The organism is Subtercola lobariae (assembly GCF_014640255.1).
In the GTDB taxonomy this organism is placed as follows: domain Bacteria; phylum Actinomycetota; class Actinomycetes; order Actinomycetales; family Microbacteriaceae; genus Subtercola; species Subtercola lobariae.
The window spans coordinates 1-115343 of record NZ_BMGP01000005.1 but is presented as its reverse complement, the minus strand read 5'-3'; the positions used below and the strand labels follow the sequence as shown (position 1 = coordinate 115343).

Annotated in this window: 102 protein-coding genes, 2 tRNA genes and 1 pseudogene (1 of these 105 running past the window's edge); 36 read left to right on the top strand and 69 right to left on the bottom strand. The window is 64.2% G+C overall.

What is annotated here, in order from left to right; all coding sequences use genetic code 11:
* Positions 1-88, bottom strand: the 5' end (the start) of a protein-coding gene (locus IEX24_RS13695; RefSeq protein WP_188679171.1) for a type II toxin-antitoxin system VapC family toxin. 329 nt of this gene lie to the left of the window's left edge; only the first 88 of its 417 coding nucleotides appear in the window; its start codon is at positions 86-88; its stop codon lies beyond the left edge, outside the window.
* On the bottom strand, positions 85-333 hold the full coding sequence (locus IEX24_RS13690) for a FitA-like ribbon-helix-helix domain-containing protein (RefSeq protein ID WP_188679170.1): 249 nt from the start codon (positions 331-333) through the stop codon (positions 85-87). Before IEX24_RS13690 ends, IEX24_RS13695 begins: the two co-directional genes overlap by 4 nt.
* Before the next feature lie 102 nt (positions 334-435).
* Here IEX24_RS13690 and IEX24_RS13685 point away from each other — a divergent pair, with 102 nt between their 5' ends.
* The 4 genes from IEX24_RS13685 to IEX24_RS13670 all read left to right on the top strand — a co-directional run bounded on the left by IEX24_RS13685 (position 436) and on the right by IEX24_RS13670 (position 4269).
* Complete coding sequence (locus IEX24_RS13685; RefSeq protein ID WP_188679169.1) at positions 436-1620, top strand: ATP-binding protein; 1185 nt, start codon at positions 436-438, stop codon at positions 1618-1620.
* 28 nt (positions 1621-1648) lie between these two features.
* Positions 1649-3088, top strand: a complete 1440-nt coding sequence (locus tag IEX24_RS13680; RefSeq protein WP_188679168.1) for a purine-cytosine permease family protein — start codon at positions 1649-1651, stop codon at positions 3086-3088.
* Positions 3085-3585 (top strand): nucleoside deaminase, encoded by a 501-nt coding sequence (locus tag IEX24_RS13675; protein WP_188679167.1) that lies wholly within the window; start codon positions 3085-3087, stop codon positions 3583-3585. Before IEX24_RS13680 ends, IEX24_RS13675 begins: the two co-directional genes overlap by 4 nt.
* Positions 3586-3690: 105 nt before the next feature.
* Positions 3691-4269, top strand: coding sequence for an HdeD family acid-resistance protein (locus IEX24_RS13670; RefSeq protein WP_188679166.1), 579 nt, complete (start codon positions 3691-3693; stop codon positions 4267-4269).
* Positions 4270-4305: 36 nt separating this feature from the next.
* On the opposite strand, the gene IEX24_RS13665 is transcribed toward IEX24_RS13670, so the two are convergent.
* Entirely contained in the window at positions 4306-4794 is a 489-nt protein-coding gene (locus tag IEX24_RS13665; protein ID WP_188679165.1) for an NUDIX hydrolase, read from the bottom strand.
* Complete coding sequence (locus IEX24_RS13660; RefSeq protein ID WP_188679164.1) at positions 4787-5551, bottom strand: SDR family oxidoreductase; 765 nt, start codon at positions 5549-5551, stop codon at positions 4787-4789. Before IEX24_RS13660 ends, IEX24_RS13665 begins: the two co-directional genes overlap by 8 nt.
* Before the next feature lie 207 nt (positions 5552-5758).
* Here IEX24_RS13660 and IEX24_RS13655 point away from each other — a divergent pair, with 207 nt between their 5' ends.
* The 4 genes and pseudogenes from IEX24_RS13655 (at position 5759) to IEX24_RS13640 (ending at position 8644) form a co-directional block, all read left to right on the top strand.
* Complete coding sequence (locus IEX24_RS13655) at positions 5759-6235, top strand: NfeD family protein (RefSeq protein ID WP_188679163.1); 477 nt, start codon at positions 5759-5761, stop codon at positions 6233-6235.
* Positions 6232-7316 (top strand): annotated as a pseudogene (locus IEX24_RS13650) (SPFH domain-containing protein). Before IEX24_RS13655 ends, IEX24_RS13650 begins: the two are co-directional and overlap by 4 nt.
* 109 nt (positions 7317-7425) lie before the next feature.
* Positions 7426-8148, top strand: coding sequence for a glycerophosphodiester phosphodiesterase family protein (locus IEX24_RS13645; protein ID WP_229715379.1), 723 nt, complete (start codon positions 7426-7428; stop codon positions 8146-8148).
* A 130-nt stretch (positions 8149-8278) separates the two neighbouring features.
* Positions 8279-8644, top strand: a complete 366-nt coding sequence (locus IEX24_RS13640; protein WP_188679162.1) for an RNA polymerase-binding protein RbpA — start codon at positions 8279-8281, stop codon at positions 8642-8644.
* A 60-nt stretch (positions 8645-8704) separates the two neighbouring features.
* On the opposite strand, the gene lnt is transcribed toward IEX24_RS13640, so the two are convergent.
* The 10 genes from lnt to IEX24_RS13590 form a co-directional block, all read right to left on the bottom strand.
* Positions 8705-10345, bottom strand: a complete 1641-nt coding sequence (lnt, locus tag IEX24_RS13635; protein WP_188679161.1) for an apolipoprotein N-acyltransferase — start codon at positions 10343-10345, stop codon at positions 8705-8707.
* A 31-nt stretch (positions 10346-10376) separates the two neighbouring features.
* Entirely contained in the window at positions 10377-12815 is a 2439-nt protein-coding gene (locus IEX24_RS13630) for a DEAD/DEAH box helicase (protein ID WP_188679160.1), read from the bottom strand.
* Positions 12815-13570 carry a twin-arginine translocase subunit TatC gene (gene tatC, locus IEX24_RS13625; RefSeq protein WP_188679159.1) on the bottom strand — a complete coding sequence of 252 codons (756 nt, stop codon included), beginning with the start codon at positions 13568-13570 and terminating at the stop codon, positions 12815-12817. Before tatC ends, IEX24_RS13630 begins: the two co-directional genes overlap by 1 nt.
* Before the next feature lie 74 nt (positions 13571-13644).
* Complete coding sequence (tatA, locus tag IEX24_RS13620; protein WP_188679158.1) at positions 13645-13968, bottom strand: Sec-independent protein translocase subunit TatA; 324 nt, start codon at positions 13966-13968, stop codon at positions 13645-13647.
* Positions 13958-14308 carry a hypothetical protein gene (locus IEX24_RS13615; RefSeq protein ID WP_188679157.1) on the bottom strand — a complete coding sequence of 117 codons (351 nt, stop codon included), beginning with the start codon at positions 14306-14308 and terminating at the stop codon, positions 13958-13960. Before IEX24_RS13615 ends, tatA begins: the two co-directional genes overlap by 11 nt.
* Before the next feature lie 9 nt (positions 14309-14317).
* Positions 14318-15358 (bottom strand): helix-turn-helix transcriptional regulator, encoded by a 1041-nt coding sequence (locus IEX24_RS13610; RefSeq protein ID WP_188679156.1) that lies wholly within the window; start codon positions 15356-15358, stop codon positions 14318-14320.
* Positions 15339-16415 carry a helix-turn-helix transcriptional regulator gene (locus tag IEX24_RS13605; RefSeq protein WP_188679155.1) on the bottom strand — a complete coding sequence of 359 codons (1077 nt, stop codon included), beginning with the start codon at positions 16413-16415 and terminating at the stop codon, positions 15339-15341. Before IEX24_RS13605 ends, IEX24_RS13610 begins: the two co-directional genes overlap by 20 nt.
* Before the next feature lie 129 nt (positions 16416-16544).
* The gene (locus IEX24_RS13600; protein WP_188679154.1) at positions 16545-17504 is read right to left on the bottom strand and encodes an FKBP-type peptidyl-prolyl cis-trans isomerase; all 960 of its coding nucleotides are present in this window, start codon (positions 17502-17504) and stop codon (positions 16545-16547) included.
* A gap of 60 nt (positions 17505-17564) precedes the next feature.
* Positions 17565-18575, bottom strand: a complete 1011-nt coding sequence (locus tag IEX24_RS13595) for a tRNA (adenine-N1)-methyltransferase (RefSeq protein WP_188679153.1) — start codon at positions 18573-18575, stop codon at positions 17565-17567.
* The gene (locus IEX24_RS13590) at positions 18572-19396 is read right to left on the bottom strand and encodes an HAD family hydrolase (RefSeq protein WP_188679152.1); all 825 of its coding nucleotides are present in this window, start codon (positions 19394-19396) and stop codon (positions 18572-18574) included. The genes IEX24_RS13595 and IEX24_RS13590 overlap by 4 nt, the downstream gene beginning before the upstream one ends.
* A gap of 180 nt (positions 19397-19576) precedes the next feature.
* On the opposite strand from IEX24_RS13590, the gene IEX24_RS13585 reads away from it, so the two are divergent.
* Positions 19577-20536: a PAC2 family protein gene (locus tag IEX24_RS13585; protein WP_188679640.1), complete on the top strand. Its 960-nt coding sequence runs from the start codon at positions 19577-19579 to the stop codon at positions 20534-20536.
* Between the two features lie 86 nt (positions 20537-20622).
* Here IEX24_RS13585 and IEX24_RS13580 read toward each other — a convergent pair whose 3' ends face one another.
* From IEX24_RS13580 to IEX24_RS13570, 3 genes are all read right to left on the bottom strand, one after another.
* On the bottom strand, positions 20623-22017 hold the full coding sequence (locus tag IEX24_RS13580; protein WP_188679151.1) for a class I tRNA ligase family protein: 1395 nt from the start codon (positions 22015-22017) through the stop codon (positions 20623-20625).
* 31 nt (positions 22018-22048) lie between these two features.
* Complete coding sequence (locus IEX24_RS13575) at positions 22049-22912, bottom strand: undecaprenyl-diphosphate phosphatase (protein WP_188679150.1); 864 nt, start codon at positions 22910-22912, stop codon at positions 22049-22051.
* 162 nt (positions 22913-23074) lie between these two features.
* A complete protein-coding gene (locus IEX24_RS13570; protein WP_188679149.1) occupies positions 23075-24385 on the bottom strand; it encodes a M20/M25/M40 family metallo-hydrolase in 1311 nt (436 codons plus the stop codon).
* Between the two features lie 109 nt (positions 24386-24494).
* On the opposite strand from IEX24_RS13570, the gene IEX24_RS13565 reads away from it, so the two are divergent.
* The 3 genes from IEX24_RS13565 (at position 24495) to IEX24_RS13555 (ending at position 25744) form a co-directional block, all read left to right on the top strand.
* Positions 24495-24582, top strand: a tRNA-Leu gene (locus IEX24_RS13565).
* A gap of 203 nt (positions 24583-24785) precedes the next feature.
* On the top strand, positions 24786-24989 hold the full coding sequence (locus tag IEX24_RS13560; protein ID WP_104243768.1) for a cold-shock protein: 204 nt from the start codon (positions 24786-24788) through the stop codon (positions 24987-24989).
* Positions 24990-25279: 290 nt separating this feature from the next.
* Entirely contained in the window at positions 25280-25744 is a 465-nt protein-coding gene (locus IEX24_RS13555) for a nitroreductase family deazaflavin-dependent oxidoreductase (RefSeq protein WP_188679148.1), read from the top strand.
* Between the two features lie 83 nt (positions 25745-25827).
* Here IEX24_RS13555 and IEX24_RS13550 read toward each other — a convergent pair whose 3' ends face one another.
* Together IEX24_RS13550 and IEX24_RS13545 are read right to left on the bottom strand one after the other, a co-directional pair.
* A complete protein-coding gene (locus IEX24_RS13550; RefSeq protein ID WP_188679147.1) occupies positions 25828-26805 on the bottom strand; it encodes an aldo/keto reductase in 978 nt (325 codons plus the stop codon).
* 16 nt (positions 26806-26821) lie between these two features.
* Complete coding sequence (locus IEX24_RS13545; protein ID WP_188679146.1) at positions 26822-28639, bottom strand: DEAD/DEAH box helicase; 1818 nt, start codon at positions 28637-28639, stop codon at positions 26822-26824.
* 225 nt (positions 28640-28864) lie between these two features.
* Here IEX24_RS13545 and IEX24_RS13540 point away from each other — a divergent pair, with 225 nt between their 5' ends.
* Complete coding sequence (locus IEX24_RS13540; RefSeq protein WP_229715315.1) at positions 28865-30514, top strand: DNA-3-methyladenine glycosylase 2 family protein; 1650 nt, start codon at positions 28865-28867, stop codon at positions 30512-30514.
* Positions 30515-30665: 151 nt separating this feature from the next.
* Positions 30666-31469 (top strand): SGNH/GDSL hydrolase family protein, encoded by an 804-nt coding sequence (locus tag IEX24_RS13535; protein WP_188679144.1) that lies wholly within the window; start codon positions 30666-30668, stop codon positions 31467-31469.
* Positions 31470-31511: 42 nt separating this feature from the next.
* Here IEX24_RS13535 and IEX24_RS13530 read toward each other — a convergent pair whose 3' ends face one another.
* Positions 31512-32336 carry a TrmH family RNA methyltransferase gene (locus IEX24_RS13530; protein WP_229715312.1) on the bottom strand — a complete coding sequence of 275 codons (825 nt, stop codon included), beginning with the start codon at positions 32334-32336 and terminating at the stop codon, positions 31512-31514.
* 58 nt (positions 32337-32394) lie between these two features.
* On the opposite strand from IEX24_RS13530, the gene IEX24_RS13525 reads away from it, so the two are divergent.
* Both IEX24_RS13525 and IEX24_RS13520 read left to right on the top strand, forming a co-directional pair.
* On the top strand, positions 32395-33375 hold the full coding sequence (locus tag IEX24_RS13525; RefSeq protein WP_229715310.1) for a Sir2 family NAD-dependent protein deacetylase: 981 nt from the start codon (positions 32395-32397) through the stop codon (positions 33373-33375).
* 125 nt (positions 33376-33500) lie between these two features.
* Entirely contained in the window at positions 33501-34124 is a 624-nt protein-coding gene (locus IEX24_RS13520) for a histidine phosphatase family protein (protein WP_188679143.1), read from the top strand.
* Here IEX24_RS13520 and IEX24_RS13515 read toward each other — a convergent pair.
* The gene (locus IEX24_RS13515; protein WP_229715307.1) at positions 34051-35331 is read right to left on the bottom strand and encodes a glycosyltransferase family 4 protein; all 1281 of its coding nucleotides are present in this window, start codon (positions 35329-35331) and stop codon (positions 34051-34053) included. The two genes, IEX24_RS13520 and IEX24_RS13515, sit on opposite strands and share 74 nt — an antisense overlap.
* Positions 35328-36251, bottom strand: coding sequence for an alpha/beta fold hydrolase (locus tag IEX24_RS13510; protein ID WP_188679634.1), 924 nt, complete (start codon positions 36249-36251; stop codon positions 35328-35330). Before IEX24_RS13510 ends, IEX24_RS13515 begins: the two co-directional genes overlap by 4 nt.
* A gap of 185 nt (positions 36252-36436) precedes the next feature.
* On the opposite strand from IEX24_RS13510, the gene treS reads away from it, so the two are divergent.
* Both treS and IEX24_RS13500 read left to right on the top strand, forming a co-directional pair.
* Positions 36437-38161: a maltose alpha-D-glucosyltransferase gene (gene treS, locus IEX24_RS13505; protein ID WP_188679142.1), complete on the top strand. Its 1725-nt coding sequence runs from the start codon at positions 36437-36439 to the stop codon at positions 38159-38161.
* Between the two features lie 82 nt (positions 38162-38243).
* Positions 38244-39155, top strand: coding sequence for an exonuclease domain-containing protein (locus tag IEX24_RS13500; protein WP_307821438.1), 912 nt, complete (start codon positions 38244-38246; stop codon positions 39153-39155).
* A gap of 210 nt (positions 39156-39365) precedes the next feature.
* Here IEX24_RS13500 and IEX24_RS13495 read toward each other — a convergent pair whose 3' ends face one another.
* From IEX24_RS13495 to glgA, 3 genes are all read right to left on the bottom strand, one after another.
* The gene (locus tag IEX24_RS13495; protein ID WP_188679140.1) at positions 39366-39617 is read right to left on the bottom strand and encodes a type B 50S ribosomal protein L31; all 252 of its coding nucleotides are present in this window, start codon (positions 39615-39617) and stop codon (positions 39366-39368) included.
* Between the two features lie 126 nt (positions 39618-39743).
* Entirely contained in the window at positions 39744-40529 is a 786-nt protein-coding gene (locus IEX24_RS13490; RefSeq protein ID WP_188679139.1) for an ABC transporter ATP-binding protein, read from the bottom strand.
* Between the two features lie 107 nt (positions 40530-40636).
* Positions 40637-41818 carry a glycogen synthase gene (gene glgA / locus IEX24_RS13485; RefSeq protein WP_188679632.1) on the bottom strand — a complete coding sequence of 394 codons (1182 nt, stop codon included), beginning with the start codon at positions 41816-41818 and terminating at the stop codon, positions 40637-40639.
* Between the two features lie 75 nt (positions 41819-41893).
* Here glgA and IEX24_RS13480 point away from each other — a divergent pair, with 75 nt between their 5' ends.
* Together IEX24_RS13480 and serB are read left to right on the top strand one after the other, a co-directional pair.
* Complete coding sequence (locus IEX24_RS13480) at positions 41894-43138, top strand: glucose-1-phosphate adenylyltransferase (RefSeq protein WP_188679138.1); 1245 nt, start codon at positions 41894-41896, stop codon at positions 43136-43138.
* Positions 43135-43779: a phosphoserine phosphatase SerB gene (gene serB / locus IEX24_RS13475; protein ID WP_188679137.1), complete on the top strand. Its 645-nt coding sequence runs from the start codon at positions 43135-43137 to the stop codon at positions 43777-43779. Before IEX24_RS13480 ends, serB begins: the two co-directional genes overlap by 4 nt.
* A 98-nt stretch (positions 43780-43877) precedes the next feature.
* Here the strand turns inward: serB and fabG are convergent, their stop codons facing one another.
* Positions 43878-44597, bottom strand: a complete 720-nt coding sequence (gene fabG / locus IEX24_RS13470) for a 3-oxoacyl-ACP reductase FabG (protein WP_188679136.1) — start codon at positions 44595-44597, stop codon at positions 43878-43880.
* A gap of 116 nt (positions 44598-44713) precedes the next feature.
* On the opposite strand from fabG, the gene IEX24_RS13465 reads away from it, so the two are divergent.
* From IEX24_RS13465 to IEX24_RS13450, 4 genes are all read left to right on the top strand, one after another.
* The gene (locus IEX24_RS13465; protein WP_188679135.1) at positions 44714-45025 is read left to right on the top strand and encodes a DUF3099 domain-containing protein; all 312 of its coding nucleotides are present in this window, start codon (positions 44714-44716) and stop codon (positions 45023-45025) included.
* Positions 45022-45363, top strand: a complete 342-nt coding sequence (locus tag IEX24_RS20060) for a hypothetical protein (protein ID WP_372435721.1) — start codon at positions 45022-45024, stop codon at positions 45361-45363. The genes IEX24_RS13465 and IEX24_RS20060 overlap by 4 nt, the downstream gene beginning before the upstream one ends.
* Positions 45364-45460: 97 nt before the next feature.
* Entirely contained in the window at positions 45461-46000 is a 540-nt protein-coding gene (locus IEX24_RS13455; protein ID WP_188679134.1) for an RNA polymerase sigma factor, read from the top strand.
* Between the two features lie 11 nt (positions 46001-46011).
* Entirely contained in the window at positions 46012-47433 is a 1422-nt protein-coding gene (locus tag IEX24_RS13450) for a hypothetical protein (RefSeq protein WP_188679133.1), read from the top strand.
* A gap of 6 nt (positions 47434-47439) precedes the next feature.
* Here the strand turns inward: IEX24_RS13450 and IEX24_RS13445 are convergent, their stop codons facing one another.
* From IEX24_RS13445 to IEX24_RS13405, 9 genes are all read right to left on the bottom strand, one after another.
* Positions 47440-49038, bottom strand: coding sequence for an ABC-F family ATP-binding cassette domain-containing protein (locus IEX24_RS13445; protein WP_188679132.1), 1599 nt, complete (start codon positions 49036-49038; stop codon positions 47440-47442).
* A gap of 205 nt (positions 49039-49243) precedes the next feature.
* Positions 49244-49573 (bottom strand): metal-sulfur cluster assembly factor, encoded by a 330-nt coding sequence (locus IEX24_RS13440; RefSeq protein ID WP_188679131.1) that lies wholly within the window; start codon positions 49571-49573, stop codon positions 49244-49246.
* Between the two features lie 19 nt (positions 49574-49592).
* Positions 49593-50441 (bottom strand): Fe-S cluster assembly ATPase SufC, encoded by an 849-nt coding sequence (sufC, locus tag IEX24_RS13435; protein ID WP_188679130.1) that lies wholly within the window; start codon positions 50439-50441, stop codon positions 49593-49595.
* Positions 50442-50444: 3 nt separating this feature from the next.
* Positions 50445-50774, bottom strand: coding sequence for a non-heme iron oxygenase ferredoxin subunit (locus IEX24_RS13430; RefSeq protein ID WP_188679129.1), 330 nt, complete (start codon positions 50772-50774; stop codon positions 50445-50447).
* Entirely contained in the window at positions 50774-52105 is a 1332-nt protein-coding gene (gene sufD / locus IEX24_RS13425) for a Fe-S cluster assembly protein SufD (RefSeq protein ID WP_188679128.1), read from the bottom strand. The genes IEX24_RS13430 and sufD overlap by 1 nt, the downstream gene beginning before the upstream one ends.
* Positions 52105-53523, bottom strand: a complete 1419-nt coding sequence (gene sufB / locus IEX24_RS13420; RefSeq protein ID WP_188679127.1) for a Fe-S cluster assembly protein SufB — start codon at positions 53521-53523, stop codon at positions 52105-52107. The genes sufD and sufB overlap by 1 nt, the downstream gene beginning before the upstream one ends.
* A 48-nt stretch (positions 53524-53571) precedes the next feature.
* Positions 53572-54552, bottom strand: a complete 981-nt coding sequence (locus IEX24_RS13415; protein ID WP_188679126.1) for a COX15/CtaA family protein — start codon at positions 54550-54552, stop codon at positions 53572-53574.
* 70 nt (positions 54553-54622) lie between these two features.
* Positions 54623-55228 carry a hypothetical protein gene (locus IEX24_RS13410; RefSeq protein WP_188679125.1) on the bottom strand — a complete coding sequence of 202 codons (606 nt, stop codon included), beginning with the start codon at positions 55226-55228 and terminating at the stop codon, positions 54623-54625.
* 140 nt (positions 55229-55368) lie between these two features.
* Positions 55369-56289, bottom strand: a complete 921-nt coding sequence (locus tag IEX24_RS13405) for a heme o synthase (protein ID WP_188679124.1) — start codon at positions 56287-56289, stop codon at positions 55369-55371.
* 188 nt (positions 56290-56477) lie between these two features.
* On the opposite strand from IEX24_RS13405, the gene tkt reads away from it, so the two are divergent.
* The 6 genes from tkt to pgl all read left to right on the top strand — a co-directional run bounded on the left by tkt (position 56478) and on the right by pgl (position 64826).
* A complete protein-coding gene (tkt, locus tag IEX24_RS13400) occupies positions 56478-58580 on the top strand; it encodes a transketolase (protein WP_188679123.1) in 2103 nt (700 codons plus the stop codon).
* Between the two features lie 75 nt (positions 58581-58655).
* Entirely contained in the window at positions 58656-59774 is a 1119-nt protein-coding gene (tal, locus tag IEX24_RS13395; protein ID WP_188679628.1) for a transaldolase, read from the top strand.
* Positions 59771-61381 (top strand): glucose-6-phosphate isomerase, encoded by a 1611-nt coding sequence (locus IEX24_RS13390; RefSeq protein WP_188679122.1) that lies wholly within the window; start codon positions 59771-59773, stop codon positions 61379-61381. Before tal ends, IEX24_RS13390 begins: the two co-directional genes overlap by 4 nt.
* Before the next feature lie 48 nt (positions 61382-61429).
* Positions 61430-62971, top strand: a complete 1542-nt coding sequence (gene zwf, locus IEX24_RS13385; protein WP_188679121.1) for a glucose-6-phosphate dehydrogenase — start codon at positions 61430-61432, stop codon at positions 62969-62971.
* Positions 62968-63960 carry a glucose-6-phosphate dehydrogenase assembly protein OpcA gene (locus IEX24_RS13380; RefSeq protein ID WP_188679120.1) on the top strand — a complete coding sequence of 331 codons (993 nt, stop codon included), beginning with the start codon at positions 62968-62970 and terminating at the stop codon, positions 63958-63960. The genes zwf and IEX24_RS13380 overlap by 4 nt, the downstream gene beginning before the upstream one ends.
* 95 nt (positions 63961-64055) lie before the next feature.
* Positions 64056-64826, top strand: coding sequence for a 6-phosphogluconolactonase (gene pgl, locus IEX24_RS13375; protein WP_188679119.1), 771 nt, complete (start codon positions 64056-64058; stop codon positions 64824-64826).
* 159 nt (positions 64827-64985) lie between these two features.
* On the opposite strand, the gene IEX24_RS13370 is transcribed toward pgl, so the two are convergent.
* The 12 genes from IEX24_RS13370 to uvrB all read right to left on the bottom strand — a co-directional run bounded on the left by IEX24_RS13370 (position 64986) and on the right by uvrB (position 79160).
* Entirely contained in the window at positions 64986-65357 is a 372-nt protein-coding gene (locus IEX24_RS13370; RefSeq protein WP_188679118.1) for an RNA polymerase-binding protein RbpA, read from the bottom strand.
* Between the two features lie 9 nt (positions 65358-65366).
* On the bottom strand, positions 65367-65618 hold the full coding sequence (secG, locus tag IEX24_RS13365; protein ID WP_188679117.1) for a preprotein translocase subunit SecG: 252 nt from the start codon (positions 65616-65618) through the stop codon (positions 65367-65369).
* Between the two features lie 62 nt (positions 65619-65680).
* On the bottom strand, positions 65681-66472 hold the full coding sequence (gene tpiA / locus IEX24_RS13360) for a triose-phosphate isomerase (protein WP_188679116.1): 792 nt from the start codon (positions 66470-66472) through the stop codon (positions 65681-65683).
* The gene (locus IEX24_RS13355) at positions 66466-67698 is read right to left on the bottom strand and encodes a phosphoglycerate kinase (RefSeq protein ID WP_188679115.1); all 1233 of its coding nucleotides are present in this window, start codon (positions 67696-67698) and stop codon (positions 66466-66468) included. The genes tpiA and IEX24_RS13355 overlap by 7 nt, the downstream gene beginning before the upstream one ends.
* Before the next feature lie 71 nt (positions 67699-67769).
* Complete coding sequence (gene gap / locus IEX24_RS13350; protein ID WP_188679114.1) at positions 67770-68777, bottom strand: type I glyceraldehyde-3-phosphate dehydrogenase; 1008 nt, start codon at positions 68775-68777, stop codon at positions 67770-67772.
* Positions 68778-68908: 131 nt separating this feature from the next.
* Entirely contained in the window at positions 68909-69532 is a 624-nt protein-coding gene (locus IEX24_RS13345) for a superoxide dismutase (protein WP_188679113.1), read from the bottom strand.
* A 116-nt stretch (positions 69533-69648) separates the two neighbouring features.
* On the bottom strand, positions 69649-70626 hold the full coding sequence (whiA, locus tag IEX24_RS13340; protein WP_188679112.1) for a DNA-binding protein WhiA: 978 nt from the start codon (positions 70624-70626) through the stop codon (positions 69649-69651).
* Positions 70627-70698: 72 nt separating this feature from the next.
* Positions 70699-71577, bottom strand: a complete 879-nt coding sequence (gene rapZ / locus IEX24_RS13335) for an RNase adapter RapZ (protein WP_188679111.1) — start codon at positions 71575-71577, stop codon at positions 70699-70701.
* A gap of 74 nt (positions 71578-71651) precedes the next feature.
* A complete protein-coding gene (gene uvrC, locus IEX24_RS13330) occupies positions 71652-73505 on the bottom strand; it encodes an excinuclease ABC subunit UvrC (protein WP_188679626.1) in 1854 nt (617 codons plus the stop codon).
* 61 nt (positions 73506-73566) lie between these two features.
* The gene (gene uvrA / locus IEX24_RS13325) at positions 73567-76458 is read right to left on the bottom strand and encodes an excinuclease ABC subunit UvrA (protein WP_188679110.1); all 2892 of its coding nucleotides are present in this window, start codon (positions 76456-76458) and stop codon (positions 73567-73569) included.
* Positions 76459-76695: 237 nt separating this feature from the next.
* Positions 76696-76998 carry a helix-turn-helix domain-containing protein gene (locus IEX24_RS13320; protein WP_188679109.1) on the bottom strand — a complete coding sequence of 101 codons (303 nt, stop codon included), beginning with the start codon at positions 76996-76998 and terminating at the stop codon, positions 76696-76698.
* 98 nt (positions 76999-77096) lie between these two features.
* A complete protein-coding gene (uvrB, locus tag IEX24_RS13315) occupies positions 77097-79160 on the bottom strand; it encodes an excinuclease ABC subunit UvrB (RefSeq protein ID WP_188679108.1) in 2064 nt (687 codons plus the stop codon).
* A gap of 62 nt (positions 79161-79222) precedes the next feature.
* Here uvrB and IEX24_RS13310 point away from each other — a divergent pair, with 62 nt between their 5' ends.
* Positions 79223-80248 carry an ATP-dependent 6-phosphofructokinase gene (locus tag IEX24_RS13310; protein ID WP_188679107.1) on the top strand — a complete coding sequence of 342 codons (1026 nt, stop codon included), beginning with the start codon at positions 79223-79225 and terminating at the stop codon, positions 80246-80248.
* Between the two features lie 66 nt (positions 80249-80314).
* Here IEX24_RS13310 and coaE read toward each other — a convergent pair whose 3' ends face one another.
* The 5 genes from coaE to IEX24_RS13285 all read right to left on the bottom strand — a co-directional run bounded on the left by coaE (position 80315) and on the right by IEX24_RS13285 (position 86259).
* Positions 80315-80932 carry a dephospho-CoA kinase gene (gene coaE, locus IEX24_RS13305; protein ID WP_188679624.1) on the bottom strand — a complete coding sequence of 206 codons (618 nt, stop codon included), beginning with the start codon at positions 80930-80932 and terminating at the stop codon, positions 80315-80317.
* Positions 80933-81080: 148 nt separating this feature from the next.
* Positions 81081-82535, bottom strand: coding sequence for a 30S ribosomal protein S1 (rpsA, locus tag IEX24_RS13300; RefSeq protein ID WP_188679106.1), 1455 nt, complete (start codon positions 82533-82535; stop codon positions 81081-81083).
* 132 nt (positions 82536-82667) lie between these two features.
* A complete protein-coding gene (locus IEX24_RS13295) occupies positions 82668-83345 on the bottom strand; it encodes a thymidylate synthase (RefSeq protein ID WP_188679105.1) in 678 nt (225 codons plus the stop codon).
* Positions 83346-83353: 8 nt separating this feature from the next.
* Positions 83354-85141: a DUF885 domain-containing protein gene (locus IEX24_RS13290; protein ID WP_188679104.1), complete on the bottom strand. Its 1788-nt coding sequence runs from the start codon at positions 85139-85141 to the stop codon at positions 83354-83356.
* Between the two features lie 788 nt (positions 85142-85929).
* The gene (locus tag IEX24_RS13285; RefSeq protein WP_188679103.1) at positions 85930-86259 is read right to left on the bottom strand and encodes a hypothetical protein; all 330 of its coding nucleotides are present in this window, start codon (positions 86257-86259) and stop codon (positions 85930-85932) included.
* 208 nt (positions 86260-86467) lie between these two features.
* On the opposite strand from IEX24_RS13285, the gene imuA' reads away from it, so the two are divergent.
* From imuA' to IEX24_RS13270, 3 genes are all read left to right on the top strand, one after another.
* Entirely contained in the window at positions 86468-87271 is an 804-nt protein-coding gene (gene imuA', locus IEX24_RS13280) for a DnaE2-dependent mutagenesis accessory factor ImuA' (protein ID WP_188679102.1), read from the top strand.
* Positions 87272-87302: 31 nt separating this feature from the next.
* Entirely contained in the window at positions 87303-88904 is a 1602-nt protein-coding gene (locus tag IEX24_RS13275; RefSeq protein WP_188679101.1) for a DNA polymerase Y family protein, read from the top strand.
* Between the two features lie 116 nt (positions 88905-89020).
* On the top strand, positions 89021-92572 hold the full coding sequence (locus tag IEX24_RS13270; RefSeq protein WP_188679100.1) for an error-prone DNA polymerase: 3552 nt from the start codon (positions 89021-89023) through the stop codon (positions 92570-92572).
* A 292-nt stretch (positions 92573-92864) separates the two neighbouring features.
* Here IEX24_RS13270 and polA read toward each other — a convergent pair whose 3' ends face one another.
* Positions 92865-95591, bottom strand: coding sequence for a DNA polymerase I (gene polA / locus IEX24_RS13265; RefSeq protein WP_188679099.1), 2727 nt, complete (start codon positions 95589-95591; stop codon positions 92865-92867).
* Between the two features lie 119 nt (positions 95592-95710).
* Here polA and IEX24_RS13260 point away from each other — a divergent pair, with 119 nt between their 5' ends.
* Positions 95711-96151 (top strand): hotdog fold thioesterase, encoded by a 441-nt coding sequence (locus tag IEX24_RS13260; protein WP_188679098.1) that lies wholly within the window; start codon positions 95711-95713, stop codon positions 96149-96151.
* A 40-nt stretch (positions 96152-96191) separates the two neighbouring features.
* On the opposite strand, the gene IEX24_RS13255 is transcribed toward IEX24_RS13260, so the two are convergent.
* Positions 96192-96800, bottom strand: a complete 609-nt coding sequence (locus tag IEX24_RS13255; protein WP_188679097.1) for an ANTAR domain-containing response regulator — start codon at positions 96798-96800, stop codon at positions 96192-96194.
* Between the two features lie 38 nt (positions 96801-96838).
* Here IEX24_RS13255 and IEX24_RS13250 point away from each other — a divergent pair.
* Positions 96839-96919: transfer RNA gene (locus IEX24_RS13250), tRNA-Leu, on the top strand.
* Between the two features lie 148 nt (positions 96920-97067).
* Here the strand turns inward: IEX24_RS13250 and pyk are convergent.
* From pyk to rpe, 15 genes are all read right to left on the bottom strand, one after another.
* Positions 97068-98519 carry a pyruvate kinase gene (pyk, locus tag IEX24_RS13245; RefSeq protein ID WP_188679096.1) on the bottom strand — a complete coding sequence of 484 codons (1452 nt, stop codon included), beginning with the start codon at positions 98517-98519 and terminating at the stop codon, positions 97068-97070.
* 187 nt (positions 98520-98706) lie between these two features.
* The gene (locus IEX24_RS13240) at positions 98707-100164 is read right to left on the bottom strand and encodes a glutamate synthase subunit beta (protein ID WP_188679095.1); all 1458 of its coding nucleotides are present in this window, start codon (positions 100162-100164) and stop codon (positions 98707-98709) included.
* Positions 100157-104734, bottom strand: coding sequence for a glutamate synthase large subunit (gltB, locus tag IEX24_RS13235; RefSeq protein WP_229715301.1), 4578 nt, complete (start codon positions 104732-104734; stop codon positions 100157-100159). The genes IEX24_RS13240 and gltB overlap by 8 nt, the downstream gene beginning before the upstream one ends.
* A gap of 147 nt (positions 104735-104881) precedes the next feature.
* On the bottom strand, positions 104882-105979 hold the full coding sequence (lgt, locus tag IEX24_RS13230; RefSeq protein ID WP_372435719.1) for a prolipoprotein diacylglyceryl transferase: 1098 nt from the start codon (positions 105977-105979) through the stop codon (positions 104882-104884).
* Positions 105980-106061: 82 nt separating this feature from the next.
* Positions 106062-106931, bottom strand: coding sequence for a tryptophan synthase subunit alpha (gene trpA / locus IEX24_RS13225; RefSeq protein ID WP_188679094.1), 870 nt, complete (start codon positions 106929-106931; stop codon positions 106062-106064).
* Entirely contained in the window at positions 106928-108205 is a 1278-nt protein-coding gene (gene trpB, locus IEX24_RS13220; RefSeq protein WP_188679618.1) for a tryptophan synthase subunit beta, read from the bottom strand. Before trpB ends, trpA begins: the two co-directional genes overlap by 4 nt.
* A gap of 56 nt (positions 108206-108261) precedes the next feature.
* Positions 108262-109035 carry an indole-3-glycerol phosphate synthase TrpC gene (gene trpC, locus IEX24_RS13215; protein WP_188679093.1) on the bottom strand — a complete coding sequence of 258 codons (774 nt, stop codon included), beginning with the start codon at positions 109033-109035 and terminating at the stop codon, positions 108262-108264.
* Between the two features lie 5 nt (positions 109036-109040).
* Complete coding sequence (locus IEX24_RS13210) at positions 109041-109271, bottom strand: DUF6704 family protein (protein WP_188679092.1); 231 nt, start codon at positions 109269-109271, stop codon at positions 109041-109043.
* A 55-nt stretch (positions 109272-109326) separates the two neighbouring features.
* Complete coding sequence (locus IEX24_RS13205; protein ID WP_229715299.1) at positions 109327-110259, bottom strand: Trp biosynthesis-associated membrane protein; 933 nt, start codon at positions 110257-110259, stop codon at positions 109327-109329.
* Positions 110260-110264: 5 nt separating this feature from the next.
* On the bottom strand, positions 110265-111803 hold the full coding sequence (locus tag IEX24_RS13200) for an anthranilate synthase component I (RefSeq protein WP_188679090.1): 1539 nt from the start codon (positions 111801-111803) through the stop codon (positions 110265-110267).
* A complete protein-coding gene (hisI, locus tag IEX24_RS13195; protein WP_188679089.1) occupies positions 111790-112293 on the bottom strand; it encodes a phosphoribosyl-AMP cyclohydrolase in 504 nt (167 codons plus the stop codon). Before hisI ends, IEX24_RS13200 begins: the two co-directional genes overlap by 14 nt.
* A complete protein-coding gene (hisF, locus tag IEX24_RS13190) occupies positions 112290-113051 on the bottom strand; it encodes an imidazole glycerol phosphate synthase subunit HisF (RefSeq protein ID WP_188679088.1) in 762 nt (253 codons plus the stop codon). Before hisF ends, hisI begins: the two co-directional genes overlap by 4 nt.
* Positions 113052-113065: 14 nt before the next feature.
* Entirely contained in the window at positions 113066-113905 is an 840-nt protein-coding gene (gene hisG / locus IEX24_RS13185) for an ATP phosphoribosyltransferase (protein ID WP_188679087.1), read from the bottom strand.
* A gap of 58 nt (positions 113906-113963) precedes the next feature.
* On the bottom strand, positions 113964-114227 hold the full coding sequence (locus IEX24_RS13180) for a phosphoribosyl-ATP diphosphatase (protein WP_188679086.1): 264 nt from the start codon (positions 114225-114227) through the stop codon (positions 113964-113966).
* Between the two features lie 44 nt (positions 114228-114271).
* Positions 114272-114934: a ribulose-phosphate 3-epimerase gene (gene rpe, locus IEX24_RS13175; protein WP_188679085.1), complete on the bottom strand. Its 663-nt coding sequence runs from the start codon at positions 114932-114934 to the stop codon at positions 114272-114274.
* Between the last annotated feature and the right edge of the window lie 409 nt (positions 114935-115343).

The window sequence follows — 115343 nt, the reverse complement described above, 5'->3', positions numbered from 1 at the left end:
CGTTCTGGTCGTTGACCCAAGCGAGCACACCCGAGTGAGGTTCGTCTTTGATGAGCTCTGACACCACGTTGGTGTCGATAATGATCATTGCTCAAATATATCTCGCGCGAGTTCAGGGTTGCGCTCGAACGCCAAATCGGTGGTGTCGATGTTCTTGAAGCGTGCATGTATTTCGTCGCCGAGCCTGCGTTTCGTCTGACTTGAGGCTCGACGTGTTGTTTCCGTGAGGATGGCGCGAATTTCGGCCTCCATCGATCGGCCGTGGTCGGCCGCAATAGCCTTCAAGGTTTCGATAGTGGCTGGCTCCAAGCTGCGTATGGTGACTGTCGCCATGATGACCTCCGCCACCATGCTAGCAAAGTGCATGCAGATAGCAATGAATGATTATTCAATCGAATATAGAATTAGTTTAGTCGGGTGTATAAAGTTGTAGTCATGGAGTACCTGCTCAACCCGTTCAAGCCCGGTGCCGGCCGCATACCGCCTGAGTTGGCGGGGCGCGCTCAGCTCGTCGCCGAGTTTCGGCAGATGCTCTTTCAGGCCCGCGAGACCGGCGAGGGCGATCGTCCGTGGATTCTGACCGGCCTCCGCGGCGTGGGCAAGACCGTGCTGCTCAACCAGCTCGGCCGCGAAGCCACCGAACTCAAGCTCATGTTCGTCAAGGTCGAAGCCTCGGCATCCGCTCCCCTAGCCAACTCCCTCGCGAAAGAACTGCACCTTGCCCTGCGACGCGTGCTGTCGACCTCTGACAAGGCCAAAAAGATCTGGCACGCCTCGGCGCGTGCCCTGCGCTCCTTTCAATTGCGGGTAGACCCGACCGGTGCCTATTCGTTCGGCGTCACGGTAGAACCTCAGCTCGGCGTCGCCGACAGCGGCGATCTCGCCACCGACCTTCAAGAACTGCTCGAGCGAATCGGCCTCGCCGCCCGCGAAGAGAACACCGTTCTTTTACTGGCGGTGGATGAACTGCAAGAAGCCACCGCGCCAGACCTCGCCTCTCTCAACATGGCCCTGCACAACCTCGGCCAAAGCATCTCCCCCGTGCCCGTGCTCTTCGTGGGCGCCGGCCTGCCCTCGCTTCCGGCCGTCTTGGCCGATGCCACCAGTTACGCCGAACGCCTCTACGACTACCGCCGCATCGGTCTGCTCGACGAGACCGCAACCACAACGGCCCTGGTTGTACCCGTGCAATCGAACGGTGCCGAGTGGAGCGAAGGCGCCCTGAACGAAGCCGTCGATGCGACCGGCGGTTATCCCTACTTCATTCAGGCCTACGGCAGCTACATCTGGGCGGCCAGGGCGACGAACCTGATCTCGCTCGACGATGTCGAAATCGGCGTCGAATCGGCCCGTGCCGAGGTCGATCGTGGGCTCTACCAATCACGATGGGAGCGCTCCTCCCCCACCCAGCAAGCCTTCATGGCCGCCATGGCCCTTGACGCCGGCGATCCCTCCGCCATGAGCGAGCTCGTAGTGCGCCTGGGTAAGAAGTCGACCACCGACATCTCGGTAAACCGCCGCGACCTTATTCGCAGTGGCCTCATCTATATGCCGCAGCGCGGTTCGGTGGCCTTCACCGTGCCCGGAATGCACGACTTCATCACCCGCCAAGAGGCGTGAGAAAGCAGTTCGGCGTAAAGTTCCCATCATGAGTGACGCAACCCTGCTTGAACCCCAGACGTCAGCGCCAACCCGCATCGAGCCCGGTGGTATCGAAGCGATTCCGGATGCCCGGCGGCACGGCTCGCCGTGGCAGCTGTTCTCCACCTGGACGTCACCGAACCTCGAATTCGCCACCATCTTCGTGGGCGTCATCGCCGTGGTGGTGTTCGGTCTCGGCTTCTGGCAGGCGATTGCCGCCATTGTGCTGGGCAGTGCCGCCGGGGCTCTCACCCAGGGCATTCTCTCGACCTGGGGCCCGCGCGAGGGTCTCGCCCAAATGGTGCTCGGCCGCACCGCCTTCGGCTACCGTGGCAACATCGTGCCGGCCGCGCTGAACACGGTGATGGCCGGTCTCGGCTGGTTCGCCGTGAACTCGGTCAGCGGTGCCTTCGCCTTGGCCACGCTCACCGGAATGCCCACTGTGCTGGCGCTTCTGATCATCGTGGTCATCGAGGTCGGTGTGGCGTTCATCGGGCACGACCTCGTGCAGGTGTTCGAACGCTACGCCAGCTACGTTCTCGGCGCCATCTTCATCATTGCCACCATCACCATTTTCTTACACGCCGATCTCAGCGTCGGCGCCGGTCCGGCGGGGTTCAGCTTCGGCGGCTTCACGCTCGCCGCCGGGGCCGCGTTCGGTTATGCGGCCGGCTGGAACCCCTACGCCTCCGACTACAGCCGGTACCTGCCGCGTGCCACGAAGACGGTGACCATCGCCTGGGCGGCCGGCCTCGGTAACTTCGTTTCGTGCGTGGTGCTGATGGCTGCTGGCGCGGCGGCCGCCACCATCGCCGGTTTCGACATGTCGAACCCCACCGACTCGTTCACATCGAGCATGCCGCAGGTCATTCGTGACCTCACCCTCGTGGCCATCGCCGTGGGCGCCATCGCCGCGAACGCGCTCAACATCTATTCGGGTGCCATGTCGTTTCTGGCGGCCGGCATCAAGATTCCGTTCGCATTGCGGCGCGCGCTCGTTGCGCTGGGCTTCGGCATCATCGGCTTCTTCATCGCCTGGAGCGCACTGGCCGATGCCGGCGAGAAGTACGAGAACTTCTTGCTCGTCATCGCCTACTGGATCTCGCCGTGGCTCGGCGTGGTGCTCACCGACCGCGTGCTGCGCCGCGGCACTCAAATCGGTGCGATGGTCACCGACAAACCGCCCTATCGCAATGCGGCCGGCGTCATCGCCTTCGTGATCAGCCTCGTCGTGTCGGTGTGGCTGTTCTCGAACCAGACCTTCTTCGTCGGAGTGATTCCCGCCGCCAACCCCGCGGTGGGTGACCTCACCGCCGTGGTCGGGTTCGTACTCGCCGCTGTGTTGTACTTCGTGCTCTTTCGCGCCATCAAGCCCGCCCTCGGCGCACCGCACGGCCAGAACGACCCCGCGATCATCGCTGTCGACGCGGCAGACGACGTCGCATGAGCGCCGTAAGCAGCACGCCCGGCGATACGCCCGACTCCCCCGCCGAATTCTACGAAACGGATGCCCAGAAGCTTGCCGTCGCGACCGCCGAAGCCCTTCTCGGCGCGGCAGAGGGCGGCATTCCCATCGGCGCGGCGTTGTTCTCGGCTGACGGCCGCCTTCTGGGCAGCGGACACAACCGTCGCGTGCAAGACCACGACGCATCGATGCACGCCGAGACGAACGCGTTTCGCAACGCCGGCCGCCAGCAGAGTTACCGCGGCACCGTCATGGTGACCACGCTTTCGCCCTGCTGGTACTGCTCTGGCCTGGTGCGTCAGTTCGGCATCAGCCGCGTCATCGTGGGCGACGACCTCACCTTTCGGGGTGGCCAAGAGTGGCTGGCAGAGAACGGCGTCGACATCACCGTCGTCAACAACGAAGCCCTCATCGCCATGATGGGCGAATTCGTCGAGCTCAACCCGCGGCTCTGGAACGAAGACATCGGCACAGACTGAGCTTCTGACACACCTCGACTCACCCTGTGTTCGGGCTTCATCGAAGCATTCGCTGGCGCTATGTTTGTCTTGCATACCAAACTGTCAGAACGCTGAGGGGAACCCGTGTCAAGCAACACCACACCGACGTATTCATATGAGGCCGAAGACGTCACTGCATCGACCATTCGCTGGTTCAGAATCGCCCTGTGGATCGGCGCTGCGCTGTCGATCATCATCGGCATCGTCATTCTCGCCTGGCCCCAGTCGACCCTCGCGGTGGTCGCCTTCTTCTTCGGCCTCTACTTCTTCATCGTGGGCCTGGTTCGCGTCGTCGTCGGCATCGTCGATCGCGATCTCAGCACCGGCTGGCGGGTCACGAGCATCGTGCTCGGCGTACTTCTACTGATCGCAGGCGTCTTCGCGCTCAAAGACCCGGGCGCCACGCTCGTTTTGCTCGCGCTGCTCATCGGCATCTCGTGGATCGTCGAAGGCATCGTCACGCTCACCCAGGTCTCCGGCGCGAAAACCAAGTGGTTTCCCATCGTGTTCGGCATTCTCGCCATCATCGCGGGCATCATCTGCATCTTCGTACCGCTGTGGTCACTCGCCGTTCTAACGGTGTTCGCTGCCTGGACTCTGATAGTGCTCGGCATCGTTCAGGCCGTCTCGGCAGCATCGCTGCGCACCCCGAAAAAGGCCTGACCTCAAGCACATTCGACCAGGGCCGAGCTATGGCGCTCAGCTCTGGTCGAGCTGGTTCCGGATGACCGAAATCAGCTCTGCGGGCTCGAACAGTTCATCGGTCTGCTCGAGTTCGCCCACGGTCCACCACTTGCTCGCCTCCATATCGACGAGCTCCGACTCCGTCCATCCCGCGCTTGAGGGCGTGAACCGGGTCGTGCGATAGACGAACCACTCTTCGTAGTTCGTCTTGAAGACGCCGGGCTCGCGTTCGTCGCTGAATTCTCGTGACCATACCGGGGAACCGAGCGCATCCGGAGCAACCTCGAGCCCAGTCTCTTCGAACAGCTCACGCGCGGCGCCCTGGAGGTGCGTCTCACCTCGCTCGACGTGACCGCCCGGCGTCACCCAGCGCGTTGGATTGGTGTCGACTTGTGCCTTGGTGAAGAAGAGCAGCACGGCGTCGGTCTTATCGAACAGCAGCACTCGCGACTTGATGAAGTCGAAGCCGCTGCCCTCTGGCGCGGAGGGCTGCGAATCAGGCATGGGCGAAGTCGCTGATGTCGCCCACATAGCGGGTGTGATCGGCGGGAATCGGGTCGACCGCGGCGAGGGCGACCTCCGCAGCGAACTCTGCCACGTTGTACAGCCGGCCGGCCGATTCTTTGCGAGCACTGATGGCGCCCGGGTTGGCTCGCTCGAGCAGAGTCGCGGTGATGGTGCCCTCGATCATATCGCCCGAAACGACCACGAACGAGATGCCCGCTTCGTCGAGCTTCGGAATCAGTTCGCGCAGGGCGTCTTCGCCGGCCCGTTTGCTGAGGGCGACGGGCTCGTACTCGGGCATCGTCTCGGTGGTGCGAATGAAGTGCGCCTGGTGGCTGGTGACGAACACCACGCGTGAGCCGGGCTGCAAGAGCGGCAGGGCTTCGGTGAGCAGGTCGACCTGCGCGTCACGGTTCAAGGTGAGCGCGTAGTCGGCGGCCATGCCGCTCTCCATACCGCCCGAGGCGTTGAGCACGAGAATGTCGAGCCCGCCGAGCTCACGGCGAATGGTCTCGAACAGCACCGCGACAGACCCGGCGTCGGTCAGGTCGGCGCCTGCAGTGATGGCCGTCGCGCCCTCGGCCCGCAGCTTGTCGGCGAGCTTCACGGCCCGTGCCTCTTTGTTGCGAAAGTTGATGACGACGCTCGCGCCCGCTTCGGCGAAATACGAAACCGTGTCTGCGCCGACGCCTCGCGACGAGCCGGTGACCAGCACACGCTTGCCCGTGAGTGAACCGGGGGTGAGTGGGTTAGACACGTCGTGCTCCTTCAAGAATCTGGTGAGTGCGTTGGGCCGCACAGGTACGGCACTGACCCTATCAAGGGTGCGAGCACCCCGGCGCGCTCTCGCTCGTTCTTAACTGATATATACTCATTAGATTGCTACCGAGACGCTGTGACTTTGGCAGAGCGTCGGTCGTTGCTGATAGTTTCATTAGAGGTAATACCAGCGAAGGAGCACCTGATGGCCGACTTTCTGGCATCGTACGCGTGGGTGATCTGGCTTGCGCTGATCCTCGTTTTTCTGGTGGTCGAAACGCTCACTCTCGACCTGATTTTTCTGATGCTCGCCATCGGCAGTGTGGGCGGTCTCGTCGCTCATTTCGCCGGTGCGCCGTTCTTGCTGCAGATTCCTATCGCCGGCGTCATCGCGTTGCTGCTGATCTTCACCCTGCGGCCGCCATTACTTCGGCGGCTCCGGCGCGGGGGCGATCCGGCGAAGAGCAACGTCGAAGCGCTGCTCGGGCTCGAGGGCCGCGTGCTAGATCCGGTCACCACCATTTCGGGCACGGTGCGGCTGAGCAATGGTGACACTTGGACGGCCCGGGTCTTTCCCTCATCCACCCTGCAGAGCCTGATGCCGGGCGAAACCGTCGTCGTCAAAGCAATCGACGGCGCGACCGCGCTCGTCGAGACTCCCACTGAAAGGCGTGAACTGTGACCGCAACCGTTGTGGGGCAAATCGTGGCACTCGTCGTAGTGCTCATCATCGTCATTTTCGTCATCGTGACGTTGGCGAAGGCGATTCGAATCATTCCGCAAGCAAACGCGGGCGTCGTCGAGCGGCTCGGCAAGTACCACAAGACGCTCATGCCCGGGCTGAACCTGCTGGTTCCGTTCATCGACCGGCTTCGGCCGCTGATCGACCTGCGCGAGCAAGTGGTGTCGTTNTGCGCGAGCAAGTGGTGTCGTTTCCCCCACAGCCGGTCATCACCGAAGACAACCTGGTGGTCTCCATCGACACCGTGGTGTTCTTTCAGGTGACGGATGCCCGGGCTGCAACGTACGAGATCGCGAACTATCTCGGGGCCGTCGAACAGCTCGCCACCACGACCCTTCGTAATGTCGTCGGCGGAATGAACCTCGAGCAGGCGCTGACTTCGCGTGACGCGATCAACACTCAGCTGCGCGCAGTACTCGACGAGGCGACCGGAAAGTGGGGCATCCGCGTCGGCCGTGTCGAGCTGAAGGCCATCGACCCGCCCATCTCGATTCAAGACTCGATGGAGAAGCAGATGCGTGCCGAGCGAGAGCGTCGTGCCGTGATTCTGACCGCCGAGGGTACGAAGCAGTCGGCCATTCTGCAGGCCGAGGGCCGCCGGCAGGCCGAGATTCTGTCGGCCGAGGGTGACGCGAAGGCCGCCGTCTTGCGCGCACAGGGTGAGGCCGAGGCCATCGCCACCGTGTTCGACGCGATTCACCGCGGCGACCCCGACCCCAAGTTGCTGGCGTACCAGTACCTGCAGACGCTGCCGAAGCTCGCAGAGGGCACGGCGAACAAGCTGTGGTTCATTCCGAGCGAGTTCACGAACGCGCTGCAGGGCATCGCGAAGGGCTTCGGCGCCAAGTCGCCCGACCTGCCGGGTTACGGCTCGTTCAACCCCGAAGCCGCGTCTCAGAGTGATGCACCTGAGGAAGCTAAAAAATCAACACCCCCTGCAACAGACTCAGAACCGCGACCGTCGATACTCGATACTCCGCTTTCTGAGATTCCGTTGATCGGTACGACTCCTGAAGAGTGAGCGCCGGGCCTCCCCACCGACTACTCCACCCGCCGCCAGCGGCGCGCGGAGCCTCGAGTCGGCGTGGGCCCAGAGGGGCGGAGCATTTTTCGCGCCGCCCCTCCCCCGACTGCTCGCGCATCGTGGGCTGGCAACGAGTCAGCCCGAGAACACCATTGCTGCCTTTCGGGCGGCCGTGGCGTGCGGAGCCACGTACGTAGAGCTCGACGTGCACGCGTCAAGCGACGGCGAGGCGATCGTCGCCCACGACCCGAACCTGACGCGACTGCTGGGCCGCGAAGACACCATCGCGGGCCTCACCACGAGCGAGCTCGCTGAGCTCGACCTCGGCGACGGATCGGGGTTCGCTACTCTCGCCGAGGTTCTCGCCGCGCTGCCCGAGACGCGACTGAACATCGACATCAAGGCCTCCGCTGCGGCAGCGCCGGCTGCCGCAGCCATTCTCGCCGCGCACGCGCTCGACCGAGTGCTCATCACCTCGTTCTCGAACAAGCGCCGACGCGCCGCCGTGGCGCTGCTGCCGGGGGTCGCGACGTCTGCTTCGGCGCGGCCGTTTCTCATCGCCCTCGTGGCCGCCACGCTCGGGTTGCGCCCCGTGGTGAGGCGGGTGCTACGCGAGGTGGATGCGCTGCAAGTGCCCGAGACCGCGCTGGGGTTGCGGGTAACGTCGCCGAGAGTGCTGCGGAGCATCCACTCGGCCGGCGTAGAAGTGCACATCTGGACCATCAACGACCCGGCCACAATGACGAAGCTGCTCGACCTCGGGGTCGACGGTATTGTCACCGATCGCATCGACCTCGCGCTAGGCCTTGTAGAGAATCGCCCGCAGTAGCAGGCTCAAGCTGTCTGAACTCGATATTGAGGCACACTCTGGGAGTGTTCTGAGAATAGCCGGCGATGCGAATGATCCTCTCAGCTGAGGGGTTTATACAGAGGTAAGCGAAGCGGGAGGAGACCACACAATGGCAGATCGCAGCTTGCGCGGAATGAGACTCGGGGGCCAAAGCCTCCAGAGTGAAGAGGGAGTCGTTTTCTCTCCGCGCATGACACACACATACCTTTGCAGCACGTGCGGCAAAGAAACTGAAATGGTTTTTTCGGCAGAAGCCGAAGCGCCAGAAACCTGGGAATGCAAGTTCTGCAGCAACGAAGCGATCTTGATGATCGGCTCAGAGCCGATGATTCTCGATCGGGCCGAGGCCAAAGTGCCTCGAAGCCACTGGGACATGCTGCTTGAACGCCGCACTCGCGCAGAACTCGAAGAACTCCTCCAAGAGCGACTCGACTACCTGCGCGCCCGTCGCGGCCAGCAGAAGATCGGCGCGTAGAACGCACCAACACCGACCTCCGCGCCCCTCAGCCCTCCGGCTGGGGCGGCGCGTTTGTCGTTAAGCTTTCTTTTCGCTGATGCGGCGGAGTCGGGCGGCCGCTACGAGGGCGAAGACCAGGCCGGCCAGGCCGAGGCCCGAGACGAGTAACTCGATGCCCTTGCTAATGAGTGTTGCAGGGGTCGTGGTGGTCGAAAGCGGCACGTTGTCGACCATGGCACCCGGCTGGTACGGCGCGATGGCGTCGATAGTCGTGCCGTCAGGGCCGATGATGGCGCTGTGACCGACGGTCGAGATGTTCACAACGCTGCGACCCGTTTCGATGGCCCGCAGCCTGGCGATAGCGAGCTGCTGCAGGTTCTCGTCGGTCTGGCCGAAGTCGGCGTTGTTCGTCTGCGCCAGAATCACCTGGGCGCCGTCGTTCACCATCGACGAAACGGCCTGGTCGTCGGTGATGTCGAAGCAGATCGAGATGCCGGCGGTGACCCCGTTGACGTTCATCACCGTGTCTGTGGTGCCGATCTGGTAATCACGAGTCACCATGTCGACCAGCGCCGGCGCCAGAGCGTGAAAGAACGATCGCGCAGGCATGTACTCGGCGAAGGGCACCGGATGCCGCTTGTCGTAGTAATCGGCGACCTGGCCGTTCTCCCACAGCAGTGACGTGTTGTAATACTTGCCGTCGCGCTCGGCGATGGTGCCCACCACGAGCGGCGCCTTCATGATCTGACTGACGAAGTCGAGGTCTTGCGCCGCAATGGCGTTCGTCTCAGGATCGATGTCTGAGGCGTTCTCGGGCCACACCACCATGTCGACGTTCTGACCCTCGAGGCCGAGCGTCTCGGTGATGTGCGCGTTGAGATTGTCGCCCGCCTCGACGCGGTCGAGCAGGCCCGACTTCGTGTTGCCCTGAACCGCTGCGATGCGCGTCGTGCCCTGAGTCGGCGCCGGCCACGCCGGGATGACCAGCAGCACGGCGGCCGCAGCGACGGCCAGTGTGATGCGGCCGACGACACTCGCCTGACCCTCGCGAACGAGCTGTACGACGAAGGCGATGAGCCAGACCAGCGCGAAGCTCAGGCCCGAGATGCCGAGGTACGCAACGAGCGAGGCGAACGGGCTGGTCGACTGCGAGAACGCGACCCGGCCCCAGGAGAATCCACCTTCGGGGGCCACGGCCGTGATGGCTTCACGGGCCGTCCAGAGCCCGGAGATCACCACCGGCAGAACACCGAGCCGGCCCAAGCGGGTTGTCCACACCGCATTCGCATACCGGTACACGAGAGCGATCGCCACTGCGCCCACCGCGAAGAAGATGGCCTCGAGAATCGCGAGGCCGAGCCACGGCACCGGGCCGAGGTACAGGGTGAGCCAGTTGATCAGCGACCCCCAGAAGGCGAACCCCCCGATGAGCCCCACAAGAACGGCTCCGCGCCACGAGCGGCCGATGAGCGAGAGCAGAGTTAGTGCCACGCCGAGCAGGGTCAGCGGCCAGATGTCGGTACCCGGAAAGCCGTTGGTGAGCGCGATGCCGCCGCCGATAGCGGTGAGGCAGGCGAGCCAGAGGGGCAGAATCGGCCGGGTCACCGCTGGGCGGGCATCCACGAGCCGGCTACTGAGGCTCAGCCGTGACAGGCGTCGCCCCACCGAACCAGGCGCGGCCTCTTCGGTGGGCGTCACGACGCGTTCGGTGGTGGTCATAGTGAGTTTCTAGTTGGTTTGGCTGGGAGTCTCACGATACCGAGGAGTACGCGACGATTCCGCGTTTGACCAGGTCGAGAGCGAGGCGGGCGGTGGTCGCGACCTTCACGTCGGGCAGGTTCTGCAATTGGTCGAGCAGGTCGATGGTCTGCTTGGTCCAGCGCACGAAGTCGCCGGCCGCGAGGTCAGCGTCGAAGAGCACCGTGTCGAGGCTCGCGCCGCGAGCCCACTCGTTCATGGGCTTGGCCAAACCCACCGAGATGGGCGACGAACCAGGCAGCCGATGCCGGGTCTCGAGTTCTTGCAGGTCATGCCAGAGTTCGTTCGTCTTCTCGAGGGCACCGCGAAAGGCGCCGCGCGGCAAGAACCGCTCGGGAATCTCGCTCTCGTCACGCCGAGGTTCGTAGACCAGCGAACACGCCATGGCGGCAAGGCCAGCCGGGTCGAGGTTCGCCCAGACTCCCCGGCGGATGCACTCCGCCACCAGAAGGTCACGCTCGCCGTAGATGCGTTTGAGGTTCTTGCCCGTGTCGGTGAGAGTCAGCTCGCCTTCGGCGTCTTCGCGAAGGTACTCGAGTTGCAGCAGCACCTCGGTGATGCGGTCGAACACCTTCGCGATGGCTCCCGTGCGGGTGTTGATCTGCGCGAGCAGGTGATCGGTCTCGCGTTTGAGGCGGTACCAGCGCTCGGCCCAGCGGGCGTGGTGCTCGCGATCGGGGCAGTTCGACACGGGGTGAGCCTTCATGCGGCGGCGCAACTCGGTGATCTTCTTCTGCCGGCTGTCTCGCTCGGCGCGCGTTTGGGTGTCGGCCCGGCCGGCTCCCGAACGCTCGACGTCGCTGAGTTCGCGGCGCAGCGCGGCGTACTCACTGAAATCGCCGAGATGGCAGGTCATGGCCTTTTCGTAACCCGCGAGCGTCTCTTCTTGCTGGCGCACCTTGCGGGCCAGGTCGACCACCGCCCGGTCGGCCTGAAACTGGGCGAACGACAACTCGAGAGAGTCGCGGGTACGTGCGCGGCCGAACTGGTCGATGAGGTTCACGGCCATGTTGTAGGTGGGCCTGAAGCTCGAGTTCAGCGGGTAGGTGCGTCGAGAGGCGAGAGAGGCGACCGATTGCGGGTCGACCCCGTCGCGCCACTGAATGACTGAGTGGCCCTCAACGTCGATTCCGCGTCGACCCGCGCGGCCGGTGAGCTGGGTGTATTCCCCCGGCGTGATGGGCACCCGGCCCTCACCGTTGTACTTCTCGAGGCTCTCGAGAACCACCGTGCGCGCGGGCATGTTGATGCCGAGGGCAAGAGTCTCGGTCGCGAACACCACGCGAACCAGTCTCTTCTGAAAAAGTTCTTCGACGACCTCTTTGAAGGCGGGCAAAAGCCCGGCGTGGTGGGCCGCAACACCGCGTTCAAGCCCTTCAAGCCACTCCCAATAGCCGAGAACCGCGAGGTCTTCGTCGAGCAGGGTGCGGCACCGATCATCCACGATCGCCCGAATCTCGTCACGCTCTTCGGCCGTCGTGAGTCGCACGCCAGCCCGAAGCACCTGCTTCACGGCTTGGTCGCAACCCTTGCGGCTGAAGATGAAGAAGATGGCCGGCAGCAAGTTGTGCTCGTCGAGCAGGTCGGTTATCTCGGCGCGATCCATTCGCGCGCTTTCGCTGTACTGCGGGCGATACCGGGCCTTGCCGCTGCGCCCACGCTGATCGTTGCGATTGCGTGAGGTGGGCGCACCCGACGAACGTGCGACGCGCATCAGCTCGGGGTTGACCCGGCTCGAGAGTGCCTGCCCGGTGCCGTCGAAGAGATCGAGCAGCTTGTGCCGAACGAGCATGTGCTGGTCGAGCGGAACGGGCCGGTCTTCAGACACGATTACTTCGGTGTCGCCGCGAACGGCTTGCAGCCAGTCACCGAACTCTTCTGCGTTCGACACGGTGGCGCTCAGTGAGACCATGCGAACCGATGCGGGCAGGTGGATGATCACCTCTTCCCACACCGCGCCCCTAAACCGGTCTGCGAGGTAGTGCACCTCGTCCATCACGACGAACGCGAGATTCGTGAGCAGATCTGACCCGGCATAGAGCATGTTGCGCAGAACTTCAGTGGTCATGACCACAATGCGCGCGGTGGGATTGATGTTGGTGTCGCCGGTGAGCAGACCCACCTCGTCGGGACCGTATTCAGCCACGAACTCTTGAAACTTCTGGTTGCTGAGAGCTTTGATGGGCGCGGTGTAGAACACTTTGGCCGAGCGTTGCTGCATGGCCATGAAGACTGCGAACTCGGCCACGATGGTCTTGCCTGCACCGGTGGGCGCGGCCACAAGCACGCTGTTACCCGCCTCGAGCAGTCGGCAGGCCTCGATCTGAAACGGGTCGAGGTCGAACTTCAGGCCTTGCCGAAAGTCGTCGACGATGGGGTTGTTCGCTCGCTTCTTACTGAGCGCATAACGCTCAGCCGGAGAAAGGGTCATTACGGAACGACCAGTTCGGCGTCGAACTTTTCCTGTCTCTTCGCTTTGCGACGGTCGTGAACGGTCGCGATGAGGGCTGCCGAGTAGAAGAGCACGATCATCGGAATGGCCAGCAAGAACATCGAGAACACGTCTGCCGCCGGCGTTGCGATGGCGGTGAACAAGATGATCACCAGCACCGCGATGCGCCACGACTTCAGAATGGCCTTCGCGCTCAGAATGCCGGCGAAATTCAGCAGCACCAGTAACACCGGCATCACGAACGCTATGCCGATGGCTATGACGAGTTTCAGCACGAACGAGTAATACGTTTGGGCGCTGATGATGGCGGTGGTGCCCGAGGGCGCGAAGCCCGTCAGCAGTGACACCATGTGCGGCAAGACATACCATCCGGCGGCGCAGCCGGCGAGAAACAGCGGGATGCTCGTCAGAACGAACCCGACCCCGTACTGCTTCTCTTTTCGGGTCAGCCCGGGCACCAAGAACGCCCAGATCTGGTAGAGCCAAATCGGCGACGAGATGACGACACCCACCGTGATCGCGATCTGCAAACGCAGATCGAACGCCTCAGAGATGTCGGTGAAGTTGAGCGACGCCACCCGACCTTGCGAGTCGGTGATGGCGCTCACTGGCGCGCTCAGCGCCACCAGAACCTGATCGGAGATCAGCCAGCCGATGACCGACCCGATGGCGATGCCCAGGATAGCTCGGAATATACGTTTGCGAAACTCGACCAGGTGCTCGCCGAGCGACATTCTGCCGTCACGGTTTGCACTCTTCTTTGGCCGGGTTTTAGGCGCTATAGCCACCGGCTGAAGACCCTGCGGCCTTACGCTTTAGGCTGCGTGTCGACCGGAACGCCGTTGAGGGTTGCCGTTGCGGGGGCGGCCTGAACCGGCTGAGCCTGAGCGGTCGGTGCCGGCGAAGCGACGACGGTGGCCGGAGTAGCCAGCGGAGCCGGGTCGGCAATGGTCGACGCGTTCTCGGCCGTTGCGGCCGGGTCGTCGCTCTTCATGGTCTTGACTTCGCTCTTGAAGATGCGCATCGACTGGCCGACGCTGCGGGCGAGGCCGGGGAGTTTCGGAGCACCGAAGAGAAGCAACACGATCGCGAGAATGACAATCAGGTGCCATCCCTGAAGGTTACCGAGCATGAGGCCACGTCCTTTGTCTGTAATCGGTTCGTATGAGCAGTTTACCCCGAAGGAGTAGTTTCTCTCTGCGAACTTGCTTGCGATCTTCCCTGCGCTGCCGGTAGGCATCGCGTGCGCGGGAGACCGCGGGGTACCCCTCCAGAATAGCGTCGGGTAGCGCGAGGTCGGCGTCTAGCGCTGTTACGTTGTCGTTAATTTTGGCGACCTGGTCGCCCAACGTGGCGAGGTCGGCCAGCGTGGCCATGGCCTTGTGAAAGAGGCGGTAGCCGAAAAAGGCGAGCATACCGAAGAGGCAGAGCACCAACCCCACCCAAATAATCACCCACACCCACCACTGCATACGGCGAGTCTACGCGGGGTCTGGCCGGCCCGCCGCGGCGGAGCCAGCTGGGTCTTCGCCGTTGGCGGCGTACGCGTCGAGGGCCGCGGCCGCCCAGTCGTGCACGGCCAGCCGCGCCTCAGGCGGGTCGACCACGCGAACGACCCCGGGCAGGCTGGCGACGAGGCGCTTCAGCCCGTGAATATGCGCCACGCGAACGGTGACCTGGGTCAGCGCACCGAGCGAGATCTGCGGTTCGCCCTCGGCGAGGTACTCCCCCAGCAGCCCCACCGCGGCGGGCAGAACCTCGAGCACCACGCCCTGCGTCTCACCCGAGCCGTCGAACAGGGTGTCGGGCAGTGACAGGTCGCCCGGGCTGTACGTGTTGGGAGCATCCGTCTGCGTGAGGTCTGCCATGCGATCGAGTCTGAACGTGCGAATACCCTGCCTGGTGTGGCACCAGCCGCGCAGATACCAGTCTTCGTTGTTCGAGTCGATACGCAGCGGGTCGACCACGCGGTGCTCGCGGTCGCCGCGAGAGCTCACGTAGTCGAACTCGATCTGGGTGCCTCGCTCAACGGCAGATCGAATGGTGAGAAGACTCTCACTCGGCGCCGCTCGAGCCACCGCCACTTGACTGGGGGCTTCGGATGCCCCGCGAGCCAACTTCGCCATCAACCCCGAGAGCACTGAGCTATCGAGCGACTCCGGCAGTGCTTGAAGGTACTGCAGGCCGGCGATCAGCGCGGCCGCTTCGCGCGCCGAGAACCGCGGCGAATCATCGAGTGCGACCCGATGGGTGATCTGAATCTCGTCGCTTTCTTCGAAGTCGTCCCACGCGATGTCGAAGAGGTCGCCATGCTGGTATTGGGCCGTTTCACCGGGCACACCCGAGACCGCGATGAGGCGCACGGCTTCACGCACTTGCTCTTCGCTCACCTGAAAGTGACTGGCAACCTCGCCGACCGAGACGCGATCGCGGTCGAGCAGGTACGGAACGAGCGAGAGCAGAAACGCGAGTTTGTCTTGCGCGTGAACGAACGAGGTGGTGTTAGGCGGGTTCTTCGGCATTCGACTGCTCCTTTCGCTCGTGAGGTTCATCGCGCCCGGTCTGCCGACCCGGCGTTGGTGTCAGGTGGGTCGCCACCGTCAGTTCGAGACGCTTGCGCACGGCGTCACGAAGCTCGGGCGGCGAAACCACGAAAACTTCGGGCCCGAAACCGGCGAGTTCGTCAGCCAAGAGGTGCAGGTCGGTGAAGTGCAGGGTGAGCCGGGCATCCGCGGCTCGTATGCTGCCACGGCGTTTCAGAAGTCGGGTTTCGGCGTCGGAGTTCGCACGCACGTCGACCTCCGCTCGGTTGCGCTGCCAGATCTCGTCGAGTTGAGCGAGTGCCGTCTCGGCCGACTGGTCGTCGGTGCTCTCGAACGAGATTCGGGTTCGAGTCACGGGCCCGATAATGCGTGACAGAAGAAAGGTGCGTGGCTCGTTGACGTTCTGGTCGATGCCCCGAACGTGCCACCGGCCTTCGTGTTGCACCACCGAGAGCGGCGCGACCGTACGTTCACGCGGCGAGAGGTCACCCGGTTTGAGGTAGGCGAACCGCACTAGAACCCGTCGTGCCAACGCGTCGGTCAGCGGGTCGAAAGCGGCCTCACGGGTGCGAATGCGCGGGGCATAGCCGAGCACGGGTTCGATGGAATCGACGCCGAGCGACTGCAGCTTCAGCAGCGCGTGCCGCGACTCGCGAGAGAGCGAACCCTCACGCCAGGCGAGAGCGGCGAGATTCAGCAGCGCGATCTCGTCTGACGAGAACGAGATGTCGGCCGGCAGGTCATATGCGCCTTTAGGAATGCGATAGCGCAGGTGGTGATTGCTGCCCGCTTCGTCGAGCGGCTCGATGGTCTCGAGTGGCACGCCGAGCTCACGAATGTCGTCTTTGTCGCGTTCGAACTGACGCTCGAGGCTCGCGTTGTCGCCGCCGAAGACGTACTTCTGACGGTACCCCTGAACGGTCGACAGAATCTCATTCTTCGTCAACCCCGCTTCGCTGGCGAGCAGCGCCAGCACGAGGCTGAACAGCCGCTCTTCAACGGCAACCGGCGCCGCCCCCGAGCTCTCAGTAGTCACCACAGAATTCTATGGCGCTGGGCGCTCAGAACGGCGCGATTGCGCTCTGGGCAGAGTGGATGCCCGCGCGGCGCCAACCCGTTGGTGCCGGTTTGCGCCGCTCAGCCCCGCGCCGTAGCTCTGCGACCGTTACTGAGACGGAGTCGCCTGCACTGTGCCGAGAACGTCGACCACATAGATGAGAGTCGAATTGGCCGGAACAGCAGGGTCTGTCGACGCCGTGGAGCCGTACCCGGCGCTCGGCGGAACGACCGTGATGTACTGCGACCCGACGGTTTGGCCGACGAGCGCCGGAACGACGGTGGTCGACAGCGGCTGTGTAGCTGAAGCGGTTGCCACGACGGGCACCCCGTCATCCCACGTGGTCTTCGCGACCGACTTGTCTGCCCACACCACGGCGGTGTACTTGACGACAACGTGGTCGCCTTCGGCGACAACCGCGCCGTTACCCTTTTTCAGTACGGCCGTCTTGAGATCGGTGGGAACCGCGCCAGAAGGAATGGTGATGCCGGGTCGGCCGTCGGGGCCGAGAGCGACGCTCGGGAAGCCGGCCTGAGCAGGCTGGGTCGCGCCGTCGGCGCGAGCCGGGAACGAGCCGATGACGTCGAACACGGCGACCACAGAGTCGGCGCTGCCTGCGCTGCTGTCGCTGGCGGCGACCGGGGGCATCGTGATGGCGAGCCGCGACCCGACCGTAGCGCACCGCACCCCAGCGTCGAGGGCAGGCAGCGCGTCGAGCTTGCCGACGACGAAGCCGGCGGAGTCTGAGCCGTTGTACGAGGACTTCTGCTGCACCTGGCCAGTGGCGCCGTCGACGAAGGTGTACTCGCCGAGAATGTAGTCGCCCTCGCCTACGGTGGCGCCCGTGCCCTTGATCAGCGTCGTGACCTGGGGCCCAGTGACATCGAGCGGAGTGTAAAACGAGACGGTCGGTGCGGTACCGAAGTCGCCGGTGGCGGTCACGAGGTTCGAGGCCGGCCCCGCGGTGGCTTGAGGCGTGCATCCGGCGGCTGAGTCTGACGACGAACTGCAGCCGGCCAAGGCGACGAGCAGGCCTGCGGCCACGGTGAGCGCGACAAACTTACGCACGGATCCTCATTTCACAAAAGTTTTCAGGGCTCGATGAAGCGTTCGACGAATCGAGCGCGCTTATTCTAATTGATCAGTTTCTGAAAGCTCGGCCGCTTCACGCTGTCGAGCCACAGATGCACTGGCGCCGGCCTGCCGCACGCGCTTGCGCAAGCTCTTCGGGCTGATGCCGCGTTCGCCGAGGGCTCCGGGAGTCCAAGCCTCGACGTCGTCGTCGGAGTACTCCGACTTCGAGGCGCGACGCTTCAACTCGGGCAGCACGGCACCGGGGGCGAGCCTGCGCGAGGTCACCAAGAAGCCGGTGTGCCCGATCATCCGGTGGTCGGGGCGAACCGCGAGGCCCTCGACGTGCCAGGTGCGCACCATGGTCTCGCTCGGGTCGGGGTTAGTGAAGAGGCCTGTGCTGCGAATGGTCTCGGTGACCCGCGAGAGCTGAGTGACGGTGGCGACGTAGCAGAGCACCACGCCGCCAGGCTTGAGTGCCGCCGCCGTCGCCTCGATGCACTCCCACGGCGCGAGCATGTCGAGAATCACGCGGTCGACGGTGTGGTCAGGGTGGATGCTCGGCAGCGCCTCAGCAAGGTCGCCGACCGTCACGCTCCAGTTCGACGGGTCGTAGCCCAGAAACGAGGCCACGTTCTCGCGGGCGATGTCGGCGAACTCATCACGGCGTTCGAACGACGAGAGGCGGCCCTCGGCGCCGAGTGCGCGCAGCAGCCAGAGCGAGAGCGCGCCCGAACCGACGCCGGCCTCGACCACGGTTGCGCCGGGAAAGACGTCGGCCTGCGCGAGAATCTGCGCGGCGTCTTTGGGGTAGATGATGGCGGCGCCGCGGGGCATGGCCATGACGAAATCGGTGAGCAGCGGGCGCAGGGCGAGGTATTCGACGCCCACCGAGTTCGCCACGACGGTGCCGTCGGGCTGCCCGATGAGCGAATCGTGCTCGATCCAGCCGTGGTGGGTGTGAAAGACGGCGCCAGCCTCGAGGCTGATGCTGTTGAGCTTGCCTTTGGGCCCGGTAAGTTGCACGCGGTCTCCCGCGCGGAACGGGCCGCTGAACTGGGCAGTCATGAGGTGGCACTTTCTGTGGTTGCGGGTGTGGCTGCTGCCGCGGTGGACACTGCCGTCGCGATCGCGGTGGCGCCGACTGCTGCTGCCATCGGGTCGGCACTCGCGGCGGCGCTCGACAGGGCATCCTCGACCGAGAGCCGTGCGCGAGTGGCGTGCTGCGCGGCGAACTCGCCGAAGGTCGCCACCAGATCGGCCACACCGCGGCCGTCGAGCGTCGGCCAGAGCGCATCGGCGGGGCTGTCGGCGAGCGAGAGCATGTGCGGCACACCGATGGTCACGACGCCCGCCGCTGCGGCCGAGGCCACGCCCGTGGTCGAGTCTTCGATGGCGACGCACTGCCTGGGGTCGACACCGAGCGTTGCGGCGGCCAGCAGGTACGCCTCGGGGTTCGGCTTCGCGTTGGTGACCGAATCGCCCGAAACGACAACGTCGAACGCGTCGAAGTCGATGAACGACCGCACATGTTCGGCCATCCGCCCGATCGACATGGTCACGAGGGCGGTGGGGATGCCCGCCTCACGAATCGCGCGCAGAAGCTCCCTGGCCCCCGGCCGCCATGGCACCTTTACGCTGATCTGCTGCATCACCTGGTCGCTGAGCAGCGAGACGATGGCGTCTTCGCTCATCGCGACGCCATGACGCTGCATCGTCTGTGCGGTGCGCCAGAGGCCTGAACCGACGAGATCGAGCGCTTCTTCGTGGCTCCAGGTGCCGCCATATGACTCGATGAGGGCGGTCTGCGCGCTCATCCAATACGGCTCAGTGTCGACGAGCGTGCCGTCTAAGTCCCAAAGTACGGCGGCAGGATACAGTTCGGTCACGGGATGCCAGCCTACCGGCACTGCCAGTACCCCCGAAGGCTCGACGGCCTATCCTTGAACAATCCCCATTCGCGAAGGTTCGAAACGGCAAGGGCTAGGTCAAATAAAACGGTGGTAGACGGCAACGAAGCGCAAGGCAACAGCGCGCGAGGCAGCGCACAGTTCTTGAACGGCAAACTGATGGTTGTGGCGTTCGAGGGCTGGAACGACGCGGGGGAAGCGGCGACCGGCGCGGTGCGCATGGTGAAAGACCAACTCGATCTGGTGAGCATCGCCGAGATCGACTCTGAAGACTATTTCGACTATCAATTCAATCGCCCCACGAGCGAGTTCGATGACGACGGTCAGCGCATTCTGATCTGGCCGACGGCCGAGATATTCGGGCCCGCGAACGAGCAGCTGGGCGGCGCCCTGGCGGGTAGCGACTCGGGCAGCGACCCTGCGGGCTCTAGTAGTTCGGTTGACTCCGGCGAGGCCGGCACCGCGGGCGAGGCCGGCACCCCCGGCGTCCCCGCCTCCCCGAGCAACATCTTCTTGCTGCTCGGCACTGAGCCCTCTCGCGGCTGGAAGACGTTCACCAGCGAGGTTCTGAACGTGGCCGTCGATGCCGGGATCTCGGGGATCGTGTTTCTCGGGGCGATGCTCGCCGACGTTCCGCACACCCGGCCCATCAGCGTCTCTTCTTCGAGCGAGAACCAAGCGGTTCGCTCTGAACTCGAGATCGAACGCAGCACGTACGAAGGGCCGGTGGGCATCCTGAGTGTGCTCGCCGATGCGGCCGAGCAGGCGGGCATCCCCACCGTCACACTGTGGGCCGCGGTGCCGCACTACGTGCACAATGCGCCATCGCCCAAGGCGACCTTGGCACTCATCGAGAAGCTCGAGGGCCTCATCTCGGTCGACGTGCCGCGCGGCGATCTGGTCGAAGAGGCCGAGGCGTGGGAGACGGGCATCAACACCCTGGCCGGCGAAGACGACGAGATGGCGTCGTACATTCAGCAGCTCGAACAGGCGCGCGACACCGTCGACTCGCCCGAGGCGAGCGGCGAGGCCATCGCCCAAGAGTTCGAGCGCTACCTGCGCAAACGCGATGGCGGCACTCCCCCCGCCACGGGCGGCTCCGAGCCCTGGCGCCCCTGACCCTCGCCCCTGGCGCCCCCCTCTCCGCGATCACAAAAACCTACCCAAATCCGCGATTTTGGGTCAGTTTTTGTGATCGCGGGCGCTTAGGAGAGGCGGATTCCGAGCAAGGCGTCGAGGGCGCCTTCGACGAGGGGGGTGAGCGGGCGCGCGGCGAACCACGCGTCGAGCTCGTCGAGCGCGGCCGGGGTGTCGAGGTCGTCGGCGAGACGCTCGCGCAGGCGGCCCAGCAGGGTGACGGCTTCGGCGTCATCGAGTTCGGTGCGTGACGCTTTCGTGTAGGCCGTGAGGCGAGTGGATGCCCGCTCGAGGTCGGCCTCGGAGTACTCCCAATCACTGCGGTAGTGGTGCGCCAGCAGCGCGAGTCGAATCACCCGAGCATCCACCCCCGCGGCGGTCAAACGCGAGACCAGCACGAGGTTGCCGAGCGACTTGCTCATCTTCTCGCCCTGATAGGCCACCATTCCGGTGTGCGCGTGGATGCCCGCAAAAGGCTCACCGGTCAACGCCGTCGCGTGCGCGGCACTGAACTCGTGGTGCGGAAAGATGAGGTCGCTGCCACCGCCCTGAACGGCGAAGTCGGTGCCGAGGTGTTGCAGCGCGATGACCGAGCATTCGATGTGCCAGCCGGGGCGCCCGGCGCCGATGCCCGCGGGCCAGCCCAGCGTGCCGGTCGCGGCCGTGACGCCGACGTCAGCTGAACTGCTCACGGGCCGGTTCGACGAGTTGGCTGAGGCCGCCGCCGCCGCCGCCGCCGCTGTCGCCTCGTCGTCGAGGTCGGCTGCGCCGTCAGTGGGCCAACTCGGCTCGCCGGCCCTCGCCACCCGCCAGAGCAGCGGATCGAGGGCGTCGTGCTTGCCGGGCCGCTCGGGGTCTCCCCCGCGCTGGGCGAACACCTCGAGCATGGTGTCGCGGTCGTAGCGGCTCTCGAAACCGAGGTGCCAGCTCGTGTCGGCGGCGGCGCGCGCGGCATCGAAGTAGACGTCGCTGTCGCCGGGGTTCGAGGCGTCGGGCGTGGGCACGGTGTACGCGAAGCCGAGGTGCAGCAGCTCGGCAACGGCTGCGGCGATCTCGTCGATGACCTCAGTCACCGCCACGTAGTTCTGCGGAGCGAGGATGCGCAGCGCCTGCATGTCACCGCGAAAGAGCTCGATCTGCGACGCAGCGAGCTCACGCCAGTCGACCCCGGTGGCCGCCGCGCGCTCGAGCAGCGGGTCGTCGATGTCGGTGATGTTCTGCGCGTAGTTCAGAGTGAACCCCGCGTCGAGCCAGAGCCGGTTGAGGGTGTCGAATGCGAGATACGTCGAGGCGTGACCGAGATGCGTGGCGTCGTAGGGGGTGATGCCGCAGACATAGAGGCCGGCACGGGCATCCGCCCCGACCGCCGTCTGCTCGATCTGCCCCGTGGCCTGATTGAACAGACGAGGTTCGCTGCCAACGCCTGGAAGAGTGGGAACGTCGGGTGAACGCCAGGAATGCACTAGTGAACTCTAATCGCGAAAACCCTGAGGGCTAGGCCGCGATGGTGTTCGTCAGCAGCAAGACCGCCAGCACCACGCCGAGCGCTAGGCGGTAGATGACGAAGGGGGTGAAGCTGTGCCGCGAGATGTAGTTCATGAAGAACGCGATGACCACCAGGCCCACGGCGAAGGAGACGACGGTGGCCACGGCGGTGTCGGCCGCGTTGAAGATCTCGGGCGTGCATCCGGTCGACGACGCAAGCGCGGCCGTACAGGGGTCTTTGATCGACTTGTAGACCTGAAAGAGCCCGCTGCCGAAGACGGCGGGCATGGCGAGCAAGAAGGAGTACCGCGCTGCGGCCTTACGTTCGTAACCCATGAAGAGCCCGGCGGTGATCGTTCCACCCGAACGTGAGACACCCGGGATGAGCGCGAGGGCCTGCGCGAAGCCGTAGATGATGCCGTGCGGGTAGGTCAGGTCTTTCAGGCGGCGTTTCTGCGCGCCGACGTGGTCGGCGATGAAGAGCAGAATGCCGAAGACGATGAGCGTGCCCACGACGATCCAGAGCGAACGGAGCACGGTCTCGATCTGGTCTTGAAAGAGCAGCCCCAGCACGATGATGGGAATGCTGCCGATGATGATGAGCCAGCCCATGCGCGCATCGGGGTCGTCGCGCGGCACCCGGCCCACGAGTGAACGAGCCCACTTCGACACGATTCGCACGACGTCGCGCCAGAAGAACACCAGCACGGCGGCTTCTGTGCCGAGTTGGATGATCGCGGTGAACGCGGCGCCCGGGTCGCCGCCGGTGCCGATGAGCTCGCCCACGATCTTGATGTGAGCGCTCGACGAGATGGGCAGAAACTCGGTGAGGCCCTGAACGAGGCCCAAGATGATGGCTTGAAAGAACTCCATGAACTCACTTTCGGTCGGGCCCGACGGGGCACGGCTGGTCTTCGGCAGCAAGCCATGGGGCTGCAGCCTGCAAGAAGATGGCGGCCATCATGGGCACCGGTGGGCTGATCTGCTCAGCCGCTGTTTCGGCCTCTGTCAGGGGCTTCGGCGCGGCCCGCGGCTTCAGTAGCGAAGCAGCAGATCGGTCAGAACATCTGTGCCAAAGACTAGTGCGTCGAGCGGCACTCGTTCGTCAACGCCATGGAAGAGCGCCGGAAAATCGAGGTCTGCGGGCAGCTGAAGCGGGGCGAATCCGTAGCCCTTGATGCCGAGCAGGCTGAGTGCTTTGTTGTCGGTGCCGGCCGACAAGAGGTAGGGCAGAACCTCGGCTCCGGGGTCGAAGCGGTTGAGGCTCGAAATCATCTGGTCGACCAGCGGGCCCTGAAAATCGGTCTCGAGACCCACATCTTCGTGCATGATTTCGAGCTCGATGTCGGGGCCGGCGAGCTCACGAATTCGCGCCAGAACCTCGACTTCGTCGCCGGGCAGCACTCGCACGTCGATCATCGCCTCGGCCCGGTCGGGTATGACGTTCACCTTGTATCCGCCCGAAAGCAGGGTGGGGTTGGTGGTGGTGCGCAGGGTCGCGGAGATGAACCTCGACGCCGTGCCTGTGGCGATGGCCAGCTCTTCGGCCGAAACGCGCTGCGGGTCTCGGCCCAGAATTGCGGCCACGGCATCCAGCAGCTGGCGGGTGGTTTTGGTGAGCTTGACGGGCCATTCTTGGCTGCCGATTCGGGCGACTGCGCCGGCCAGACGCGTGATGGCGTTCTCTGCGTTGATCTGCGACCCGTGGCCCGCGCGGCCGTGCGCAATGAGTTTGACCCAGATGAGAGCTTTCTCACCGGTTTGTACGAGATAGGCGCGTTTTCCTTCGAGATCGATCGAATAACCGCCCACTTCGCTGATGGCTTCGGCGGCGCCGTCGAAGAGCTCCGGATGTTCGCGCACGAGGTAGTGCGAACCGAACACTCCCCCGGCCTCTTCGTCGGCGAAGAACGCCACCACGAGATCTCGTGCGGGCTGGCGACCGCTGCCGAGTATCTCGCCGAGGGCGGTGAGAATCATCGCATCCATGTTCTTCATGTCGACAGCGCCGCGGCCCCAGACCATGCCGTCGCGAATCTCACCGCCGAAGGGGTCGACCGACCAGTCGTCGGCGATGGCGGGAACCACGTCGAGGTGGCCGTGCACCACGAGCGCGGGGGCGTCGGGGTTCGTGCCCTCGATACGAGTCACGACGCTGGTGCGGGTTGGTGCCGAATCGAACAGCTGCGGCTTCAAGCCCAGCGCCTTCAGCTCGGCTTCGACATACTCGGCGGCGATCGTCTCGCCGTTCGACTTACCCTCGCCGTAGTTGCTCGTGTCGAACCGAATCAGGTCGCGAGTGATACGCGCGGTTCGGTCAAGGGAAGAATCGCTAGTCGACGTCATGACTTCACGCTACCGGCAGGCCGCCTGGGCGGAGTGCGTTTAGCGACCGGATGTTCCGTGCTATCGTCTTACCTTGTTGTTGCAGCGTGAGCCGCAATCAAAAACACCTGTCCGGGTGGCGGAAATGGTAGACGCGCTAGCTTGAGGTGCTAGTGCCTGTTATGGGCGTAGGGGTTCAAGTCCCCTTTCGGACACCAAGTAAAAAAATGGGATTAGAGCTTTGGCTCTGATCCCATTCTCTTTTGGGGTAGTCTTGTACGTGAAGTTGCTGTGCCTCGCAGTTCTGAATGCTCGCGGCCAAGCCCCGTTGCCCATTGCGCTTGAAAGATGGATGACAGGCACCGCGCTATCAGGGCCCCACAGTGGGGTCTAAATAGAACGCTCCTGGAGGAGTTTTAACATGGCAATTGGTACCGTCAAATGGTTTAACGCTGAAAAAGGCTTCGGCTTCATCGCCCCCGAAGATGGCAGCCCCGACGTTTTCGCTCACTACTCGGCAATCGCATCGAACGGCTACAAGTCGCTCGACGAGAACCAGCGTGTTGAGTTCGACGTAACTCAGGGCCCGAAGGGCCCGCAGGCTGAGAACATCCGCAGCCTGTAATACTGGCTCGTTTGAATCGCTTTGCGATTCAAACCGGATGATGAAGCTCGTTTGAAGAACCCCTCGGCCTTGTGGCCGGGGGGTTCTTCGGTTTAAGCGAATGGGGTGCGCGGATGCTGTGGTGGGTGGGTGCGGATGCAGGGGTGCGGATGCTGTGGTGGGTGGGAGGAGTTAAGCTCGCGCGGATGAGTTTGCTCGGGGTGAGGCTGTTAGTGCGTATTGAGGCCGGTAGAGGGGGCTCAGATGGGCGCAACGGGCTCACTGGGGGATGAATACGCGATGATGAAGGTATGAGCGATGCGATTGTTGGGGAAGCTGGGTCTAGTGCGGAGAATCCGCTCGACAATGAGTCGGAGTGGGTGAAGAAGCAGATCGCGGAGTATGTCGCGACCGATGGGGTGAAACCGGTGTTTCGGCACGGTTCTCCGCTGTTGCTGCTGACGACGAAGGGGCGCAAGACGGGAGTATGGCGGCGCACAGCGCTCATCCACGGTGAAGACGAGGGGCGCCAGATCATCGTCGCTTCGCTGGGGGGCGCGCCGAAGCATCCTGTTTGGTATCTGAACCTCGAGGCGAACCCTGATGTCTATCTGCAGGTGGGCGCGCACTCGTTTTACGGCGTCGCACGCACGGCCACGCCTGAGGAGAAGCCCGCCCTCTGGCAGAAAATGGTCGACATCAACCCCGACTACGCCGACTACCAGCGCAAAACCGACCGCGAAATACCCATCGTCATCATCGACCCGAAGCCGTAATCGCTAGCAGCGCCGGCCGCTAAAAGCGCGGGCCACTAGAAGCGCCGGCCGCTAGAAGCCCTGGCCGCTCGAGGCCCCGGCCGCTAGAAGCCGGTGGGGGTGTGGGGAGTGTAGGGGGCCTCGAGGGTGGTGAGTTCGTCGGGGGTGAGGGTGAGGGCGAGCGAGGCTACGGCATCGTCGAGGTGCTGCTGCTTCGTAGCCCCCACGATGGGCGACGTCACCGCGGGCTGCTGCCGCACCCAGGCGAGAGCTACTTGGGCGCGGGAAACGCCGTGGGCCGTCGCGACCTGGCCGACGGCATCCACTACCCCGTGGTCAGAGTCTTCGGTGCCGGCATAGACGCGGGCCGAAACGTTGTCGGTGTCGTCGCGAAAAGTGCTTTCGCCCCACGGGCGAGTGAGGCGGCCGCGCGCTAGCGGGCTCCACGGCAGCACTCCGACCCCCTGGTCGACGCAGAACGGGTGCATTTCGCGCTCTTCTTCACGCTGAATGAGGTTGTAGTGGTCTTGCATCGAGACGAAACGCGTGAAGCCGTTGAGATCGGCCGTGTACTGGGCCTTCGCGAACTGCCAGGCGAACATGGATGATGCACCGATGTAACGCGCTTTACCTGCCTTCACGACGTCATGCAAGGCTGCCATAGTCTCTTCGATGTCAACCGTGTCATCCCACCGGTGAATTTGGTAAAGGTCGACGTAGTCGGTGCCGAGCCGGCTGAGGCTCGCATCGATCTGGTTCATGATGTGCACCCGAGAGAGCCCGCCGCCGTTGGGGCCTGGGCGCATGCGGCCGTGCACCTTCGTAGCGATGACGATCTCTTCGCGCGAGGCGAAGTCGGCCAGCGCTCGGCCGACGATCTCTTCGCTTGTGCCGTCTGAATACACGTTGGCCGTGTCGAACGTAGTGATTCCGAGTTCGAGGGCCTTACGGATGAACGGGCGTGACGTTTCTTCGTCGAGAGTCCACTCGTGATTGCCGCGGTCTGCAACACCGTAGCTCATGCAGCCGAGCGTGATGGCCGACACCTCGAGGCCGCTTGCGCCGAGTTTCAGATAGTCCATGGTGATGCTCCCTCGCTCAATGACTGCCCATCCATTTACGTACCACTGCAATTCTGGCCTGAAGTTGCGTCACGCTGGCCTGTGCTACCGCAGGGCCGCCGCAGACGCGGCGCAATTCGGCGTGGATCAGCCCGTGCGGCTCGCCCGAGGTCTTGGCCCAGATGCCCACCACGCTGTTCAGCAGCGAGCGCTGCTCTTTGAGGGTGCGGTACAGCGGTGCTGCGGGCGCAGCATCCGGAGTCTCGACGACCGGCGCGATGTACCCGGGCTCGGTTTTGCGCTTGGCCTGCCGCTGCTGCCGGTGCTGCAGCAGCTCGCGCACCTGGTCGGGTTCGAGCAGGCCGGGAATGCCGATGAAGTCGAGCTCTTCGTCGCTGCCGACGATGGCTTCGGCGCCGAACTCGGTGTTCTCGTAGACCACCCGGTCGAAGGTGGCGTGCGACGAAATCGCCTCGAAGCTGAACTCTTGCTGCAACGCGTCTGATGCCTTGGCTTCGCGATTCGCGGCATCCATCATGTCTTCTTCGGGGGTGAACCCGTCGATGGCAGGGTCGCCCGTTTCGCGACGGTCGAGGGCGTGGTCGCGTTCGAGCTCCATTGCGCCGGCGAGCGCCATCAGCGACGGCACGTTCGGCAAGAAGATGGAGGCGGTCTCGCCGCGGCGGCGGGCGCGCACGAAACGCCCGATGGCCTGCGCGAAATAGAGCGGGGTGGCGGCCGAGGTGGCGTAGACGCCCACCGAAAGGCGCGGAATGTCGACGCCCTCAGACACCATGCGCACGGCGACCATCCAGCGGCGAGACGAGTTCGAGAACTCTTCGATGCGGTCGCTCGCCTCCTTCTCGTCAGAGAGCACCACGGTGACAGGCTGACCCGAAATGTTCTCGAGCAATTCGGCGTACGCGCGGGCGGCGTAGTGGTCGGTCGCAATGACGAGGCCACCAGCATCCGGAATCGAATGCCGCACCTCGCTCAGACGGCGGTCTGCGGCCTTCAAGACCGACGGAATCCAGTCGCCCTTCGGGTCGAGCGCGGTGCGCCAGGCCTGCGAGGTGATGTCTTTGGTGTTGCCCTCGCCGAGGCGCGCCTCCATCTCTTCGCCCACGCTGTCGCGCCAGCGCATGTGGCCGGCGTAGACCATGAACATGACGGGTCGAACAACGCCGTCGGCCAGCGCGCGGCCGTAACCGTAGTTGTAGTCGGTCTGCGAGAGCCTGATGCCGTGTTCGTCGGGCAGGTAGGCCACAAAGGGAATTGGTGCGGTATCTGAACGAAATGGGGTGCCGGTGAGCGACAACCGTCTGGTGGCGGGCTCGAACGCCTCACGTATGGCGTCGCCCCAGCTGAGGGCGTCGCCGCCGTGGTGCACTTCGTCGAGAATCACCAGGGTGCGGCCGCTCAGCGTGATGTCGCGGTGCAGTTCGGCTCGCACTGCGACCTGCGCGTAGGTGACGGCAGCGCCGTGGTAGTGGCGGGCGTGGCGGCCGTGGCTGTTCTTGAACATGGGGTCGAGACGGATGCCCGCCCGGTCTGCCGCGTCAGCCCACTGTTTTTTCAGGTGCTCGGTGGGGGCGACTACGGTGATGCGGTCGATCGTTCCCCTGGCCAGCAACTCGGCCGCGAGGCGCAGGGCGAAGGTCGTTTTACCTGCGCCTGGTGTAGCCGCGGCGAGAAAATCGCGTGGTTCGTGTTCGAAATAGGCGGTAAGGGCTTCTGATTGCCAGGCGCGGAGCTTTCCGGCGGTTCCCCAGGCTGCACGCTCGGGAAATGACGGCGAGAGATGCTCGGCCGCACTGGTTCCGATCGGGGGTTTGGATGAGGGCAGAATAGTCACTTCGAAAGACCTTACCCGCTGATCGGGCGGCTCGCCCAAGCGGGCCGCGCGGTGGGTGGTGCCGTGAGTCGCGCGGTGAGTTGTGCTGTGTAGTACCCTGGTTTGTGCCGTGTTGTGCTGCGGTTCGTGCCGTGGTTTGTGCTGTATTTTGTGCTCGGCTGTGCATGCTGCAGCCGTGTCTGATTTTCGCTAGGGCACCGGATGCCCGTGCCGCAGAATAGAGGCGTGACCAGTTCTTTCGACCCCGTGTTCGACCAGCGCTACCGTGCCATGAAGGCGAAAGACGCCCGTTTCGACGGCCAGTTCATCACGGGCGTTCACACCACGGGAATCTACTGCCGGCCGAGCTGCCCGGCGCGCACTCCGCACCCGCAGAACGTGAGTTTCTATCTCACGGCGGCCGCGGCGCATGAGGCCGGGCTGCGGGCGTGCAAGCGGTGTTTTCCCGACGCGGTGCCGGGCTCGCCGGAGTGGAATCTGCGCGACGACCTCTCGGCTCGGGCGATGCGGCTGATCGAAGACGGAGTGGTTGATCGGGAGGGCGTGGAGGGTCTGGCGCTTCGGCTCGGATACACGCCGCGGCATCTCACCCGGGTACTGACCGCCGAGCTCGGAGCAGGCCCGCAGGCGCTCGCCCGGGCTCACCGCGCGCAAAGCGCCCGGGTTCTGCTGCAGAGCACCGAGCTGCCGGTGACGCAGGTGGTTTTCGCGAGCGGATTCTCGAGCGTGCGCGCCTTCAACGACACGATCGCGGCGGTGTACGAGACCTCGCCCACCGCACTTCGGGAGGCGGCGCGGCGGGCACACCGCCTCGCGCCGCAGTTCGTATCTGAATCCGTTGCAGAGACGGCCGAGGGCGCGGGAACGCCCGGCGGTCTCGTGACGGTGACGCTGCCGGCGCGGCTGCCGTTCGACGGGGCGGGGGTCATGGCGTTCCTGGCCGATCGCGCCATTGCGGGGGTCGAAGACGTCAGCGAGGGTGTGTACCGCCGCGGGTTACGGCTCCCCCACGGTGCGGCCACCATCGCGGTTGACGTGCGTGACGACGGCGTGGTGTGCACGGCGCGGCTGCAGAACCTCGCCGATCTCTCGACGCTCGCTGCTCGGGTGCGGCGACTCTTCGATCTTGATGCCGATGCGCAGAGCATCGATGAAGCGCTGAGCGACTGCGCCGAGCTGCGTGAGAGCGTCGAACGGGTGCCGGGCATCCGGTTGCCGGGGGCAATGGATGCTCACGAAATAGTTTTTCGCGCCCTGATCGGCCAGCAGATCTCGACAAAGGCCGCGCGAACCGTTCTGGGCAGGCTGGCGGCCGCGCTGGGTGACCCGCTCGAGCTGATGGCCGCTGACGCTGCAGCCGCGGGTGGGGGCTCAAGCCCTGGTATATCGAGCGCCCAATCTGCTCCGGACAACATGGCTGGGGTGGGCGCGAGCCCCAGGCAACGCGGACCTGGCACTACAACCGGGGCAGACGGCGTGGGCGTGACGACGCTGTTTCCGACGGCGGCGCAGATCGCGGTGGGTGGTCGCGAGGTGCTGCGTGGGCCGAAACGGCGCATCGATACGATCATGCGCGTCGCCGAGGCCTTGGCGTCGGGCGAGCTCGTTGTCGACGTAGGAGTGTCGCACGCGCAACTCACCGCAGATCTGACGGCGCTGCCCGGAATCGGCGACTGGACCGCCGGCTACGTGGCGATGCGAGTGCTCGGCGCTCCCGACGTTCTGCTCGACGGCGACCTCGCCATCAGGGCCGGTGCCGCAGCGCTGGGGCTGCCCTCCGACCGCCGCGAGCTCGCCCGGTTCGCCGAGCAGCTCTCGCCCTGGCGCAGTTACCTCGGCATGCACCTCTGGCGCGCAAACCACCGCCCCGAGTGACCACCGGCACGAGTGACCACCGCCTCGAGTGACTACCGCCGAGAGGGCCGCGGGTGGGTTCGGGGCCCGAGGTGCGGGTTTCGCGCGTGGGCGGCACGAGCATCCGGCAGCAGTCGTAGGCTGGAGCGAGAACGCGAAGGAGGCCGCGACTGTGACCGAACCACACCCGTGGCGCAGGTATGTGGCGCTCGGCGACTCGTTCACCGAGGGCATCGGAGACCCCGAACCGCAGAGCCCGGGTGGGCACCGCGGCTGGGCCGATCGAGTGGCCGAAGTATTGAGCGCTCAGGCCGACGGAGACTTCTCGTATGCCAACCTAGCGATTCGCGGGCGTCTCATTCGGCAGATTCTCGATGAGCAGATCGAGCCTGCGCTTGAGCTCAAGCCCGACCTCATCACCATTGCCGCCGGTGGCAACGACGTCATTCGGCCGGGCACCGACCCCGACCTCATCGCCGCGCAGTTCGACGCCGGAATCGCCGATCTCAAACGAAGCGGCGCCACCATCGTGATCTTCACCGGAACCGACGTGGGTTTCTCGCCGGTGTTTCGCGGCATTCGCGGCAAAGTGGCGATTTACAACGAGAACATCCGCTCGGTCGCGGCCCGTCACGACCTCATCGTGGCCGACCAGTGGGGTCTGGCGTCGATTCAAGACTCCGCATTCTGGGCGCCTGACCGCCTGCATCTGAACTCGTACGGACACCACGAAGTCGCACGAATGGTGCTCGCGGCGCTCAATGTGCCGAACGATCTGCAACCGAACTCACCCGAACCCCTGCCGGCCGCCAGCTGGCGTCAGGCCCGAGCGGGCGACCTGGTGTGGGCACGCGAATACTTCGTGCCGTGGGTGCTGCGCCGCGTTCGCCGCCAATCGTCGGGTGATGGCCTCTCACCGAAGCGACCGGATGCTCTGCCCGTCGCCTACGCCCTGACTCCCCCGCTCGCCGAGTAGTCACCCGCGCACCAGCGCCGGGCCGCCCCGTGCGCGGTCGACCTACTCGCGCACGCGCAACGCCCAGAGCGCCACCGCGCTCGCCGACGCCACATTCAGCGAGTCGACCCCGTGCAGCATCGGAATGGTCACCACCCGGTCGGCGACCGAGAGCGCCGCACGGCTGAGGCCGTCGCCCTCGGTGCCGAACACGATCGCCACCCGCTCGGGCGGCGCCACTGCATACTCGTCGAGCGTCACCGCCGATGAACTCAGCGCCAGCGCGGCGATCTCGAACCCGGCCTCGTGCAGCAGTGGCGCGGCTTCGTTCCATTCGGGCAACCTCGTCCACGGCACCTGCAGCACGGTGCCCATCGAGACGCGAACGCTGCGCCGGTAGAGCGGGTCTGCGCAGCGCGGCGTGATGAGCACCGCGTCGGCACCGAGCCCGGCCACCGAACGAAAGATCGCTCCCACGTTCGTGTGATCGACGATGTCTTCTAAAATGACCACCCGCCGGGCATCCTGAAGCAGCGACGAAACAGACGGCAGCTCGGGACGGTGCATCGACGCCAGCGCTCCCCGGTGCAGGTTGAACCCCGTGAGGCTCTCGAGCAACTCAGACGAACCCACGTAAATCGGCACGTCGTCTGAAACGAGGCCCCGGATGCCCGGCAGCCACTTCTCTTCGCACAACACCGACCGGGGGCGGTGGCCTGCCGCTATCGCGCGCTCGATGACCTTGCTCGACTCCGCGATGTACAGCCCGCCCTCTGGCTCGCTCACCCGGCGCAGCGCCACGTCGGTCAGCCCGCGGTAGTCGGCCAGAAAGTCGCCGTCGGTGGTGAGACCAGGCGCGGGAAGATCGGTAATGTGAATAACGGGCACAACAGCTACTCTGCCAGCCGCCGGAAACAAATCCGAAAACTGCGTTGTTTAGACTGAAGTGAGTATTACAGGTCAGGAGGGCGGTCAGATGGCACTGATCGACTCCGAGCGCGAAACGGCCGAGCGCGAAACAGCCGAGCACAACACTGCACAGCGCGACACTGCAGAGCACGCCGCGGCAGCGCGCAACACTGCAGAGCACGGCGCGCCCGAAAGCCTCAAGGCCGCAGCCCAGCTCGACGAAATCGCTGCTCTGCTCGCCGGCAAACGCGTTGTCATTCTCACCGGCGCCGGAATGAGCACCGACTCCGGCATTCCCGACTACCGCGGCGAAGGCGCCCCGAAGCGCAACCCGATGACGTTCGACCAGTTCTTGTCGAGCCCGCAGTACCGGCAACGGTATTGGGCCGGTAGCCACCTCGGCTGGAAGCTGTTCGACTCGGCTAGACCTAACGGCGGCCACACGATTCTGGCCGAAATGGAAGCCAAAGACGTTCTCACCGGCGTCATCACCCAGAACGTCGACGGCCTGCATGTTCGGGCGGGCTCCAACCGCGTGGTCGATTTGCACGGCTCGATGGACAGAGTTCGCTGCCTCAATTGCGGCCAGATGTACGCCCGAGTGAGCGTCGCCGATCAGATCGACGAGGCGAACCCGTGGATGGCCGAGCCCGACGCCGTCTCGGTGAACCCCGATGGTGACGCAGAGGTGACCAATTGGCACGATTTTGTTGTTCCGGCGTGCACGGTGTGCGGCGGCACCTTGAAGCCCGATGTGGTGTTCTTCGGCGAGTTCATTCCCAAAGAGCGGTTCGGTGAAGCGAGTGACTTGGTGCGGGCATCCGACGCCCTCATTATTGCCGGGTCGTCGCTCGTAGTGAACTCGGGCATTCGGTTGCTCGAGCAGGCTCGTAGGCGCAGGTTGCCCGTGGTCATCATCAATCGCGGAATAACCAAGGGCGATTCGCGCGCGACTGTTAAGCTCGACGCAGGAACAACCCAGACGCTGACCGCCCTGGCCGCACGATTGCTGCCCTGAGCGTTCGCCGCCTCGGTTGGCCCGCCTGAGCGGTGGTGGCCACCTCGCGACCACTGCGAGGGTCGACAGCGCCACAAGCGCCGACTAGCGCCCACAAGCGCCGACAGCTCGGAGGAACGCCAGTTATGACCCACCTCGCACTCGTGCGGCACGGCCAGACCGACTGGAACCTGGCCAAACGCATTCAGGGCAGCACCGATATTCCGCTGAATGCAACCGGCCGCGCCGAGGCGAAAGCTACGGCAGAGACCCTGGCCGAGTCGCAGTGGGATGGAATTCTGACCAGCCCCCTCGGCCGCGCGGTGGAGACGGCCGAGATCATTGCGAACGTGCTCGACCTGGGCGAACCCGAGGCGGTCGAAGCGTTGGTCGAGCGACACTACGGCGAGGCCGAGGGGCTCGATTTCGACGAGCTGCACCGGCGGTTTCCGGCGCAGAGCACCGTTCCCGGCCGTGAGACTCACGCGCAGGTGCGCCAACGCGTGCATGAGGCGCTGATGGAGATCGCCGAACGGCGCCCCGGCCAAGCACTGATTGTCGTCGCGCATGGCGGCGTCATCAGCTCACTCGTGCGCTACGCCACCGACGGCGCACGCCCGCGGCCCGACGAGCGCATACCCAATGGCTCGGTGCACTACTTCAGCTACGCGGACGGCCATCTGCGGCTCGATGAGTTCAACGGCGCGCCGGCTTCTGAGCCAGCTCTCGAAGCACTGCCAGAAGCGCCCGCGCTGACGCCGCCCAGCTGAATGTGGCCGCCTGGTTGAGGCCGGCGGCGGAGAGCCGCTGCCATTCGGGTTCGTTTTCTAGCGTTCTGACGGCTGAGGCGAACGCGGCGGGGTCTTCGGAACCGAAATACAACGCCGCCTCTCCCCCGATCTCGCGAAAGACGGCAATATCGCTGACGACCACCGGCGTACCCCGGCCCATCGCTTCGACCAGCGGAATGCCGAAACCTTCGTTCAACGACGCCGTCACCAGCGCGGTGGCGCGATCGAGTTCGGCGAGGTATTCGTCGTCGCTGGCACCGCCGTGAAACACGAGGTTCGCGCCCGGAGCCAGCGCGGTGAGGCGTCGGCGGTCGTCGTCTCGCACCGTGCTCATGAGGTGCAGCTCGTACTCGGGCAGCAGCGCCATGCCGCGCACCAGGGTCTCCACGTTCTTGTAGGGCATGAACGAGCCCATATAAACGAGCGATTTCGCTCGTTTTGTGGGCTCAGTAACGAGTGATTTCGTTCGTGTCGTTGGCTCAGTAACGAGCGATTTCGCTCGCTGTCGGGCAGCGGATGCACCCCCCTCCGCCACCTCGCCAGCCACCGCTTCGGCGTCGAGAGTATCGGCCGCGTTGCTCACCACCACGATGGGCCGCTTCGTGAGGTGATGCTCGTTCACGAGCGCCTCGGTGGTGTGCGAAACGGTGACCACGGTGTCGGCCCGGTTCAAGAGCATCCGTTGCGGCCACCAGGCCTTGTGGTACAGCCGCCAGAGCAGTCGCAGCGGCCAGGCGAATTCGCGGGGCGGTGTGGGGTTGGAGTAGTAGATCAGGTCGTGCACCGTGAGCGCGAGCGGATACTTTCGGCCGAGCGTGCCCATGGTCTGCATGGGGGTGAACACCACGTCGGGTTCGAGCTTGTTGACCTGCAGCGCCACGAAAAGCTCGCGCGGGCTCGTCGGCGAGCTGGCGAGGCGCCACGGCAGGTCGGGAAGGTTCGCGAGCTGTCGTTTGTCGCTGATGAGCATGGTGATGGTGTCTGAACCGCGCTCGGCCGCTGCCTGCTCAACCTCGGCCTGTTCGGTCGCTGTCTGCTCAGCCGTTGCCTGTTGAGCCGCTGTCTGCTCAGCCGCTGCCTGTTCGGCCGTCAGCTCGGCCAACGCCGTCACCAGCCCCGCCGAGTACCGGCTGATGCCGTCGTGACGCCCGATGCGCACGTACCGGCAGTCGAAGACGATGTTCACGCGAGTCGCTTCTCGCCGAGAAACGTCTCGATGGCGGCAGCCGCTTCGACCGGGCGTTCGTAGTGAATGAGGTGGCCTACGCCCGCGAGAACGACGAGCCGAGCATCCGGAATCAGCGCCGCCAGCCGCTCTTCGGCCGCCACCGGAGTGATGTCGTCTTTGTCGCCCGCGACCAGCAGGGTCGGCGGCGAGATCTGCGCCGCGAACTCCGACACGTCGTTGCTCACCGAGGCCTCGAACGCCTCAACGACCACGGCGCGGTTCGAGAAGGCGCCGAAGTACTGGTGGTGCTGGCTGTGAATCCATCGGCGAAGGCCGGAGTCTTTCGTCTTCGCCATGGTGATGCTGATGAACCGGGTGACGATGCTGAGCCGCAACCAGGCGAAGCCGAGCTTCTGCGGCAGCCAGGCGCCCACCTTGTAGTAGAACACCGCGAGCCGGGTCAGAATGCCGCGCGGGCCCGAGAGCGCGGGCGCGGCGATGGGGTTCACCAGCACCACTTCGGTGGCCGCGAGCCCGTCGGCGAGGGCGGCTGCGACGATGATCGAGCCGAACGAGTGGCCGAGCACCACGAAATCGCTGCCGATGTCGCCCGACGAGCGCAGCTGATCGACGAGCTCACGCAGCCAGGCCGAATACGCTGTGATGTCGTGTTTCGCGCCGAGCGGGGTTGAGATTCCGAACCCGGGAAGGTCGGCCACGATGACCCGGTAGCCCTGAAGCTGTGCGGCCACCGGCTCGAGGCCGTGGTGATCGCCGCGGAAGCCGTGCACCAGCAGAATCGTGGTGACCGCCGCGTCAGGGTGGATGCCCGCGGGGCCGTAGATCCAGAGCTCGGTGGTGCCGCCGCGAACGGCGAGACTCTGGCGCGTGAGAGGTTTTGCGGCGAGCTGCGCTTCGAAGGGAGAGGGCGGAATCATCGCGGTCAACTCTAGTTCGAACATCCACTGCCCACCGGCTGCGACGGCAGCATGTGGCGAACCTTCAGGCACGAACGACGCCGAGCGCAAGGGCAACCGCCAAAAAACATCGCGGCAGTGCAACCTGGTCTATCGTGAAGGAGGGCGCTGCCGGCCCCTTTTTCGTGTATCAGGGAAGGTTTGCTGTGAGCTTCACTGCCCCCATTCAATTGCCCGGATTGACCCTCGACCCGCAGTGGTTTCGCCGCTCGGTGTTCTACGAGGTCATGATCAGGTCATTCGTGGATAGCAACGGCGATGGGGCGGGTGACCTCGCCGGGCTGGTCTCGAAGCTCGACTACCTGCAGTGGCTCGGCATCGACGGGCTATGGCTGCCGCCGTTCTTCGACTCGCCCCTGCGCGACGGCGGCTACGACATCTCTGACTACCGCGCGATTCTGCCCGAGTTCGGCTCGATCGACGAGTTTCGCGACCTGGTGACGAAGGCGCACGAGCGCAACATGCGAATCGTGATCGACCTGCCGCTGAACCACACCTCAGACGCGCACGAGTGGTTTCAGCAGTCCCGGTCAGACCCCGACGGACCATACGGTGACTTCTATGTGTGGAGCGACACCGACAAGAAGTACGAAGACATCCGTGTCATCTTCGTCGATACCGAGGAGTCGAACTGGACGTTCGATCCGGTGCGCCGGCAGTTCTTCTGGCACCGCTTCTTCTCGCACCAGCCCGACCTGAACTTCGAGAACCCCGCGGTGCACGAGGCGATGTTCGAGATCGTGCGGTTCTGGCTCGATCTCGGCGTCGATGGGTTCAGGCTCGACGCCATTCCCTACCTCTACGAATCTGAGGAGGGCAACGGCGAGGGCGAGCCCAAGACACACGAGTTCGTCGCCAAGCTGCGCAAGATGGTCGACCGCGAGTACCCGGGCCGCATCATGATCGCCGAAGCGAACCAGTGGCCACGCGAGGTGGCGGCGTTCTTCGGCACCGAAGACGAGCCCGAATGCCACATGGCCTTCGACTTTCCGGTGATGCCGCGCATCTTCTACTCGTTGCGATCGCAGACCGCGGGCGAGCTCATCCGGGTGCTCTCTGAGGTCACCGACATACCCGAAGGCGCCGGCTGGGGGGTGTTTTTGCGCAACCACGACGAGCTCACGCTCGAAATGGTGTCAGAAGAATACCGGCAGGCCATGTACGGCTGGTACGCCTATGACCCGCGGATGCGCGCGAACATCGGCATCAGGCGACGGCTGGCTCCTCTGCTCGACAACTCGCGTGCCGAGCTCGAGCTCGCTCACGCGTTGTTGTTCTCACTCTCGGGGTCGCCGTTCTTGTATTACGGCGACGAGATCGGCATGGGCGACAACATCTGGTTGCCCGACCGAGACTCGTCGCGCACGCCGATGCAGTGGACCCCAGACCGCAATGCCGGCTTCTCCACCGCCGACCCGGGCAAGCTGTTCTTGCCCGTGGTGCAGTCTCTCGTCTACAACTACTCGCTCGTGAACGTCGAATCGCAGCTGGCGCAATCACGCTCCATGCTGCACTGGGTGCGCAACGTGATTCACGTGCGCAAAGCTCACCCGGCGTTCGGGCTCGGCGACCTCAAGGTGATGTCGACCAACCACGAGTCGGTGCTGGCTTTCGTGCGGTCGTATGCCGGGTCATCCACGCAGTGGGGCGATGCGCCCGAGCGAATTCTGTGCGTGTTCAGTTTCGCCCACAACCCGGTTTCGGTGACCATCGATCTCAGCGAATTCGCCGGTCGGCGGCTGAGCGACCTGTTCGGTGGAGGGGAATTCCCCACCGTCGGCGACGACGGCTCGGTGACGCTCACACTCGCCACCCAGAGCTTCTACTGGCTGAAAATCGGCCAGCCGGCGGCCGAAGAAGAGGTCTACTGAGCAGCTCGTGTTTTTCGACTGGATGCGTACTCGCCGGGCGGGCCGCCACGCAATGTCGGTACCTCGCTCTAGTGTGAATTTCGTGGAACCAACAGAGCAGCTCGTGCAACCAACCCTGTTCGACATCGAGCCGGGAGAGGTCTTGCCGCTGGTTCAGCCGCACGGGCGACACGTGGTGGCTGAGCCTGCTGCCGCGCCGTATGTTCCGCTGGCTCGGCCTGCGCGATCGGGCGGCCCGACGACGGTCAACGCCCGCTCAGAAGCATCGCCCGCGCGCTCATCGGTGGCCGTGCTCGAAGCGCCTGCCGGCCCCGCGTGGGCGCATCGGCTCGTGGTGTTCGACCTCGAGACCACCGGAATCGATGTGGAGACGAGCCGCATCGTCACCGCGAATGTGAGCGTCATCGACCACCTGGGCGACACCCTGTCGCGGCTCGACTGGATGGCCAACCCGGGCATCCCGATACCGGAGCAGGCTTCTGCGGTGCACGGGGTCAGCACCGAACGTGCCGTCGCTGAAGGTCGAGTGGCTGCAGACGTCATCGCCGAGATAGTGGATGCTCTGACCGCAGCCCTCGACGACGGCCTGTCGCTCGTGATCTACAACGCCCCCTATGACCTCACGCTACTCGACCGCGAGGCCCGCCGTTACGGCATCATTCCCCTGCGCGAGCCGTTGCCGGTTGTCGATCCCCTCGTCATCGACAAGGCGCTCGACCGTTACCGCAAAGGAAAGCGCACCCTCGAGGCCGCCGCGCTGCACTACGAAGTCGAACTGCTCGACGCGCACGACGCCGGCGCCGACGCCATCGCGGCCGGCCGGGTCGCTCAGTCGCTCGCCCGGCGCTACGAGGCCGAACTCGACATCACGCAGCACCAGCTGCACCACGCACAGGTAGCCTGGGCCCGCGAGCAGGCCGCCTCGTTCGAAGACTACATGCGCCGCACCAAAGACCCCACCTTCACCGCCCGCGCCGGCTGGCCCATCTGCTGACGCACCGCCCCAGCGGCAGACACCGCCTCGTCGCGTGCTGCGTGCTTCGCGCCGGCCCCACACCGCATTCGTGAGCCCGCTACGACGGGTTGAGCCCGTTACAGCGGTCTCAAGTTGGCCTAGCGGGCTCACATGCGCCACATTGCGACTCACTCGAGCACGCAAGAAAGGCGGGTCGACCGAAGTCGCCCGCCTATCGCGAAGCTGGTGCTACTTGCCGAAACCCTTGTAGCGGCTGTTGAACTTCTCGACGCGACCGGCGGAGTCGAGGATGCGCTGCTTGCCCGTGTAGAACGGGTGCGACTCGCTCGAGATCTCGACGTCGATGACGGGGTACGTGTTGCCGTCTTCCCACTCGATCGTCTTCTGGCTCGTCACAGTGGAGCGAGTGAGGAAGGTTGCGCCCGAAGCCAGGTCGCGGAAAACGACGGGCAGGTAATCGGGGTGAGTGTCGGTCTTCATGAAGGGAATCCTTGATGCTACTTGGGGGTTTTGGGTGAAAGTTTTGGCGCGTGGGCCAGCTGAAGAGTCTATCAGACGTTGCAGCCGATCACGAAGGCGCGCGGAACGAGCGCACGCAGACGAAAGTTACGACGCGGCGCGAGCCGCGTATCGGCCATCGGCCTCGGTGAGCACGATCGGCAGCCCGAAGGTCTTCTCGAGATTTTCGGCGGTCAGGGCATCCTGAAGCGGCCCCGCAGCCACGATGGCGGCGTTCGCAATCAGCAGCACGTGGGTGAACCCGCGCGGAATCTCTTCGACGTGGTGCGTCACCATGACGATGGCGGGCGCCGCCGGAGCAGACGCATACCCGCCGAGCAACTGCAGCAGCTCTTCGCGGGCGCCGAGGTCGAGTGAGGCGGCCGGCTCGTCGAGCAGCAGCAGTTCGGGGTCTGTCATCACCGAACGGGCGATCTGCACGCGCTTCTGCTCGCCATCGCTGAGCGAGCCGAACAGGCGCTTCTCGAGGTGATCGAGACGCCATTCGGCTAGCACCCGCTGCGCGCGGCGCAGGTCGATCTCGTCGTACTGCTCGTTCCAGCGGCCGGTGACCGAATACGCCGCGGTCAGCACGACGTTCAGCACAGTCTCGTCGGCGGGAAACCGCTTCGCCATGGCCGACGACGCAAACCCGACCCGCGGGCGCAACTCGAACACGTCGACGCGGCCCATGCGCGAGTCGAGAATCTGCGCGGTGCCGCTGGTGGGGTGCACCATGGCCGAAGCGAGGTTCAGCAGCGTGGTCTTACCGGCGCCATTGGGGCCGAGAATGACCCACCGCTGGTCGGCTTCGACCGTCCAGTTGAGCTGATCAAGGATGCGGTTACCATTACGGACGACCGACACGTCTTCAAGGTCAAGAACTGTGGGCATACCCTCAAGCCTAGCTGGCGACAGAGGCCGTTCCGGTCACTCGAGGCGAGTGGATGCACGCCGAACGACACGCCGCCGAACACCGAACGACGCCCCCTGCGCCCGACTCAGATCAGGCTGCGGTAGATGCGTTCCGTCTCTTCGGCAATCTGCTTCCAGCTGAACGTCGACTCGGCCCGCAGTCGGCCCGCAGCGCCCATCTGCCGCGCGGAATCAGGGTCGGCCACCACATCGCGCAGCGCGCCCGCAAGATCGTGCACGAAGCGCTCAGGGTCGATCGGCGTACCCGTGCCGTCGGTCACCTGATCGATCGGCACCAGCCGCCCGGTGACGCCGTCGTCAACGACCTCAGGGATGCCGCCGGTTGCGGTTCCGACGACCGGCAGCCCGCACGCCATCGCCTCGAGGTTCACGATACCGAGCGGCTCGTATACCGATGGGCAGACGAACACCGTTCCACTCGAGAGCACCGCAGAGAGCTCGTGCTGGCTGAGCAGCTCGGGAATCCAGATCACCCCGGTTCGCTGCTCTTGCAGAGCGCGCACCCCCGCAGTGACCTCGTCGAGAATCTCGGGAGTATCGGGGGCCCCTGCGCACAAGATCAGCTGAACATCCGGTGGCAATTGAGCAGCCGCACGCAAGAGGTAGGGCAGGCCCTTCTGGCGGGTGATGCGCCCCACGAAGACAACGGATGGCCGGGCCTTGTCGATGCCGAATCGGGCGAGCACCTCGTCGTCGACGACCGGCTTCCACTTCTCGAGGTCGATGCCGTTGTAGACCACGCTGACGCGGTCTTCGGAGATGGAAGGATATGACCGCAGAATGTCGTTGCGCATGCCGCCGCTCACGGCGATGACGGAGTCGGCCGACTCGAACGCGTTCTTCTCGATCCACGACGAGAGGCGGTACCCGCCGCCGAGCTGCTCGGCCTTCCACGGGCGCAGGGGCTCGAGCGAGTGCGCGGTCACCACATGCGGAATGCCGTGCAGCATCGACCCGAGCTGACCCGCCGCGTTCGCGTACCAGGTGTGCGAGTGCACCACGTCGGCTCCCCCGACGTCGTTCGCGATCTGCAGGTCGACGCCCAGCGTCGTGAGCGTCGGGTTCGCGCCGGCCAGCTCGGTCGGCGGCAGATAGGAGAACACCCCCGGCTCGTCTCGCGGCTGGCCGAAGGCGCGCACAATGACGTCGATATTGACCCGCAGGGCCTTCACGAGTTCGGCGACATGCACCCCCGCTCCGCCATAGACCTCGGGTGGGTATTCTCTAGAAATCACATCGACGCGCACAACCATGAACGTAGTACCTCTGAACCTGAACGTCGAGGCCCATCGGGGGTCAGGCGCAGCGCCTATTGTTGAGACATGGCTGCATCAAAGAAGATTTTCGGCATCGTTCTCGCTGGTGGCGAAGGTAAGAGGCTCATGCCTCTCACCGCAGACCGAGCGAAGCCCGGTGTTCCGTTCGGGGGCGGTTACCGCCTCATCGACTTCGCGCTCTCGAATCTCATCAATTCGGGGCTGACGAAGATCGTCGTGCTGACGCAGTACAAGTCGCACAGCCTCGACCGGCACATCTCGCAGACCTGGCGGCTGAGCGGCCTGCTCGACTCGTATGTGGCATCTGTGCCGGCCCAGCAGCGACTCGGCAAGCGCTGGTTCAGCGGCTCGGCCGATGCCATTCTGCAGAGCCTCAACCTCATTCGCGACGAGAAGCCCGACATCGTGGTGGTGGTCGGTGCCGACCACGTCTACCGCATGGATTTCGCCCAAATGGTGCAGGCGCACATCGACTCCGGTCTGCCCGCGACGGTCGCGGCCATCCGCCAGCCGATGGAGCTCTCAGACCAGTTCGGCATCATTCAGACCGACCCCGAGAACCCCGCGCTCATCGCTGAATTTCTCGAGAAGCCGAAAACCGCCGTGGGAATCGCCGATTCACCGCACGAGGTGCTGGCTTCGATGGGCAACTACGTCTTCGACGCAGACTCCCTGATCGAGGCCGTCATTCGTGACGGCGAGAAGCCCGACTCGAATCACGACATGGGCGGTGACATCATTCCCGACTTCGTGTCGCGCGGCCAGGCCGGCGTGTACGACCTCTCGAACAACGAGGTGCCCGGGGCCACCGATCGCGACCGGTACTACTGGCGCGATGTGGGTACCATCGAGTCGTTCTACGACGCCCACCAAGACCTCATTTCGGCGCTGCCGGTGTTCAACCTCTACAACAGCGCCTGGCCCATCTACACGCAGCAGCTCAACTCGCCGCCGGCGAAGTTCGTTCGCGACGCGAAAGGCAACAGCGGAACCACCATCGAGTCGATCGTCTCGCTCGGCTGCCTGATCTCGGGTGCGCGCATCGAGCGCAGTGTGCTCGGCCCCTGGGTGACCATCGAGTCGAGCGCCCTGGTTCAAGACTCTGTGCTGTTCGACCGCGTTCACATCTACCCAGACGCCGTCGTGCGCCGCGCTATTCTGGATAAGAACGTGGTCGTCTCTGCCGGCGCCATGATCGGAATCGACCACGCGCGCGACCGTGAACGTGGTTTCACTGTGACCGACACGGGCATCACCGTGGTCGGCAAGGGAGTAACCGTAGAACCATGATTCACCCTCGTTTTCTGGTCGTGCTCGATGTCGATTCGACACTGATCGAAAACGAAGTCATAGAGATGCTTGCCGAATGCGCAGGCAGCCTTTCGCACGTGGCTGAGATCACCGAGCGAGCCATGTCGGGCGAGCTCGATTTCGAGCAGAGCCTGCGCGCTCGCGTTGCCACGCTGGCCGGCCTCCCGACCTCGTGCTTCGCTGAAGTCGCGGCGGGCATCCGCGTCACCCAGGGCGTGCCCGAACTCGTGGCCGGCTTGCATGCCACCGGTAGCCGCATCGGCGTCGTCTCGGGGGGTTTTCACGAGTTGCTGGATGCCCTTGCCGAAGATCTCGAACTCGATCACTGGCACGCCAACCGTCTCGACGTGACCGACGGAAAACTCACCGGCAGAGTGCGTGGGCCGATCGTGGATGCTCAGGCGAAAGCCGACGCGCTCGTGGAGTGGGCCAGGGTCGCCGCCGTGCCGCTGGCCCAGACGGTCGCGGTCGGCGACGGCGCCAACGACCTGCTCATGATGCAGGAGGCGGGCCTCGCCGTGGCGTTCAACGCGCGGCCCGTGGTGCGACAGCAAGCGCACGTCGCGATCGACACCCACGATCTCTCCCAGCTGCTCCCCCTGCTCGGCCTGCGCGGCTGAGCGTCGCTTGGGTGAGCCCGTTACAACGAATTGCGGCCGCTATACCGGGCTGTATTCGGCGTAACGGGCTCATAAACGACGATGGGTGCGCAGAGCGGCTAGTGGCCCATGCCGAGGCCGCCGTCGACGGGGATGATCGCGCCCGAGATGTACGCGGCGTCGTCGGAGGCGACCCAGGCGACGACCTTGGCGACCTCGGCGGGCGTAGCGAAGCGGCCCGCGGGAATGGACTTCTTGTAATCGGCGAGCTGAGCATCCGGCAGCTCGGCGGTCATGTCGGTCTCGATGAGCCCGGGCGCGACGACGTTCGCCGTGATGTTTCGTGAGCCGAGTTCGCGCGTGAGCGAGCGGGCCATGCCCACGAGGCCGGCCTTCGAGGCCGAATAGTTGACTTGACCGGCGGCGCCCAGCAGACCCGACACGCTCGAAATGAAGATGATGCGGCCGAATCGCGCCTTGAGCATGCCCTTCGATGCGCGTTTCACCACGCGCCAGGCGCCCGTGAGGTTGGCGTCGATGACCTCAGTGAAGTCGTCTTCGCTCATGCGAAGCAGAAGAGTGTCGCGCGTGATGCCGGCGTTCGCCACGACCACTTCGATCGGGCCGAGTGCCGCTTCGACCTCGGTGAATGCGGCGTCGATGGATGCTGCGTCGGTGACATCAGCTCGCACGGTGAGCGCGCCCTCGGGGCCCTCGCCCGAACGGGCCGTCACTGCCACGCGGTGGCCCTGGGCGACGAACTCTTCCGCCAGGGCGTAGCCGATGCCGCGGTTGCCCCCCGTTATGAGAACGGTGCGGGGCGTGGGGGGTGTGGTCATGGGTGAGTCCTTTTTTCACGTTCGTCAACCCGTTCGTTTCATGGGCCGCATACCAGCATAGGAGACCCGCGGGAAGCGTAGGCTTAGCGCATAACCCCATTCGAAGTGGTCGTCAGATGAAGCATGAGCAGCAGTCGATAACGTCTCTTCCGCAGTCCCCGCTTGAAGAGCGTCATTCGCGCATGGTCAAATACTCCATCGCCATGGGTATTCGGCTGCTCTGCCTCGCGGCGCTGCTGTTCGTGCACGGCTGGTGGATCATTCTGCTGGGCGTTGCGGCCGTGGTTCTGCCGTGGTTTGCGGTGGTCATCGCGAACACGGGTGCAAACACTCCGGGCACCATGAACGGCCCTGGCGGTCAGATCGTTCCGGCAGGCCAAGTGACTCCGCAGTCGGGTCAGCGCGAATACGGCGGTCGCCCCGAGTGAGCGTCGGCTCGTCGCAGCCGGTGATTGCGCCGGTGCCGTTAGGGCCGCCGGTGCGCACGGCGCCCGCTGGTATCGGGGTTTCGGCCGGTCTTGGGCCGTCGTCGGCGAGCCTCGGGCTGTCGCCGTTAGGCGCACAACCCGGCCCGCGAGAGTGCTCACGAGCGGGCTGCCGCGCCTCGGCCACCCATTCGATCGGCTGGCGCAATCCGCGCATCCACTCAGCCGACCGCGTCAAAGTCTGGGTCGCCTGCGACGAGCACACCGACTTCTTGCGTGAGTTTCTCTTGGCCCGCGACTTTCCTGTGACAGTCTCGATGCTGCAGCCCGAAACGGAATGAAATAAACTCAGATAAGTCTGAGTGAAGTGTTGCAACGGATGCTCATCCGGACATTTCTCTAGTGAGGCCCCATCTCGGGCCAGAGAAATGAGGCCTGATGAAGTCACCCCCCGATTCGCCGGTTGCCGCATTCACGGCCATGTACGGTGCGCACTACGCCGATGTGCTGAGGTTTGTGCGTCGCCGCGCGCATCCACTGAACGTCGATGATGTGGTCAGCGAAACGTTTACGGCCGCGTGGTTGCGGCGCGCGTCGCTGCCAGACGTTCCGCTGCCATGGCTGTACCGCACCGCCCGAAACGTCATGCTGAACTCTGCCCGGGGTACAGGCCGACAGCAGGCGTTGGCCGTGCGTCTGGCCGCCTTCGCGCGGGTCGATGCGAGGGCCGATGTCGATGATGTCGAATCCATCGAACGGCGTCTCGACCTGCGCGCGGCCTTCGCCGCCCTACGCACCACCGACCAGGAGGTGCTCGCCCTTGACGCGTGGGAAGACCTCGACTCCCGAGCCGCAGCCGCCGTGATCGGATGCTCGCGCGCCACCTACTCGATGCGCCTCACCCGTGCCCGCCGTCGTTTGGCCGCGCTGCTCGCACCGTCGCCGGCCGACGCGCCACCCCTTCAACTCTCCCGTTAGGACACCCCTTCATGTTGCCCCACCCCTCCCCCCTCACCGACGAGCTGCGCCACCTCGACCCGGCACCCCCGACCGAACTCAGCGCTGCCGAGCTCGACCGTCAAGCTCTCGCGTTCGAGCAGATCATCGCCACGCGGCCCAGTGCGGCACCGCGAGTTCGTCAGACGAGATCACGACGTCGACTAGTCATCTCGGTCGCCGGAGCAGCGGTCGTTCTGTGCGCGACTCTCGTGGCGAGCGCGCTTGCTTTTGGTTCGGGCGCGTCGGTGAATTCCTACGCGTTGCCCGCTCATGGTTTGCTGTCGAGCTGGACTCCCACATCGCTACCGGCATCGGTTACTCCGACAGAGGTTCAGGCCTGCGCAGATCGGCTCGGCTTTGCTCCGAATGGCGACGTTCCGACGGTTCTGAGCAGCGACAAGCGCGGAGACTTCACCTCGGTATTTCTCGAACAGGGCGACTCTGATGGGTACTGCGTGCTCGCGGGCGGCGCGGTCGAGAACTCCATCAACTTCGAGGGGCTGAAGGCGCATCCGCTTACAGACCCGAACTCGGCCGAAATCAGTGTCGAACAAGGTGGCGAGTGGATGTACGTGGTGTCAGGCCACGCCGGCGCGAACGTATCGACGCTCGCCGTCAAAAACCCCGACACGGGGCAAGACGTCACTGCCGCCGTGGCGAAGGGGGTGTGGTCTGCATGGTGGCCCGTCGGGCCAGACTCACGGGCATGGAAGGAGGGGTCGCAGGGTGAGGATTACGACAATGCCATCTCTATCTCGTACACAACGAGTGACGGCCAGCACCATCAATCGAGTGAGATGTCTGACACCGACGACAGCGTTCGGGATGCACCCCTGCCGGATGAATCCGAACCTGTGCTCGGTTCGTTGGCCGGGTGGTCTGCCGCATCTGAGGCCACCGTTGCTTCCACCGCAGATGTCGACTCCTGTGTATCCGCCAGTGGAGGCAGTGCGAGCGACGCGCTTTCGACTGTGATCGCCGAGACCCGAGGCTCGTACGAATCGTTGCTCGTAAAGCGAGCCAATGCCGAGGTGTATTGCGTACTCAAAGCTGGTCGGGTTCAATGGTCGCACGATGTCGGATACCCTGCGACAGATTCCGTCGCTACAGATACCGCTTCGCTCACTCAAATGAACGGACTCGACCGCATCGATTCGGCGAACCGCGTTTCCGAGGCGCAGGGCGACGCCGCTCCGGGCGTCACCGCGGTGACTCTTCATCTCGCTGGCGGCAACGATGTTCAGGCGTCGGTCCAGAACGGCGAGTGGATGGCCTGGTGGCCCGAAGTCGAGCCGGCAACTCTCGGCGGGCCTACCTCCGACCCGACTGATGCGTCAGTTGCGCCGATTCCAGCCGGGCCTCCGGCGATCTCGTGGACCACGGCCGACGGCGTCATGCACGACGACCAGTAGTCGGCGCTAGGCGAGCTCGATGAGGTCTTGGTACTCCTTGTTCCAGTGGTCTTCGGTGCCGTCGGGGAGGATGAGCACGCGCTCGGGGTTCAGGGCCATGACGGCGCCCTCGTCGTGGGAGACCAAGACCACTGCTCCGGCGTAGTTGGCCAGGGCATCCAGAATCTCTTCGCGAGAGGCGGGGTCGAGGTTGTTCGTGGGTTCGTCGAGCAGCAGTACGTTGGCGCCTGAGACGACGATCATCGCGAGGGCGAGTCGGGTCTTCTCTCCACCGGAGAGAACTCCGGCGAGCTTGTGTGAGTCGTCGCCCGTGAAGAGGAACGAGCCGAGCACGCGCCGCGCCTCGGTTTCGGTGAGGTTCGGCGACGATGAGACCATGTTCTGCAGCACGGTGCGCTTCACGTCGATGGTCTCATGCTCTTGGGCGTAGTAGCCGATGCGCAGGCCGAAACCGGGCTCGACCTGGCCGGTGTCGGGGTCGTCGATGCCGGCCAGAATGCGCAGCAGGGTCGTCTTGCCGGCGCCGTTGAAGCCGAGGATGACGACCTTCGATCCGCGGTCGATGGCGAGGTCTACGGCCGTGAAGATCTCGAGCGAGCCGTAGCTCTTCGACAGGTCACTCGCCATCAGGGGCGTGCGACCGCAGGCGACGGGATCGGGAAAACGCAGCTTGGCCACGCGATCGACCACGCGAGTCTCATCGAGGCCCGAGAGCATCTTCTCGGCGCGACGCACCATCTGGTGGGCGGCGGCGGCCTTCGAAGCCTTTGCGCCGAAGCGGGCGGCCTGCATCTGCAGCACGCCGGCCTTCTTCTCCACGTTGACGCGCTCTTTCTTGCGACGCTCTTCGTCGGAGGCGCGCTGGCGAAGGTAGTTCTTCCAGCCCATGTTGTAGATGTCGATGACCGTGCGGTTTGCGTCGAGGTAAAAGACGCGGTTGACGGTCTCTTCGACGAGCGCGACATCGTGGCTGATCACGATCAGTCCGCCCTGAAAGTTCTTCAGAAACTCGCGTAACCAGACCACGGAGTCGGCGTCGAGGTGGTTGGTCGGTTCGTCGAGCAGCATGGTGTCCGCTCCTGAGAAGAGGATGCGCGCGAGTTCGATGCGGCGACGCTGCCCACCTGAGAGCGTCGAGAGCGGCTGGTCGAGAATGTGGTCGGGCAGGCTCAGGTTTGAGGCGATCGAGGCCGCTTCGGCCTCTGCCGAGTAACCGCCGAGGGCATTGAAACGATCATCCAAGTTGCCGTATTTCTTCATGGCCTTCTCGACGACCGCAGGGTCGCCCGATGCCATGTCGAGCTGCGCCTGCTGCATCTGCAGTACGATCTGGCCGAGGTCTCGGGCATCGAGGATGCGCGTACGGGCGAGGTCTTCGGGGTTGCCCGAGCGCGGGTCTTGCGGCAGGTAGCCGATCTGGCCCGAGATGTCGATGCGACCGCCGTCGGGCTTCAGCTCGCCCGCAAGAGTTTTCGTGAGGGTCGTCTTGCCGGCGCCGTTGCGCCCCACCAGACCGATTTTGTCGCCCGCGGAAACGCGAAAATTCACGTCTTCCATCAGCACGCGGGCGCCGACTCGCAGCTCAAGGTCATGCACACTGAGCACAGGAGTAGTCCAATTCTTTCGTCGCACTGTTGCGACAAGGGGGTGGTGGGGAGTCACCCCAGTATAAATCGTCAGCGAGAGAAGCAGTTTCGGTCGAGAGAAGCTGTTGCGCGGGCTTCTCTCGACGGAAACTGCTTCTCTCGTTCACGACGCGTGCAATCGAGATACGGCTGCCGGCATGTTGCCGCCGCCGAGGCCGATAGGGTCAGATCGAGAAGCCGAGCGCCCGCATCATGTCGCGACCGTCGTCGGTGATCTTGTCGGGGCCCCACGGCGGCATCCAGACCCAGTTGATGAGAAACGAGTCGACGATGCCGTCGAGCGCCTCAGCGGTCTGCTCTTCGAGCACGTCGGTCAGCGGGCATCCGGCGCTGGTGAGCGTCATGCTGATGATCAGGGCGTCGTTCTCGTCGTCCCAGCCGAGGTCGTAGATGAGCCCGAGGTCGACGACGTTGATGCCGAGCTCCGGGTCCATGACATCTTTGAGCGCCTCTTCGACCTGGTCGAACTTGGCGGGCGCGAGTGTGGAGACCATGTCTTAATCCTACGCGCGATCAGGCGTTGACGGCGGGTGAGCCCGCAGCAACGGCAGCGACACCGGATGCCGCGTCAGCAGCCTCGGCCGAAGCGATCGCCGCTGCGGCAGCAGCACTGGCCTTCACGTACTCGTCGTAGCCCTCGTTCTCGAGTTGCACGGCGAGCTCGGGGCCGCCCGATTCGGCGACCTGGCCGGCCACGAACACGTGTACGAAGTCGGGCGTGATGTAGCGGAGGATCCGGTTGTAGTGTGTGATGAGCAGCACACCGAGGTCGGTGTTCGACTTCGCGCGGTTGACGCCCTCAGACACGATCTTCAGCGCGTCGACGTCGAGGCCCGAGTCGGTCTCGTCGAGAACGGCGAACTTGGGCTTCAGCAGCTCGAGCTGAAGAATCTCGTTGCGCTTCTTCTCGCCGCCCGAAAAGCCCTCGTTGACGTTGCGCTCGGCGAACGTCGAATCCATACGCAGGGCGGTCATCGACGACTTGACGTCTTTGATCCAGGTGCGAATGGGCGGCGCAGAGCCGTCGATGGCGGTCTTCGCGGTACGCAAAAAGTTTGTGACCGTAACACCGGGAATCTCGACGGGGTACTGCATCGCCAAGAACAGCCCGGCCCGGGCACGAGCATCCACTGAAAGCGTGGTCATTTCTTCGCCGTCGAGCAGAATCGATCCGCTTGTGACGTGATACTTCGGATGCCCGGCAATCGCATAGGCGAGTGTCGACTTACCCGAGCCGTTCGGCCCCATGATGGCGTGCGTCTCGCCCTGCTTGATGACGAGATTCACGCCGCGCAGAATCTGCTTGGCTCCCTGCTCGGTATCGACGCTGACGTGCAGGTCTTTAATTTCTAAGGTTGACATGGTCTAAGCAATCTCTTTTGTAAGTGTCGGGTCAATGTAAATGTCGCCGTCGACGATGCTGAGTTCGTAGACAGGAACCGGCTCGTAGGCCGGGAGGGTCAGGGGCTTGCCGGTGAGCAGCGAGAATTTCGAGCCGTGGGCCCAGCATTCGAGGGTGTCGTCTTCAACAAAACCTTCGGCAAGCGAAATGTCGCCGTGCGTGCAGGTGTCGCCGATGGCGTAGCAGGCGCCTGAGGAGTCTTTGACGAGCGCGATGGCAACGCCGTCGATCTCGACGCGCAACGCCTCGTTCTCGTTGAGCTCGTCGAGCGCGCAGATGCGTACTGCGGCCATTATGCGGTCACCGTGGCATCCGTGTCGTCAGCGATCGCGTCGCTGGCCGCGGCCGGGGCGGCCCCGGCGGCAGCGATCATCAGCTCGGCCTCGACGGCGCGGCTGAGTCGCTCTTCAACCGCCTCAGAGCCGATCTGCTGGATGATCTCAGCCAAGAACCCACGCACGACCAAGCGGCGCGCCTCTTCTTCGCTGATGCCGCGCGATTGCAGGTAGAACAGCTGCTCGTCATCGAAGCGACCGGTCGATGAAGCATGCCCAGCGCCGAGGATGTTGCCCGTCTCGATCTCGAGGTTCGGAATCGAGTCGGCGCGGGTGCCCTCGCTCAGAACCAGGTTGCGGTTCTCTTCGTAGCTGTCGGTGCCGTTCGCGCTCTGCCGAATGAGCACATCGCCCACCCAGACCGAGTGCGCGCCCTCGCCTTGCAGCGCGCCCTTGTACTTGACGCGCGAACGCGAGTTCTCGGCTTCGTGGTCGATGTACACGCGCTGCTCGAGATGCTGGCCGGAATCGGCGAAATAGAGCCCGTACGCTTCGGTGTTCGAACCTTGGCCCGACAAGTGGATGCTCGGGTTCACCCGAACGACCGACCCGCCGAGCGACACCACGATGTGGCGGAGGCTGGCATCGCGGCCGACCTGAGCGAAGTGGCTGGCGAGGTGCACGGCCGAGTCATTCCACTCTTGAACGCTGACCACGGTGAGGTGCGCGCCTTCACGTACGACGATCTCGACGTTCTCGGTGATGCGGGCGTCGCCGGAATTCTCCAGGATCACCAGCCCGCGACTGTTCGGTTCGGCGGTAATCACGGTGTGGGCGGCACGGGCGGTGTCGCTGCCGAGGCCAGAGCGCTTCACGATGAACTCGGTGGGAGTCTCGCCCGTCACGTCGATGGCCAGAGCCTTATCGAAGGCAGACCAGGCGTTGGCGCTGGCCTTTTCTTCGGGCAGCCCAGCGCTCGATACGCGCTCATCGGTGCGCGAAACCCAGCTCAGCGAGTAGCCGTCGACCGCTTCGGCCGTCGGTTCGACGACAGTGCCGTCGAGGTCACCCGAAATGAGGTCGGCGACCAGCTTGATCGGCGTGAGCTTCCACTCGATCTCGTGGCCGCTCGGCTCATCGAAATCGCCGACGTTCGCCGACGTGAACCGCTCAGAGCGCGTCTGAACCGGAATCTCTTGCCACGCGCCGTCGGTGTGGCTCTTCGAGCCGACCGGTGCGCCGCGGTGGCCACCAGAAGTGGCGGGCGGGGTCGCGAATGCCGCAGCGGCGGCGGCCGAGACCGACTCGCTTTCGGGCGCAGTCGTATTCGTTGATGCTGGGGAGGTCATTAACCTACTGACCCTTCCATGCCCATTTCGATGAGCTTGTTGAGTTCGAGAGCGTATTCCATCGGCAGTTCCCGAGCGATGGGCTCGATGAACCCGCGCACGATCATCGCCATGGCCTCGTCTTCGGGCAGCCCGCGGCTCATCAGGTAGAAGAGCTGCTCTTCGCTGACACGCGAAACGGTTGCTTCGTGACCGAGCTGTACATCATCCACTCGAATATCGATGGCGGGGTAGGTGTCAGACCGCGACTGTGTGTCGACGAGCAACGCGTCACAGCGCACCGTGTTCGCCGAGTGGTGAGCATTTTCTGCGACTCGAACCTCACCGCGGTAACCGGCGCGACCGCCGCCACGGGCAATGGACTTCGAGACGATCGACGATTGCGTGTACGGCGCCATGTGGATCATCTTGGCGCCGGCGTCTTGGTGCTGACCAGGGCCTGCGAAGGCGACCGAGAGCGTCTCACCCTTGGCGTGCTCGCCGACCAGGTAGATCGACGGGTACTTCATGGTGACCTTCGAGCCGATGTTGCCGTCGATCCACTCCATGGTCGCGCCCTCGTGCGCGATAGCGCGCTTGGTGACCAGGTTGTAGACGTTGTTCGACCAGTTCTGAATCGTGGTGTACCGAACGCGAGCGTTCTTCTTCACGATGATCTCGACGACGGCCGAGTGCAGTGAGTCGCTCTTGTAGATGGGAGCCGTGCATCCCTCGATGTAGTGCACGTACGAGCCCTCGTCGGCGATGATCAGCGTGCGCTCGAACTGGCCCATGTTCTCGGTGTTGATGCGAAAGTAGGCCTGCAGCGGAATCTCGACGTGCACGTTCTTCGGCACATAGACGAACGAGCCCCCCGACCAGACGGCGGTGTTCAGCGCGGCGAACTTGTTGTCGCCCGAGGGGATGACCGTGCCGAAGTACTCGTCGAAGAATTCCGGATGCTCGCGCAGCGCCGTATCGGTGTCCATGAAGATGACCCCCTGAGCTTCGAGGTCTTCGCGAATGGTGTGGTAAACCACCTCAGACTCGTATTGCGCTGCCACACCGGAAACGAGGCGCTGGCGCTCCGCCTCGGGGATGCCGAGCTTCTCGTAGGTGTTCTTGATGTCGTCGGGCAGGTCTTCCCAGGTCTGGGCCTGCTTCTCGGTCGAACGAACGAAGTACTTAATGTTGTCGAAATCGATGCCGGAAAGGTCTGCTCCCCACGTCGGCATCGGTTTGCGCTCGAAGATCTGGAGGGCCTTGAGGCGGTTCTTGAGCATCCATTCGGGTTCGCTCTTCAGCGTCGAGATGCCTCGCACAACGTCAGGCGAAATGCCGCGCTGCGCGGTCGCTCCTGCGGCGTCTGAGTCGGACCACCCGAACTCGTACACCCCGAGGTTCTGCAATTCTGGCCGGTCGATGAGTACGTCTGTCATGACTTTCTCCCTTCCTTGTCTCCAGCTTCAACGAAACCGGCAACCTTTTTATTCTACCGGGGCCGAGATTGTCTCCGGTCGATACTCCGTAACCTCTGAGGTAACGGTTTGGTCGACGGCGAACAGCCTCGGGTTCACGTCGAGCAGCACGCGCAGCGCTCCCACCCACACCAGGGCCGCACCGAGCAGATGCAGCGCCACGAGTGCTTCGGGCAGGCCCGTCAATGACTGAACGAGGCCGAGGGAGGCCTGCGCTATCACCACCACGATGAAGGTCAAGGTGCGGCGGCGGGCGAGCCGGGCATCCGGAACCCGCAGCAGCACCGCGTAGAGAACGATACCGAGCACGAGCGTCAGTGAACCGAGAATGCCGTGCAGAATCGTGATGTCGCCCCAGTTGAACTGCATGCGCGGCACATCGGCCGAATCGCCCGAGTGCGGGCCGGTGCCCGAGACGAGCGTGCCTACCAGAATCAGCACGATGGTCACCGCGACGACCGCAACGCTCAGCACGCGGGCGGCAGACGGCAGCTGTACGGCCGCAGACTGCCCCCGGTGCGCCCGATGCCAGGTGAGCGTCGTCGTTGTAAGCAGCGCGATGGCCATGATGAAGTGAAAGGCCACCATGTAGGGGTTCAGCGCGACGAGCACGGTGATTCCGCCGGCGATGGCGTTGCCGATGACCAGCCAGAACTGCGACCAGGCCAGGCGTGTCATGGCTCGCACGCGAGGCTTCTGCAGTCGGGCGGCGATGATGACCCAGGCGACGGCCGCGATCAGCACGCTGGTGAGCGCGCGGTTGGTGAACTCGATGAGGCCGTGGATGCCCAGGGCCGGCGTCGTCGTCAGCGACCCCGTTTCACAGGCGGGCCACGTGGGGCAGCCGAGCCCCGAGCCGGTGACCCGCACGATGCCGCCGCTCAGCACGATGAAAATGCTGACCACAAGTGCGGCGGTGGTTGCCCAGCGCAGCGCGCGGGGGCTGATGGTCCACCGATCTGCCGCCCACGAGAGAGGGGTCTTGTGCATCTACGTCCGTTCGATCTCGTGTTACTGACAACACGAGTGTAACCTCGCACGGAAAGACCGCGGTCGAATCTCAGTCTTGAGAGATAGTCAGCGCAGCAAAAGGGTTAGTCGTCGTGCTGTCGATCGTGAGAGTGCTCGGGTCGAAAACTTCTCCCGGAGGCGCGACGAGGTTGTAGACACCGAGCGGCAATCCGGTCATTTGGTTCAGGGTGGCGTTCGTGCCTGCCAAGTGTGCGCTCGCGAGATCATCGGAGTACGGCTGGAGGTCAACGGTGAGACCCTGGTCGACTATCCATGAGCCACGGTGCTTGACAACTGTGATCTGATCAGAGTGCACGATCGCGTTCAGCTCGAAGGACACATCCCATGCCGCACCGAGACCACCGTTCACACTGGTGAAATAGCCAGGACCGCTGTAGTTGCCCTCACCATCTCCCCAAGAGTCTTGTTCTGTTATGTGAGCGTCAGTCATGCGTTGGGCCTGGGCATACGCAGCGACCACGTCGGGGTCGACATTGTCGTCAGCCAGAGTTGCGGCACCGGTCAAATCCCCCGAACTCAGATCACTCAGATATTGGGAGGCCACACTTCGCCCCATGTCTCCCAAACCAGCAGAAACTATAGTGACGACCACGACGGCGATTGCGACCACGGGTGCGACGACTGCAACAACCATCAAGATCACCACAAGTCGCCTGGTACTCTTTTTCCATGATATCATTGAGCAATTATCACCTAATGAGTCAGAGATGACAAGTTACAAGGCGCGACCGACGTCGATCGATCAGGCCCCCGACCTAGGAACTGGGCCTGCCCTTAGAACGGGAGAAGCGGATCGATCGCGATCGCCAAGAAGAGAATGGTCAGGTAGGTGATGGAGGCGTGGAAGACGCGCATCGGCCGAACATCGCCGTGGCTGATCGCCGTGTTATAGAGGAGGTGCGTCTCGAAGATGAACCAGCCGCCTGAGGCGACGGCGGCAACGCTGTAGACGATGCCCATCGAGGCCACCGGAATCAGCAGCAGCGAGCACGCGACGGTCGCCCAGGCGTAGAGGATGGTCTGCAGCCCCACCACGGCTTGACCGCGAGTGACGCCGAGCATCGGCACGCCCACCGATTTGTAGTCTTCGCTGTAACGCATCGAGAGCGGCCAGTAGTGCGGGGGCGTCCACAAGAAAATCACGCCGAAGAGCACCCACGCGGGCCAGTCGAGCGAGTTGGTGACGGCAGCCCAGCCGATGAGCACCGGCATGCAGCCGGCGATGCCGCCCCAGATGATGTTCTGCGACGTGTGGCGCTTCAAGATGATGGTGTAAACCACCGCGTACAAGAAGATGGCGATGACCGAGAGCACCGCGGTGTAGAGGTTCACGAACGCGGCAAACCAGAGCACCGAGACGATAGAGAGTACCCAAGCGAAGACGAGGCCTTCGCGATCGCTCAGTTCGCCTGTGACGAGCGGCCGTGACTTCGTGCGGTTCATCACGCGGTCGATGTCGCGGTCGATGTAGCAGTTGAACGCGCCTGCTCCCCCGGCGCTCAGCGCACCGCCGACCAGCGTGGCGAAGACCAGCCAGAGGTTCGGAATGCCATTCTGCGCCAAGATCATCACCGGAACGGTGGTGACCAGCAACAACTCCATGACGCGAGGTTTCGTCAGAGAGACGTACGCCTTGACCTTCTGACCCGCGCCGATGCGTGGGCGGGCGGTGCGGCCTTCTACAGCTACGTCCATTGCTCCTCTAACTGCTTCTGACATACCTCGCTCTACCTTACTTTACAGAGCGTAGAAGTCGGAGACGAGCAGGCGGTGGCACCCCTGCAACTTCTATACTGGATGAAGGGTGGGAATACACCTTCGGCTCGATGGTGCTCCGGGGCTTCCCTACCTCAGACCGCAACCTAAGAAGGGCTCTACACCTCGTGGCATCATTGCAGTGGGAATCTATCGACGAACAAGCCGTCAACACAGCGAGGGTTCTCGCCGCAGACGCCGTAGAGAAGGTCGGCAACGGGCATCCGGGTACCGCCATGTCGCTGGCGCCGCTGGCGTACCTGCTCTTTCAGAAAGAGATGCGCCGCGACCCGTCAGACAACGAGTGGATCGGCCGCGACCGGTTCATTCTCTCGGTGGGCCACAGCTCGCTGACCCAGTACATTCAGCTCTACTTCGGCGGCTACGGCCTCGAGCTCGACGACCTGAAGAAGCTGCGCACCTGGGGTTCGCTGACCCCGGGGCACCCCGAGTACGGTCACACCGATGGCGTCGAGATCACCACCGGCCCGCTCGGCCAGGGCCTCGCCTCGGCCGTTGGCTTTGCCTACGCGTCGCGATTCGAGCGTGGCCTGTTCGACCCGGATGCCGCGCCTGGCGCCAGCCCGTTCGACCACTTCATCTACACCATCGCCGGCGACGGTGACATGGAAGAGGGCATCACCAACGAGGCCTCCTCGCTCGCCGGTCACCAGCAGCTCGGCAACCTCATCGCGTTCTACGACAGCAACCAGATCTCGATCGAAGACGACACGAACATCGCCTTCACCGAAGACGTGCACGCGCGTTTCGAGGCCCTGCACTGGCACGTGCAGGTCGTCGACTGGAAGAAGACGGGTGAGTACATCGAAGATGTGCACGAGCTCTTCGACGCCATCGAGGCGGCCAAAGCGGTCACCGACAAGCCGTCGCTCATCATTTTGAAGACCATCATCGGGTGGCCGTCGCCGAAAAAGCAGAACTCGGGCAAGATTCACGGCTCGGCGCTCGGCGCCGACGAACTGAGAGGCTTGAAAGAGGTTCTCGGCTTCAACCCCGACGAGCACTTCGCGGTCTCCGACGAGGTCATCTCGCACACTCGCGAGGCCGTCGACCGCGGAAAGGCTGCGCACGAGCACTGGCAGCAGGGCTTCGACGCCTGGGCCGAAGCGAACCCCGAGCGCAAGAAGCTGCTCGACCGCATGCTGGCCTTCGAACTGCCCGAGGGCATCGAGGATGCCCTGCCGGTCTTCGAGGCGGGTAAAGAGGTCTCCACGCGTGCGGCTTCGGGCAAGGTCATCAACGGCATCGCCGGTGTGATGCCCGAGTTCTGGGGCGGCTCGGCCGACCTCGCCGAATCGAACAACACCACCATAGAGTCGGGCGCATCCTTCGTGCCCACCGAGCACTCGACGCACGAGTGGTCGGGCAACCCGTACGGCCGCGTGTTGCACTTCGGCATTCGGGAGCACGCCATGGGCGCGATTCTGAACGGAATCGTGCTGCACGGCAACACCCGCCCGTTCGGTGGCACGTTCTTGATCTTCAGCGACTACATGCGCCCGGCCATCCGCTTGGCCGCCCTCATGAAGGCACCGTCGATCTTCTTGTACACGCACGACTCAGTGGCGCTCGGCGAAGACGGCCCCACCCACCAGCCCATCGAGCAGTTGACCACTCTGCGCGCCATTCCCGGGCTCGACGTGGTTCGCCCCGGCGACCCGAACGAGACGGCGTGGGCGTGGCACACCATTCTGTCGCGCCGGGTCGGGCCTGCCGCGATTGCGTTGACCCGCCAGAACATCCCAACGTTCGAGCGCGGCGACGGTGAGGCATCGGGCGAGGTGTTCGCTTCGGCGAAGAACACCGCCAAGGGTGCGTACATTCTCGCCGAAGCACCGAACGGCACCCCCGACGTGATCTTCATCGCCACGGGTTCTGAGGTTCAGATCGCCGTCGAGGCGCGCGAACTGCTGAAGGCCGATGGCATCAACGCTCGCGTGGTTTCGGCTCCGTGTGTGGAGTGGTTCGAAGAGCAGAGCGCCGAATACCGTGAGCACGTGCTGCCCTCAGCGGTCAAGGCACGCGTTTCGATCGAAGCAGGCCTCGGGCTGACCTGGCGCCCCTACGTCGGCGACGCCGGCAAGAGCGTCTCGATCGAGCACTTCGGTGCATCGGCCGACTACAAGACGCTGTTCCGCGAGTTCGGCATGACCACCGGGTCTGCCATCGAGGCCGCTAAGACCTCGCTGTCGAACCTGGCGAAGGCCTGAATCCGCGCCGATTCGCCCGCACGATTTTCACGGCCACACGACTTTCAAGGAGATAGAAAAGTGACAGACACAGAAATCACCACCCCCACCGCTCAGCTCTCGGCCGTCGGAGTCAGCATCTGGCTCGACGACCTCTCGCGCGAGCGCCTGCGCACCGACAACCTGCAGAAGCTCATTGCAGAGAAGAACGTGGTGGGTGTCACCACCAACCCGTCGATCTTCGCTTCGGCTCTTGCCAAGGGCGAGGCCTACGACGAGCAGGTTCGTGAGCTCGCCGCGGCGGGCAAGAACGTCACCGAGTCGGTGTTCGAGATCACCACGAGCGATGTCGCCCACGGCTGCGACATCTTCAAGCCGGTCTACGACGCCACCAACGGGTTCGACGGCCGTGTGTCGATCGAGGTCGAGCCGGGCTTCGCGAACGACGCCGAGAAGACCATCAAGCAGGCCAAAGAGCTTTACGACAAGGTCAACAAAGAGAACGTTCTCATCAAGATTCCTGCGACCATCGAGGGTCTGACCGCGATCACCGCGACCATCGCCGCTGGCATCAGTGTGAACGTGACGCTGATCTTCAGCCTCGAGCGCTACCGCGACGTCATCAACGCGTACCTGGCCGGGCTCGAGAAGGCTCAAGAGGCCGGAATCGATCTGTCGGGCATCCACTCTGTTGCATCGTTCTTCGTGTCGCGGGTCGACACCGAGATCGACAAGCGCCTTGTGGCCATCGGCACCGACGAAGCACTCGCGCTGAAGAGCAAGGCCGGCGTCGCCAACGCACAGCTCGCCTACGAGGTCTACGAGCAGGCCTTCACCACCGAGCGCGCGAAGGTTCTGCTCGAGGCAGGCGCCAACAAGCAGCGCCCGCTCTGGGCCTCGACCGGCGTCAAAGACCCGTCGCTGCCCGACACGCTCTACGTGACCGAGCTCGCCGCCCCCGAGGTGGTCAACACCATGCCCGAGAAGACGCTTGACGCGACTTTCGATCATGGCGTGATCACGGGCAACACCATCGCAGGCAGCTACGCTGCGGCGAACAAGGTGCTCGACGCGATTGCAGCGCAAGGCATCTCCTACGCCGAGGTCACCGAGCTGCTCGAAAAAGAGGGCGTCGAGAAGTTCATCGTGTCGTGGACCGAGCTGCTCGAAACCGTGCAGACGGCGCTTGACGCCGCGAAGGGCGACAACGCGTGAGCGTTAAGATCCACGTTTCGGGGGCCGTGAAAGCGGTCGTCGAAGCCACCGTTCCCACCCTGGTCGAAGACCTTGTTGCCTCGGGCATCACGGCCCAAGACCCCGCACTCTGGGGCCCTGAGGCCGAAGCCGAGGCGTCGATTCGGCTCGGCTTCACCGAAGTGGTCTCGGTTTCAAGGCCCTTGGTCGCCGAGATCGAGCAGCTGCGGGATAATCTGCTCGCCGCCGGCGTCGACCACATCGTTCTGGCGGGCATGGGTGGGTCGTCACTCGCCCCCGAGGTCATCACGAGAACAGCCGGTATCGAGCTGACCGTGCTCGACTCCACTGCGCCGGGCCAGGTCGAGGCCGCTCTCGCTGATCGCCTCGCGACCAGTGCTCTCGTCGTGTCATCGAAGTCGGGGTCGACGGTCGAAACCGACAGCCAGCGGCGCATCTACGAGAAGGCGTTTCGCGAAGTGGGTGTCGACCCGAAGGGCCGCATCATCGTGGTCACCGACCCGGGTTCGCCGCTCGAAGCGTCTGCGCACGAGGCCGGCTACCGGGTCTTCACGGCCGACCCGAACGTGGGCGGCCGGTACTCGGCGCTCACCGCTTTCGGTCTGGTTCCGTCGGGGCTGGCCGGCGTCAACATCGGCGAGCTGCTCGACGAGGCCGACGCGATTCAGCTCTACCTCTCGACCGACGACGTCGACAACCCCGCCCTCATTCTGGGCGCGGCCATCGCCGGCAGCGCACCGCTGAAGAACAAACTCGGCATCGTCGCTGACGGCACGCACATCGTCGGGTTCGCCGACTGGGCCGAGCAGCTCGTTGCAGAGTCCACCGGAAAGCTCGGTCGCGGCCTGCTGCCCGTGGTTCTCGACGTGCACTCCCCCGAAATCGGTGAGCACCTGCCCGACCTGCAGATCGTTCGTCTCGTCAACGAAGCCGATCAGTTTCACCTGCTGCCGCAGAACCGGCACGACGGCGAGATTCTGATGAGTGGTTCGCTCGGTGGCCTCATTCTCACCTGGGAATACGCGGTCGCCGTCGCCGGTCGCTTGCTCGGCATTAACCCGTTCGATCAGCCCGACGTCGAATCGGCCAAGGTCGCCACACGGGGGCTGCTGGATGCCCGGCCCGAACCCGAAGCGCCCGCATTCACCGACAACGGCATCGAGGTTCGCGGTACCGCATCGATCACCACCGGCGTCGAGACCGTCGCCGCGGCCATCGAACGCCTGCTCTCCGATACGCCGTCTGACGGCTACGTGTCGATTCAGGCCTACGTCGACCGCGTCGCTCTGCCCCAACTGGCCGAGCTGCGAGACGCTTTCGCCTCGAAGATCGACCGGCCGGTCACCTTCGGCTGGGGGCCGCGCTTTCTGCACTCCACCGGTCAGTTCCACAAAGGCGGCCCGGCTGTCGGCGTGTTCGTGCAGATCACTGAGACCCCGAGCATCGACCTCGAGGTACCCGACCGGCCGTTCACCTTGGGCCAGCTCATCCAGGCTCAAGCGGCGGGCGACGCCAGCGTTCTCGAGCAGCACAGCCGACCGGTGCTGCGCCTGAACCTCACCGACCCGGCCGCCAACGTGACCAGTCTGTTCGACTCACTCAACTGAACACCTCAGGTGCGCTGTTCACGCGGCGCACCACTCGCAAGGAGCACGATGTCACCGGTAGAAATCACTCCGGATTACAACCCCCTCAGACTTCCGACCGACCGGCGGCTAAACCGAATCGCGGGCCCCAGCGGCCTGATAATCTTCGGTGTGACCGGCGACCTGTCACGTAAGAAGCTGATGCCGGCGGTCTACGACCTGGCGAACCGAGGTCTCTTGCCGCCAGGCTTCTCGCTCGTGGGTTTTGCGCGGCGAGACTGGCAAGATCAAGACTTCGAACGCGTGGTGCACGACGCCGTCAAGGAATATGCGCGCACCCCGTTCGACGAAGAGGTCTGGCGTCAACTTTCGGAGGGCATCCGCTTCGTCTCGGGTGAATTCGATGACGACTCTGCGTTCGAGAGCCTGAAAGACACCATTGCCGAGCTCGATTCGGTGCGCGGCACCAAGGGCAACTATGCGTTTTATCTGTCGATTCCGCCGAAGGCGTTTCCGTTGGTCACCGAGCAGCTGCGACGCTCGGGCCTGGCGCATCCGCAGCCCGGGCAGTGGCGTCGAGTAGTCATCGAGAAGCCGTTCGGCAGCGACCTGAAGACGGCTCGTGAGCTGAACGATGTGGTCGAGTCGGTCTTCGCGCCCGATGACGTTTTTCGCATCGACCACTACCTCGGCAAAGAGACGGTGCAGAACATTCTCGCGCTTCGCTTCGCGAACCAGCTCTACGAACCCATCTGGAACGGCAACTACGTAGACCACGTACAGATCACTATGGCCGAAGACATCGGTGTGGGCGGTCGGGCCGGTTACTACGACGGCATTGGCGCGGCTCGTGACGTGATTCAGAATCACTTGCTGCAGCTGATGGCTCTGACGGCCATGGAAGAGCCGATTTCGTTCAACGCCTCCGATCTGCGCGCCGAGAAAGAGAAGGTGCTGGCAGCTGTCAAACAGCCGAAAGACCTCAGCGCCTCGACCGCTCGGGGGCAGTATTCGACGGGGTGGCAGGGCGGCGAGTTCGTTCCCGGCTTTCTCGAAGAAGACGGCATGAACCCCGAGTCGACCACCGAGACCTATGCGGCGGTTCGGCTCGACATCGGCACCCGCCGCTGGGCCGGCGTGCCGTTCTACCTGCGTGCTGGCAAGCGGCTCGGCCGCCGCGTCACCGAGATCGCGGTGGTGTTCAAGCGGGCACCCCAGCACCTCTTCGCTGAGGCGCAGACGTCGGAACTCGGCCAGAACGCGCTCGTCATTCGAGTGCAGCCCGACGAGGGTGTGACCATTCGGTTCGGCTCGAAGGTTCCCGGTGCCGGCGTGCAAGTGCGCGACGTGACCATGGACTTCGGCTACGGCCACGCTTTCACCGAGGCAAGCCCCGAGGCATATGAGCGACTCATTCTCGATGTGCTGCTCGGCGAGCCGCCGCTCTTCCCCCGCCACCAAGAGGTCGAGCTGTCGTGGAAGATTCTCGACCCGATCGAAGAATACTGGGCGACGCAGGGGCAACCCGACCAGTACCGGCCCGGTACCTGGGGCCCCGAATCAGCTGATGAATTACTCGCCCGTGACGGTAGAACCTGGAGACGTCCATGATCGTCGATTTTCCTGACACCAATACCAGCAAGATCTCGAAGGCACTCGTCAAGATTCGCGAAGAGGGCGGCGCTGTCGCCCTCGGGCGCGTTCTGACCTTGGTGATTCGCACGAGCCTGGGGCATGAAGAGGAGGCCATCGAGGCCGCCAATGACGCCTCGCGCGAGCATCCGATGCGCGTCATCGTGGTATCGACCGACAGCGAGTCTGACGGCCTGCGCACCGGGCGAGGAGCCCGGCTCGACGCCCAGATTCGGGTCGGCGGCGACGCCGGCGCGAGCGAGGTCGTGCTGCTGAAAGCATACGGCGCTGCGGCGACCGACGAAGAAGGTCTGGTCACCGGTCTGTTGCTGCCCGACGCCCCCGTCGTGGTCTGGTGGCCGGGCGAATCGCCCGAGAAGGCCTCGACCTCGAGTCTCGGGCGCATCGCTCACCGCCGCATTACGGATGCTGCGAACCATCCGAACCCGGTCGAGTCGCTCGTGCGGCTCTCGGAGACCTATGCCCCCGGTGACACCGACTTCGCGTGGACGCGCTTGACCCTCTGGCGCGCGCAACTCGCCGCCGTACTCGACCAGCCACCGTACGAGCCAGTCACCGCGGTCGAGGTGCAGGGTGCGTCGGACTCCCCCTCCACGCTGCTGCTCGCCGCCTGGCTCGGGCATCAGCTGCAGGCGCCGGTCACCTACGGGCTCACGAAGCGCGCGAACGGCTCGAGTGGCATTCACAGCGTCAAGCTGGTTCGCGAATCGGGCACTATCGACCTCACCCGCGAGATTCCGAACGTGGCCACGCTGATTCAGCCGAACCAGCCCACCCACGACCTCTCGCTGCCGCGCCGCAACCTCCGCGACTGCCTCGCTGAAGAACTGCGCCGCCTCGACCCCGACGACCTCTACGGTGACGTGATCTCAGTCGGTCTTGCCGAGCTGTTCGCGTCGACGAATGTGAGCCTTGACACGGGTGTGATCAGCATCGTCAGGCAGTAAGACTCGTACGAACATCCGCTTCACGCGACTAGCATCGCCCGCACTCGCTTTACACCTGCGCCACCCTGTTCGACCGCCTTCGAAAGCTGGAATCAATGACAACCGATCGTCGCGTTCTCGTTCATGCCGACAAAGCATCGTTAGCCGGGGCGGTCGCCGCTCGGTTCATCACCAAGATCATCGACATTCTCGATGAATTCGATGAAGCGCATGTGGTACTGAGCGGCGGAAGCGTCAATACCGACCTGATGGTGGCCATTCGCAATTCGCCCGCGCAGACGAACGTCGAGTGGCAGCGCATCCACTTCTGGTGGGGCGACGAGCGTTTTGTCGAGAAGAACAGCCCTGATCGTAATGAACTGCAGGCGCGCGAGGCGTTGCTCGACCATATTCCGGTCGATGAGGCGAAGATTCACCCGATGGCGTCGAGCGACGACATCGCCGATCTCGATGAGGCGGCGGCGGCCTACGCTCGTGAGCTGGCCGCCTTCGCTCCGGATGCCGCACTCTACCCGCGCTTCGACATTCTGTTTCTCGGGGTGGGCCCCGACGGGCACATCGCGTCGCTCTTTCCCGGAATGCAGGGCATCACGGTACGAGACGCGACCGTGGTTTCGGTGCGCAACTCCCCCAAGCCGCCGCCGCTACGCATCAGCCTGACGCTCCCGGTCATCCAGTCGGCCGACCGCATCTGGCTTGTACTCGCGGGCGCAGACAAGGCCTCAGCGCTCGGCCTCGCCCTCGCAGGGGCAAGCGTCGACGAGGTTCCCGTCGCAGGAGCCGAGGGCCGAAAGCGCACCGTCTTCTTCGTCGACCGCGAGGCGGCCGCCGAAGTGCCCGAGAACCTCATCGCCCCCTCCTACTGAGCTGCCACTGCACTGCCGTTGCATTGCCGCACTGAGTGAGCCTGTTGCGGCGAGTTGAGCCCGGTGTACCGGACTCAACTCGCCATAACGGGCTCACAAAAGGCGATGCGTGACGAAGAAGGCCGCACCCGTGATGGATGCGGCCTTCTTCGATGAGAGCTAGTTTGTAGCGGGAACCGCGGTGCCGCGACGTGCGCGGAGTTGCGCGAGGGCGTCTTCGAGCAGCTGAGCGGCTTCTTCTTCGGTGCGACGCTCTTTGACGTAGGCGAGGTGGGTCTTGTACGGCTCGAGCTTCGCGACCGAGGGCGGGTTCAGCTGGTCGCGGCCGGCCGGAAGACCCGACTGCGGTGAGTCGATGGTCTCGGGAATCTCTTCAGAGGGCAGGTTGGCTGCGAAGTACCGCACCGTCTCGTTGCCAAGGGCATCCCAGTACGAGATCTTGATGCGATCGGCGTGGTAGCCGCGGTCTTGCTCGCCCATAGGCCCCGCGCCGACGCGTGATCCTCGAATTGCACTGCCACCTGATGCCATGGAATTCCCCTAATTGCCGGTATCGAATTTGGTGATGAGCCCGAGCACCACAATGGAAAGCACCCAAATGAGCCCGAGAATCACCGTAATGCGGTTCAGGTTGCGTTCTGCGACACCTGACGCACCGAGGTTGGATGTGACGCCGCCACCGAACATGTCTGACAAACCGCCACCGCGACCGCGGTGCAGCAGAATCAGCAAAGTCAGAAGCAGGCTGGTAATGCCGACAAGCACCTGAAGAACGACTTGAAGGATTTGCACGGATTACCTTTCACAACACACAGGGAACGACTCGCCCCCCAAAGACCAAAGCAAGTATACCTCTATACGCCGACGTGCCTTTTGTACCGCACGATGGCACTGAACTCGTCGAGGTCAAGACTGGCGCCACCGACGAGGGCACCATCGACGTTCGGCTCACGCATGAAGCCGGCGATGTTGCCCGATTTCACCGAGCCGCCGTACAGGATGCGCGTGGCCGCCGCTGTGTCGTCGCTCAACGTCGAGGCAAGCTCCGCCCGCAACGCGGCGCACACAGCCTCGGCCTGATCGGGGGTCGCGGCCTGGCCCGAGCCGATGGCCCAGACCGGCTCATAGGCCACCACGATGTTCGCGTCGGCTGGCACACCCGTGAGCGCACCCTTGAGTTGAGAAACAGGAACCGCACTCGGCCCGAACTTCTCGAGGTCTTCGGCGGTCTCCCCCACGCAGATCACCGGAACGAGCCCGTGCTTCAGGGCCGCTGCCACCTTGGCAGCAACAACCTCATCGGTCTCGTGGTGCATCGTGCGTCGCTCGGAGTGCCCGATGATGACGTACTGGCAGTCGAGCTTGGCCAAGAACTGACCCGAGATCTCGCCCGTGTAAGCGCCTGAATCGGCTGCCGAAAGATCTTGCCCGCCGTAAGCCAGTTCGAGCTTGTCGGCCGAGATCAGCGTCTGCACCGAACGCAGGTCGGTGAACGGCGGAAAAATCGCCACCTCGACGTCGGAGTAGTCGTGGCTGGCGTCTTTCAGACTCCACGCCAGCTTCTGCACGAAGGCGATCGACTGCAAGTGGTCGAGGTTCATCTTCCAGTTGCCCGCAATGAGCGGAATACGAGTGCTGGCTACCATCCGAGAACCTCCAGGCCGGGCAGACGCTTGCCTTCGAGAAATTCGAGACTGGCACCGCCACCCGTAGAAATGTGACCGAACTGATCGTCGGTGAATCCGAGGGCGCGCACGGCCGCTGCCGAGTCGCCACCGCCGACGACGCCAAGTCCGTCGACTTTGGTGAGCGCCGCCGCAACGGCACGAGTGCCCTCGGCAAAGGGTTCGAGTTCGAAAACGCCCATCGGGCCGTTCCAGAACACGGTGTGCGACTCTTCGATGATGCCAGCGAACGTCGCTGACGTTTCGGGGCCGATGTCGAGACCGAGACCGGATGCTCCAAACGGCGTCTCTTCGATGGTCGACGCGCTCGTGACCGTGTGCTCGGCATCTGCACCGAACTTCGAGGCGACCACCACGTCAGTCGGCAGCACGATGGTGACGCCGAGCTCTGTGGCTTTCTCGAGGTAACCCTTGACCGTGTCGATCTGGTCTTTCTCGAGCAGGCTCGCACCCACCTGGTAGCCCTGAGCGGCCAGGAACGTGAAGAGCATGCCGCCGCCGATGAGTAGTGTGTCGACCTTCGGCAGCAGGTGGCCGATGACACCGAGCTTGTCAGAGACCTTCGAACCGCCGAGAACGACGGCATACGGCCGCGTGGGCGTCTCGGTCAGCTGATCGAGCACCTTCAGCTCGGTCTCGATGAGCAGACCGGCTGCGCTCGGCAGCAGTTCGGCAAGCTCGAAGACGCTCGCCTGCTTGCGGTGCACCACGCCGAAGCCGTCGGAGACGAAGGCATCGGCCGAAACTGCTGCGACCAGACTTTCGGCGAAAGCACGCCGATCGGCGTCGGTCTTGGCCGTTTCGCCGGGATTGAAGCGCAAGTTCTCGAGCAGAAGGAACTGGCCGTCACCGCTTGAATTGGCTCTGAGCTTCGACGCGGCATCCTGAGCACTCGCACCGACGGTATCGGTGGCGAACGCAACGGGAGCATCAAGCAGCTCTGCGAGCCGGGTCGCCACGGGCGCCAGGCTGTACTTCGCTTCTGGCGCGCCGTCGGGGCGGCCAAGGTGGCTCACAATAACCACCTTGGCGCCCTGAGCGGCTAACGCTTGAAGCGTGGGAAGTGACGCGCGAACTCGCCCGTCATCGGTGATTACGCCATCTTTCAACGGCACGTTCAGGTCGCATCTGATGATGACCGTTTTACCGGCGAGCGACCCGAGGGAATCCAGGGTTCGTATCGTCACTTCTAGTTTTCTCCAACTGAGCTCGAGGATTTATTCGTGTTCGCCGGCCTAGGGCCGGCGAAACCATTGGCTCAGAGCTTGCTTGCTACGTACTCGGTGATGTCGACGAGGCGGTTGGAGTAACCCCACTCGTTGTCGTACCACGAAGCGACCTTGACCTGGTTGCCGATGACCTTGGTGAGGCCGGCGTCGAAGATCGAGGAGTGCGGATCGCCGACGATGTCGCTCGACACGATTTCGTCTTCGGTGTAGCTGAGAATGCCCTTGAGCTCGCCGTTGGCGGCGTTCTTGTAGGCCTCGTTGATCTGTGCGACCGTGACGGGCTTCGACACCTCGACCGTGAGGTCGGTGATCGAGCCGGTGGGAACCGGCACCCGCAGCGCGTAACCGTCGAGCTTGCCGACGAGTTCAGGAATGACCAAGCCGAGCGCCTTGGCGGCACCGGTCGAGGTCGGGATGATGTTCGCAGCGGCGGCACGGGCACGACGCAGGTCGCTGTGCGGACCGTCTTGCAGGTTCTGGTCAGCCGTGTAGGCGTGAACCGTGGTCATCAAGCCGCGCTCGATGCCGAAGTTGTCGAGTAGTACCTTCGCGAGAGGCGCGAGGCAGTTCGTGGTGCACGAAGCGTTCGAGATGATGTCGTGAATGTCGGGGTCGTAGGTACCCTCGTTGACACCGAGCACGAGCGTCGCGACGTCGTCGCCGGTGGCCGGAGCCGAGACGATGACCTTCTTGGCACCGCCGTCGATGTGCTTGCGCGCATCTGACGACTTGGTGAAGCGGCCGGTCGACTCGATGACGATGTCGACTCCCAGCTCGCCCCACGGCAGGTTTGCGGGGTCGCGCTCGGCGAGAACCAGAATCGGCTTGCCGTTGACGACGATGTTGTCACCGTCGAGCTCGACGGTTGCGTTCAGACGGCCACCGATGGTGTCGTACTTCAGCAGGTGAGCGAGAGCCTTGTTGTCAGTGAGGTCGTTGACCGCCACGATTTCGATGTCGCTGCCCTTGGCAAGCGCTGCTCTGAAGTAGTTGCGGCCAATACGGCCGAAGCCGTTGATACCGATCTTTACGGACACGTAGTGCTCCTGTAATTGGGCCCCGCGGGGCAGAGATCTCGTAGTTGTTCAGTTGAACTGAGGGGATCAGCGAGTGGATGCGGGCCCTCCGGGGAGGGCCCGATCATCCATCGAGTGAGCGTAAAGCTCAGTTATGACAGTACCAGCAGCCCGTTGGTCTGCGATTTCGCGGCAGCGAGGCGGGCGGCGACGTTCGACCAGTTCGCAATGTTCCAGATGGCCTTGATGTAGTCGGCGCGAACGTTGAGGTAGTCGAGGTAGTACGCGTGCTCCCAGACGTCGAGCATGAAGAGCGGAACCACGCCGGCGGGCAGGTTGCTCTGTTGGTCAAACAGCTGGAAGGTCACGATGTTGCCACCGATGACGTCGTAGCCGAGAACGGCCCAACCGGAGCCCTGCACGCCGAGAGCGACGGCCGTGAAGGCGGCCTGGAACTTCTCGAACGAACCGAACGAGTCGTCGATGGCAGCAGCGAGCTCACCCTCGGGGGTCTGGGTCTCAGGGGTGAGGTTGGTCCAGAAGATCGAGTGGTTGACGTGACCGCCCAGGTTGAAGGCGAGGTCTTTCTCGAGCTTGTTGATGGCGCCGAGGTTGCCTGATTCGCTCGCCTCTTTGATGCCTGCGATGGCGGTGTTGGCGCCGGCGACGTAGGTCGCGTGGTGCTTGTCGTGGTGCAGCGTCATGATCTTCGCACTGATGTGCGGCTCGAGAGCTGCGTAGTCGTAGGGAAGATCTGGAAGGGTGTATTCAGCCATTGCTTGTCTCCTTGTACTTGTTGTGCGAGCCGAAGGTTTCGCTTGGCCCACCTGACTATTCTATTGATGTCAACCGCACGGCTTCTGAATGCTTCCCCGTCTTACGAGGGTGGCAGTTAGTCGTCGAGGTCGGGTGGCAAGTTCGCGTCGGTGCCGGGAATTCCGAGGTCTGAGGCCTTCTTGTCGGCCATGGCGAGCAGCCGGCGGATGCGCCCGGCGATGGCGTCTTTCGTCATGGGAGGGTCGGCGTGGTGGCCCAGTTCGTCGAGGCTCGCATCCCGAAAATTCAGCCGGAGTTCACCTGCGTAGCGCAAATGTTCGGGTACTTCGTCGCCGATGATCTCGAGCGCGCGTTCGACACGCGAGCAAGCCGCGACAGCGGCCTGCGCCGAACGGCGAAGGTTCGCGTCGTCGAAATTCACCAGGCGGTTCGCGGTAGCGCGCACCTCGCGGCGCTGGCGCATTTCTTCCCACTTCGCCACCGACTGCTTGGCACCCATCAGGCTCAGCATCGAGGCGATCGACTCGCCGTCGCGAATGACCACGCGATGAACGCCGCGCACCTCTCGTGCCTTCGCCGAAACATGCAGGCGGGCGGCGGCGCCGACGAGGGCCATGGCCGATTCGTTGCCCGGGCAGACTATTTCGAGAGCCGCCGAGCGGCCGGGGTCGGTCAGTGAGCCCTGCGCCAGAAAGGCTCCGCGCCAGACGGCCGCGAGTTCTTCGGCAGACCCGGTGGTGAGCCGGTTGGGCAGGCCTCTGATGGGGCGCCGCCGGGCATCCAGCAACCCCGTCTGGCGCGCGAGAGTTTCGCCGCCGTCGAGTACGCGCACCAGGTAGTAGCTGTTGCGTCTCACGCCCGAGGCGGAGACGAGCGAGACGTCGCCGCGCACCCCGTAGAGCTCGGCCAGGTCTTTGCGCACCCGTTTGACGAGTTCGGGGGTGTCGAGCTCAGACTCAATGGCGATTCGGCCGGAGATGAGGTGCAACCCTCCGGCGAAACGCAAGATCGTTGCGAGTTCTGCTGCCCGGGCGGCCGTCTTGCTGACGACGACCCCGGTCAGTTCGTTTTTGACATCGGCAGTGAGAGCCAATCTCTTCCATCTCCTTCATACGGCCTGCGCGCGCGTTTTCGCTTCTTGTGAAAGCGGATGCCCGTGCGGTCGCTATTCGCGCCCCAGATCGCGGTGCTTCACGCTCACCGCAACGCCAGGGTTCGTGCTGATCAGTTCTGCCAGCTTGCGGGCGACCGCCACAGAGCGGTGTTTACCGCCCGTGCAGCCTATGGCAATTGTGGCGTGGCGTTTGTTCTCACGCTGATACCCGGCCAGCACAGGGGCCAGGGCTTTGGCGTAGGTCTCGACGAATTCTTCTGCGCCCTCTTGGGCCAGCACGTAGTCGCTCACCTCGGGGTCGAGGCCCGATTTGTCTCGAAGTTCGGGAATCCAGAACGGGTTCGGAATGAAGCGGCAGTCGGCCATGGCGTCGGCATCGCTCGGGGCGCCGTACTTGAACCCGAAACTCATCACCGTGACCTGCACGCCGGCGGTGTCGACGGCCGAGAAGCGTTCGGCGACCCGTGTTGCCAGCTGGTGGATGTTCAGATCTGACGTATCGATGACGATGTCGCTCGACTCCCGAATGGGCGTCATGCGGGCGCGCTCGGCGCCGATTCCGTCGAGCAGGGTGCCGTTGCCTTGAAGTGGATGCGGGCGCCGAACCTGCTCGAAACGCCGCACCAGCGCGGCATCGGTCGCCTCGAGAAACAGCATGCGCAGCTGAATGCCGCTGCGCAGGTCTTCGATGATGACCTGCAGGTCGGAGAAGAAGTCGCGGCCTCTGACATCGACCACCGCGGCCAGGCGCGGCAGCGTCGAACCCGCGCGTTCGGCTAGATCGACGAGCGGGCGGAGCATCTGCGGCGGCAGGTTGTCGACCACGTACCAGCCGAGGTCTTCGAGCGCGTTCGCCACCGTCGAGCGGCCCGCGCCCGACATGCCGGTCACAATGAGCACTTCCTGCTGTTCGGCAGTGCCTGGTGTCATCGTGTCGGGTTGCTTTCGCCTCGTCGGTGCTGTTGTGGTCTTCCGTCACTAAGACTATCGGGCGTGTCGCCGGGTCAGGCGCGGAGTTGCTCGAAGATGGTGGCCGCGAGGAGGGGGCCGACGCCCTTGACCTCGGCGATCTGTTCGGCGGTGGCCTGCTTCAGTTTCGTGACGGAGCCGAACTCTTTGAGCAGGGTTTTCACGCGCGCTGGGCCGAGGCCGGGAATCTCAGAGAGCACGGAGGTGATGTCACGTTTGCGGCGGGCGCGCTGGTGGGTGATGGCGAAGCGGTGCGCCTCATCACGTATGCGCTGTAGCAAGAAGAGCGCTTCGCTGCCTCGGGGCAGGATGACCGGGTAGTCGTCATCGGGCAACCAGATCTCTTCGAGGCGCTTGGCCAGGCCGCACAAGAAGATGCCCTCGACACCCGATTCTTTCAGCGCCCGCGCCGCGGCCTGCACCTGAGGCTGGCCGCCGTCGACGATCAGCAGATTCGGCGGGTAGGCGAACTTCTTCGTGCCGGTGTCGGAGTCGGCGCGCTCAGACCCCTCTTGCAGGTAGGCGAGCCGGCGCGTGATGACCTGGTAGATCGAGTCGGTGTCGTCGGTGGTCTCGGGAATGGTGAAGCGGCGATACTGATCTTTGCGAGCTAGGCCGTCTTCGAAAACCACCATCGACGCGACCACATTGGTACCGCCCAGGTGGGAGACGTCGAAGCACTCCATGCGCAAGGGTGCGTCGGGCATCCCGAGCCCGTTCATGATGTCTGTGAGGGCTTCGGTGCGTGCGACGAAGTCGGTGCTGCGGCGCGTTTTGTACAGCATGAGAGCGTTTTTGGCGTTGAGAGTTGCCGTTTGCATGAGGGCGGCTTTTTCGCCGCGCTGGGCCGTCTTGAGCGCGACCTTCGAGGTACCGCGTCGTTCGGAGAGCCACTGCTCGAGTTCATGGGCGTCATCGGGCAGGTCGGGAACGATGATCTCGCGCGGCGGAATCTGGCCTTCGTAGGCCGTTTGCAGAATGGAGTCGACGAGTTCGGCGGTGGTGAGATCGAGTTCTTTGTCGACCATCCACGCGCGAACACCGCGGATGCGCCCGCCGCGCACGATGAACTGCTGCACCGCGGCGGCAAGTTCGTCGTGCTCGATGCCGAAGAGATCGGTGTCGACACTGTCGGCGAGCACGACGTTGCTCTTCTCGAGCACCGCGTCGAGGGCCTGCAGCTGGTCGCGGTAGCGCGCCGCTTTTTCGTATTCTTGGGCCTCGGAAGCCTCGCGCATCCGCTTCGTCGTCTCGGTGACGAACCTCTTGTCGTGGCCGTTCATGAACGCGATGAAGTCATTGACGATCTCGCGGTGCTCTTCGATGGTAACTTTGCCCGAGCACGGGCCGCCGCAGCGCCCGATCTGGCCGGGAAAGCACGGGCGCCCGCTCTGCATCGCCTTCTTGTAGCTCGAATCGGAGCAGGTGCGAATGGGAAACGCCTTGATCATCAGGTCGATGGTGTCGTGCACCGCCCAGATCTTCGGGTACGGTCCGAAATACTTGGCACCCTTGATCTTCGGGTTGCGCGTGACCATGACACGCGGCGCTTCGTCGGCCAGCGTGATCGCCATGAAGGGGTACGTCTTGTCGTCGCGGAACTTGACGTTGAAGGGCGGGTCGAACTCTTTGATCCAGGTGTATTCGAGCTGTAGTGCTTCAACGTCAGTGCCCACGACGGTCCACTCGACGCTTGCAGCGGTAGTCACCATGCGGCGAGTTCGTTCGTGCAGGCTGCGCAAGGGCGCGAAGTAGTTGCTCAGCCGCGCGCGCAGGTTCTGCGCCTTACCCACGTAGAGCACGCGCCCGTTAGGGTCACGAAATCGGTAAACGCCGGGCTGCGTGGGAATTTCACCCGCTTTCGGGCGATAGCTGACGGTGTCGGTCATCGTGCCCACCGATCTGCGGTCGACCGGATGTTCGGGCACCAGCCCGTTCGTACTGTGTCGCTCATGACGCCTTGCGTCTCGTACCTTCTTCTGCCTCGAGAATCTCTTTCAAGAAGTACCCGGTGTGGCTCTTCTTCACCTTAGCGAGCTGTTCTGGAGTACCTGTTGCAAGAATTTTACCGCCGCCAGAACCACCTTCGGGCCCGAGGTCGATGAGCCAGTCGGCCGACTTGATCACGTCGAGGTTGTGCTCGATCACGATCACGGTGTTGCCCTTATCGACGAGACCGTTCAGAACGAGCAGCAGCTTACGAACATCCTCGAAGTGCAGGCCGGTCGTCGGCTCGTCGAGCACATACACACTGCGACCGTTCGACCGGCGCTGCAACTCGGTAGCGAGTTTGACGCGCTGCGCCTCGCCGCCGCTGAGCGTTGTGGCGCTCTGACCGAGCCGCACGTAGCCGAGGCCCACTTCGACCAGGGTGTTCAAGAAGCGATGGATAGCCTGAATCGGTTCGAAGAACACCGCCGCCTCGGCGATGGGCATGTCGAGCACCTCGGCGATGTTCTTGCCTTTGTAGTGCACCGAGAGGGTGTCGCGGTTATACCGTGCTCCCCCGCAGACCTCGCAGGCGACGTACACGTCGGGCAAGAAGTTCATCTCGATCTTGATCGTGCCGTCGCCTGAACACGCCTCGCAGCGGCCGCCTTTCACGTTGAAGCTGAAGCGGCCCGGCTGGTAGCCGCGGGCCTTCGCCTCGAGCGTCTCAGAGAAGAGATTGCGAATGCGGTCGAAGACGCCCGTGTAGGTCGCCGGATTCGAGCGCGGGGTGCGGCCGATGGGGTTCTGGTCGACGTGCACCACCTTGTCGAGGTTCTCGAGCCCGGTCACGCGCTTGTGTTTGCCCGGAATCTTGCGGGCGCCATTGAGCTTGTTGGCGAGCACGCGGTACAGAATGTCGTTGACGAGAGACGACTTGCCCGAACCGCTGACGCCGGTGACGGCGATGAACGTGCCGAGCGGAAAGCTGACGGTGACGTTCTTGAGGTTGTTCGCCTCGGCTCCGACCACGGTGATTTCGCGATCGGGGTCAAGCGGGCGACGGCTCGTGGGAATGTCGATCGACTTGCGGCCCGAGAGGTAGTCGCCGGTCAGGCTCTCGCGGTTGTTCAGCAGGCCCTCATACGAACCCGAGTGCACCACCTTGCCGCCGTTCACACCAGCACCGGGGCCGATGTCGACCACCCAGTCAGCGGTGCGAATGGTGTCTTCGTCGTGCTCGACCACGATGAGCGTGTTGCCGAGGTTCTTGAGCTTGACCAGGGTTTCGATGAGCCGGCGGTTGTCGCGCTGGTGCAGCCCGATACTGGGTTCATCGAGCACGTACAGCACGCCGGTGAGCCCTGACCCGATTTGGGTGGCGAGGCGGATTCGCTGCGCTTCTCCGCCGCTCAGTGAAGCAGCGGCTCGCGCCAGGTTGAGGTAATTGAGCCCCACCTGAATCAAGAAGTCGAGACGCAGCCGAATCTCACGCAGCACCTGGGCAGCGATGTGCGCCTCGCGGTCGGTGAGCGTCAGTTCGGCCATGAAGTCTTGGGCGTCGGTGAGGCTGATGTCGGTCACGTCTGCGATGCTGTGGCCGTTCACCAGCACCGCGAGAACCTCGGGCTTCAGCCGTTTGCCGTTGCAGACGGGGCACGGCACTTCGCGCAGGTACTCCGACCAGCGGGCGCGTTGGTTGTCGGTCTCGGCCTGCAGGTATTGGCGTTCGATGTAAGGAACCACGCCCTCGAACCCCGAGGTGTAACTCATCTCGCGGCCGAAGCGGTTCTTCCACTTCACGCGAACCTCGAAGTTGTCACCACGTAGCACGGCTTCTTGAACGGTCGAGCTGAGCTCGTTCCAGGGTGTGCTGAGGTCGAACTTGAGGTCTCGCGCGAGACCTTCGAGCAGTTTCTCGTAGTAGTTGTAGAGGCCCTTGCCCTGAGTGGTCCAGGGAATGATGACGCCCTCTTTGATGCTCAGCTCGCTGTCGCCGAGCAGCAGGTCGGCGTCGACCGACATACGTGTTCCCAGGCCCGAGCACTCAGGGCAGGCACCGAACGGCGCGTTGAACGAGAAGGTGCGCGGTTCGATCTCGGTGAGTTGAATGGGGTGCTGATTGGGGCAGCTGAGCTTCTCGCTGAAGGTCTGCCAGGCATCCGGCCCGTCTGCATCGACATAGTTGACCTGAACGATGCCGTCGGTGAGCCGCAGCGCGGTCTCGAGCGAGTCGGTGAGCCGGCTCAGAATGTCGGGGCCGGCCACCAGCCGGTCGACGACCACCGAGATGTCGTGCTTGAACTGCTTCTTGAGCTTCGGCGGCTCGTTGAGCTGAATGATGTCGCCGTCGACAACCGCCCGTGAATACCCGCCCGCGGCGAGCTCTTTGAACAGGTCGACGAACTCGCCCTTCTTCTGCGAGATCACCGGGCTCACGACCTGGTACCGGATGCCCGCTTCGAGCTCCATGAGCTGATCGGCTATTTGCTGAACCGTCTGTGCCGAGATTCGCTCGCCGCACACCGGGCAGTGCGGAATGCCGATGCGCGCCCAGAGAAGGCGCATGTAGTCGTAGATCTCGGTGATGGTGCCGACGGTCGATCGCGGGTTGCGGTTGGTCGACTTCTGATCGATGCTGACCGCCGGGCTGAGCCCTTCGATGAAGTCGACGTCTGGTCGGTCGACCTGACCGAGAAACTGGCGCGCGTATGCACTCAGGCTTTCGACGTACCTGCGCTGCCCCTCTGCGAAGATCGTGTCGAACGCCAGGCTCGACTTGCCGGAGCCCGAAAGCCCCGTGAAGACCACCAGCGAGTCGCGCGGAATGTCGAGGTCGACGTCGCGCAGATTGTGCACGCGGGCACCCCGAACGCTGAGTTTTCCGGCGGAATTGACCTTAGTAATCGACACCCCATAACTCTATGCGGTGCCACTGACAGTCCTCCCCGCGCGCCCACTTCTTCGCTATCAGCGCACCCCGTGCATCCGTACCGCCCGCTCGTGAAGTGGCCGCACGTGAGGTGGTCGCTTGTGAGGCTGTTGCGCCGAATTGAGCCCGGCACACCTGGCTCAATTCGGCACACCTGGCTCACTTCGGCGCAGATGGCTCACGACGCCGGGGGCGCGAGCTGGCCGCGATGAGGTCGGCTACGAGCGACCTTCGGCCCGGGCCGCGATGAGGTCGGCCGCCGTCACCTGATGGGTGCGGCCGGGGAGCATCGCGGGGGTGAGTCCGGCGAGCCACTCCCCAGGGTCGACACCGAGTGGGCCGGCCAGGGCGACGATTGTCGCAAGATTCGGGTTCGAATTGCCCCGCTCGATCTTGCCGATGTTCGAGAAGTGCATGTCGGCGAGTTCGCCGAGGTCTTCTTGGCTGATTCCGATGCGCAGGCGGGCTGCCTTCACTCGCTCGCCGAGAATGCGAGCTGCCTCAGAATGTATTCGTGCCATGCCTCAAGCGTGCAATATGCAAGTTTTTGCGACCAGAGATCATGCACCTGAGACATAAATGCCTGAGGTGCATAATCAATAGCCAGAAGGTCGTTGCATTAGATGTGCCCGGCCTTCTCCATCTGACGCAGTTCGTGTTTCAGGTCACCCAGCTCGTCGCGCAGACGAGCTGCCAGCTCGAACTTGAGTTCGGCCGCGGCCGTCATCATCTGGTCGTTGAGGTCTGCGATCAGCGTTTCGAGCTCGTTCGCACCCACTGCCGCGATGCCTTCGCGGCGAAGGTTCGGCGTGGGGCTGCGCTTCCGGCCATTACGACCGGCTAGCAATTGTTCGGTGTCGGCGCCCTCGCGCGCGAGCAACTCAGTGATGTCGTTGATCTTCTTGCGCAGCGGTTGAGGGTCGACACCGCGCTCGAGGTTATAGGCGACCTGCTTCTCGCGCCGCCTAGTGGTCTCGTCGATAGCCCGCGTCATCGAATCGGTCATCACGTCGGCGTACATGATCACCTGACCCGACACGTTTCGGGCAGCACGCCCGATAGTTTGGATGAGCGACGTCGACGATCGCAAAAAACCTTCTTTATCGGCATCCAGAATCGCCACCAGCGACACCTCGGGCAGGTCGAGGCCTTCGCGCAGCAGGTTGATGCCCACCAGAACGTCGTAGACGCCCGCCCGCAGCTCGGTCAGCAGCTCGACCCGGCGCAACGTATCGACGTCGGAGTGCAGGTACCGCACGCGTACCCCGTGCTCCCCCATGAAGTCGGTGAGCTCTTCGGCCATCTTCTTGGTGAGCGTGGTGACCAGAATGCGTTCGTCTTTGGCGACTCGCACTCGAATCTCTTCGAGCAGATCATCGATCTGCCCCTTCGAGGGCTTCACGATGATCTCGGGGTCGATGAGCCCGGTAGGGCGGATGATCTGCTCGACCACCCCGTCGGCAATACCCATCTCGTACTTACCGGGCGTCGCCGAGAGGTAGACCTTCTGACCCACCCGGTCGTTGAACTCGTTCCAGCGCAGCGGGCGGTTGTCGAGCGCGCTCGGCAACCGAAAACCGTGCTCGACCAGCGTGCGCTTGCGCGACGAGTCGCCCTCGTACATGGCTCCGATCTGCGGCACGGTGACGTGCGACTCGTCGATCACGACGAGAAAGTCGTCGGGAAAGTAGTCGAGCAGGCAGTGTGGCGCTTCGCCCGGGTTGCGGCCGTCGATGTGCCGGGAGTAGTTCTCGATGCCCGACGTGAAACCGATCTGCTGCATCATCTCGAGGTCGAAGGTGGTGCGCATGCGCAGCCGCTGCGCCTCGAGCAGCTTGCCCTCACGTTCGAGCTGGGTGAGCCGCAGTGCGAGTTCTTCTTGAATGGTTCCGATGGCCCGGTGCATCACATTCGTATCGGCCACGTAGTGCGAGCCAGGGAAGACCGCGATCGAGTCCATCTTGCGCACGATGTCGCCGGTGAGCGGATGAAGCGTGTACAGCGCCTCGATCTCGTCGCCGAACATCTCGATGCGAATCGCGAGTTCTTCGTACATCGGGATGATCTCGATGGTGTCACCGCGCACCCTGAAGTTGCCGCGCGAGAAGTCGATGTCATTGCGCTGGTACTGCATGGAGATGAACTTGCGAATGAGCCAATCACGGTCGACTTTCATGCCCACCTGCAAGGCCATCATGGCGTTCATGTACTGCTCGGGCGTACCGAGGCCGTAGATGCACGAAACGGTCGAAACCACGATGACGTCACGCCGGCTCAGCAGCGAGTTGGTCGTGGAGTGCCGCAACCGCTCGACCTCGGAGTTGATCGAGCTGTCTTTCTCGATGAAGGTATCGGTCTGCGGTACATACGCCTCGGGCTGGTAGTAGTCGTAGTACGACACGAAGTACTCGACCGCGTTGTTCGGCATCAGCTCGCGAAACTCGTTGGCCAGCTGTGCTGCGAGGGTCTTGTTGTGCGCCAGAACCAACGTGGGTCGCTGCACCGCTTCGATGAGCCACGCGGTGGTCGCCGATTTGCCCGTACCGGTCGCACCCAGCAGAACCACGTCGGTCTCACCGGCGTTGATGCGCGCCGTCAGCTCAGCGATTGCGGTCGGCTGATCGCCACTCGGCGTGTAGTCGCTGATGACTTCGAACGGGCGAACAGAGCGGGTGGGTTGCATGCGTTAAGTTTACGTAGGGGCACTGACACTCCCTCCCTTTCCCCGAGAGATACGGTAGCGCGATGAGAATTGGCATTCTGACTAGTGGCGGCGATTGCCCCGGCCTGAACGCGGTCATCCGCGGGGTCGTGCTCAAGGGCACCGAAATCAACAATCAAGAGTTCGTGGGCTTCAAGGGTGGCTGGCGTGGGGTGGTGAAGTCTGACCTCATCGAGCTCGGCCGCTCGAATGTGCGCGGTATCTCCAAAGAGGGCGGCACCATTCTCGGTACCTCACGCACAAACCCGTTCGAAGGCGATGGCGGCCCCGAGCGCATCCTCGAAAACATGAAACGCGAGGGCATCGACGCCATCATCGCCATCGGTGGCGAAGGTACCTTGGCTGCCGCCAAACGGCTGACGGATGCTGGGCTTAAGATCACCGGAGTGCCGAAGACCATCGATAACGACCTCGACGCAACCGATTACACCTTCGGTTTCGACACGGCCGTGCAGATCGCCACCGACGCAATGGACAGACTCCGCACTACCGGCGACGCCCACAGCCGGTGCATGGTAGCCGAGGTGATGGGCCGGCACGTCGGCTGGATCGCGCTGCACTCGGGAATGGCGGCCGGCGCGCACGCCATTCTGATTCCCGAGCAGAAGACCACCATGTCGCAGATCGCCGAGTGGGTTGAAAGTGCGAATGCGCGTGGCCGCTCACCATTGGTCGTCGTAGCCGAAGGGTTCGTGCCCGGGGAGGCCGATGACGCCCACTCCGAGCGGGGCCTCGACGCCTTCGGCCGACCGCGACTCGGCGGTATCGGCGAGCGACTCGCACCGATGATCGAAGACATGACGGGCATCGAGACTCGGGCCACGACGCTCGGCCACATTCAGCGCGGCGGCGTGCCGAGCGCCTACGACCGCGTTCTGGCGACGCGCCTCGGTATGGCCGCGAGCGACTCCGTGCTCGAAGAGCGCTGGGGCCAGATGGTGGCTCTGCGCGGCACCGACATCGTGCACGTCGGCTTCGAAGAGGCGCTCGGCCGCCTCAAGACAGTGCCCCAGTCACGCTACGACGAGGCCGCCCTCCTCTTCGGCTAACCCTGCATCGATAGGTCAGAATCTCTCCTAAATCCACGCTTTTGGGAGAGATAGCGACCTATCGAATCAGGTGTTGGATGCGTGGGAGAGAGTTACAAGGCGCGACCAGAGAGCGTCGGTCTGGCCGAGGGTTTCGGCGAGAGTGCCGTCGGAGTCGATGACGATGTCGGCGATGGCCAGGCGTTCGGCCTCGCTCGCCTGAGATCCCACGCGCTTCTGGGCCTCGGCGCGCGACAAACCGCGGTGGCGAATCAGCCGTTCGACGCGAGTCTCATCGGTGGAGTGAACCACCACGATGAGGTTGAAGGTGTGCGGCAGTTTCGCTTCGACAAGCAACGGAACGTCGTAGATGACAATCGCGTTCGGGTCGTGCTCTTCAGCCTGCTTAACGTAATACCGAGTGAGGTCTTGAACAGCCGGATGCACGATGGCGTTCAGTTTCCGCAGTAGCTCTGGATTTCCGAACACGACGGTGCCGAGCGCGGGGCGGTCGAGTGACCCGTCGGGCTGAATCAGGTGATCACCGAACGTTTCGGCGATGTTCTGCAGAGCATCCGTTCCCGGCTCGACAGCCTCACGGGCGAGCTGGTCGGCGTCGATGTGCACGGCGCCGTGCTCTGCGAGGCGGGTGGCGACGGTTGATTTGCCTGAGGCGATTCCGCCGGTCAGCCCAATGAGATACACGCTCATCATGTTACCGAGATTGCTGGTGCGGTTCGGGATGCCCGTGGCCGAGCATCCCGAACCGCAGCCTTAAACGGCGAACGGCCGCCCCTCCCGAAGGAAGAGCGGCCGTTCGTTTGGAACGATGGCGTGAGCCGAAGGATCAGCCCTATGAATTCGAGCTGAGCTTCTCGCGCAGTGCTGCGAGGGTCTCGTCGTCGGCAAGGGTGCCCGCGCCGGTCGACTCGCTCGAGAACGACGAGCCGGCCGAGGCGGTTGATGCGCCCTCTGGCTGCTCTTCGTTCGACGTGGCGACCTGCTTCTTGTGGGCCTCCCAGCGAGCCTGAGCCGCTGCGTAGTCTTGCTCCCACTTCTCACGCTGGCTGTCGAAGCCTTCGCGCCACTCGTTGGTCTCCGGGTCGAAGCCTTCAGGGTACTTGTAGTTGCCCTGGTCGTCGTACTCGGTGAGCATTCCGTAGAGTGCCGGGTCGAACTCGGTGCCCTCGGGGTCGACACCCTCGTTGGCCTGCTTGAGGCTCAGCGAGATGCGTCGACGCTCGAGGTCGATGTCGATGACCTTGACGAACACGTCATCGCCGACCGAGACAACCTGCTCGGCGAGTTCGACGTGCTTGCCCGACAGCTCGGAGATGTGCACGAGGCCCTCGATGCCCTCTGCGACGCGAACGAACGCGCCGAAGGGAACGAGCTTGGTGACCTTACCCGGTGCAACCTGGCCGATGGCGTGGGTGCGGGCGAAGACCTGCCACGGGTCTTCCTGCGTCGCCTTGAGCGACAGGGAGACGCGCTCGCGCTCGAGGTCGACTTCGAGAATCTCGACGGTGACCTCTTGGCCAACCTCGACGACCTCCGAAGCGTGCTCGATGTGCTTCCAGCTGAGCTCGGAAACGTGAACCAGACCGTCGACGCCGCCGAGGTCGACGAACGCACCGAAGTTGACGATCGACGAAACGACACCCTTGCGAACCTGGCCCTTTTGGAGGTTGTTCAGGAACGTGGTGCGGCTCTCCGACTGCGTCTGCTCGAGCAGCGCGCGGCGGCTCAGAACGACGTTGTTGCGGTTCTTGTCGAGCTCGAGGATCTTCGCTTCGATCTCCTGGCCGAGGTACGGCGTGAGGTCACGAACGCGGCGCAGCTCGATGAGCGATGCCGGCAGGAAGCCACGGAGGCCGATGTCGACGATGAGCCCGCCCTTGACGACCTCGATGACCGAACCGGTGACAACACCGTCGGCGTCTTTGATCTTCTCGACATCGCCCCACGCACGCTCGTACTGAGCGCGCTTCTTCGAGAGGATGAGGCGGCCTTCTTTGTCTTCTTTCTGAAGAACGAGAGCCTCGACCAGATCGCCGACCTGTACGACCTCAGTGGGGTCGACGTCGTGCTTGATGGAAAGTTCGCGAGAGGGGATTACACCCTCGGTCTTGTAACCGACGTCGAGCAGAACCTCGTCGCGGTCAATCTTTACAACGGTGCCTTCGATGAGGTCTCCGTCGTTGAAGAACTTCAGTGTCTTCTCGACCGCGGCAAGAAAGTCTTCAGCAGACCCGATGTCGTTGACGGCGACCTGCTTGGGTGCCCTGTCGGTCGTTACGATTGTCATGTAGTAGTTGCTCCAGTATGGACATATATCGGGCCGAGCAGCGTGAAGCCTCAGACGATTTCTGGGGTTTCTTCACCGCTCGGCGATGGATGAGTCGACGCAAATTGCGCCAGTCAATCTTAGCCCCTGCGCTCAGCCTCCGGCAACCACGCTCGCCCTTTGCTCAGCCTGCTCGTAGTGCGCCAGCACGGCGCGCATCTCGGCTTGCTCGGTGTCGTAGATGTGGGCAGATTTCACGATGAAACGTAGAGAGCCGACGGGGCGCTGCAGAGCATCCGCCACATGGTGCATGATGATCGCGAGTTCGGTGAGGTTGCCATAACCTTTTGCACCGAAGTCGATGCTGTGCGCGTAGACGACCAGCTCGACCGCTCCCCCGCGCACCCAGAAGTCGAGCATGCTCACGCACGGGATGTACGAGGTGTCGCTGAGCGGCTCGAAGGTGGTGATCGTTGCCGAACGGCTCGCCGGGTCTTTGCGTAGGCGTTCGATCACCCAGGCGACCTGGTCGCGGCCCGTTGCGCCGTAGTCGAAGAAGCGGCTGGCGTAGCTGCGCGCGCCTCCGAGCGCTTCGACTCTTTCGTGGTCGACGAAGTTGGCCCGCATCCAGGCCAGGCGTGCCGGGTCGCCGAAGCGGGCGATGAGTTCGTCGCCGGGGTCTGGTACCTCGACCACGAGCGTCGCGTGCTCGATCTCGAGAATGGGCAAGCCGTCGTAGTGTTCGGGCACACCCTCCTCGAGGATGACCTCGGCGACCGCGAGCCAGGCTTCGCCGATGGTGTCTCGGTGGATGGTCGCGCCAGAACTCATTGTCGCCGTCACTTCGCGAGGGCGGAGACGAGGGTGTCGAGGCCGACACCGCCGAGGTCGAGGGCGCGGCGGTGGAACTCTCGCATGTCGAAGGATGCGCCCTGCTTCGCACGGTAGTCGGCGCGCAGCTGCTCCCAGATGCGCTGGCCGACCTTGTAGGAGGGGGCCTGGCCGGGCCAACCGAGGTAACGGTTGACCTCGAAGCGAACGAAGCCGTCATTCATGTTGACGTTCTTGCGCAGAAAGTCGAGGGCGTAGGCGGCATCCCACACGCCCGTGCCGTCGAGCCGCGGCTTACCGAGGTGCACGCCGATGTCGAGCACGACGCGCGCCGCGCGCAGGCGCTGGCCATCGAGCATGCCCAGCCGGTCGGCTGGATCGTCGAGGTATCCGAGTTCTTGCATCAGCCGCTCGGCGTAGAGCGCCCAACCCTCGGCATGGCCGGAAGTGCCGGCGAGCTGACGGCGCCAGGTGTTCAGCTTGTCGCGGTTCACCACGGCCTGCCCGATCTGCAAATGGTGGCCGGGAACACCCTCGTGGAAGACGGTGGTCAGCTCGCGCCAGGTGTCGAACTCGGTGACGCCCTCTGGCACCGACCACCACATGCGGCCGGGGCGCGAGAAGTCGTCGGTCGGGCCGGTGTAGTAGATGCCGCCCTCGTTGGTAGGGGCGATCAGGCACTCGAGGGTCTTGATCTCGTCGGGGATGTCGAACTGGCTCACGGAGAGCTCGGCCACCGCCTTATTGCTGGTTTCCTGCATCCAGCGCTGCAGAGCATCGGTACCGTGCAGCTTGCGGGAGGTGTCGGCGTCGAGATGGGCGATGGCCTCGAGTACGGTCGCGCCGGGGAGGATCTCGCGGGCGATCGACTCCTGCTCTGCCACCATTCTGGCGAGCTCGTCGACGCCCCACTCGTAGGTCTCGTCGAGGTCGATGGTGGCACCGAGGAACTTGCGCGATTCGAGGGCGTACATCTCGCGGCCGACGCCGTCGTGCTCGGTGGCGGCGGGCATCAACTCCTGGGTCAAGAACTCGGCGAAGCGATCGTAAGCCGCGGAGGCGACCTCGGCCCCGTGAGTGAGCTGGCGCACGAGGGAGTCTGGCAGGGCATCCGGTGCCTGCGCTTCGGGGCCGGGCTCACCGGGAATGAGCGGCGAGGCCGACGAATCGGGATTGGCGGCCGAGCGCACCAGGTTGTAGAAGAAGCCGTCTTCGCCGACGTTCTTCTTCGCCTGCGCCAGTACCTCGCGCACCTGTCGCCTGGCCGGCGTGATGCCTTCTCTGATGCCCTCGCGCAGGGTGTCGATGTAGCCGTCGAGGGCGATTCCGACGTTCGACAGGCGGGTCGCCGCGACCTCCCAATCGTCGACGGTCTCGGTGGGCATGAGGTCGTAGACCTCGCGGATCTCTTGCGACGGCGACTCGATGACGTTCAGGTCGCGTAGCTGCAGCCGGGCCTCCGCGCTCTCGAGAGTGAGTCGCAGCGAGCTGCCGAGGTCGGCCAAAGTTACGACATCGACGTCGTCGAGCGGTTTTTCGTTCTCGAGTTCCCGCAGGGTGCTGCGCACCTCGCCGAGCAGCTGCTCGTGGCCCGCCGGCGAGTAGTCTGCGTAACGGTCGTTCGCCTCGTTGTGCCCGATGTACGTGCCCACCGCGGGTTGCAGCCGCACCAGTGTGTCGACCCAGCGCTCAGCAATTGCGTCGATGGGCGTCGGGGTGCGCCGTGCGGTGGCGGGGTGGGTGTCGCCCGAGTGGTTGCTCGGGCTGGAGGTTTCGGAGCCGGTGGAGTCGATCATCCATTCAGCTTATGCCTGACTTATTGGCCACCGTCATGGAGATATTTGATTCTTACTCAATAAATATACACTTATCTGATGCAAATGAGCGATCATGAGATTGGCGTCTACGTCGACATAGTGCGGGTTCGACAAACCTCGTACCGAGTGATTCGTGTTGCACGCCCGCTTGACGGTTGGCTGGTTCAGCAGCCGCCCGGATGGCCGAGTTTTCTTGCCGGTCTCAGTAAACGGTCGGTACGAGATTTGACAACCGCTTGGGCTTTCGCCGCTCGTTCACCGCGCACTATCGTTTATCTGCCCATTAGATCTTCACATCGAGTCGGCCAACCTCTCGACGGTAATAGTGAACTCATTCTGGGGCCTCGCTTGCACCTTGTTCTCGTGCATCATTCCCTCCAGCTTCCGCCATCGAAATGGAAAGTCATACGAGCGGGCCTCGGCCGAGATCACACCGACACCATCGTTCTACCCGTATCTGCATATGACGATCTCGAACCAACAGGCTTGACCGCAGAGAGGGTCAAGCGGGATCCACTTCTTCTAAATGTCTCCGCGGGCACGCTCATATTGATCGGTAGTAGGCAATCGTTCGTTCGGCAACTTGGAGCATTGCGCGACCTTGCTGAAAAAGGACCGGCGGCACAGACGCTCAATCCGCAAGCTCATTGTTATGTCGAAATATGTGAAATCGGAGACCCGACAATCCGGTTGGATCTTATTGCGACATGATGTTCAGGGTGGCCGTTCTACAGTTCTGACGTCGTCTGCGGGTGGTGGGATTTCTTTCAGTGCGGGTGCGATGCGGGCTTCGGATGCCCGGGAATCGAGTCGCCGCTCATGTTCAGTTCGGCGGGGTCGACCTCGATGTCGCCGTCGTCATCGGGGCCGCCGGTGCCGGGCAGAACCAGAATGTCGGCCTGATCGATGTCGGAATCGATGGCGGCGCTCGCGGCGACGCTGTCGTCTTGCAGCGCTTCGGTCTCGTCTTCGCTTGCCGGGTCGTAGGCGCGGTCGAGAGCCGTGAGATCGCGGTCACTCAGCCCGTGCTTCGAGTGGTGTTTGGCGGCGTCATGCTCGGCATGGCGGGTTTCGCGGGCTTCTCTGTCGAAGGTCATGCAGGCAACGCTACGCGATGTGAGGGTGCGATTCCAGCGGTGTCGGTGGATGGATCTACCGTGTGTGATGGAGAGGTGCGAGCTTGTCGCGATATTTATCGTGTGACTGCGCGTGGAGCCGTAACGACACGCCGAGAGGCGCGATTTCGGGGCGATTCATAGCGGGTTTCGCATTGACTTATTCGAACATATATTCGAACATTGGGTGGTGTCTGAACCAGCCGTTCTTCTCGCCGAAGCCACCCCGGGGCCAGCCCGCGTGGCCGCTTCGGCTGCGACGGGTACGGCTGCTGCGTCGGGCACGGTGCGAGAGCTGCAAGAACGTATCAAGCAGATGCAGAGCACGAGGCTGTCGACCCGCAGCCTGCAGACTGTGCCTGCCTTGGCGCCGCTGTTGCCGGGGGGCGCGCTGCAGGCGGGCGCGTCGTATTCCGTCGAGGGGTCTCACGCGCTGCTGATGGCGCTGATGGCCGGCCCGTCGGCCGCCGGGGCCTGGTGCGCCGTGGTGGGCATCCCCGACTTCGGGGCAGAGGCGGCGGCGCGCGCCGGGGTGGAGCTCGATCGGCTGGTGCTGGTGCCGCATCCGGGCGACCAGTGGCTCGCGGTCGCCTCGGCCGTCATCGACGTGGTGACGGTGGTGGTCACGGCGACTCCCCCACGCCTCAGCGGCGCGGTCGCGGCGCGGCTGGCGGCGCGCATCAGGCAGCGCGAGGCGACGCTTATCGTGCTGGGCTCGTGGGCAGCCAGCGAGGCGACCCTGCGCATCACCGAGAGCACCTGGGGTGGCATCGGGCAGGGCCACGGTCATCTGGCGAGCAGGCAGGTGCTGGTCAGCTCGGCGGGCAAGGGCTTCTCCGGCCAGAAACGGCAGACCAGGCTGTGGCTGCCGGATGCCCGGGAGCAGGTTCGCCTGGTGAACCCCGGTTTCGGGGCGGGTGCTGAGGGCGGCTGGGCACAGACCGACCTTGCAGACGAGTGGGCGGCCTTCGCGCCTGAGAAGCTGGCGGGGTGATCGGGTGAATACAGTGAACAATGTCACTCGAATGATGGTCGTCTGGGTTCCGGACTGGCCGGTTCGCGCCCACGCCCTCGCCGCGGAGATCTCGCCCGACTCGCCCCTTGCCGTGGTCGACCGCGGGCTCGTGTTCGCGTGCTCGGCGGCGGCCCGGGCCGAAGGGGTGCGCCGAGGTCAGCGCATTCGCGAGGCGCAGGCGAAGTGCCCCGGGCTACTCGCGCTCGACTACGACGATGCGCTCGATCACCGCAGCTTCGAGCCGATCGTCTCGGCGCTGGAGGCGCTGATGCCGGGGGTGCAAGTGCTGCGTCCGGGTATGTGTGCCCTGCGGGCGCGGGGGCCCAGTCGGTATTACGGAGGTGAACGGCAGGCGGCTCAAATGGTGCTCAATACGCTTGCTTCCTTGTATGCGTTGACGGCCGAAGGCGGGTCGACTCCAGCCGCACGCATCGCCATCGCCGACGGTCGGTTCGCTGCCGAGCAGGCCACACGGATGCCCGGCTGGCCTGCCACGCCAGCACAAACGCACGCCCCGATCATCCGCATCGTCCCGCCGGGCGGCTCGCCTGCGTTTCTCGCGCCGCAGCCCATCGAAGCCATCGGCGACCCTGCCCTGGCCACACTGCTGCGCCGGCTCGGCCTGCCGACCCTCGGCGACTTCGCCGCGCTCGACTTTCGCGACGTACGGGCTCGGTTCGCTGAAGCCGGGGTGCATGCGCACACCCTTTCGAGTGGCAGCGATGTTCGTCGGGTCGTTCCGCGCCTGCCGCCCCAGCTGCGCGACGTGGAGATGTCGTTCGAACCACCGCTCGAGTTGGTCGACCAGATCACGTTCGCTTTTCGTACGGCGTCGGAGAGATTTGTGGCAGAACTCACGCATGCACTGCTCGTCTGCACGAGCATCCTGGTGGAGTTGCACACCGAGAACGGAGCCATACACGAGCGCAGCTGGGGGCATCCGCGCTGGTTCAGTGCAGCCGATGTGGTGGATCGCATCCGCTGGCAGGTGCAGGGGCGAACCGGCGCGGGCAATGGTGCGCTCGGCTCGGCCATCACGAAGGTGCGGGTGGTGCCGCAGGAGTTCGATTCGATCGGCAACTATGAGGCCGGCCTCTGGGGCAGCACACCCGACGACCGCGTGCACCACGGGCTGTCGCGGGTGCAGAGCCTGCTGGGGCACGAGGGTGTGATGACGGCGAGTATCGGCGGCGGCCGGGGGCTGGCCGAACGTCAGGTGCTGGTGGCCTGGGGTGACCCCGTCGAACCCGCGCCGAAAGTACCGCCACCGTGGCCGGGGGCTGTACCGCTGCCGGCGCCCTCAACGGTGTTCGAGCGTCCGCAGGCTGTCACGGTGCGGGGGGCCAAAGGCGAGCCGCTCGAGGTCAGCCAGCGCGGGGTGCTGTCGGGCATCCCGAGCCTGTTTCTGCCGGTGGCCGACGAGCCGGGCGCTCCTGTCGAGAGGCTGCGGCCGCTGCAGGGCTGGGCTGGCCCATGGCCCGTGCAGGAGCGTTGGTGGGACGCGGAAAAGGCCCGCGCGTTTCACCGTTTTCAGGTGGTCGACGCCTCGGGAACGGCGTGGCTGCTCGCGTTGCACGACCGGCGCTGGTGGGCGGAGGCGCGCTATGACTGAACGCTTCGGTGCAGTCGCGCGTCCCGAGACCGGCGTGGCTGAGCGCGGTGGCACTGAGCGCGGTGAGCCTGAGCGCGGCGTGACTACGTGCGCAGCCGACGCGGGGAGGTGCAGCCATGGGGTTCAATAATCCGCCCATCAAGTGGGCCGAGCTCGAGCGCGCGCTTTCCGATCGACGACCCGGCACCCGCCCCGACAAAGACGGAGGCGACGGGCCTGCTTTCTCGCGCAAACGCCAGCCCTACGTGCCACCGGCCGTCACGGTCGCTGCACCGCCCGACGAGCCGCTCGTGCCGTACGCCGAGTTGCACGCGCACTCGAACTTCAGCTTTCTCGATGGCGCATCGTCGCCCGAAGACCTGCTCGAAGAGGCGGCCCGGCTCCGGATGCACGGGCTTGCGCTCACTGACCACGACGGGTTCTACGGGGTGGTGCATCTCGCCGAAGCGGCGGAGGCCCATCCGCAGGTGGCGACGATTTTTGGCGCCGAACTCTCGCTCGGGCTGAGTAAACCGCAGAACGGCGAGGCTGATCCTGAGGGCTCGCACCTCGTGGTGCTGGCACGCAAACAGGAGGGCTATCACCGGCTGGCGGGCGCCATCACCTCGGCTCAGCTGGCGAACGATGCCGAGAAGGGGCGCCCGATCTTCGACCTCGAGCAGCTGGCAGAGACGGCGCGACGCCCCAGCCACGCGGGTGCAGGCCTGCGAGGCGACTCCGCGTGGACGGTGCTCACCGGCTGCCGCAAAGGCGCCGTGCGACAGGGGCTCGTCGCCGATGGCCGCGCCGCCGCCTCGCGCGAACTCGACCGGCTCGTCTCGTTGTTCGGGCGCGGCAACGTTCTGGTCGAGCTGTTCGATCACGGTGATCCGCTGGCGAGCGACCTCAACGACGCGCTGGCCGAGCTGGCGGAGAAACACCGGCTCGGCGTTGTCGCGACGGGAAACGTGCACTACGCCACCCCGCAGCAGTTCGAGCTCTCGCAGAGCCTCGCTGCAGTTCGCGCTCGTCGCAGTCTCACCGACCTCGAGGGGTGGTTGCCGGCATCCGCTGGGTCGCATCTGCGCTCGGGGGCCGAGATGATGGCACGGTTCGCGCGCTACCCGGGGGCTGTCGAACATACGGTGGAGGTGGCGGATGACCTCTCGTTTCAGCTGCGAACAGCGAAACCGCGCCTCCCCCGCCAAGAAATGCCCGACGGGCACACACCGATGAGCTATCTACGCGAACTGGTCGAGAAGGGCATGCCCGACCACTACCCCGATGCCACCGATGCCGTGCGCGAGCGCATCGAAAGCGAGCTTGCGGTCATCGAGCAGAAGGACTTTCCGGGTTACTTTTTGATCGTCTGGGACATGGTGCGCTACGCCCGCAGCCAGAACATTCTCTGCCAGGGGCGCGGGTCGGCGGCCAACTCGGCGGTCTGTTACATCCTCGACATCACGGCCGTCGATTCGATCAAGTTTGACCTGCCGTTTCAACGGTTCTTGTCGCACCTGCGCGACGAAGAGCCCGATATCGATGTGGATTTCGATTCGGATCGACGGGAGGAGGTCATCCAGTACGTCTATACGAAGTACGGTCGACGAAATGCCGCTCAGGTGGCGAACGTCATCAGTTATCGCCCCAAGTTCGCGGTGCGCGACATGGCGAAAGCGCTCGGCTACTCTGCCGGGCAGCAAGATGCCTGGGCGAAGCAGGTCGAGCGCTGGGGCCCGGCGGTCGAGACGAAAGACCACGACATTCCTGCAGACGTGATGGAGCTGGTGGAGCAGGTGCTGAAGTTTCCGCGTCACCTCGGTATTCATTCGGGAGGAATGGTGCTCACCGACGGGCCTGTCGGTGAGGTCTGCCCCATCGAGAACGGGCGAATGGATGATCGCACCGTTCTGCAGTGGGACAAAGACGATTGCGCCTGGATGGGTCTCGTGAAGTTCGACATGCTCGGTCTTGGCATGCTCTCGGCGCTGCAGCACACCTTCGACCTCGTGAAAGAGCACCTCGGCGAAGACTGGACGCTGAAGAACATTCCGAAAGAAGAACAGGGCGTCTATGACATGCTCTGCCGGGCCGATTCGATCGGGGTGTTCCAGGTGGAGAGCCGGGCGCAGATGGGCACGCTGCCGAGGCTCCAGCCGCGCAAGATGTATGACCTGGTGGTAGAGATCGCGCTCATTCGGCCTGGGCCGATTCAGGGCGGGGCCGTGCATCCGTACATCCGGCGCAAGTTGAAGCTCGAACCCATTACGTATTTGCACCCGAAGCTCGAAGAACCTCTCAAACGAACCCTCGGGGTGCCTCTTTTTCAAGAGCAACTCATGCAGATGGCTGTAGCGGTGGGAAACTGCACCGCCGAAGATGCCGACCTGCTGCGGCGCGCGATGGGGTCGAAGCGCGGCATTGAGAAGATCTCGTCGCTGCGAACGAAACTCTTCGAAGGCATGGCTGCCAACGGCATTTCGCCGGAGGTCGCCGATCAGATTTACCAGAAGATCGAGGCCTTCGCGAACTTCGGCTTCGCCGAAAGTCACTCGCAGAGTTTCGCGTTGCTCGTCTACGCCAGCTCGTGGTTCAAGCTGCACTACCCGGCGGCGTTTCTCGCGTCGCTGCTACGCGCCCAGCCCATGGGGTTCTACTCGCCGCAGACTCTGGTGGCGGATGCCCGGCGGCACGGCGTCGTGGTGCACCGCCCCGACATTCAGCTCTCCGGCGTGCTCGCGGGGCTCGAGCCGAGCGCCTCGGTCAGCCGCTCGCGTGACGCGGCCGCTGCTACTCGACTTTCGGCGGAGCAGAGCGAAACCGTGCCCATATGCGCGGAGGATTCCCTCTGCTCCGCCGAAAGTAGTGTTACTACGCCGCCGACGGGCATGCCCGCGTGCATCGTGTTCGAGCAGCCGACGCCGAGCGAAGTGTTCGACCGGGAGATGCCGCCCGACCACGCGCAGCACCGCCGCGACGGCAACCTCGACGTGCGGCTCGGGCTCGCCGAGATCAAATCGATCGGCAAGAAGGTGGCCGAACGCATCGTGACCGAGCGCGAGCGCGGTGGCGAGTACCTCAGCATGGCCGACGTTGCGCGGCGTAACGACCTCAACACCGTGCAAATGGAAGCCTTGGCGTCGGCCGGGGCGTTCACTACCCTCAAGCTGACCCGCCGCGAGGCGCTCTGGGAGGCCGGCAACGCCGCGCAAGACAAGTCCGAATACCTGCCCGGCACGTTCGTCAGCGTTCAGCCGCCGCTGCTGCCGATGCTCAGCCCCACCGAGCAGGTGATCTACGACCTCTGGAGCACAGGCATTTCGCCCGACGATCATCCGGTTGCCCACTCGCGGGAGCTGCTGGATGCCCGGGGTGCCCTTTCGATCGCAGCCTGTTCAAGCGCAGAGAACGGGCGGCGCATCGAAGTCGGCGGCGTCGTCACGCACCGGCAGCGCCCCGCGACCGCCAGCGGAATCACGTTCGTGAACCTCGAAGACGAAACGGGCATTCTCAACGTGGTCTGCAGCGTCGGCGTCTGGAGTCGTTACCGCCGTATTGCGCGCGAGGCCCCCGCGATGATCGTGCGCGGCATTCTCGAACGTTCACCCGAGGGCATTCTGAACCTCATCGCCGACCGTTTCGAACTGCTGCCGCTCGGAGCCCCCACCAGCTCTCGCGACTTTCGGTGACCCGCATGCCGGCCGGCGGCCCGACACGTCGACGGACCGATGCCGCGCTCGGGGGAGGGAGAACGGTCGGAGCTGAGCGGCTCTGCCGACAATACGGGCCCATGGCGCGTGATTTCCGACCGTAGTGCCGCCAGGTGAGAACGGGTAGGTACTCGGGTAGCGGATGCGCCGCACTGCAGGGCGGTTACGCAAGAGAAGGCGACGTATCCGGACGAAATGAGCCGCCACGGCGGTCGCTCTCGTCTGAACACATCGCTCTCGCGCGGCGGCTCGGAGCGCCGCGGCGGCGGCGCTAGTGCGCCGCCTCGTTCCAATTCTGGCCACGGCCGAGTTGCACGTCGAGCGGCACCTTCAGGGCGGCGGCGGTCGACATGCGGGCGGTGACGATGGCCGCCAGGGCATCCCACTCGCCCGGATACACGTCGAAGACGAGTTCGTCGTGCACCTGCAACAGCATGCGCGATTGCAAGCCGTGCGCCGAGAGGTCGGCCGAGATGTTCACCATCGCGATCTTGAGGATGTCGGCGGCCGTGCCCTGAATCGGCGCGTTGAGGGCCTGACGCTCGGCGTTGTCGCGCAGCACACGGTTGGGGCTTGAGAGGTCGGGGAAGAGGCGGCGGCGGCCGAAGATCGTTTCGGTGTAGCCGTCTTCGCGCGCCTGCACGACCACGTTGCGAAGGTAGTCGCGCACCGCGCCGAACCGTTCGAAGTAGTCGCTCATCAGCTGTTTCGCCTCGGCGGTCGGAATGCGCAGCTGCTTCGAGAGACCGAACGCCGAAAGCCCGTAGGCGAGCCCGTATGACATGGCCTTCACTTTCGACCGCATCGCCGGCGTCACATCTTCAGGCGAGACGCCGAAGATGCGCGCTCCGACGAACCGGTGCAGGTCTTCGCCCGACTGAAACGCCGTGATGAGCCCCTCGTCTTCGGAGAGGTGCGCCATGATGCGCATCTCGATCTGCGAGTAGTCGGTGGTCAGCAGTGTCTCGTACGACTCCCCCACCATGAAGGCCTTGCGGATGCGCCGGCCCTCCTCGGTGCGAACGGGAATGTTCTGCAGATTCGGGTCGGTCGACGAGATGCGCCCCGTGGATGAACCGGTCTGAATGTACGTGGTGTGAATGCGCCGGTCGGCTCCGATCGACTTGTCGAGCGTCTCGACGATCTGGTTGAGCTTCGTGGCGTCGCGATGAAGCAGAAGCAGGTCGAGAAATGGGTGCGGCGAACTCGCCTGCAGGTCGGCCAGGGCGACCGCGTCTGTGGAGTAGCCGGTCTTGGTGGCACGGGTTTTGGGCATGCCGAGCTGGTCGAACAGCACTTCTTGGATCTGCTTGGGCGAACCGAGGTTGATCTCGCGCTCGATGATGGCGAAGGCGTCGGAGGCGATCTGTGCCGATCGAGTGGTCAGCTCGTTTGAGAGCTCCGAGAGTTGGGGGTGCGAAACGGCGACCCCGTCGAGTTCCATCTGGGCCAGCACGGCCAGTACGGGCATTTCGATGTCGACGAGCACCGATCGAGAGCCCTCGTCGAGCTTCTCGTTGATGGCTCGCGCGACCCGGGCCACGTACCAGGCGGTGCCGGCGGGGCCGACGACCGAGTCGTCGTCTGGCACGAGCTGGTTGGGGTCGGGAGTGGGCAGCGACTCGTTGAGGTACCGGTCGACAAGGTCGGTGAGCGCCGGTGACGCGCTGTCTGTTTTCAGCAGCCAGGCGGCCACCGAGGTGTCGAACGCGACGGCATCGATAGTGAGCCCGGCCGTGATCATCGCCTTGAGTTGGTGTTTCGCCCCGTGCATGAGTTTCGGCGACGCACTCGCGAGCCAGTTCTCGAAGGGCAGATAGTCGGCAGCGCCTGGCACCCACGGTAGGAAAACCGTCGAATCTGCTGACGCGATGCCGAACCCGATGGGCTTGCCGTCGAGAAGTTCGACCTCGAGGCCGAGCCCGAACGGCTCTGCGGCGGTAGCAGCATCGAGCCAGGCCTGCAGCTCGCCGTCGAGCGGAGTCGACGGTGCCGGGGCAACAGCGGCTTTCTCGTCGACAAGCCCGTCGGCCGAGGCCCCGCCACCGCGGCCCGCACCAGCAGCGCCACGAGCACCGGCAGCCCCTCCACCAACGCCATCGGGAATCAGCCCCTCGAGCTTGAACACCCGCTCGAGCAGCGTACGAAACTCCAGCCGCCCGAACAGCTCACGCACGGCCTCTTCATCAATCGGCCGACGCGCAAAATCAGCAGGCCCGGTGGCCAGCTCCACATCGGTGAGCAATCGATTCAGTCGGCGGTTGCGCACCGCATTCTCTTGAAACTCGCGCAGGCTCTCGCCGACTTTGCCGCCGATCTCGTCTGACCGGCGCAGAATCTCGTCGAGGCTGCCGAACTGGTTGAGCCACTTGACGGCGGTCTTCTCGCCGACCTTCGGGATGCCCGGCAGATTGTCGCTCGTCTCACCGACCAGCGCGGCGACCTCGGGGTACTGGTGCGGCTCGATGCCGTACCGTTCGAACACCTTGTCGCGGTCATAGCGCGTGAGTTCGGTGACACCCTGCCGCGACGGGTACAGCAGCGTGACCGTGTCGTTCACGAGCTGAATCGCATCGCGATCGCCCGAGACCACGAGCACCCGAAAACCCTGCTCGGTGCCTTGGCGCGCGAGCGTGGCGAGAATGTCGTCGGCCTCGAAGCTCTCTTTCTCGAGCGTCTCGATGTTCATCGCCTTCAGAGCGTCTTTCAGCAGCGAGACCTGCCCCGAGAATTCGGGCGGAGTCTCGTTGCGAGTGCCCTTGTATTCGGGATATTCGTCGGTGCGAAAGGAGTGCCGCGACATATCGAACGCCACAGCGATGTGAGTGGGTTTCTCGTTTCGGAGCAGCAGCAGAAGCATCGAGAGAAAGCCGTGAATGGCGTTCGTGTGCTGCCCGTCTCGTGTCTGAAAGCTGTCGACGGGCAGGGCGTAGAAAGCTCGAAAGGCGAGCGAATGGCCGTCGATTATGAGAAGGGTAGGCTGTTCGATGTCAGACACACGGCAAGCCTACACAGGGCATCCGACAGTGTTCAGACGTACGTCAGCCTCGCCGATGAGCCGCCCGGTGCCTCGTTACAACAGGCGCGGGATGCCCAGACCAGAGTTAGGGTTCGAGAATGTCAACTCCACCTCCCATCGTGCCTGTTGGCGCAGAACCGCTCGATTTCGGGGCTCTTTTCGCTGGAGCCACGGTCGGCGCCCTCGCCGAGAAGATGGGAATCGAGTTCTTCGAACTCACCCCTGAACGCTCGGTCGCAACCATGCCCGCCGAGGGCAACACGCAGCCGTTCGGTGTGGTGCACGGCGGCGCGTACGTGGTGCTCGCCGAAAGCCTCGGTTCGGTTTCGGCGACGCTGTTCGCAGGCCCGGGCAAGGCCGGAATGGGCATCGAGGTCAACGCCAGCCACACCGGTTCGGCGAGCACCGGAACGGTCACCGGCGTCTGCACGGCCGTCAAGCTCGGCCGCACGCTTACGGTGCATCAGGTGTCGATCACCGACGAGAAAGGGCGGCTGCTTTCGACGGTTCGCATCACGAATCTCATTCGCGAGGTGTGAACCGCGGGCATCCGGATGCCCGTGCGAACGTCAACCCGAACTAGCTCTTCTTGACGCTCAACTGCTCGATGATGGCCTGCGCCACGTCGTGCATGGTGAGGCGGCGATCCATCGAGGCTTTCTGAATCCAGCGGAACGCCTCGGGCTCGGTCAGGCCCATCTTCTCGTTGAGAAGGCCCTTGGCGCGGTCGACGAGCTTGCGGGTCTCGAAGCGCTCGACCAGGTCGGCCACTTCGGCTTCGAGCGTGATGATCTGTGCGTAACGCGAGAGGGCGATCTCGATGGCCGGCAGCAGGTCGTTCGGGGTGAACGGCTTCACGACGTACGCGAGGGCACCGGCTTCGGTAGCTCGCTCGACCAGTTCTTTCTGGCTGAATGCGGTGAGCAGAACGACAGGCGCGATGTGGCCCTTGCTGAGGCGTTCGGCGGCGGAGATGCCGTCGAGGAGGGGCATTTTGACATCCATGATGACCAGGTCGGGCCGGAGCTCGGTCGCCAGCGCGACAGCAGTCTCGCCGTCGCCCGCTTCACCCACCACTTCGAAGCCCGCATCGCGGAGAATCTCGACGATGTCGAGGCGGATGAGAGATTCGTCTTCGGCGACGACTACACGGCGCGGTGCAGGCGAGGGAGTATCTTGGTCAGTCACACCTCAACCCTACGGTATTCTGAACTGTGTTGATGCGAGCCGGTGTGGCGGAATGGTAGACGCGGCGCACTCAAAATGCGTTGTCGCAAGACGTGTGGGTTCGAGTCCCACCACCGGTACAGAAACAGAAAAAGGCCCGAGAGCGTCATGTTCTCGGGCCTTTTTCGTTCCCAGTCGGCCAAGTGAGCCCGTTACATCGTATTGAGGCAGGTATAACGGCCTCAATACAGCGCAACGGGCTCACCAGAGCCGCGCGAGGAGCTCGACCTAGTGGTCGATCTCGTCTGGCGCAGGCTTCTGCGGGTTGTGACCCTCACCCACGATGTGCACGCGCATGTCGTTGGTGGTGCCGGCCTTTCCGGGAGGGGAACCCGAGATGACCACGACCTTGTCGCCGATGGCCGCGAGGTTCTCGCCGAGCAGAACGTCGTCGGCCTGAACCATGAGCTGGTCGGTGTGCTTGACGCGCTCGACGAGGTACGACTCCACACCCCACGAGAGAGCCATGCGGTTGCGGATGCCCGGCTCAGGTGTGAGCCCGATGATGGGTATCGACGACCGAAGCCTGGTCATGCGGCGAACGGAGTCACCCGACTCGGTGAAGACCACGAGAAACTTCGCACCGACGAAGTCGGCGACCTCGGCAGCGGCCAGCGTCACCGCGCCGGCCTGGGTGCGCGGCTTCGTTCCGAGCGCGGGAATGCGCTCGAGGCCGTGTACCTCGGTCGACTCCACGATGCGGGCCATGGTCTGCACCGTGATGACGGGGTACTCCCCCACGCTCGTCTCGCCCGAGAGCATCACTGCATCAGCGCCGTCGAGTACCGCGTTCGCGACGTCAGAGGTTTCGGCGCGGGTGGGAATCGGCGACGAGATCATCGATTCGAGCATCTGGGTGGCCACGATGACGGGCTTCGCCATGCGGCGCGAGAGCTCGACGGCACGCTTCTGCACGATGGGCACTGCCTCGAGTGGCAACTCCACACCGAGGTCACCACGGGCGACCATGATGCTGTCGAAGGCGTCGATGATCTCTTCGAGGTTGTCGACGGCCTGCGGCTTCTCGATCTTGGCGCAGACCGGAATCTTGCGACCCTCTTCGGCCATGATCTCGTGCACACGGGTGATGTCGGCCGCATCCCGAACGAACGACAGAGCGATCAGGTCGGCACCGAGGCGAAGGCCCCAGCGCAGGTCGGCCTCGTCTTTTTCAGAGAGGGCAGGCACGTTCACGGCGACACCGGGCAGGTTGATGCCCTTGTTGTTCGAGACGTTGCCGGCGACGATGACCTCGGTCGTGACGACGGTGCCGTCGGTCTCAAGAACCTTGACCTTGACCTTGCCGTCGTCGATGAGCAAAAAATCGCCGGGAGCGACGTCTTGGGGCAGACCCTTGAACGTGGTGCCCGAGAGCTCACGCGTGCCGAGAACCTCTTCGGTGGTGATCTTGAAGATGTCGCCCTGCTCGAGATAATACGGGCCGCCTTCGAACTTGCCGAGGCGAATCTTGGGGCCCTGCAGGTCGACGAGCACGGCGACCGCGCGGCCGGAGTCTTCGGCGGCCTGGCGAACGGTGGCGTAGATGCCTTCATGTACGTCGTAGGTGCCGTGGCTGAGGTTCATGCGACAGACATCGACTCCGGCATCGATGATGGCCCTGATGTTCTCGTATGACGAGGTCGCCGGCCCCAGCGTTGCCACGATTTTTGCGCGTCTCATTCTTCGACTTGCTCCATGCTTCTGCGCGTGTGCGCTTGGTTGAGAATAACCACTGCATTCACAGGCCCATTATGGCCTTCGAAGGTGACGTGGTGGTGAATTGTGCTGTGGATGCTCGCGGGCTGGTGCACCTCGCGAGCGATGCAGATCGTGGCTGCAGTTCGGGGAGATCTGATGGGTGACGAGCTCAGATCGCAATCGCTCGATCGTTCGGCCCGACAGGGAAGGGCAACTCGGTGTCACCCTCGAGGTAGCGGTCGACCGAAGCGGCCGCTGCGCGACCCTCGGCGATCGCCCAGACGATGAGCGACTGACCGCGACCGGCATCGCCTGCAACGAAGACGCCCGGGATGCTCGTTTCGTAGTCTGCGTTGCGCTCGACATTTCCGCGGCCGTCGAACTGTGCCCCGACTTGGGCCGACAGGTCGACTGATTCGGGGCCGGTGAAGCCCAGCGCCAGAAGCACGAGGTCGGCGGGAATCTCGCGCTCGGTGCCTGCCTTCGGCACTCGCCGACCATCCAGGTACTCGGTTTCGGCGACGCGGATGGCGCGCACTTCACCCGACTCGTTGGCGAGAAATTCGACGGTGGAGGCGAGGTACATGCGCTCTCCGCCCTCTTCGTGCGCGCTCGAAACCTCGAAGAGGTTCGGAACCATGGGCCACGGCTGGTTCTCGGGCCGCTCGGCCGGGGGCTGGGTGCCGATGGCGAGGTTGGTCACCGAGAGGGCCTGCTGGCGGTGGGCGGTTCCGATGCAGTCGGCTCCGGTGTCGCCGCCGCCGAGAACAACCACGTGCTTGCCTTCGGCCGTGATCTGGTCGACGACGGTGTCGCCGGCGCCGACTTTGTTGCCCTGAACCAAGAACTCCATGGCGTGGTGCACGCCGTCGAGGTCGCGGCCGGGAATCGGCAGATCACGCGGAACGGTCGCCCCGGTGCAGACGATCACAGCGTCGTACCGCGAACGCAGGTCGGCCCAGGTGATGTCGACGCCGATGTTGATGCCGGCCCGAAAGCGCGTGCCCTCAGCCATCATCTGGTTCAGGCGCGACTCGAGGTGCTTCTTCTCCATCTTGAAGTCGGGGATGCCGTACCGCAGCAGCCCGCCGATGCGGTCATCGCGCTCGTACACCGCCACGGTGTGGCCTGCTCGGGTCAGCTGCTGTGCGGCGGCGAGCCCAGCGGGGCCGGAGCCGACGACCGCGACCGTCTTACCGGTGAGCCGCTCGGGCGGGTGCGGCTGCACCCAGCCGTTCGCGAAAGCCTGGTCGATGATCGACACCTCGACCTGCTTGATGGTGACGGCGGGCTGGTTGATGCCGAGCACACACGAGCTCTCGCAGGGCGCCGGGCACAGGCGGCCGGTGAACTCCGGAAAGTTGTTCGTGGCGTGCAGGCGCTCGATGGCCTGACGGCCTTCGCCGCGCCAGGTGAGGTCGTTCCATTCGGGAATCAGGTTGCCGAGCGGGCAGCCCTGGTGGCAGAACGGAATGCCGCAATCCATACACCGACCGGCCTGACGCCGGGTCTCGGTGGGGTTAGCCGGCTCGTAGACCTCTTTCCAGTCCATCAACCGAATCGGAACGGGGCGCCGCTTGGGCAGCTCTCGTTCAGTGACCTTCAGAAATCCCTTGGGATCAGCCACCGGTTACCTCCAGAATTCTTTCCCAGACAACGTCGCCGTCGGGGTCGAGCCCCTCGTCGAGCGCCGTCTGGCGAGTTGCGAGCACCGCGGCGTAGTCGCGCGGCAGCACCTTGACGAAGTCGCCCGCCACGGCGTCGAAGTCGTCGAGCATGGTGTGAGCGAGGGTCGAGCCGGTTTCGGCCTCGTGCTCGGTGAGTAGCGAGCGCACGAGTTCGACATCGTTCTCGTCGAGCGGCGACAGCTGCAATTCACCCGAACCGAGCGAGTCGGCGTTCACCAGTGCGGAGTCGAGTTTGTAGACGTAGGCGGTGCCGCCGCTCATCCCGGCACCCAGGTTACGACCCGTGCTGCCCAGAATGAGCGCGATGCCACCGGTCATGTATTCGAGCGCGTGGTCGCCCACACCCTCGGCGACAGCCGTGGCGCCCGAGTTGCGCACCAAGAAGCGTTCGCCCACGATGCCGCGGATGAACATGCTGCCTCTCGTCGCGCCATAACCGATGACGTTGCCGGCGATGACGTTGCGCGAGGCGTCGAATAACGAGGCACGACTCGGCCGAACCACGATGCGGCCGCCCGAGAGACCCTTGCCCACGTAGTCGTTCGAGTCGCCCTCGAGCCGCAGCGTGATGCCGGGCGGCATGAACGCGCCGAGCGACTGCCCGGCCGAGCCGGTGAGCGTGATCTGAATGGTGTCGTCGGGCAGGCCGTCTTCGCCGTGCCGAACGGTCACCTCGTGGCCGAGCATGGTGCCCACGGCCCGTTCGGTGTTGCGAATCGGCAGCGAAATGACCACCGGCTCGCCGAATTCGAGGGCTTCGGATGCATCGCGAATGAGTCTCTTGTCGAAGTGCTTCTCGAGCTCATGTTCTTGCGGGCGGCGGTTCACCCGAGGCTCGTCGTCGGCGAACACCGGCCCGACGAGAATCGGTGAGAGGTCGAGGCCGTCGGCCTTCCAGTGCTCGAGGGCGTGGTCGACGTTCAGCAGCTCGTGGTGGCCGATGGCCTCTTCGAGCGTGCGGAAGCCGAGCTCGGCGAGGTACTCGCGCACCTCTTGCGCCAAAAACTCGAAGAAGTTGACGACGAATTCGGGCTTGCCGCTGAACCTCGCGCGAAGCTCGGGGTTCTGCGTGGCGACACCCACCGGGCAGGTGTCGAGGTGGCAGACGCGCATCATGACGCAACCCGAGACGACGAGCGGCGCGGTCGCGAAACCGAACTCCTCGGCTCCCAGCAGGGCGCCGACGATCACGTCGCGGCCCGTCTTCATCTGGCCGTCGACCTGAACCACGACGCGGTCACGCATGCCGTTCAGCATGAGCGTCTGCTGGGTTTCGGCGAGGCCGAGCTCCCAGGGTGTGCCCGCGTGCTTCAACGAGTTGAGCGGGCTGGCGCCTGTTCCGCCGTCGTGGCCGGAGACCAGCACCACGTCGGCCAGGGCCTTCGTCACGCCGGCGGCAACAGCGCCGATGCCGTTCTGGCTCACGAGCTTGACGTGAACGCGGGCTTCGGGGTTGGCCCGTTTGAGGTCGAAGATGAGCTGCTTGAGGTCTTCGATGGAGTAGATGTCGTGGTGCGGGGGCGGTGAGATGAGGCCGACGCCGGCTGTCGCGTGCCGAGTGCGCGCGATCCACGGGTAGACCTTGGTGGGCGGCAGCTGGCCGCCCTCGCCGGGCTTTGCGCCCTGCGCCATCTTGATCTGAATATCGGTGGCGTGGGTCAGGTACATGCTCGTCACACCGAAGCGGCCTGAGGCGACCTGCTTGATGGCGCTGCGGCGCTCGGGGTCGAGCAGGCGCGCAGTGTCTTCGCCGCCCTCGCCCGTGTTCGACTTGCCGCCGAGGCGGTTCATAGCGATAGCCAGGGTGGTGTGCGCCTCTTCAGAGATGGAGCCGTAACTCATGGCCCCGGTCGAGAAGCGTTTGACGATGGATTCGATCGACTCCACTTCGTCGAGCGGAACAGGCTTACGAGCATCCGTCTTCAGCTTGAACAGACCACGCATGGTCATCAGCGACTCAGCCTGGTCGTCGACGAGCTTGGTGTACTCCCTGAAGATGTCGTAGCGGCGCGCGCGAGTGGAGTGCTGCAGCTTGAACACCGTGTCGGGGTTGAAGAGGTGCGGCGGGCCCTCGCGACGCCACTGGTACTCGCCGCCCACGGCGAGGGGCTCGTGAACGGTCACGCTGCCGTCTTCGGGGAAGGCTGCCGCGTGCCGGTTGGCGCTTTCTGCCGCGATAACGTCGATTCCGACGCCGCCGAGCTTCGACGAGGTACCGGTGAAGTACTGGGCAACGAACTCTTTGTCGAGCCCGACCGCCTCGAATGCCTGTGCACCGGCGTATGACGACACCGTCGAGATGCCCATCTTCGACATGATCTTCAGAACGCCCTTGCCGAGCGCCTTGATGACGTTCTTGACGGCCTTCTCAGGGCTGAGCCCTGTGATCATGCCCGAGCGCACCAAGTTCTCGCACGTTTCCATGGCGAGGTACGGGTTGACAGCGGATGCCCCGTAGCCGATCAACAAGGCAACGTGATGCACCTCGCGAACGTCACCCGCCTCTACGATCATGCCGACCTTCATGCGGTTCTCGGTGCGAATGAGGTGGTGGTGCACGGCGGCGAGCATCAACAGCGAAGGTACCGGTGCATGCTCTTTGTTCGAGTCGCGGTCGCTCAGCACGATGAATTTCGCGCCGTTGGCGATGGCCTCATCAGCCTCGGTGCACATCTCGGCGATGCGTTCTTGCATGGCGTAGGGGCCGTCTTCGATTCGGTAGAGACCCTTGATGGTGGTGGTCGTCGAGCTGCCAGGGCTCGGGTCGATGTGCTGAATCTTGGCGAGCTCGTCGTTGTCGATGACCGGAAAGTCGAGCACGACCTGGCCGGTATGGCCGGGCGTGGCGTCGAGCAAGTTGCGCTCGGGCCCGAGGCCGAGGCGCAACGAGGTCACCACTTCTTCACGAATGGAGTCGAGGGGCGGGTTCGTCACCTGAGCGAACTGCTGGGTGAAGTAGTCGAAGAGCAGCCGTGACCGGCTCGACAGCACCGCGATGGGCGTGTCGGAGCCCATCGCGCCAAGCGGCTCCGCGCCGTTCTTCGCCATCGGGGTCAGCAGAATGCGAATCTCTTCTTCGGTGAAGCCGAAGGTGCGCTGACGGCGCGTGACAGAGGCCGGGGTGTGCACGATGTGCTCGCGCTCGGGCAGGTCGCGCAGGTTGATGCGGCCCTGGTCGAGCCACTCGGCCCACGGCTCGCTCGCGGCGAGCTCGTCTTTGATCTCATCGTCTTCGACGATGCGGCCTGCCTCGGTGTCGACGAGAAACATCTTGCCGGGGCGCAGCCGCCCCTTACGAACGACCTTGGCGGGGTCGACGTCGAGCACGCCGATCTCGCTCGCGAGCACCACGAGGCCGTCGTCGGTGACGAGGTACCGGCCGGGGCGCAGCCCGTTGCGGTCGAGGGTCGCGCCGACGAGCGTGCCGTCGGTGAAGACGAGGGCGGCCGGGCCGTCCCACGGCTCCATGAGGGTCGCGTGAAATTCGTAGAACGCGCGGCGTTCGGGGTCGAACGAGGCGTTGTTCTCCCATGCCTCTGGCACCATCATCATGATGGCGTGCGGCAGCGGGCGGCCGGCGAGGGTCAGCAACTCCACGACCTCGTCGAACGACGCCGAGTCACTGGCGCCGGGCGTGACGATCGGCAGAATGGGAGCGATGTCGCCGAGAACGGCGCTCTTCAGCTGTGACTGGCGGGCGCGCATCCAGTTGCGGTTGCCCTGCACTGTGTTGATCTCGCCGTTGTGAGCCATCATGCGAAGCGGTTGCGCGAGCGGCCACGACGGGAAGGTGTTGGTGGAGTACCGCGAATGCACGAGCGCAAGCTTCGACGCGAACCGCTCGTCAGAGAGGTCGGGGTAGAAGGGCTCGAGCTGCAGGGTCGTGACCATGCCCTTGTAGGTGAGGGTACGCGCCGAGAGCGACATGAAGTAGACCTCATGCTCGTGCTCGATGCGCTTACGCAGCCGGTAGGTGAGCCGGTCGAGCTGGATGCCCGTGGCCTTCTCACCCGTAGCGTCATGGTGTTTCGCTTCTACGTAGAGCTGCCTGATGGCGGGCATGGCCTCGCGGGCCAGCCGCCCGAGCTCGTCGGGGCGCACCGGAACCTCACGCCAGCCGAGCACACGCAGACCCTCTTCGTCGGCGATCTCGGCGATGCGTGAAACAACATTCTCGCGCTCGTCGTGATCGAGCGGCAGAAACGCGTTGCCCACGGCGTAGTGGCCCGCTTCGGGCAGCTCAAAACCTGCAACAGCGCGCAAGAATTCGTCGGGAATCTGGGTCAGGATGCCCGCGCCGTCGCCGGTACCCGCATCGGAGCCCACGGCACCACGGTGTTCCAGGTTGCGCAGGGCTTCGAGCGCCGTGTCGATGATGTCGTGACCGGCGGTGCCGCGCAGTGTCGCGACCATGGCGAGCCCGCAGGCGTCGCGTTCGTCAGCGGAATTGTACATTCCCTGCGGAGCCGGGTACGCGCTGAAACTGGCAGAGGTTCTGTTCTCAACCATAAGAATCCATCCCCCCGGAAAATGGCAAACCGGGTAGTTCTGACTGGGACGCCGGTGGCCCGAGGAAACGGTGCAGTGAAAATCTACGTATGAACGAGTGAAGATCTGTGCGGTTGGGTTGTGGTGACTGTGCCTGGTGGGTGGAACCTACGGCTTCGCTCCGGCTGTGCTTGTGGCGCTCGGCTCGAGATCTGTGGTCTCAGACTCGTTGCTATCAGCAACGTCATCAGCGGCAACGTCGCCACGGAGTTCTTCGTCTGTGTACCTGTCTTTCGAGTCTACCTCAGCCGTTGCCGGTGACCACGCAATGCCAGAAACGTACGCGCTCTTCTCGAGGCCCGGGTGGCGTCGTCGCTGAACGACGATGATCACGATGCCGATGGCAATCGCCAGCCACGCCGCCCACACGTTGGTGCGAACGCCGAAGAAGATCTCACTCGGGTCGATGCGAATGGTCTCCCACACCGTGCGGCCCGCGCCGTACCAGATGAGGTAAACGCCGAAGAGTTTGCCCCACTGCAGGTTCAGGCGCTTGCCTATCCAGAGCAGAAACAGCACCCCGAGGGCGTTCCAGATGACTTCGTAAGCGAAGGTCGGCTGAAAGAGGGTGTCAGGCGCAAGTCCGATCGGAATTGCCGGGTTGGCTAAGCCGGTGTTGGGGTTGATCGCGTCGATCTGCAGTCCCCACCAGCCGTCGGTGGGCTGGCCGAAGAGTTCTTGGTTGAAGTAGTTGCCGAAGCGGCCGAACGCCTGAGCAAGCAGCAACCCAGGCGCCAGCGCATCTGCAAAGGTCCAGTAGCGGATGCCCGTGAGCCTGCACCCGATCCAGGCACCAATGGCGCCACCGATCAGCCCACCGAAAATGGCTATGCCGCCATCCCAGATGGCGAAGATCTCCCAGAAGTTCGCACCCGCGTAGAAGTAGTCGCCGGGGTGGGTGAAGACGTGAAAGAACCGCGAACCGATGATGCCGAGCGGCACCGTCCACAAAATGATGTCGAGCACGATGCCTGGTTCGGCGCCGCGTTTGGTGAGCCGACGCGAAGTCATGATGGTCGCCACGACGATGCCGAACAGAATGCACAGCGCGTAGATGCGAATGTCGATGGTGAACGGCAGGTTGACGCCCAGAGTGCGGAGCCAGCCGGTGATATCGAGCGAGTCGATTTGCGGGCTGGGAATGCTTTGCGGCAGAAACACCTGGTGGTAGACCTTCCATACGTGGGTTGCGCCGTCTGCGGGCACACGGCAAGGGCAATTCTATGATGCGAAGAGCGGGTCTGCGTTCAGCTCTTCGTCGTCTGCGAAGTCTCTCACGCAGACACTGTTAGCGGCTGGTGCCCGCCGCCAGTGCGGCCGCGACCCGCCCGACGCCCGCGACGCCGTCATCGGCGAGGGCTCTGACGAGGGCAGACCCCACAATGGCGCCGTCGGCGTACGCGAGCACCTCGGCGACTTGGTCGCCGGTCGAGATGCCGATTCCCACGCACGCACCGCTGCTGCCGTCGGTCTCGAGACCGTTCGCCCGCAGGCGGTCGACCAGTGTGCGTGCAGCGGCATCCACATCGTTGCGAGCACCGGTGACACCCATGGTTGAGACCACGTAGACGAAGCCGCGGCTGTTGTCGATGGCGAGCTTGAGGCGTTCGTCGGTGGAGGTGGGCGCGGTGAGAAAGACCCGGTCAAGGCCGGTGCGATCGCTCGCGGTGATCCACTCGGCCCCCGAGTCGACCGTCAGGTCGGGGGTGATGAGGCCTGCTCCCCCTGCCGAAACGAGGTCGTTCGCGAAACGCTCGATACCGTACTGCACCACGGGGTTGTAGTACGTCATGAGCAGAATCGGGGCATCCACTCGCCCTCTGATGGCCTCGACCGCGGTGAACGCGTCGCGCAGGCGAAAGCCGTTTTCGAGGGCGGTCTGCGTGGCTTTCTGGATGACCGGGCCATCCATCACCGGGTCGGAATACGGCAACCCGAGTTCGAGCACGTCGACGCCGTTCTCGACGAGCGCGACGGCCGCGTCGATGCTCTGCTCGAGGTTGGGGAAGCCCACCGGGAGGTACCCGATGAGGGCGCCGGCGCGTTCGGTGTTGGCCGAGCGGATGACCGTTCCCACCGCGGAGGTTCGGGGATGCCCTGACGTTCCGGCCGACCCTGGCGTTCCGGCCGAGCCTGACGTGGTCTGCACCTCGCTCATCGCTCGGTTCCCAACCCGTGGGCGGCATCGCGATCGAGCTCGTCGACCTCGATGGCGCCCTCGGTCAGCTCATTCGGATCGAGGGCGTTGCCGTCGAGCGCGTTCTGCTCGAGCGTCGCCGCCGTCAGCGCCTGCTCGTCGAGCACGCCGAAGTAGCGCCCTGCGGTCTCGACGTCTTTGTCGCCGCGGCCGCTGAGGCTGACCAGAATGGTGGCGTCAGGCCCGAGTTCGCGGCCGAGTTCGAGAGCGCCGGCCAGCGCGTGCGCCGATTCGATGGCCGGAATGATGCCCTCGGTCTGACAGAGCAGGCGGAAAGCGCTCATCGCTTGCGCATCGGTGATGGGTAGGTAGGTAGCGCGGCCGATCGACGAGAGCCAGGCATGCTCGGGCCCCACTCCCGGGTAGTCGAGGCCGGCAGAGATAGAATGCGAGTCGAGGGTCTGGCCGTCGGCGTCTTGCAGCATGTAGCTGCGCGAGCCGTGCAGCACGCCCGGGCGGCCCATGGTGATGGTGGCCGCGTGACGCAGGGTGTCGACACCGTCGCCGGCGGCTTCGTAACCGTAGAGCTTCACATCGGGGTCATCGAGAAAGGCGTGGAAGATGCCGATGGCGTTCGACCCGCCACCGACGCAGGCGACCACGGCGTCGGGCAGCGCGCCGGTGAGGTCGAGCACTTGTTCGCGGGCTTCTTCGCCGATGATTTTATGAAAGTCGCGCACCATCACCGGAAACGGGTGCGGCCCGGCCACGGTGCCGAGCAGGTAGTGGGTGTCTTCGACGTTCGAGACCCAGTCGCGAAAGGCCTCGTTGAGGGCATCCTTCAGCGTTCGCGTGCCGGTCGTCACGGGAATGACCTCGGCACCGAGCAGACGCATGCGTGCCACGTTCAGGGCCTGGCGTTCGGTATCGACCTCGCCCATGTAGACCACGCACTTCATGCCGAACAGAGCCGCGGCCGTGGCCGTTGCAACGCCGTGCTGGCCGGCGCCCGTCTCGGCGATCAGCCGCGTTTTGCCGATGCGACGGGCGAGAAGCGCCTGGCCGAGCACGTTGTTGATCTTGTGTGAGCCGGTGTGGTTCAGGTCTTCACGTTTCAAGATGATGCGCGCGCCACCGGCATATTCGCCGAAGCGAGGCGCTTCGGTGATGATCGACGGGCGGCCGGTGTAGGTGCGGTGCAATTCCGCCAGCTCGGCGGCGAAAGTCGGGTCTGACTTCGCTTCTTCGTACGCCACAGAGATCTCGTCGAGGGCGGCGATGAGCGACTCGGGCATGAACCGGCCGCCGAACTCGCCGAAGAACGGCCCCTGTTCGTCGCGCAAATGGGTGGTCAAGATACTCCTAAGAACTCTTCGAGCGTTCTGGCCGGGTCGCCCGTGACCAGGGCCTCGCCCACCAGCACCACATCGGCACCGCTCGATCGGTAGTGGCTCACATCGGCGGCCGATTTCACGGCAGACTCGGCGACCCGAATAATGCCGGCCGGAATACGGTCGGCCAGCGTGCCGAACAGATCGCGATCGAGCTCGAACGTGCTGAGGTTGCGCGCATTCACGCCGATCAACCCGGCGCCCGCGTCGAGGGCGCGCTCGACCTCGTCGGCCGAGTGCGTCTCGACAAGTGGTGTCATGCCGAGCGACACGATGAACTCGTGCAAGTGCAGAAGCTCGCTCTGCTCGAGCGCAGCCACGATCAGTAGCGCAAGGTCGGCCCCGGCGGCACGGGCTTCGAGCACCTGATAGTCGAGCGTGATGAAGTCTTTTCGAAGCACCGGGATGCTCACCGCGTCACGCACCAGTTCGAGATCTTCGAGCGACCCTTTGAATTTGCGGCCCTCGGTGAGCACGCTCACCGCGCTGGCGCCCGCCGACTGATACGTCGAGGCGAGTGCCGCAGGGTCGGTGATGGCGGCGAGAGCACCGCGCGACGGGCTTGAGCGTTTGACCTCGGCAATGATCTTGACCCGTTCGGCGGGAGCAAGAAAGGCCAGAGCATCCAGAGCCGGCGTCTGTTCGAGCGCCGCCCGCTCGACCTCGTCGAACGAGACGCGCTCGAGCCGTGCGGCCGCGTCTTCGGCGGCACCGGCAGTGAGAGAAGAAAGCACGGGTGTTAGTGCCCCCTGGCGGCTGTCTTCGCCCCGTCGACGCCGTACCCTGCTTTGGCGAGCACGTAACCCACCAGCAAGCCGACGATCACGAGGCCGGCCGAGGCCCAGACGAGCCAGACGATGCTGAAGAAGAATGCAGCGGTGCCGATGGCGAACGCGACCAGCATGATCACAACCGCCGTCCACGAAGCGGTAGAACTGCCGTGGCCCGGTTCTGATGTCTCAATGCTCATAGTGCTCCTCGAAAAAGATGTGTGCCGCTAGATGAATAAGTGTATCGGGTGAGCTTCATGCGGTCGGGTCTTGGCCGCGGCTGAGGCGATCCCAACTGTCGACCGCGGCAGTGTTCGCCGAGTCGTCGTCGGCCGCCGCGACGGGCAGGGCGTCTGCGCCGGCGGCTGCGCTTGCGTCTTCGCCTGAGCCTGCGTCGGCCGTTGGCTGAGCTTCGCCGGCGGTGTGCGCGTCGGCAGGATCGCTATCGCCATGGCCGTGGCCATCGTCGACCGCGGTGGTGGCCTCATCGTCAGCGTCGCTGTCGCTCTCGAACAGCTCAGCCGGGCTGCCGACCGTTCGCCCATCGGCTGCAGCGAATTGCACCGGCTGGTACTTTCGCCCAGAAACCGGCCAGCGCCGCACCGAGATGACGATCAGGATGCCCGTGAGCACCATCAGCGCCCCCGCCGCAATCGCGAGGTAGGGCCACAGTGCGCTACCGGCGGTGGTGGCTATTGCCTGAATCGACGAGCTGCCCGCCACGCCGGTCGCCGTCGTGACCGCGGATTGCCCGGCGAGCACCGGATTCGAGACGGCCGCGATCGACGAGGCCAGAATCGACCCGCCGAGCACCACTTCGAGAATGCCGAGAACGACGCGCACGATGCTGCCGGCGATGGCGAGGGCGGCGGCTAGGGCCAGCCCGGCCAGCGCGAGCGCCGAGAGCGCCGGCGCCGCAACGGCGCCCTGCACGGTGACGCTCAACGTGTCTCCGGCGCGCCCCTGAGCGGTTAGGGTGAACCACGGCTGCGACCAGGCGAGAAACACCAGGGCGCTCCAGACGACAACCGCGAAAATGGTGAGCGACTTCAGACGCCGGGCTTTCGCGGCGCGAGCGGCGGCTGGGGTCACTACTTTGGCTGGTTCGGTCGTAACCGCAGCATGTGGCGGGGCTGCAGGCGCGTTCTCAGCCTCGATGCGCGGCGGTACTTCGTCTGCACTACTCACGCCGGTCATCCAACCCTCGTCATGGCGTTCGCGATGGCCACCGCTCGAAGGGGTGCCGCCGCCTTGTTCTGCGACTCGATGAACTCGGAGTTCGGATCGGAGTCGGCCACGAGGCCGCCGCCGGCCTGCACGTGGGCGACCCCGTCGGCGATGACCGCCGTGCGAATTGCGATGGCGACATCCGCCCCGCCCGCGAAATCGAAATACCCCACGACTCCCCCGTAGAGCCCGCGCTGGGCCGGCTCGAGGTCGTCGATGATCTGCATGGCCCGAGGCTTCGGCGCGCCTGAGAGCGTGCCGGCCGGGAAGGTCGCCCGAAACACGTCGATGGCGTTGACTCCGTCGGCGAGCTCGCCTTCGACCGACGACACGATGTGCATGATGTGGCTGAACCGCTCGATGCGCATGAATTCGGTCACCTCGACCGAGCCGGGTGCGCAGACCTTCAGCAGGTCATTGCGGGCGAGGTCGACGAGCATGAGGTGCTCGGCCTTCTCTTTCGGGTCGGCCAGCAGGTCGGTTTCGAAGCGGTTGTCTTCGTCGATGGTGTGCCCGCGGGGCCGTGAACCCGCGATGGGGTGCGTGTAGGCCCGACCGTGTTCGACCTTGACGAGGGCTTCTGGGCTAGACCCCACGATGGCGTACGGCTGACGGCTCGGCGATTCGAGGTTCAGCAGGTACATGTACGGGCTCGGGTTGAGCGTGCGCAGCACCCGATAGACCTCGATGGGCTCTGCCGTGCACTCGAGGTCGAAACGCTGCGCCACGACCACCTGAAAGATGTCGCCCTGACGAATGTGCTCTTTGGCGACCTCGATCGAGGCCAAGAAGTCGTCACGCGTAGTGCGGGCTTTCGGTGTCGCGACAGCATCGAAATCGGCGTTCGCGAGCCACGCTTCTGCCGGCCGCGAGAGCCGGTGCTGCATCGAATCGAGGCGCGCGACAGCGTCACGCCAGAGTTCGTCGGCCTCGCGCTTCGGGCCACCGTCGGCCAGCACGGTCGACACGAGGGTGACGGTGCCGAGCAAATGATCGACCGCGATGAGGTCGGAGACGAACGAGAGGGCCTGGCTCGGCATGGCGTAGTCGGCCGGCGGCTTGTCGGGCAGGTTCTCGATCTGGCGCACCGTCTCCCAGCCGATGAAGCCCACGAGTCCGCCGGTGAGGGGCGGATGCCCGTCGATGACCGGCGTCTTCCACTCTTCGTACAGCGCAGTGAGCGCTTCGAGTGGGCCACTCGGCATGCCGTGCGGAAAGGCGCGTGATGCGCTGAGGCCCGAGCTCATCCACACCGCACGGTCGCCGTCGGCGCTCAGCACGCCGTAACTCGACACGCCGATGAACGAGAACCGCGACCATACGCCGCCCTGCCCCGCCGACTCGAGCAAGAACGTGCCCGGTCGGTTGTCGCTCAGTTTGCGGTAGATGCCGATGGGCGTCTCGCCGTCGGCAAAGAGGGTGCGGATGACCGGAATCACCCGGTGCGACGACAGCAGCCCGTCGAACTCTTCGCGAGAGGTCGAGCCTGCTCTACTCTCTGCCATTGTTTTGTTCGCCCTCGATATCTGCCGTTGCTGAACTTGTTGCGGCTGCTGAGTCTGTTGCGGCCGCTGAATCTATTGCGGTGCCACTGACGCCACTGAAGCCCTGCACGGGCGCCAGCATGTCGCCGTCGAAGCAGGTTCGGGTGCCGGTGTGGCAGGCGGCGCCGATCTGCTCGACCTGTACCAAAAGAGTATCTCCATCGCAGTCGAGCGCCGCTTCGCGAACGAACTGGGCGTGCCCTGACGTGTCACCTTTGCGCCAGTACTCTTGGCGCGAGCGCGACCAGAACGTCACCCGGCCGGTGGTATAGGTGCGGCGCAGTGCTTCGGCATCCATCCAGCCCAGCATCAGCACCTCACGAGTGTCGAATTGCTGGATGATCGCGGGCAGCAACCCCTTCTCGTTGAACGTGGCGCGGCCGAGAACGGCGTCGATGTCGAGCTGGCCCTCGGGCGCAGCTGTTCGGGTTTCTGGCGTCGCAGCGCTCATCGCACCACCACCCCGCTTTCTGAGAGAGCCGACTTCACATCGGAGATGGTGAGTTCGCGGTTGTGAAACACCGAGGCCGCGAGAACCGCGTCGGCCCCAGCGGCGATGGCTTCGGGAAAATCGCTGACCTTGCCCGCGCCGCCCGAAGCGATCACGGGAACGCTGCTGATTTCGCGCATCAAACGGATGAGTTCGAGGTCGTAACCGTCTTTCGTGCCATCGGCGTCGATCGAGTTGACCAGGAGTTCGCCCGCGCCGAGGGTGATGGCGCGTTGGGCCCAGGCCAGAGCATCCAACTCGGTTTCGCGGCGACCGCCGTGCGTAGTGACGACAAAACCCGATTCGGTGTGGGCCGCCCGTTTGATGTCGAGTGAGAGTACGAGCACTTGGGCGCCGAAGCGGTCGGCGATGTCGGCGATGAGTTCGGGGCGTGCGATGGCGGCGCTGTTCACGCCCACTTTGTCGGCGCCGCTGGCGAGCAGGCGGGCGACGTCTTCGGGGCTTCGTACTCCCCCGCCGACGGTCAGCGGAATGAACACCTGCTCGGCGGTCTGCTGCACGATGTCGTAGGTGGTGGCGCGTTCGTCGACTGTTGCGGTCACGTCGAGAAAGGTGATTTCGTCTGCGCCTTGTGCGGCGTAGAGCCGGGCGAGTTCGACGGGGTCGCCCGCGTCACGCAGGTTCTCGAAATTGACGCCCTTCACCACGCGGCCGGCGGCCACGTCAAGGCACGGAATGACTCTGATGGCGAGGCTCACGCGTGCGCCTTCCGCTACATTCTCACGGCGTGAATCGGGCTGACCAGAATGGCGCGGGCGCCGACCTCCCAGAGCGCGTCCATGATCTGGTTCGTCTCGAGGCGCGGAACCATGGCGCGCACGGCGACCCAGTCGGGGTCGGCGAGCGGCGAGATGGTGGGCGACTCGATGCCCGGGGTGAGGGCCGATGCGGCGTCGAGGTGGATGCGCGGCACGTCGTAATCCATCAGCACGTACTGCCTCGCCACGAGTACGCCCTGCAGGCGGCGCAGCAGGGTGTCGGCGCCGGGCTTCTGGATGCCCGAGCTGATCAGCACCGCGGTGGACTGCAGAATCACGGGGCCGAAGATCTCGAGCCCGGCTTTGCGCAGGGTGCTGCCGGTCGAGACGACATCTGCGACGGCATCCGCCACGCCCAGACGCACGGCCGATTCGACGGCGCCGTCGAGCTTCACGAGGGTAGTCGTGACGTTCGACTGGGCAAGAAAAGCGCCGACCAGGCCCGGGTAACTGGTGGCGACGCGGCGGCCTTCGAGCTGTTCGACGTTCTCGAAGGCGCCGGCGGGGCCCGCGAACCTGAAGGTCGACTCGCCGAAGTTGAGCTCGGCGACCTCTGCGGCTGGCGACTCGGAGTCGAGCAGCAGATCGCGGCCGGTGATACCCACGTCGAGGGCGCCGGAGCCCACATAGGTGGCAATGTCGCGCGGGCGCAGGTAGAAGAACTCGACGTCGTTCTTCGGGTCTTGAATCACCAGTTCGCGCGGGTCCCTGCGCCCGTTGTAGCCGGCTTCGGCGAGCATCTGGGCAGCGGTTTCTGACAGTGAACCCTTATTGGGCACCGCGATTTTCAGCATTGTTTTCTTTCGTGAAAGTTTGTGCGCCGAATTTGGCTCGAATGGTGGGGTTCGAGGCTTACAAATGTCGGTAGATGTCGTCGGGAGTGAGGCCCTTCGCGAGCATCATCACCTGCACGTGGTAGATCAGTTGAGAGATCTCTTCAGCGGCTTCGGTGTCGCTCTGAAATTCGGCAGCCATCCACACTTCGGCGGCCTCTTCGACGATTTTCTTGCCGATGGCGTGCACGCCGGCATCCAGCTCGCGCACGGTGCCAGAGCCCTCGGGCCGCAGCGACTGCTTTTCGCTGAGCTCGAGAAACAGGTCGTCGAAGGTTTTCACGCTTCTAGGGTATCGGGTGAAACTGGTGCTGCAGTGCGTGTGACTCAGTGCGTGTGCTTCGCGGCGAGCTCGCGCAGCAGCGTGATCTGCCCGGCGGCGTTTTCTGCGCCGAAGACGGCTGACCCCGCCACAAACGTGTCTGCCCCAGCCTCGGCGGCGATCTCGATGGTCTTCTCGCTGATTCCGCCGTCGACCTGCAGCCACACGTCGAGGCCGCTCTTTTTCACGGCTTCGGATGCCCGGCTGAGCTTCGGCATCATCTCGGCCATGAACGACTGCCCACCGAAACCGGGCTCAACCGTCATGATGAGCAGCATGTCGAACTCAGGCAGCAGCTCGAGATACGGATCGATGTCGGTGCCCGGTTTCACGGCCAAGCCTGCGCGCGCGCCGATCTCGCGGAGCTTTCGAGCAGTCGCAACCACATCTGCCGCTGCCTCCGCATGAAACGTCACCGAATACGCTCCCGTCTCGGCGTAAACGGGCGCCCACCGATCGGCGTCGCTGATCATCAAGTGCAAATCGAGCGGCAGCGGCGAAACCTTCTGCAGACTCTCGACCACCGGCAGGCCGAGCGTGAGGTTCGGAACGAAGTGGTTGTCCATCACGTCGACGTGCACCAGATCGGCGGTGCTGATGCGCCCGATCTCTGACTGCAGGTTCGCAAAATCGGCGGCCAAAATGCTGGGATCGATACGCACGCGCATGCCTCCCACCCTAGAGCAGCGGCTCTCTCGCCGCGGCGAGGCCCGGCGCGCGGGGTGCGCAGCCGTTTGCTCCTGTCGCCAACTGGAATGGCCAAGCCTGTCGTCGGTCGCTGCACTTCAGTGACAGGCGCGCCGGCGTGTTCAGCGGTATGCGGCTGGCGGCATTCGTTAGGGCGCGCGTCAGCGACCTCAGAAGGGTGGTGATTCGTCGAGTTGGTTGTCTGTGTCGCTGTTTGCTGCGTCGTCGTGAATTGTTGTTGCGTCGGTGAAGTGTGGTGTTGGTGTCGCGCGTCAGAATTGTTGGCAGGGGTAGTTAGTTGCTGATGCAACGCCCCAGCTGAAAGGTCTGAACTGATATGAGTCGTCCACCGACGATCCCGGCGGAGAAGAAGCTCCGTATTGTGTTGTC

Bases quoted from the DNA above. Each gene is read 5' to 3' on its own strand.
- IEX24_RS13690 (WP_188679170.1), bottom strand. From the start codon at position 333: ATGGCGACAGTCACCATACGCAGCTTGGAGCCAGCCACTATCGAAACC.
- IEX24_RS13685 (WP_188679169.1), top strand. From the start codon at position 436: ATGGAGTACCTGCTCAACCCGTTCAAGCCCGGTGCCGGCCGCATACCG.
- IEX24_RS13680 (WP_188679168.1), top strand. From the start codon at position 1,649: ATGAGTGACGCAACCCTGCTTGAACCCCAGACGTCAGCGCCAACCCGC.
- IEX24_RS13675 (WP_188679167.1), top strand. From the start codon at position 3,085: ATGAGCGCCGTAAGCAGCACGCCCGGCGATACGCCCGACTCCCCCGCC.
- IEX24_RS13665 (WP_188679165.1), bottom strand. From the start codon at position 4,794: ATGCCTGATTCGCAGCCCTCCGCGCCAGAGGGCAGCGGCTTCGACTTC.
- IEX24_RS13655 (WP_188679163.1), top strand. From the start codon at position 5,759: ATGGCCGACTTTCTGGCATCGTACGCGTGGGTGATCTGGCTTGCGCTG.
- IEX24_RS13640 (WP_188679162.1), top strand. From the start codon at position 8,279: ATGGCAGATCGCAGCTTGCGCGGAATGAGACTCGGGGGCCAAAGCCTC.
- lnt (WP_188679161.1), bottom strand. From the start codon at position 10,345: ATGACCACCACCGAACGCGTCGTGACGCCCACCGAAGAGGCCGCGCCT.
- IEX24_RS13630 (WP_188679160.1), bottom strand. From the start codon at position 12,815: ATGACCCTTTCTCCGGCTGAGCGTTATGCGCTCAGTAAGAAGCGAGCG.
- tatC (WP_188679159.1), bottom strand. From the start codon at position 13,570: ATGTCGCTCGGCGAGCACCTGGTCGAGTTTCGCAAACGTATATTCCGA.
- tatA (WP_188679158.1), bottom strand. From the start codon at position 13,968: ATGCTCGGTAACCTTCAGGGATGGCACCTGATTGTCATTCTCGCGATC.
- IEX24_RS13615 (WP_188679157.1), bottom strand. From the start codon at position 14,308: ATGCAGTGGTGGGTGTGGGTGATTATTTGGGTGGGGTTGGTGCTCTGC.
- IEX24_RS13610 (WP_188679156.1), bottom strand. From the start codon at position 15,358: ATGCCGAAGAACCCGCCTAACACCACCTCGTTCGTTCACGCGCAAGAC.
- IEX24_RS13595 (WP_188679153.1), bottom strand. From the start codon at position 18,575: ATGACTGCCCAGTTCAGCGGCCCGTTCCGCGCGGGAGACCGCGTGCAA.
- IEX24_RS13585 (WP_188679640.1), top strand. From the start codon at position 19,577: ATGGTTGTGGCGTTCGAGGGCTGGAACGACGCGGGGGAAGCGGCGACC.
- IEX24_RS13575 (WP_188679150.1), bottom strand. From the start codon at position 22,912: ATGGAGTTCTTTCAAGCCATCATCTTGGGCCTCGTTCAGGGCCTCACC.
- IEX24_RS13570 (WP_188679149.1), bottom strand. From the start codon at position 24,385: ATGACGTCGACTAGCGATTCTTCCCTTGACCGAACCGCGCGTATCACT.
- IEX24_RS13560 (WP_104243768.1), top strand. From the start codon at position 24,786: ATGGCAATTGGTACCGTCAAATGGTTTAACGCTGAAAAAGGCTTCGGC.
- IEX24_RS13555 (WP_188679148.1), top strand. From the start codon at position 25,280: ATGAGCGATGCGATTGTTGGGGAAGCTGGGTCTAGTGCGGAGAATCCG.
- IEX24_RS13550 (WP_188679147.1), bottom strand. From the start codon at position 26,805: ATGGACTATCTGAAACTCGGCGCAAGCGGCCTCGAGGTGTCGGCCATC.
- IEX24_RS13520 (WP_188679143.1), top strand. From the start codon at position 33,501: ATGACCCACCTCGCACTCGTGCGGCACGGCCAGACCGACTGGAACCTG.
- IEX24_RS13510 (WP_188679634.1), bottom strand. From the start codon at position 36,251: ATGATTCCGCCCTCTCCCTTCGAAGCGCAGCTCGCCGCAAAACCTCTC.
- IEX24_RS13495 (WP_188679140.1), bottom strand. From the start codon at position 39,617: ATGAAGACCGACACTCACCCCGATTACCTGCCCGTCGTTTTCCGCGAC.
- IEX24_RS13490 (WP_188679139.1), bottom strand. From the start codon at position 40,529: ATGCCCACAGTTCTTGACCTTGAAGACGTGTCGGTCGTCCGTAATGGT.
- IEX24_RS13480 (WP_188679138.1), top strand. From the start codon at position 41,894: ATGGCTGCATCAAAGAAGATTTTCGGCATCGTTCTCGCTGGTGGCGAA.
- serB (WP_188679137.1), top strand. From the start codon at position 43,135: ATGATTCACCCTCGTTTTCTGGTCGTGCTCGATGTCGATTCGACACTG.
- fabG (WP_188679136.1), bottom strand. From the start codon at position 44,597: ATGACCACACCCCCCACGCCCCGCACCGTTCTCATAACGGGGGGCAAC.
- IEX24_RS13465 (WP_188679135.1), top strand. From the start codon at position 44,714: ATGAAGCATGAGCAGCAGTCGATAACGTCTCTTCCGCAGTCCCCGCTT.
- IEX24_RS13455 (WP_188679134.1), top strand. From the start codon at position 45,461: ATGAAGTCACCCCCCGATTCGCCGGTTGCCGCATTCACGGCCATGTAC.
- IEX24_RS13450 (WP_188679133.1), top strand. From the start codon at position 46,012: ATGTTGCCCCACCCCTCCCCCCTCACCGACGAGCTGCGCCACCTCGAC.
- IEX24_RS13440 (WP_188679131.1), bottom strand. From the start codon at position 49,573: ATGGTCTCCACACTCGCGCCCGCCAAGTTCGACCAGGTCGAAGAGGCG.
- sufC (WP_188679130.1), bottom strand. From the start codon at position 50,441: ATGTCAACCTTAGAAATTAAAGACCTGCACGTCAGCGTCGATACCGAG.
- IEX24_RS13430 (WP_188679129.1), bottom strand. From the start codon at position 50,774: ATGGCCGCAGTACGCATCTGCGCGCTCGACGAGCTCAACGAGAACGAG.
- sufD (WP_188679128.1), bottom strand. From the start codon at position 52,105: ATGACCTCCCCAGCATCAACGAATACGACTGCGCCCGAAAGCGAGTCG.
- sufB (WP_188679127.1), bottom strand. From the start codon at position 53,523: ATGACAGACGTACTCATCGACCGGCCAGAATTGCAGAACCTCGGGGTG.
- IEX24_RS13415 (WP_188679126.1), bottom strand. From the start codon at position 54,552: ATGCACAAGACCCCTCTCTCGTGGGCGGCAGATCGGTGGACCATCAGC.
- IEX24_RS13410 (WP_188679125.1), bottom strand. From the start codon at position 55,228: ATGGTTGTTGCAGTCGTCGCACCCGTGGTCGCAATCGCCGTCGTGGTC.
- IEX24_RS13405 (WP_188679124.1), bottom strand. From the start codon at position 56,289: ATGGACGTAGCTGTAGAAGGCCGCACCGCCCGCCCACGCATCGGCGCG.
- zwf (WP_188679121.1), top strand. From the start codon at position 61,430: ATGTCACCGGTAGAAATCACTCCGGATTACAACCCCCTCAGACTTCCG.
- IEX24_RS13380 (WP_188679120.1), top strand. From the start codon at position 62,968: ATGATCGTCGATTTTCCTGACACCAATACCAGCAAGATCTCGAAGGCA.
- pgl (WP_188679119.1), top strand. From the start codon at position 64,056: ATGACAACCGATCGTCGCGTTCTCGTTCATGCCGACAAAGCATCGTTA.
- IEX24_RS13370 (WP_188679118.1), bottom strand. From the start codon at position 65,357: ATGGCATCAGGTGGCAGTGCAATTCGAGGATCACGCGTCGGCGCGGGG.
- tpiA (WP_188679116.1), bottom strand. From the start codon at position 66,472: ATGGTAGCCAGCACTCGTATTCCGCTCATTGCGGGCAACTGGAAGATG.
- IEX24_RS13345 (WP_188679113.1), bottom strand. From the start codon at position 69,532: ATGGCTGAATACACCCTTCCAGATCTTCCCTACGACTACGCAGCTCTC.
- rapZ (WP_188679111.1), bottom strand. From the start codon at position 71,577: ATGACACCAGGCACTGCCGAACAGCAGGAAGTGCTCATTGTGACCGGC.
- uvrC (WP_188679626.1), bottom strand. From the start codon at position 73,505: ATGACCGACACCGTCAGCTATCGCCCGAAAGCGGGTGAAATTCCCACG.
- IEX24_RS13320 (WP_188679109.1), bottom strand. From the start codon at position 76,998: ATGGCACGAATACATTCTGAGGCAGCTCGCATTCTCGGCGAGCGAGTG.
- uvrB (WP_188679108.1), bottom strand. From the start codon at position 79,160: ATGCAACCCACCCGCTCTGTTCGCCCGTTCGAAGTCATCAGCGACTAC.
- IEX24_RS13310 (WP_188679107.1), top strand. From the start codon at position 79,223: ATGAGAATTGGCATTCTGACTAGTGGCGGCGATTGCCCCGGCCTGAAC.
- rpsA (WP_188679106.1), bottom strand. From the start codon at position 82,535: ATGACAATCGTAACGACCGACAGGGCACCCAAGCAGGTCGCCGTCAAC.
- IEX24_RS13295 (WP_188679105.1), bottom strand. From the start codon at position 83,345: ATGAGTTCTGGCGCGACCATCCACCGAGACACCATCGGCGAAGCCTGG.
- IEX24_RS13290 (WP_188679104.1), bottom strand. From the start codon at position 85,141: ATGATCGACTCCACCGGCTCCGAAACCTCCAGCCCGAGCAACCACTCG.
- IEX24_RS13285 (WP_188679103.1), bottom strand. From the start codon at position 86,259: ATGACCTTCGACAGAGAAGCCCGCGAAACCCGCCATGCCGAGCATGAC.
- IEX24_RS13275 (WP_188679101.1), top strand. From the start codon at position 87,303: ATGATGGTCGTCTGGGTTCCGGACTGGCCGGTTCGCGCCCACGCCCTC.
- IEX24_RS13270 (WP_188679100.1), top strand. From the start codon at position 89,021: ATGGGGTTCAATAATCCGCCCATCAAGTGGGCCGAGCTCGAGCGCGCG.
- IEX24_RS13260 (WP_188679098.1), top strand. From the start codon at position 95,711: ATGTCAACTCCACCTCCCATCGTGCCTGTTGGCGCAGAACCGCTCGAT.
- pyk (WP_188679096.1), bottom strand. From the start codon at position 98,519: ATGAGACGCGCAAAAATCGTGGCAACGCTGGGGCCGGCGACCTCGTCA.
- gltB (WP_229715301.1), bottom strand. From the start codon at position 104,734: ATGGTTGAGAACAGAACCTCTGCCAGTTTCAGCGCGTACCCGGCTCCG.
- trpA (WP_188679094.1), bottom strand. From the start codon at position 106,931: ATGAGCGAGGTGCAGACCACGTCAGGCTCGGCCGGAACGCCAGGGTCG.
- trpB (WP_188679618.1), bottom strand. From the start codon at position 108,205: ATGCCCGAGTCGCTCATCGCCGCCCTCGACGAGATCTCTGTGGCGTAC.
- IEX24_RS13210 (WP_188679092.1), bottom strand. From the start codon at position 109,271: ATGAGCATTGAGACATCAGAACCGGGCCACGGCAGTTCTACCGCTTCG.
- IEX24_RS13200 (WP_188679090.1), bottom strand. From the start codon at position 111,803: ATGGCAGAGAGTAGAGCAGGCTCGACCTCTCGCGAAGAGTTCGACGGG.
- hisI (WP_188679089.1), bottom strand. From the start codon at position 112,293: ATGAGCGCTGCGACGCCAGAAACCCGAACAGCTGCGCCCGAGGGCCAG.
- hisG (WP_188679087.1), bottom strand. From the start codon at position 113,905: ATGCTGAAAATCGCGGTGCCCAATAAGGGTTCACTGTCAGAAACCGCT.
- rpe (WP_188679085.1), bottom strand. From the start codon at position 114,934: ATGCGCGTGCGTATCGATCCCAGCATTTTGGCCGCCGATTTTGCGAAC.